Origin of the sequence: Treponema sp. UBA6852, from assembly GCA_002449305.1 — a bacterium.
Taxonomy (GTDB): Bacteria; Spirochaetota; Spirochaetia; order Treponematales; family Treponemataceae; genus Treponema_D.
Genome location: DKDI01000032.1, coordinates 1 through 115,343, shown reverse-complemented (window position 1 = coordinate 115,343; position 115,343 = coordinate 1). Strand labels below are relative to the sequence as shown.

Annotated in this window: 108 protein-coding genes (1 of these 108 running past the window's edge); 74 read left to right on the top strand and 34 right to left on the bottom strand. The window is 38.8% G+C overall.

Translation table 11 applies throughout. The features are described from left to right. Positions 1–2,110 carry the 3' portion of an alpha-amylase family glycosyl hydrolase gene (locus B3209_RS06680; RefSeq protein WP_296690247.1) on the top strand. It extends 1,535 nt beyond the left edge of the window, so 2,110 of the gene's 3,645 nt are visible here — the last part of the coding sequence; its start codon lies off the left edge, out of view; its stop codon occupies positions 2,108–2,110. Here B3209_RS06680 and B3209_RS06675 read toward each other — a convergent pair. Both B3209_RS06675 and B3209_RS06670 read right to left on the bottom strand, forming a co-directional pair. Further along, on the bottom strand, positions 2,076–3,395 hold the full coding sequence (locus B3209_RS06675) for a pyridoxal-phosphate dependent enzyme (RefSeq protein ID WP_296690244.1): 1,320 nt from the start codon (positions 3,393–3,395) through the stop codon (positions 2,076–2,078). The genes B3209_RS06680 and B3209_RS06675 overlap by 35 nt on opposite strands. An 88-nt stretch (positions 3,396–3,483) precedes the next feature. Then, positions 3,484–3,702, bottom strand: coding sequence for a hypothetical protein (locus B3209_RS06670; protein WP_296690242.1), 219 nt, complete (start codon positions 3,700–3,702; stop codon positions 3,484–3,486). 68 nt (positions 3,703–3,770) lie between these two features. On the opposite strand from B3209_RS06670, the gene hisH reads away from it, so the two are divergent. Together hisH and hisF are read left to right on the top strand one after the other, a co-directional pair. Then, a complete protein-coding gene (hisH, locus tag B3209_RS06665; protein ID WP_296664667.1) occupies positions 3,771–4,418 on the top strand; it encodes an imidazole glycerol phosphate synthase subunit HisH in 648 nt (215 codons plus the stop codon). 1 nt (position 4,419) lies between these two features. Continuing rightward, complete coding sequence (hisF, locus tag B3209_RS06660) at positions 4,420–5,187, top strand: imidazole glycerol phosphate synthase subunit HisF (protein WP_296690238.1); 768 nt, start codon at positions 4,420–4,422, stop codon at positions 5,185–5,187. Positions 5,188–5,195: 8 nt separating this feature from the next. Here the strand turns inward: hisF and pyk are convergent, their stop codons facing one another. Both pyk and queD read right to left on the bottom strand, forming a co-directional pair. Then, complete coding sequence (gene pyk / locus B3209_RS06655; protein WP_296690234.1) at positions 5,196–6,995, bottom strand: pyruvate kinase; 1,800 nt, start codon at positions 6,993–6,995, stop codon at positions 5,196–5,198. A gap of 19 nt (positions 6,996–7,014) precedes the next feature. Next, positions 7,015–7,401 carry a 6-carboxytetrahydropterin synthase QueD gene (queD, locus tag B3209_RS06650; protein ID WP_296690231.1) on the bottom strand — a complete coding sequence of 129 codons (387 nt, stop codon included), beginning with the start codon at positions 7,399–7,401 and terminating at the stop codon, positions 7,015–7,017. A 224-nt stretch (positions 7,402–7,625) separates the two neighbouring features. On the opposite strand from queD, the gene B3209_RS06645 reads away from it, so the two are divergent. Together B3209_RS06645 and B3209_RS06640 are read left to right on the top strand one after the other, a co-directional pair. After that, complete coding sequence (locus tag B3209_RS06645) at positions 7,626–8,150, top strand: hypothetical protein (RefSeq protein WP_296664212.1); 525 nt, start codon at positions 7,626–7,628, stop codon at positions 8,148–8,150. 60 nt (positions 8,151–8,210) lie between these two features. Next, complete coding sequence (locus B3209_RS06640) at positions 8,211–8,405, top strand: hypothetical protein (protein WP_295795998.1); 195 nt, start codon at positions 8,211–8,213, stop codon at positions 8,403–8,405. Positions 8,406–8,471: 66 nt separating this feature from the next. Here the strand turns inward: B3209_RS06640 and argC are convergent, their stop codons facing one another. Then, on the bottom strand, positions 8,472–9,416 hold the full coding sequence (gene argC, locus B3209_RS06635) for an N-acetyl-gamma-glutamyl-phosphate reductase (protein WP_296664213.1): 945 nt from the start codon (positions 9,414–9,416) through the stop codon (positions 8,472–8,474). 318 nt (positions 9,417–9,734) lie between these two features. On the opposite strand from argC, the gene B3209_RS06630 reads away from it, so the two are divergent. Continuing rightward, entirely contained in the window at positions 9,735–10,145 is a 411-nt protein-coding gene (locus tag B3209_RS06630; protein ID WP_296664214.1) for a hypothetical protein, read from the top strand. Here the strand turns inward: B3209_RS06630 and B3209_RS06625 are convergent. Continuing rightward, positions 10,142–11,428 (bottom strand): vWA domain-containing protein, encoded by a 1,287-nt coding sequence (locus B3209_RS06625; RefSeq protein ID WP_296664215.1) that lies wholly within the window; start codon positions 11,426–11,428, stop codon positions 10,142–10,144. The two genes, B3209_RS06630 and B3209_RS06625, sit on opposite strands and share 4 nt — an antisense overlap. 280 nt (positions 11,429–11,708) lie before the next feature. On the opposite strand from B3209_RS06625, the gene B3209_RS06620 reads away from it, so the two are divergent. From B3209_RS06620 to B3209_RS06570, 11 genes are all read left to right on the top strand, one after another. Beyond that, positions 11,709–12,806, top strand: coding sequence for a hypothetical protein (locus tag B3209_RS06620; protein WP_296664216.1), 1,098 nt, complete (start codon positions 11,709–11,711; stop codon positions 12,804–12,806). A gap of 29 nt (positions 12,807–12,835) precedes the next feature. After that, positions 12,836–13,423, top strand: a complete 588-nt coding sequence (locus tag B3209_RS06615; RefSeq protein ID WP_295795988.1) for a helix-turn-helix domain-containing protein — start codon at positions 12,836–12,838, stop codon at positions 13,421–13,423. Positions 13,424–13,530: 107 nt separating this feature from the next. Then, positions 13,531–18,105, top strand: coding sequence for a 2-hydroxyacyl-CoA dehydratase (locus tag B3209_RS06610; RefSeq protein ID WP_296664217.1), 4,575 nt, complete (start codon positions 13,531–13,533; stop codon positions 18,103–18,105). A gap of 39 nt (positions 18,106–18,144) precedes the next feature. Further along, positions 18,145–19,530 (top strand): hypothetical protein, encoded by a 1,386-nt coding sequence (locus B3209_RS06605; RefSeq protein WP_296664218.1) that lies wholly within the window; start codon positions 18,145–18,147, stop codon positions 19,528–19,530. After that, positions 19,517–22,402, top strand: coding sequence for a tetratricopeptide repeat protein (locus tag B3209_RS06600; protein ID WP_296664219.1), 2,886 nt, complete (start codon positions 19,517–19,519; stop codon positions 22,400–22,402). The genes B3209_RS06605 and B3209_RS06600 overlap by 14 nt, the downstream gene beginning before the upstream one ends. Positions 22,403–22,408: 6 nt before the next feature. After that, positions 22,409–24,058 carry a hypothetical protein gene (locus B3209_RS06595; RefSeq protein ID WP_296664220.1) on the top strand — a complete coding sequence of 550 codons (1,650 nt, stop codon included), beginning with the start codon at positions 22,409–22,411 and terminating at the stop codon, positions 24,056–24,058. 30 nt (positions 24,059–24,088) lie between these two features. Further along, entirely contained in the window at positions 24,089–24,703 is a 615-nt protein-coding gene (locus B3209_RS06590) for a MotA/TolQ/ExbB proton channel family protein (RefSeq protein WP_296664221.1), read from the top strand. A 1-nt stretch (position 24,704) separates the two neighbouring features. Continuing rightward, on the top strand, positions 24,705–25,115 hold the full coding sequence (locus B3209_RS06585) for an ExbD/TolR family protein (protein ID WP_296664222.1): 411 nt from the start codon (positions 24,705–24,707) through the stop codon (positions 25,113–25,115). Further along, the gene (locus tag B3209_RS06580; RefSeq protein WP_296664223.1) at positions 25,112–26,110 is read left to right on the top strand and encodes a hypothetical protein; all 999 of its coding nucleotides are present in this window, start codon (positions 25,112–25,114) and stop codon (positions 26,108–26,110) included. Before B3209_RS06585 ends, B3209_RS06580 begins: the two co-directional genes overlap by 4 nt. 23 nt (positions 26,111–26,133) lie before the next feature. Beyond that, the gene (locus tag B3209_RS06575) at positions 26,134–26,805 is read left to right on the top strand and encodes an HAD family hydrolase (protein ID WP_296664224.1); all 672 of its coding nucleotides are present in this window, start codon (positions 26,134–26,136) and stop codon (positions 26,803–26,805) included. 41 nt (positions 26,806–26,846) lie between these two features. Then, complete coding sequence (locus B3209_RS06570) at positions 26,847–32,282, top strand: SpiroCoCo family coiled-coil protein (protein WP_296664225.1); 5,436 nt, start codon at positions 26,847–26,849, stop codon at positions 32,280–32,282. Between the two features lie 37 nt (positions 32,283–32,319). Here B3209_RS06570 and B3209_RS06565 read toward each other — a convergent pair whose 3' ends face one another. The 4 genes from B3209_RS06565 to B3209_RS06550 all read right to left on the bottom strand — a co-directional run bounded on the left by B3209_RS06565 (position 32,320) and on the right by B3209_RS06550 (position 34,533). After that, the gene (locus B3209_RS06565; RefSeq protein WP_296664226.1) at positions 32,320–33,006 is read right to left on the bottom strand and encodes an aspartate/glutamate racemase family protein; all 687 of its coding nucleotides are present in this window, start codon (positions 33,004–33,006) and stop codon (positions 32,320–32,322) included. 165 nt (positions 33,007–33,171) lie between these two features. Then, on the bottom strand, positions 33,172–33,609 hold the full coding sequence (locus tag B3209_RS06560; protein ID WP_296664227.1) for a pyridoxamine 5'-phosphate oxidase family protein: 438 nt from the start codon (positions 33,607–33,609) through the stop codon (positions 33,172–33,174). Between the two features lie 10 nt (positions 33,610–33,619). After that, entirely contained in the window at positions 33,620–34,057 is a 438-nt protein-coding gene (locus B3209_RS06555) for a MarR family transcriptional regulator (protein ID WP_296664228.1), read from the bottom strand. Between the two features lie 125 nt (positions 34,058–34,182). Further along, positions 34,183–34,533, bottom strand: coding sequence for a helix-turn-helix domain-containing protein (locus tag B3209_RS06550; RefSeq protein WP_295795309.1), 351 nt, complete (start codon positions 34,531–34,533; stop codon positions 34,183–34,185). 99 nt (positions 34,534–34,632) lie between these two features. Between B3209_RS06550 and B3209_RS06545 the strand changes: the two genes are divergently transcribed. Both B3209_RS06545 and B3209_RS06540 read left to right on the top strand, forming a co-directional pair. Further along, entirely contained in the window at positions 34,633–36,069 is a 1,437-nt protein-coding gene (locus tag B3209_RS06545; RefSeq protein ID WP_296664230.1) for an MBOAT family O-acyltransferase, read from the top strand. 23 nt (positions 36,070–36,092) lie between these two features. Beyond that, positions 36,093–37,040, top strand: coding sequence for a hypothetical protein (locus B3209_RS06540; protein ID WP_296664231.1), 948 nt, complete (start codon positions 36,093–36,095; stop codon positions 37,038–37,040). An 11-nt stretch (positions 37,041–37,051) separates the two neighbouring features. On the opposite strand, the gene B3209_RS06535 is transcribed toward B3209_RS06540, so the two are convergent. Beyond that, positions 37,052–37,504 (bottom strand): GNAT family N-acetyltransferase, encoded by a 453-nt coding sequence (locus B3209_RS06535; RefSeq protein ID WP_296664232.1) that lies wholly within the window; start codon positions 37,502–37,504, stop codon positions 37,052–37,054. Between the two features lie 72 nt (positions 37,505–37,576). On the opposite strand from B3209_RS06535, the gene B3209_RS06530 reads away from it, so the two are divergent. Next, positions 37,577–38,332 carry an NERD domain-containing protein gene (locus B3209_RS06530; protein ID WP_296690226.1) on the top strand — a complete coding sequence of 252 codons (756 nt, stop codon included), beginning with the start codon at positions 37,577–37,579 and terminating at the stop codon, positions 38,330–38,332. 51 nt (positions 38,333–38,383) lie between these two features. On the opposite strand, the gene B3209_RS06525 is transcribed toward B3209_RS06530, so the two are convergent. After that, on the bottom strand, positions 38,384–38,566 hold the full coding sequence (locus B3209_RS06525; RefSeq protein ID WP_296664322.1) for a hypothetical protein: 183 nt from the start codon (positions 38,564–38,566) through the stop codon (positions 38,384–38,386). Positions 38,567–38,660: 94 nt separating this feature from the next. Between B3209_RS06525 and B3209_RS06520 the strand changes: the two genes are divergently transcribed. Together B3209_RS06520 and B3209_RS06515 are read left to right on the top strand one after the other, a co-directional pair. Continuing rightward, complete coding sequence (locus B3209_RS06520) at positions 38,661–40,439, top strand: hypothetical protein (RefSeq protein ID WP_296664321.1); 1,779 nt, start codon at positions 38,661–38,663, stop codon at positions 40,437–40,439. Positions 40,440–40,461: 22 nt separating this feature from the next. Next, positions 40,462–40,902: a hypothetical protein gene (locus tag B3209_RS06515; RefSeq protein WP_296664320.1), complete on the top strand. Its 441-nt coding sequence runs from the start codon at positions 40,462–40,464 to the stop codon at positions 40,900–40,902. A 218-nt stretch (positions 40,903–41,120) separates the two neighbouring features. On the opposite strand, the gene B3209_RS06510 is transcribed toward B3209_RS06515, so the two are convergent. The 7 genes from B3209_RS06510 to B3209_RS06480 form a co-directional block, all read right to left on the bottom strand. After that, complete coding sequence (locus B3209_RS06510; protein ID WP_296690223.1) at positions 41,121–41,696, bottom strand: ClbS/DfsB family four-helix bundle protein; 576 nt, start codon at positions 41,694–41,696, stop codon at positions 41,121–41,123. A 50-nt stretch (positions 41,697–41,746) separates the two neighbouring features. Continuing rightward, positions 41,747–42,406 (bottom strand): MmcQ/YjbR family DNA-binding protein, encoded by a 660-nt coding sequence (locus B3209_RS06505; protein WP_296690219.1) that lies wholly within the window; start codon positions 42,404–42,406, stop codon positions 41,747–41,749. Positions 42,407–42,429: 23 nt separating this feature from the next. After that, complete coding sequence (locus B3209_RS06500; RefSeq protein ID WP_296690215.1) at positions 42,430–43,368, bottom strand: DUF1848 domain-containing protein; 939 nt, start codon at positions 43,366–43,368, stop codon at positions 42,430–42,432. 288 nt (positions 43,369–43,656) lie between these two features. Then, complete coding sequence (locus B3209_RS06495; protein ID WP_296690213.1) at positions 43,657–43,851, bottom strand: hypothetical protein; 195 nt, start codon at positions 43,849–43,851, stop codon at positions 43,657–43,659. A 293-nt stretch (positions 43,852–44,144) separates the two neighbouring features. Next, positions 44,145–44,429, bottom strand: coding sequence for a hypothetical protein (locus B3209_RS06490; RefSeq protein ID WP_295795330.1), 285 nt, complete (start codon positions 44,427–44,429; stop codon positions 44,145–44,147). Between the two features lie 41 nt (positions 44,430–44,470). After that, complete coding sequence (locus B3209_RS06485) at positions 44,471–44,689, bottom strand: hypothetical protein (protein ID WP_296690211.1); 219 nt, start codon at positions 44,687–44,689, stop codon at positions 44,471–44,473. Next, positions 44,686–45,312 (bottom strand): TetR/AcrR family transcriptional regulator, encoded by a 627-nt coding sequence (locus tag B3209_RS06480; protein WP_296690210.1) that lies wholly within the window; start codon positions 45,310–45,312, stop codon positions 44,686–44,688. Before B3209_RS06480 ends, B3209_RS06485 begins: the two co-directional genes overlap by 4 nt. A gap of 357 nt (positions 45,313–45,669) precedes the next feature. On the opposite strand from B3209_RS06480, the gene B3209_RS06475 reads away from it, so the two are divergent. Beyond that, positions 45,670–47,016 (top strand): MATE family efflux transporter, encoded by a 1,347-nt coding sequence (locus B3209_RS06475; RefSeq protein ID WP_296665010.1) that lies wholly within the window; start codon positions 45,670–45,672, stop codon positions 47,014–47,016. Between the two features lie 34 nt (positions 47,017–47,050). Here B3209_RS06475 and metA read toward each other — a convergent pair whose 3' ends face one another. Beyond that, the gene (gene metA, locus B3209_RS06470) at positions 47,051–47,965 is read right to left on the bottom strand and encodes a homoserine O-acetyltransferase MetA (RefSeq protein WP_296665008.1); all 915 of its coding nucleotides are present in this window, start codon (positions 47,963–47,965) and stop codon (positions 47,051–47,053) included. Between the two features lie 48 nt (positions 47,966–48,013). Between metA and B3209_RS06465 the strand changes: the two genes are divergently transcribed. From B3209_RS06465 to B3209_RS06450, 4 genes are read left to right on the top strand one after another with little or no spacing between them, the layout of a single operon-like run. After that, positions 48,014–48,970, top strand: coding sequence for an alpha/beta hydrolase fold domain-containing protein (locus tag B3209_RS06465; RefSeq protein WP_296665005.1), 957 nt, complete (start codon positions 48,014–48,016; stop codon positions 48,968–48,970). 3 nt (positions 48,971–48,973) lie between these two features. After that, positions 48,974–50,440 carry a peptidase U32 family protein gene (locus tag B3209_RS06460; protein ID WP_296665003.1) on the top strand — a complete coding sequence of 489 codons (1,467 nt, stop codon included), beginning with the start codon at positions 48,974–48,976 and terminating at the stop codon, positions 50,438–50,440. Positions 50,441–50,500: 60 nt separating this feature from the next. Then, complete coding sequence (locus B3209_RS06455; RefSeq protein ID WP_296665001.1) at positions 50,501–52,411, top strand: RelA/SpoT family protein; 1,911 nt, start codon at positions 50,501–50,503, stop codon at positions 52,409–52,411. Positions 52,412–52,454: 43 nt separating this feature from the next. Continuing rightward, positions 52,455–53,033: a xanthine phosphoribosyltransferase gene (locus B3209_RS06450; RefSeq protein WP_295795346.1), complete on the top strand. Its 579-nt coding sequence runs from the start codon at positions 52,455–52,457 to the stop codon at positions 53,031–53,033. A gap of 23 nt (positions 53,034–53,056) precedes the next feature. Here B3209_RS06450 and B3209_RS06445 read toward each other — a convergent pair whose 3' ends face one another. Continuing rightward, a complete protein-coding gene (locus tag B3209_RS06445) occupies positions 53,057–54,514 on the bottom strand; it encodes a PLP-dependent aminotransferase family protein (RefSeq protein WP_296664999.1) in 1,458 nt (485 codons plus the stop codon). Positions 54,515–54,614: 100 nt separating this feature from the next. Here B3209_RS06445 and B3209_RS06440 point away from each other — a divergent pair, with 100 nt between their 5' ends. Next, complete coding sequence (locus B3209_RS06440) at positions 54,615–55,445, top strand: pyridoxamine kinase (protein ID WP_296664997.1); 831 nt, start codon at positions 54,615–54,617, stop codon at positions 55,443–55,445. Positions 55,446–55,452: 7 nt separating this feature from the next. Further along, positions 55,453–56,775: an RluA family pseudouridine synthase gene (locus B3209_RS06435; RefSeq protein WP_296664994.1), complete on the top strand. Its 1,323-nt coding sequence runs from the start codon at positions 55,453–55,455 to the stop codon at positions 56,773–56,775. A 49-nt stretch (positions 56,776–56,824) separates the two neighbouring features. Here B3209_RS06435 and ychF read toward each other — a convergent pair whose 3' ends face one another. The 4 genes from ychF to B3209_RS06415 all read right to left on the bottom strand — a co-directional run bounded on the left by ychF (position 56,825) and on the right by B3209_RS06415 (position 61,207). After that, on the bottom strand, positions 56,825–57,955 hold the full coding sequence (gene ychF, locus B3209_RS06430) for a redox-regulated ATPase YchF (RefSeq protein ID WP_296664992.1): 1,131 nt from the start codon (positions 57,953–57,955) through the stop codon (positions 56,825–56,827). A 114-nt stretch (positions 57,956–58,069) separates the two neighbouring features. Beyond that, the gene (era, locus tag B3209_RS06425) at positions 58,070–58,996 is read right to left on the bottom strand and encodes a GTPase Era (RefSeq protein WP_295795358.1); all 927 of its coding nucleotides are present in this window, start codon (positions 58,994–58,996) and stop codon (positions 58,070–58,072) included. 83 nt (positions 58,997–59,079) lie between these two features. Then, entirely contained in the window at positions 59,080–60,774 is a 1,695-nt protein-coding gene (locus B3209_RS06420; RefSeq protein ID WP_296664990.1) for a SulP family inorganic anion transporter, read from the bottom strand. Positions 60,775–60,874: 100 nt separating this feature from the next. Beyond that, positions 60,875–61,207: a helix-turn-helix domain-containing protein gene (locus B3209_RS06415; protein WP_295795362.1), complete on the bottom strand. Its 333-nt coding sequence runs from the start codon at positions 61,205–61,207 to the stop codon at positions 60,875–60,877. Between the two features lie 160 nt (positions 61,208–61,367). On the opposite strand from B3209_RS06415, the gene B3209_RS06410 reads away from it, so the two are divergent. From B3209_RS06410 to B3209_RS06360, 11 genes are all read left to right on the top strand, one after another. Then, positions 61,368–62,366 (top strand): hypothetical protein, encoded by a 999-nt coding sequence (locus tag B3209_RS06410; protein WP_296664988.1) that lies wholly within the window; start codon positions 61,368–61,370, stop codon positions 62,364–62,366. Between the two features lie 34 nt (positions 62,367–62,400). Next, complete coding sequence (locus B3209_RS06405) at positions 62,401–63,075, top strand: hypothetical protein (protein ID WP_296664986.1); 675 nt, start codon at positions 62,401–62,403, stop codon at positions 63,073–63,075. Between the two features lies 1 nt (position 63,076). Further along, on the top strand, positions 63,077–63,925 hold the full coding sequence (locus tag B3209_RS06400; RefSeq protein WP_296664984.1) for a CsgG/HfaB family protein: 849 nt from the start codon (positions 63,077–63,079) through the stop codon (positions 63,923–63,925). 133 nt (positions 63,926–64,058) lie between these two features. Next, entirely contained in the window at positions 64,059–64,979 is a 921-nt protein-coding gene (locus B3209_RS06395) for a DUF2156 domain-containing protein (RefSeq protein WP_296664982.1), read from the top strand. Positions 64,980–64,981: 2 nt separating this feature from the next. Then, a complete protein-coding gene (locus B3209_RS06390) occupies positions 64,982–65,476 on the top strand; it encodes a hypothetical protein (RefSeq protein WP_296664979.1) in 495 nt (164 codons plus the stop codon). Then, positions 65,477–66,040, top strand: a complete 564-nt coding sequence (locus B3209_RS06385; RefSeq protein WP_296664977.1) for a methylated-DNA--[protein]-cysteine S-methyltransferase — start codon at positions 65,477–65,479, stop codon at positions 66,038–66,040. A 316-nt stretch (positions 66,041–66,356) separates the two neighbouring features. Next, positions 66,357–67,250: a leucine-rich repeat protein gene (locus B3209_RS06380; RefSeq protein ID WP_349675601.1), complete on the top strand. Its 894-nt coding sequence runs from the start codon at positions 66,357–66,359 to the stop codon at positions 67,248–67,250. Between the two features lie 216 nt (positions 67,251–67,466). Continuing rightward, complete coding sequence (locus B3209_RS06375) at positions 67,467–69,236, top strand: 1-deoxy-D-xylulose-5-phosphate synthase (protein WP_296690208.1); 1,770 nt, start codon at positions 67,467–67,469, stop codon at positions 69,234–69,236. 1 nt (position 69,237) lies between these two features. Then, complete coding sequence (locus B3209_RS06370) at positions 69,238–69,795, top strand: flavodoxin (protein WP_296662266.1); 558 nt, start codon at positions 69,238–69,240, stop codon at positions 69,793–69,795. Between the two features lie 26 nt (positions 69,796–69,821). Continuing rightward, on the top strand, positions 69,822–70,439 hold the full coding sequence (locus B3209_RS06365; RefSeq protein WP_296662267.1) for a flavodoxin family protein: 618 nt from the start codon (positions 69,822–69,824) through the stop codon (positions 70,437–70,439). A 34-nt stretch (positions 70,440–70,473) separates the two neighbouring features. Further along, positions 70,474–70,842 (top strand): carboxymuconolactone decarboxylase family protein, encoded by a 369-nt coding sequence (locus tag B3209_RS06360; protein ID WP_296662268.1) that lies wholly within the window; start codon positions 70,474–70,476, stop codon positions 70,840–70,842. A gap of 34 nt (positions 70,843–70,876) precedes the next feature. Here B3209_RS06360 and B3209_RS06355 read toward each other — a convergent pair whose 3' ends face one another. Continuing rightward, positions 70,877–71,227 (bottom strand): helix-turn-helix domain-containing protein, encoded by a 351-nt coding sequence (locus tag B3209_RS06355; RefSeq protein ID WP_296662269.1) that lies wholly within the window; start codon positions 71,225–71,227, stop codon positions 70,877–70,879. 122 nt (positions 71,228–71,349) lie between these two features. On the opposite strand from B3209_RS06355, the gene B3209_RS06350 reads away from it, so the two are divergent. The 6 genes from B3209_RS06350 to B3209_RS06325 all read left to right on the top strand — a co-directional run bounded on the left by B3209_RS06350 (position 71,350) and on the right by B3209_RS06325 (position 75,469). Continuing rightward, a complete protein-coding gene (locus B3209_RS06350; protein WP_296662270.1) occupies positions 71,350–71,880 on the top strand; it encodes a hypothetical protein in 531 nt (176 codons plus the stop codon). Continuing rightward, positions 71,877–73,025, top strand: a complete 1,149-nt coding sequence (locus B3209_RS06345) for a hypothetical protein (protein WP_296662271.1) — start codon at positions 71,877–71,879, stop codon at positions 73,023–73,025. Before B3209_RS06350 ends, B3209_RS06345 begins: the two co-directional genes overlap by 4 nt. Positions 73,026–73,128: 103 nt before the next feature. Continuing rightward, positions 73,129–73,350, top strand: a complete 222-nt coding sequence (locus B3209_RS06340) for a hypothetical protein (RefSeq protein ID WP_296662272.1) — start codon at positions 73,129–73,131, stop codon at positions 73,348–73,350. Further along, positions 73,317–73,964, top strand: a complete 648-nt coding sequence (locus B3209_RS06335; protein ID WP_296662273.1) for a DUF1566 domain-containing protein — start codon at positions 73,317–73,319, stop codon at positions 73,962–73,964. The genes B3209_RS06340 and B3209_RS06335 overlap by 34 nt, the downstream gene beginning before the upstream one ends. A 30-nt stretch (positions 73,965–73,994) precedes the next feature. Next, complete coding sequence (locus B3209_RS06330) at positions 73,995–74,342, top strand: four helix bundle protein (RefSeq protein ID WP_296090751.1); 348 nt, start codon at positions 73,995–73,997, stop codon at positions 74,340–74,342. Between the two features lie 305 nt (positions 74,343–74,647). After that, entirely contained in the window at positions 74,648–75,469 is an 822-nt protein-coding gene (locus B3209_RS06325) for a CsgG/HfaB family protein (RefSeq protein ID WP_296662274.1), read from the top strand. A 99-nt stretch (positions 75,470–75,568) separates the two neighbouring features. Here the strand turns inward: B3209_RS06325 and B3209_RS06320 are convergent, their stop codons facing one another. The 4 genes from B3209_RS06320 to B3209_RS06305 form a co-directional block, all read right to left on the bottom strand. Beyond that, positions 75,569–76,681 carry an HNH endonuclease domain-containing protein gene (locus tag B3209_RS06320; RefSeq protein WP_296662275.1) on the bottom strand — a complete coding sequence of 371 codons (1,113 nt, stop codon included), beginning with the start codon at positions 76,679–76,681 and terminating at the stop codon, positions 75,569–75,571. A gap of 37 nt (positions 76,682–76,718) precedes the next feature. Next, entirely contained in the window at positions 76,719–77,105 is a 387-nt protein-coding gene (locus B3209_RS06315; protein WP_296662276.1) for a type II toxin-antitoxin system death-on-curing family toxin, read from the bottom strand. Further along, positions 77,102–77,311, bottom strand: a complete 210-nt coding sequence (locus B3209_RS06310) for a hypothetical protein (RefSeq protein WP_296662277.1) — start codon at positions 77,309–77,311, stop codon at positions 77,102–77,104. The genes B3209_RS06315 and B3209_RS06310 overlap by 4 nt, the downstream gene beginning before the upstream one ends. Positions 77,312–77,379: 68 nt before the next feature. Then, a complete protein-coding gene (locus tag B3209_RS06305; protein WP_296662278.1) occupies positions 77,380–77,724 on the bottom strand; it encodes a BrnA antitoxin family protein in 345 nt (114 codons plus the stop codon). A gap of 106 nt (positions 77,725–77,830) precedes the next feature. On the opposite strand from B3209_RS06305, the gene B3209_RS06300 reads away from it, so the two are divergent. The 22 genes from B3209_RS06300 (at position 77,831) to B3209_RS06195 (ending at position 105,899) form a co-directional block, all read left to right on the top strand. Next, positions 77,831–79,468 carry a phosphoadenosine phosphosulfate reductase family protein gene (locus B3209_RS06300; RefSeq protein WP_296690205.1) on the top strand — a complete coding sequence of 546 codons (1,638 nt, stop codon included), beginning with the start codon at positions 77,831–77,833 and terminating at the stop codon, positions 79,466–79,468. Between the two features lies 1 nt (position 79,469). After that, a complete protein-coding gene (locus B3209_RS06295; protein WP_296690204.1) occupies positions 79,470–80,402 on the top strand; it encodes a DUF4007 family protein in 933 nt (310 codons plus the stop codon). A gap of 2 nt (positions 80,403–80,404) precedes the next feature. Further along, positions 80,405–84,295: a hypothetical protein gene (locus tag B3209_RS06290; RefSeq protein WP_296690202.1), complete on the top strand. Its 3,891-nt coding sequence runs from the start codon at positions 80,405–80,407 to the stop codon at positions 84,293–84,295. A gap of 176 nt (positions 84,296–84,471) precedes the next feature. Further along, positions 84,472–85,632 (top strand): aminotransferase class V-fold PLP-dependent enzyme, encoded by a 1,161-nt coding sequence (locus B3209_RS06285; protein WP_296690200.1) that lies wholly within the window; start codon positions 84,472–84,474, stop codon positions 85,630–85,632. A 10-nt stretch (positions 85,633–85,642) separates the two neighbouring features. Beyond that, the gene (locus tag B3209_RS06280; protein ID WP_296664942.1) at positions 85,643–87,877 is read left to right on the top strand and encodes a DEAD/DEAH box helicase family protein; all 2,235 of its coding nucleotides are present in this window, start codon (positions 85,643–85,645) and stop codon (positions 87,875–87,877) included. Beyond that, entirely contained in the window at positions 87,867–88,043 is a 177-nt protein-coding gene (locus tag B3209_RS06275) for a hypothetical protein (RefSeq protein WP_296664944.1), read from the top strand. Before B3209_RS06280 ends, B3209_RS06275 begins: the two co-directional genes overlap by 11 nt. Further along, the gene (locus tag B3209_RS06270) at positions 88,034–90,028 is read left to right on the top strand and encodes an AAA family ATPase (protein WP_296664945.1); all 1,995 of its coding nucleotides are present in this window, start codon (positions 88,034–88,036) and stop codon (positions 90,026–90,028) included. The genes B3209_RS06275 and B3209_RS06270 overlap by 10 nt, the downstream gene beginning before the upstream one ends. A gap of 2 nt (positions 90,029–90,030) precedes the next feature. Next, entirely contained in the window at positions 90,031–90,567 is a 537-nt protein-coding gene (locus tag B3209_RS06265; RefSeq protein ID WP_296664948.1) for a hypothetical protein, read from the top strand. A gap of 9 nt (positions 90,568–90,576) precedes the next feature. Then, complete coding sequence (locus tag B3209_RS06260; RefSeq protein WP_296690199.1) at positions 90,577–91,626, top strand: sigma-70 family RNA polymerase sigma factor; 1,050 nt, start codon at positions 90,577–90,579, stop codon at positions 91,624–91,626. Positions 91,627–91,695: 69 nt separating this feature from the next. Continuing rightward, the gene (locus B3209_RS06255) at positions 91,696–92,139 is read left to right on the top strand and encodes a DUF6978 family protein (RefSeq protein ID WP_296690197.1); all 444 of its coding nucleotides are present in this window, start codon (positions 91,696–91,698) and stop codon (positions 92,137–92,139) included. Beyond that, positions 92,136–92,906: a DUF1829 domain-containing protein gene (locus B3209_RS06250; protein ID WP_296690196.1), complete on the top strand. Its 771-nt coding sequence runs from the start codon at positions 92,136–92,138 to the stop codon at positions 92,904–92,906. The genes B3209_RS06255 and B3209_RS06250 overlap by 4 nt, the downstream gene beginning before the upstream one ends. 222 nt (positions 92,907–93,128) lie before the next feature. Further along, positions 93,129–96,104, top strand: a complete 2,976-nt coding sequence (locus B3209_RS06245) for a UvrD-helicase domain-containing protein (RefSeq protein WP_296690194.1) — start codon at positions 93,129–93,131, stop codon at positions 96,102–96,104. 163 nt (positions 96,105–96,267) lie between these two features. Further along, complete coding sequence (locus B3209_RS06240; RefSeq protein WP_296690192.1) at positions 96,268–97,833, top strand: type I restriction-modification system subunit M; 1,566 nt, start codon at positions 96,268–96,270, stop codon at positions 97,831–97,833. A 9-nt stretch (positions 97,834–97,842) separates the two neighbouring features. Beyond that, the gene (locus B3209_RS06235; protein WP_296690190.1) at positions 97,843–98,853 is read left to right on the top strand and encodes a virulence RhuM family protein; all 1,011 of its coding nucleotides are present in this window, start codon (positions 97,843–97,845) and stop codon (positions 98,851–98,853) included. Beyond that, positions 98,854–99,732 carry a protein adenylyltransferase Fic gene (fic, locus tag B3209_RS06230; RefSeq protein WP_296690189.1) on the top strand — a complete coding sequence of 293 codons (879 nt, stop codon included), beginning with the start codon at positions 98,854–98,856 and terminating at the stop codon, positions 99,730–99,732. Beyond that, positions 99,732–100,931 carry a restriction endonuclease subunit S gene (locus tag B3209_RS06225; protein WP_296690187.1) on the top strand — a complete coding sequence of 400 codons (1,200 nt, stop codon included), beginning with the start codon at positions 99,732–99,734 and terminating at the stop codon, positions 100,929–100,931. Before fic ends, B3209_RS06225 begins: the two co-directional genes overlap by 1 nt. Then, complete coding sequence (locus B3209_RS06220) at positions 100,918–101,535, top strand: Abi family protein (protein WP_296662178.1); 618 nt, start codon at positions 100,918–100,920, stop codon at positions 101,533–101,535. Before B3209_RS06225 ends, B3209_RS06220 begins: the two co-directional genes overlap by 14 nt. Positions 101,536–102,108: 573 nt before the next feature. After that, positions 102,109–102,333 (top strand): DUF3791 domain-containing protein, encoded by a 225-nt coding sequence (locus B3209_RS06215; protein ID WP_296662177.1) that lies wholly within the window; start codon positions 102,109–102,111, stop codon positions 102,331–102,333. After that, positions 102,330–102,509: a DUF3990 domain-containing protein gene (locus B3209_RS06210; RefSeq protein WP_295797956.1), complete on the top strand. Its 180-nt coding sequence runs from the start codon at positions 102,330–102,332 to the stop codon at positions 102,507–102,509. The genes B3209_RS06215 and B3209_RS06210 overlap by 4 nt, the downstream gene beginning before the upstream one ends. Next, complete coding sequence (locus B3209_RS06205) at positions 102,502–102,732, top strand: hypothetical protein (protein WP_296662176.1); 231 nt, start codon at positions 102,502–102,504, stop codon at positions 102,730–102,732. Before B3209_RS06210 ends, B3209_RS06205 begins: the two co-directional genes overlap by 8 nt. Positions 102,733–102,752: 20 nt before the next feature. Continuing rightward, a complete protein-coding gene (locus B3209_RS06200; RefSeq protein WP_296662175.1) occupies positions 102,753–102,911 on the top strand; it encodes a hypothetical protein in 159 nt (52 codons plus the stop codon). Between the two features lie 3 nt (positions 102,912–102,914). Further along, positions 102,915–105,899, top strand: a complete 2,985-nt coding sequence (locus B3209_RS06195; protein WP_296690267.1) for a type I restriction endonuclease subunit R — start codon at positions 102,915–102,917, stop codon at positions 105,897–105,899. A gap of 167 nt (positions 105,900–106,066) precedes the next feature. Here B3209_RS06195 and B3209_RS06190 read toward each other — a convergent pair whose 3' ends face one another. Beyond that, positions 106,067–106,501: a MarR family winged helix-turn-helix transcriptional regulator gene (locus tag B3209_RS06190; RefSeq protein WP_296662172.1), complete on the bottom strand. Its 435-nt coding sequence runs from the start codon at positions 106,499–106,501 to the stop codon at positions 106,067–106,069. 133 nt (positions 106,502–106,634) lie between these two features. On the opposite strand from B3209_RS06190, the gene B3209_RS06185 reads away from it, so the two are divergent. From B3209_RS06185 to B3209_RS06170, 4 genes are read left to right on the top strand one after another with little or no spacing between them, the layout of a single operon-like run. Next, complete coding sequence (locus B3209_RS06185; protein WP_296690186.1) at positions 106,635–107,954, top strand: TolC family protein; 1,320 nt, start codon at positions 106,635–106,637, stop codon at positions 107,952–107,954. Positions 107,955–107,987: 33 nt separating this feature from the next. Beyond that, positions 107,988–108,914 carry an efflux RND transporter periplasmic adaptor subunit gene (locus B3209_RS06180; protein ID WP_296690184.1) on the top strand — a complete coding sequence of 309 codons (927 nt, stop codon included), beginning with the start codon at positions 107,988–107,990 and terminating at the stop codon, positions 108,912–108,914. Between the two features lie 3 nt (positions 108,915–108,917). Next, a complete protein-coding gene (locus tag B3209_RS06175; protein WP_296690181.1) occupies positions 108,918–112,082 on the top strand; it encodes an efflux RND transporter permease subunit in 3,165 nt (1,054 codons plus the stop codon). 19 nt (positions 112,083–112,101) lie between these two features. After that, the gene (locus B3209_RS06170) at positions 112,102–112,392 is read left to right on the top strand and encodes a PG0541 family transporter-associated protein (RefSeq protein ID WP_296662168.1); all 291 of its coding nucleotides are present in this window, start codon (positions 112,102–112,104) and stop codon (positions 112,390–112,392) included. A gap of 222 nt (positions 112,393–112,614) precedes the next feature. Here B3209_RS06170 and B3209_RS06165 read toward each other — a convergent pair whose 3' ends face one another. Both B3209_RS06165 and B3209_RS06160 read right to left on the bottom strand, forming a co-directional pair. After that, positions 112,615–113,145 carry an aldo/keto reductase gene (locus B3209_RS06165; protein WP_296662167.1) on the bottom strand — a complete coding sequence of 177 codons (531 nt, stop codon included), beginning with the start codon at positions 113,143–113,145 and terminating at the stop codon, positions 112,615–112,617. After that, positions 113,099–113,326, bottom strand: coding sequence for an aldo/keto reductase (locus tag B3209_RS06160; RefSeq protein WP_296662166.1), 228 nt, complete (start codon positions 113,324–113,326; stop codon positions 113,099–113,101). Before B3209_RS06160 ends, B3209_RS06165 begins: the two co-directional genes overlap by 47 nt. A 99-nt stretch (positions 113,327–113,425) precedes the next feature. Between B3209_RS06160 and B3209_RS06155 the strand changes: the two genes are divergently transcribed. Together B3209_RS06155 and B3209_RS06150 are read left to right on the top strand one after the other, a co-directional pair. Beyond that, positions 113,426–113,866 (top strand): MerR family transcriptional regulator, encoded by a 441-nt coding sequence (locus tag B3209_RS06155; RefSeq protein ID WP_296662165.1) that lies wholly within the window; start codon positions 113,426–113,428, stop codon positions 113,864–113,866. Next, positions 113,863–114,441: a DapH/DapD/GlmU-related protein gene (locus tag B3209_RS06150; RefSeq protein WP_296662164.1), complete on the top strand. Its 579-nt coding sequence runs from the start codon at positions 113,863–113,865 to the stop codon at positions 114,439–114,441. The genes B3209_RS06155 and B3209_RS06150 overlap by 4 nt, the downstream gene beginning before the upstream one ends. Positions 114,442–114,831: 390 nt before the next feature. Here the strand turns inward: B3209_RS06150 and B3209_RS06145 are convergent, their stop codons facing one another. Continuing rightward, positions 114,832–114,981: a hypothetical protein gene (locus B3209_RS06145; RefSeq protein ID WP_296662163.1), complete on the bottom strand. Its 150-nt coding sequence runs from the start codon at positions 114,979–114,981 to the stop codon at positions 114,832–114,834. Positions 114,982–115,343 lie beyond the last annotated feature (362 nt).

Below are 115,343 nucleotides of genomic sequence, written 5' to 3'. Positions count from 1 at the left end.
GCAGATTTTAAAAGTTGCCCGGAACTTCCCGATTATCAGGTTTGACGCCGCAATGGTTCTTGCAAAAAAACATATACGCCGCCTTTGGTATCCGGAGCCAGGACATGGAGGAGACATTGCAAGCCGCAGCCGTTATGCTTTGACTTCTGCGGAATTTGAAAAACGTATTCCAAATGAATTCTGGCGCGAAGTTGTTGACCGTTGCGCTCAGGAAATGCCGGACACGCTTTTGCTTGCTGAAGCATTCTGGATGATGGAAGGATATTTTACACGAACTCTTGGAATGCACCGTGTTTACAATTCCGCATTTATGAATATGCTTAAAAAGGAAGAAAACCAGAAGTACCGCGACACTGTAAAAAATACAATCAAATTTGATCCGCAGATTCTAAAGCGTTTCGTAAACTTTATGAATAATCCGGACGAAGAAACTGCCGTGGCTCAGTTTGGAAAAGGCGACAAGTATTTTGGAGTCTGCACACTGATGATTACAATGCCTGGTCTTCCGATGTTCGGACACGGTCAGCTTGAAGGCTTTGAAGAAAAGTACGGCATGGAATACACAAGAGCCTACAAAGATGAAAAAGTTGATCAGGATTTGATGAACCGTCATTGGCACGATATTTTCCCTCTTATGCACAAGCGTTATCTTTTTGCGCCTGTTGAAAACTTTTTGTTCTATGATGTTTGGGACAATGGAACTGTAAACGAAAATATCTTTGCTTACTCAAATGTTGTTGGCAACGAACGCACAATTGTTTTCTATAATAATAAGTATGACCGCGCTCAAGGCTGGATAAAGCAATCGTGCGAGTACGCTGTAAAAACTGGTTCAGATGAAAATGACAAAGTGATGGTTTCAAAATCTTTGGCTGAAAGCATGGGATTTACTTATGGCTATAACCACTATGTAATTTTCCGTGAGCACAGAAGCGGACTTTGGTTTGTGCGCAGAAGCGATGACTTGATTAACAACGGAATGTTTGTTGCTCTTAACGGCTTTGAGTATCAAGTTTATCTTGATGTGCAGCAGGTTGTTGACGGCGCGGACGGAAAATACTTTAAACTTAATGAGCTTTTGAGTGGCTCTGGTGTTCCTGACCTTGAAATTGCATGGCAGGAATTCTGCTACAAGGATTTGTTTGCTGCCCTAAGGAATTTTGTTACAAAAGAATTTATTCAGGACATTCACGCTTTGTTCTCTTGTGATTCTTCAAAAGAATTCAAACTTGAAAACAAAGAGCCTGTGTCGCTTAAAAAACTTCTAAAGTCTGTAAAAGAAGCTGCGCTTGCTTACTACGAAAAAGAAAACGAGTTTGCGCTTGAAGAAGAAAAACTTGCGTCTGAAAATTCCAAGAAGAAATCGAAATCAAAAAAGTCCGAATCGCCTCTTGAGCCTGAGCAGAAATTCAAGGCATTTGAAAAGTGCGTTGAATATTTGTACGAAGCTTATTTTGCGCCGGAAGATGAAGATTCTGCAAACAACCTTGAGCTTGAAATTTCTTCTGGAATCAAGTCGAATGAATTCAGCGCAGAAATTTTATGTGCCTTTGCAGCAGTTGCTTCCGCTGGTGGTGAAAACTGCAAGAAGTGGGGCTATAGCCGCAAGCTTTCAGAGATAATTGAAAGCGCAGGTTTCTTTAATTCAGAAATGAGAAACAATTTTATCCGCATTTTTGAAAGCATGAAGATAAGTAGCTTAAACTTTGGAACTTCTGGATTTGTAAAGTCAACATACACTGTGGCAAAATCGCTTGTAGATTCTGAAAATTCATTTGTTCTTACAGGCGCAAATGAATTCAATGGAGTGCGCTGGTTCAACAAGGAAAAGATGGACGCCACGCTTTGGTATTCTTTTGCTTCTAACTGCATGACAAGCAAAAGAATTCTCCGCGAGCAGATTTTCAGGCTTTACAGAACTTTGTTTGCTTCAAAGGAACTTGCTGAATACAAGTGCGAGCAGTTTACAGAAGCCGTAAAGCCCGTAAAGATGCCAGCTCCAAAAACAGAGAAGGCAAAAGCAAAAAAATCTTCCGCGGAAAAAACTGATGCCAAAAAGCCAGCTGCAAAAAAAACTAAGAAAGATTCAAAGAGTTCAAAATCGAAATAACTGAATCTGTATCACCCGGGGCAATTGGAGCTTTGTCAAGTTTGACAGGCTTAAATGCCTCGATGATATTGTTTGGTATTGCAAGAGATTCCCCTAAGTTGTGCATAAGAAAATCTTTGCTAAGCGCAGGCGAGTCTCTTGCAACAAGAACAACTGCTCCGTCTTCTTCCGCGGCAATGTCGCTTCTTTTTAGAACTGCCGCATAAGCTGCCGCTGTGTCGTGGTCTGCATAGACTTTGTATTGCATAAAGAGTTTTTTGCAGGCCGCTTCAACTTCCTTTTCTGAAACTGCCGCTGGGTAAACAAAACTTCTAAGCATAAGTGAGTTCGCCTTGAAAATCTGTTCAAGCCTTTCTATGTTTGAAGGTGAAGCCGGATCTGCAGGCGTGCGCTTTTCAAGAGAAACCATGCTGTTCATAACCATGCAGTTTCCGCCAGCATCAAGAGTTAGTTCCGGTGTGGAAGGAACAATGAATCCATTTACAGGAAGTGCCATTCTCCAGCCGTAAAGTCCTGAAACAAGATTTCCGTAGTTGCCAGCAGGAACTGCATAAAAAATGTCTCCGTTTATAATTTCTTTGAGCCTTGAAAATGCGAATGTGTAGAAAAATGACTGCGGTAAAAGACGGCCGATGTTTGCTGTGTTTGCTACTGTCAAGCTGAGTTTTTTTACAAGTTGTTTGTCTGAAAAGATTTTCCTTACGATTTTGTGGCAGTCTTGTTCTGTTCCGTCTATTTCAATTGGATAAATATTTCCGCCGTTCCAAACAAAGTTTTTTTCATCGATTCCGCGAAGTTTTCCTTTTGGAGCAAGAAGCACAGATTTTAGAAGTTTTTTTCCGTCGATAGCTTTTGCCATGCACGCTCCGAGTTCGCCTGTGGTTGCATCGAGCAGAATGGCTTTTTTTCCGTCCATTTGTAGAATCGTTTCCAATGCGGAAGTTAAATAAGAAACACCGAAGTCTTTAAAAGTTCCTGTTGCGCCGTGATAAAGCTCAAGAATAAAAAGATTTTTGTCCAGCTGTCTGAAAACAGGATTTTTTGGAAATGCGTGAGTTGCAATGGCTTCGCAGATTACAGGACTGAACTCATCATTTATCATTGCGGAAGTAAGCGCGCCTGCAAGAGAAGCGAATGTTGTTTTTTCGTTTGTATAATAAATCCAGCGGCGCAAATCATCTGTGTCGTCTGGAACGTAAAGCCCGCCGTCAGAAGGAATGCAGTCCAAAACTGCCTGTTTGAATCCTGCGATATTTTGGGCATCACGTGTGCTAAAAAATTTCATTTATGTATCCCCAACCATTTTTATTATTCAAAATAATAACATTTTTAGGGGCTTCTTTCAATTGAAAGACATGATATGAAAAATTTTGCTATTCTTGTTTTTGATGTTCTTCTGGCTTTGGAGCAGGCGCAGAAGTAGTGGCAGGTTTTGTGGCGGCTTTTTTCTTCTTTGGCTTAGGTGGACGTTTTCTGTATCTTACGACATAGTTTCCGAGCGAGATAAAAAAAATTGTAAGAATTGCAGCTGTAATAACGCGTATATCTTTTAAAACTGAAATGCAAAGATTAACAAGAGCCGTAATGTCCATATTGAATTTATCGGCAGTTTTTAATATAAACTTACTTGAAACATTCAATCTTTTGTTGGAGCAAAAAAATGACTGGAATTATAGATTACAATGCTGGAAATATAAAAAGCGTGGAGCATGCGCTTGAATCCATTGGAGCTCCTTATATTCTTTCTGGAAATCCTTGCGATTTAGAAAATGTTGACCGCGTGATTTTTCCCGGAGTAGGAGATGCGGCTTATGCAATGAAGCAGCTTAAGCAGACTGGCTTTGATTCTTTTTTGAAAGACTGGGCGGAATCAGATAAACCGATTTTAGGAATTTGCCTTGGCTCTCAAATTGTGTTTGATTACAGCGAGGAAGGAAATACAGAATGCCTTGGACTTTTAAAGGGAAGCATAAGACATTTTTCTTCTTTAAAGAAAAATGGATTTGACACAAGCTTAAAAGTTCCGCATATAGGATGGAACAATGTTTCGTTTGCAAATGGAGGCTCTCCTCTTTTAAACGGAGTTGCGCAGGATTCAGATTTTTATTTTGTGCATTCCTATGTGATTCAACCGGAAGATTCTTCTATTGTGAAAGGCTATGCGGACTACGGAATAAAAGTTCCTGCCATAGTTGAAAAAGACAACATTGCAGTTTTTCAGTTTCACCCGGAAAAATCAGGAAAGCCCGGACTTAGAATCTTGAAAAACTTTGTAGCTTCTGACCTTTCTGCAAAGGAGGAATTTTAAAATGCTTAAGAAACGAATTATAATCTGCCTTGATGTAAAAGACGGACGCACAACAAAAGGAATAAAATTTCAGAACAATATAGATATTGGTGACCCTGTGGAAATGGCTGCTGAATATTACCGTCAAGGTGTGGATGAGCTTGTGTTTTACGACATAATGGCAAGCGCGCGCGGAAGAGGTCCTATTCTTGATTTGATTGCAAGGGTAGCTTCTCAAGTTTTTATTCCATTTTGTGTTGGCGGCGGAATCGGAACTCTTGATGACATACGCTCTACAATTCTTGCCGGAGCTGAAAAAGTTTCGCTTAATTCTCAGGCTGTAAAAAATCCGGAGCTTATAAAGCAGGGAGCACGCGTTTTTGGAAATCAGTGCATTGTTCTTGGAATGGATGCTGCAAAAGATTCCCAAATGCCAAGTGGCTACAGGGTTTACATTAACGGCGGAAGAACAAAAACAGACCTTGATGCAAGAGAGTGGGCGCAGAAAGCAGTTGAACTTGGTGCTGGCGAAATAGTTTTAAATTCAATTGATGCTGACGGAACAAAAGAAGGCTATGAGCTTAATCTTACAAAAATGATTGCGGAATCTGTGCCTGTTCCTGTAATTGCAAGCGGTGGCGGTGGAACTCCTTCTCATCTTGCAGATGTTCTTACCAAAGGAAAAGCTGATGCTGCCCTTATAGCCTCAATGGTTCATTCAGGAGCGTACACAGTTTCTTCTATAAAGAATGAGCTTTCCAAAGAAGGAATACCTGTAAGGCTTGTTTAAAATTTGCCTTAGCAGATTGCGCCCTCGTAAATAAGTCCCTGTTCTCCGTCTATAGAAACAGAAAGATTGTCTTCAAGAATTTTGCAGGCATCGGGAACATTCTGTATATAGACAAGATTCGGATTTACAAGTTTCAGATTTTCCTCTTGCAAGTCGCTTCCTGATTCAGAAATAACTCCGTCTATAATTCTTAATACTGGAATAAGATCTTCTGTTATTCTTTCGCAAACAAGAATTGTCCTGTGGTTGAGCTTTACACTGTCGCGGATTTCAACAATGTCTTCCGCATGGATTATTCTTCCGCAGATTTTTTGTTTTTCGCTGTTGCAGAATCCGAATGAAGTTCCTCTTGCGATTATGTTTCCAACAACAAGCACTCGAATTGTGTTCACCATTAAAGGACTTGAAAGCGGAATTCCTGCGCACACAACGACTCTATCTGAAAGTTTTACAAGATTGTTTTCAATTGCAAGCTTTACAGCGTTTTGAATCATCATGTCTGAATCTCCTGCGATTCTGCAAAGAACAGGTGTTACGCCCCACTGAATCATAAGCTGCCGCTGAACTTTTTTATCTGGAGTTACTGCAATTACAATTTGCTCCGGCCGGAAGCTTCCAATCATTCTTGCAGTGTTTCCATGCAGTGTCGGAATGATTATTGCCTTTGCCTTTATGTTCTTTGAAAGTTTGTATGCGCTGTGTGCAACCATGTGTCCTACTTCTGTTCCAGGAACATAGTCTGAATCTATTTTTCTCATGTGCTCTTTGTACTCAAGAGAGTCTTCTGTTGTGCGGGCAATCAGCGCCATTGTCTTTACAGATTCCACTGGATATTTTCCGCCAGCAGTTTCCCCTGAAAGCATGAGCGCATCTGTTCCGTCAAAAATTGCGTTTGCGACATCCGTAAGTTCTGCTCTTGTAGGCCGCGGATTTACAATCATTGAGTCGAGCATCTGCGTTGCCGTGATTACAGGTTTGCCGGCGGTATGGCAGCATCTTATAATGGCTTTTTGAGCAAGCGGAATTCTTTCTGTTGGAAGCTGAACTCCCAAGTCTCCTCGCGCAACCATTATTCCGTCAGCCTCTCGCGTAATTTTTTCAATGTTGTTCAAGCCTTCTTCATTTTCAATTTTTGCAATGACACGGGCTTTTGCGCCTACGGATTTTAAGTATTCCTTAATCTGCACAACTTCTTCTGGAAAACTTACAAAACTTGCCGCAACAAAATCAATGTCTTGCGCCGCCCCGAACTTTAAATCTTCCTTGTCTTTTTCCGACATGATTGGAAGCCCTGCATGAACTCCGATTAGGTTTACATTTTTTTTGCTGCCAAAAGTTCCCGCGTTAGAAGCCTTGCATATAATTTCTTCGCCTTCAATCTTCTGAACAACAAGTTCAATCAGTCCATCGGCAATTAAAATTTTTATTCCCGGGGAAAGTTTTTTTGCAGCTTCTTTCCAGGAAATTGAAATTCTGCACGGTTTTCCTTCCGAAGCATTTACGCAAGTGCAGTCATCTGTTGTAACAATTACAGTTTCATCTGCGGAAAGTTTTATATTGTTTGTGCCGTCTATAAGTCCAGTTCGAATTTCAGGGCCTTTTGTGTCCAAAAGAATTGCAACGGGAACATCTATTTCTGCGGAAATTCTGCGCACTCTGTCCATTGCTTGCTTGTGCCAGTCGTAAGTTCCATGCGAAAAGTTAAACCTTGCTATGTTCATTCCTGCTTTTATCATTTCGCGGATTGTGTCGTCGTTGTCGCAGGCAGGTCCGATTGAGCATACGATTTTTGTTTTTCTTGTAAGCATTTTGTTCTCCGATAAAAATTTATTCAGCAATGTATCGCGCGCGGCTTGTTTCTGTTTCAAAAACATCAATTGCATAAAGCCATGCTTTTTTTTCGTCAGTTTTCTTTAGGGAAGGGATTTTTTCTATAATACGATTGTATATGTAAACGGCGATTCTTTCTGCACTTGGGTTTTGGTCAAAGAATTCTATGTCGTTTAAATTTATGTGGTCAATTTCGCCGCAAACTTCCCTAAGCGTTTTTTTCAATTTGGTAAAATCCAACAGCATTCCGCCTTCGTCAAGTTCTGTTCCGCGGACGTGAGCATAAACTTTGTAATTGTGTCCGTGGAGATTTTCGCATTTTCCGTTGTAGTCTCTTAAAAAATGCGCCGCGCTAAAATCAGCAGTAACTCTAACTTCAAACATATCGGTTTTTATTATACAGTTTTTGCCCTTCTATGAAAATTGAATTTTCGAACTTCTTGCCTTTGTTTTTCAAAAATGAAATAGCCACGCTTTGCCAAAAAGTTTATAATTTAATGTCATTACCGGGCTCGACCAGATAATCTATAATAAAGTTCTACAACAGATTCTCATGTCGTAACATGGAAATGACAATAAAATGTTTGTTTTTATAAAAAGGGTGTTTTATGAAAAAGCTTTTGTTTTTGATTTTAACTTTATTTGCCTGCGTTTTTTCTTTTGCGGATGATTCTGATTTTTCCCGGAGTTACGAAGAAAAAGTTTTAGTTCCTTTTGGAAGTTCCAGAAAAAAATTGCCAGAGCCCAAACAGCAAATTGTGCGTGAAAAAAGTTTTCCGTTTTTTTCTAAATATAACTTTTTAGATGGAGCAGAAATTTCAGAAGAGGAAGCCATGAAACTTATCGGCGGAATTTCAGAAAACAAGTCAGTTATAAAAAAAGAAAAATTCTGGTACTGGGCAACTGTTGTAAATGCGGCTGCTGCTGGCGGATTTTCCGTAGGATGCATTGACGCGGATAGCAAAAAAGAACTTGGCGCATTCGGAATTCCTGCCGCAGTTTTCTTTTTGGGAGCAATCGCAACAAACCACATTTCTGCCCATTACGAAAAAAAATCCCTGAAAAACTACAACGACTATGTTGAAGAATATAATAAAAGAATAACAAACCACGCTGAAAATATAACAGAATGAAATTTTATTGACAAAAAGGAATAACGTGTGTTATAAAATAATACATAGGAGTGTTTCTTTATGAACAGAAATGGATTTTTGTTTTCTTTGTCAGCTTTGCTAAATGTTTTGGATTGTGATTCTTCTTTTGATTCAGAATTGTTTGAAGAAAAATTGGACAGAACCGACTGCTTCTCAAACCAGAACTTGGAAGATTGTTTAGAAGATGCCTTGTGGGACAGGGATATTTCTTTTCAAAACGGATTTAGCGCGTAAAAATTTGAACTAAAATATTCCCTGTGCTGTTTTTTCCTTATTCTTTCAGCGCAGGGATTTCCTTTTTTAAAGACCGGTTGCTTCGTCAATTCCCATCATTATGTTCATGCACTGGACAGCCGCTCCGCTTGCTCCTTTTCCGAGATTGTCAAAACGGCTGGTTATTGTGATTCGTTCATCGTTTCCGCAGACAAAAATCTGCATATTGTTTGTTCCTGACAATGTGTTTGCCGCGATAAAATTGTCTTGCAAAATTCCTTCACCAAGAAAATCCGCAGTTTTTACAAAATGGCAGTCTTTGTAATGCTCCTTGAATGTTTCGCAGATTTCTTTCGCGCTGATTTTCTTTTCCAAAAGCCGTGAATAAAGTGAAATCGTAACGGTCATTCCTTGAAAATAATCGCAGACATAAGGATTGAAAATTGGCTTGTAGTTTAAGCCGCTTACTTTTTGCATTTCTGGCAAGTGCTTGTGTTCCTGAGTGAGGGCGTAAAGGCGCGGACTTTTCAGTTCTGGGTTTCGGTCTGGATCTTCGTATTGCGCGATTGCTTTTTTTCCGGCTCCTGAATATCCGGAAACCGCATGGCAAACAATAGGGTAGTCCGCAGAAATTATTCCGTGGGTTACAAGTGGAAAGCAAATTGAGGCGAATCCTGAAGCATAGCAGCCTGGCACTGCGACTCTGCTTGAGGTTTGGATTTTTTCCCGGTGCCGAGGAGAAAGTTCAGGGAATCCATAAGCCCAGTCAGGATTTACACGGTGCGCTGTGGAAGCGTCTATTAGTTTTGTCTTTGGATTTGTGCAAAGGCTTACGGCTTCTATGCTGGCGGCATCTGGAAGACACAAAAATGTAAAGTCGGATTCGTTAATGAATTTGGCGCGTTCTGCCGGATCTTTGCGCTTGTCTTCGTCAATAAGCAGGATTTCAATGTCCTTGCGGTTTTCAAAACGTTCGTAAATTTTTAGTCCGGTAGTTCCTTCTTTTCCGTCGATAAAGATTTTGTATGCCATAAGACGCCTCTTTTTGGTGTAACTTTATAAAGTCAGTTTTTTTTATAAGTAAAGAAATTAATAGCCCAAATGTCGAGTTTTATAATTTAATGTCATTATCGGGCTTGACCCTGCGATGTTTCTGAAAGAAACTCGGTTGATAATCTATTGAAAATTTCCAACAGATTCCTGACCGAGTTTACTGCGTAAACATCGCAGTGTCGTAGCACGGGAATGACACTTAAATTTCTGTTCTTATTAAAATTAAAACTCGAAATTAAGGCTAATAGAATAAAAACTTAGATTGTGCATCAAGTGCTGAAATGATATACTTTAGGAATGAAAGATTCAATATTTATGAAAAAAATTATTTTTAACTTTTTGGTTGCTTTTGCTTCTGTTTGTTTTTTTTCATGCGTATCAACAAAGGTTGAAGTTCCAGACAATGCTTCGAGCCTTGAAATAATTCAGCTTGCGCAGACTGCATTGGACAAGGGAAGCACAAAAAAATCTTTGCAGTATTATGAAATCCTTTTGCAGCGTTACGGAATGAACACCGCTGTTTATATAGAAGGTCGCTACGAAATTGCGCATATTTATGTAAAGCAGAAAAAATACAACAAGGCAGAGCCAATCATAAACGAAATTCTTGAAATTTATAATGCAAGCCAGCCTGGACAGTTTCCCGGCGCATACAGAAAACTTGCCCAAAAAGACTTTGAAAAAATTCAGAGCGGAAAGCACAATTAATCCGCAGGCTTTCCTTTTTCGTCAGGAACGATAATGCAGTCAAGCGTTATTTCTTTTTCATTTGCAAGCTGCATTACTTTTTCCTGTGTTAATTTTCTTGGTCCTCTTGGCTTTGGATGCGGTTCTGCGTCTCCAAGAAGAATGATTTTTCTTTGCGCGTCTTTTCTCCATTCATAGAAATTTATTGAAGCAAAAAGAGCTTCATGCACGGCTTCTGGAATGTCTCCGCCTTCGTTTCCGTGGATTATGACGGAATCTAGCTGCTTTTTGATTTTTTCAGGCTCTCTTGTAAAGTCAAAGAATTTTACAGGGAGACCTTTGTAATTGTAGGAATCATTGTAATCCCTATAAAGCAAAAGCGCAATCCTCAAGTCTTCAAATTCTTTTGTCTGCTCAATGAAAGATGGAATCCATTTTTGGCGCAGAACTTCCATATCGTCTTTCATGCTGCCGGTTGTGTCTATTGCAAGAACGATGTCCGCTTTTGTTTTTGGCGTGATTCTTTCTACGGAATCCAACAAGTCTTGAACAAGATTTTCTGGCTTGGAATAATATAAAAGTCCGCCGCCTTCATTTGCAAGCTGCGAAAATTTTTCCACAGCCAAAGGATTGTAGTCGTCTGTTAAAATCGGCTTTTCTTCTTTCTGCGGAATTACTTGCGGCTGTTCATTTACTTCTGGTTCTGGAATTTCTTCAAGAGCGGCTTCAGTTTTTTGTGGTGCTTTTTTCTTTGGAGCTTCGCCTATGTCGAACATGAACGGATTGTCCATGTATTTTCCTGTGTAGTCGCCATAAGGTTTTTCAAATGTGCGGATATTTATAAAAACGCCTTTTCCTATTTGAACTGAACCGTTGCGCGACCAAGGATAGCCAAAGTAAAGTGTATTTGGAATAAAAATATGGAAGGCTTGTCCAAGTTCAGAATGATTTTCTACAGTTGAAGAAATAAGGCTGTATTTGGAATATTCAGAATGAAGCTCTTTTCCGTCTAAATAGCGGATTTCGTTTCCGTTTGTTTCGTTCCATTCTGCGGCCCGGTAAGCGTAGTTTGGCTCTTTGCCGTTGGGGTCTTTTGTGGTTTCAACTAGCATTATACTATTTATTGCAGGCTTTTTTCTTATAAAAAGGTCAACACCTTCACGTTCGCCTGAGTCTGAAAATCTTTCCTTTACTGATATGTCGCTTGCTAGAATTTGCATTTGCGGTAGTTCTACAATCCGAGTCTGCTGTGCAAAGGCAATTCCTAGTGAAATTATGGTAAAAAACAAAATGCGCTTTTTCATGCTTTTATTATCGGAGCGAACTTCCTTGAGTTAAAGAGTAAAATTTATTTATATTATGGAAGAAAATGTTTTGAAAATTTATACGTTGAAAATTGAAAAATATGTGGTATAATAATAATCTCTAAAAATTTCAGTTTTTAAGAACGGTTTTGGTGCTTTAAAAATGCCGTAAATAGTTCTGATTTAGGGTTTATTAAAAAACCTAAAAACGACTGGGTCAAGGTCTTGACCGTAAGCGTACCTTGACCAGACGTATTTAAAAAATAAAGGCGAAGATATTTTGGACACAAATAAAATTAAAAATTCAGATTTTTCTCAAGTTGATATTTCTTATTTTTTTAACAATGATGAAAATTTAAAGAATGAAATTATTCAGACTGGAATTATTGTTTTTACAGATTATCAGCAGAAACTTATAAAAAAACTTCAGGATTCGCTTGAAAAAACTGCTCCAGACAGACTGGCGCGGCTTCAGGAAAGGCTTGATGACGTTACAAGTCTTGCGCAATCGATTGCACGATTTCCGTCTTTGCTTGAGCGGGCGAACACAACAACTTCAACAAGAACACCTATGGCTTTGGTCGAGAGCATTATTTCATATCAAGAGGAAGGCGATACCGTTCTTCATATGCCGTCAAAAGCTATTTTGGGAAAAGGATTTCTTGTGGCGAAAATCCACACTTTTTTTTCAATGTCAAAACTTGCAAAAAATTATGCTTTAATGGACGAAAAAGAAGTCAAGGAATATTATGACGAAACAGTTTCCATGATGTTTACTCTTATGGCGGAAGATGTCTACATGAACCTCATAAAGGACAAGTCTGTTTCTATTGATTTGCGCCGGGAACTTGCAAATTCACTTATAATTCTTTGGGAACACAGAAGCGACCAGACAATTTCAGATATTGCGCCTGTTTTGCAGTCTGTTTGGTCCGCCAGACGCCGGCTTGCTCCTGCTTTTGGCTCTATGATGGGAACAAGCGAGCTTATGATGGTTACGTTCCAAATGGACGATCAGTGGGGCGCATTTATAAAGGAAAAACTTAGCGAGCCTGACGTTGCCCAAGCAATGGAAGAATTTTTGTTTGGCGTTTCTTACGAGCAGATTTTGCGTTTAAAAGGAATTTTGCGCGATCAGGGAGTAAAGTCAATTGGGCGTGATGAAGTAAGTTCTTATCTTGGCGAGCGTGTAAAAACTGACATAAATCTTGATTACAGGGATTTTTATCTTTTGTATACAGTTCGCCGTGATAACGCAAGAGCAAGGCAAAGACTTCATATTGAAGGGCCGAAGAACACGCTTGAAGACCACTTTATCCGCTTTATAATGGAAAAAAATCAAGAAAAGCAGAAAAATGATACTTTTGCAAAAATTTAAATTTCGTTAATATGTTGCGGGTAAAAAAAATGAGCGAAGACGAAAATAAAAGACAATATCAGTTCGGTGAAAAATTAAGAGCCGTCCGTGAAAGAAAGCACTTGACGCTAAAAGCTGTGGCAGCGCACGCAAAAGTGAGCGAAAGCCTTGTTTCCCAGATTGAGCGGAATAAAGTTTCTCCTGCAATAGACACTTTGCTTGATATTGCCGATGCCCTGGATATAAGCCTTGAATTTCTTTTTGAAGAATACAGCCGCCGCCGTCCAGTTTCTGTGATTCACCGTGAAGACCGCCGCAAAATCAACGAGGAAGATGTTGTTTACGAAGAGCTTTCCGACCCATTTTCTGGCAATGGCGAAAATTCATTTGAAAGCTACACAATAAATATTCCAGTTGGAAGCCGCACTCACCGCGGAAGTTACGGCCATCTTGGAAAAGAAATGGGACTTGTTGTTCAAGGAAAAGGAATTCTTCACTACGGAAACAAAGAAATTGCTTTAAAAGAAGGCGACAGCATTACGTTCAATGCAGGTTCTCCTCACACTTTGGAAAACACAGGTTCAACTGAATTAAAAGCTATTTGGATGGTTACTCCTGCCCAGAAATTCAACGCCTGAAAAATTTAGCTATTTTTATTCTCTGTGTTTTTACGTTGAATTTTTAATTATTTTCCTATATACTATAATATGAATTCTTATTTTTAAATAAAAAAGGTGATTTTTGTATGGAAAATAATATCTTAGGTGAGATTTCTTCATTGACTCCTGCAGTCCGTCCAATCAGGATGGGAATCGATGTTGGTTCAACTACGGTAAAAGTTGTTGCGCTTGGAGAAAATGATGAGCTTTTGTACGGAGCTTATGAACGGCACCGGGCTGATATTAGAAATACAATTATTACTGTTGTAAATAAGGCCTTTGATTCGCTTGAAGAAGTTCTTCCGGCAAAGGAAAATCAGACTGTCAGTGTTAAGGTTACTGGTTCAGGCGGACTTTCTGTTTCGCAGTGGCTGAATATTCCGTTTATTCAGGAAGTTGTTGCTGCTACTACTGCTGTAAGAAAAATTATTCCGCAGACAGACGTTGTGATTGAGCTTGGCGGCGAAGATGCGAAAATAACTTATTTTAAAGGCGGAGTCGAACAGCGCATGAATGGAACTTGCGCTGGCGGAACTGGAGCTTTTATTGACCAGATGGCAGCTCTTTTGGAAACTGATGCTTCCGGACTGAACGAGCTTGCCCGCGGAGCTACTACAATTTATCCTATTGCGGCACGTTGCGGTGTTTTTGCAAAAACGGATGTTCAGCCTTTGATTAATGAAGGAGCGCGCCGTGAAGATATTGCGGCTTCTATTTTTCAGGCGGTTGTAAGCCAGACAATTTCAGGACTTGCCTGTGGAAAGCCAATTCGCGGAAATGTTGCTTTTTTAGGCGGACCGCTTCACTTTTTAGATCAGCTTAGAGAACGTTTTGTAATTACATTGAAGCTTGGTGAAGAGCAGACGATTGTTCCAGAAAACAGCCAGCTTTTTGTTGCTTCGGGCGCGGCGTATTCTGCTGAACGGGAAATAAAATGCGTAAATCCTTCCAATAAAAACGGAACATTTCCTACTATAAAGCAGTTCCGGGAAAGCCTCAAAAATCTTGTAGGCGCGGAAATGCAGGAAGTTCAACGTCTTGAGCCATTGTTTACAACTCAAGAAGAACTGGACGAATTCAATAAACGCCATTCTCAGGAAAAAGCCAGCACTGGAGACTTGGAATCAACTGAAGGTCCGGTTTTCCTTGGACTTGATGCCGGCTCTACAACAACAAAAGCGGTTCTAATTGATACAAAAGGACGCATTTTGTGGCGTTTCTATGATGTGAATGCTGGAAATCCTGTTGACTTGGCTGTAAAAGTTCTAAAAAGCCTTTATAAAATTCTTCCGGAAAAATGCTACATTGCGCGTTCTGTTTCTACTGGTTATGGCGAAGCTTTGTTTCAGGCTGCCCTTGGAGTTGACGCTGGCGAAGTTGAAACTATAACTCATTACCGTGCGGCAGATTTCTTTGTTCCTGGCGTTGAATTCCTTTTGGACATCGGTGGACAGGACATGAAGTGCCTTAGAATGAAAGACGGCGCGATTGTTTCCATTCAGCTTAATGAAGCTTGTTCTGCAGGCTGCGGTTCGTTTCTTGACAATTTTGCGCGGACAATGGGAATGAGTGTCCAGGAATTTTCAAAGATTGCGCTTATGGCAAAAAAGCCGGTTGACCTTGGAACTCGCTGCACAGTTTTTATGAACAGCCGTGTAAAGCAGGCTCAAAAGGAAGGAGCTGAAGTTGCAGATATTTCAGCTGGACTTTCTTATTCGGTAATAAAAAACGCGCTCTTTAAAGTAATAAAACTTCGCAAGGCAAGCGACATCGGTAAAAAGGTTGTTGTTCAAGGCGGAACTTTTTTTAATGATGCTGTTCTTCGCGCATTTGAAAAAATTGCTGGTGTAAACGTTTATCGTCCTGATGTTGCGGGGCTTATGGGAGCTTACGGTTCTGCGCTGATTGCTATGGACCAGTGGGAAGATCTGCGCCGTCCAAAGCCAGACGATCCTGATCAGACTCCAAAATTTGTAAAAAGCGGCATTGCAACTTTGAATCAGCTTGAGTCATTTAAAGTGGACCTTGAGCTTCGACGCTGCGGAAAATGCTCTAACAATTGTCTTCTTACAATAAATACATTTTCTACTTCTGGAACTGAAGGCGAAGAAAAACGCGCTGTAAGAAAATTTGTTACAGGAAACAGATGCGAACGTGGAGCTGAGCTTGAAGAAAAAACTTCAGTTGTAGACGCTAGCAACAAGCCTTCTGAAGATGAAACTGAAAAAAATCTTCCGAACCTTTTTGAATGGAAATACAAGCGGCTTTTTGGACATTATATTCCGCTTAAGCCAGACGAAGCTGTTATGGGCGACGTTGGAATTCCTCGTGTTTTGAATATGTATGAAAATTATCCGCTGTGGTTTACTTTCTTTACAAAGCTTGGATTCCGTGTGCGCCTTTCTCCTCGTTCTAGCCGAGCAGTTTACGAAAAAGGTCTTGAAACAATTCCGTCAGAAAGTGTTTGCTACCCTGGAAAAATTTCCCACGGTCATGTGGAAAGTCTTCTTCAGCAGGGAATAAAATTTATTTTTTATCCGTGTGTTCCTTACGAAACAAAAGAAGATCCGGGTGCTGGAAATCATTACAACTGCCCGATTGTTACAAGCTATCCTGAAGTTTTGCGCAATAATGTTGAGCAGCTTCGTCAGGATGATTCTGTTCTGTTTATGAATCCGTTCCTGCCGGTTTATGATAAGCAGCGTTTAAAGGAACGTCTTTTTGAAGAGTTTTCTCCTAAGTTTAAAAAGCTCACCCGGCAGAAAATAAATGAAGCTGTGGATGCGGCTTGGGCAGAGCAGGAAAAATTCAGAAAAGATGTTCAGGAAAAAGGTGAGGAAGCTCTTGAAGAAACAATCCGCCGCGGCGCAAATGGAATTGTTCTTGCAGGACGTCCTTATCATCTTGACCCGGAAATAAACCACGGAATTCCAGAAATGATAAACGGCTTGGGCATGGCTGTATTCACGGAAGATTCGGTTGCGCATCTTGGTTCTATTGAGCGTCCGTTAAGAATTATTGACCAGTGGACTTACCATAACAGGCTTTACCGCGCCGGAGCTTTTGTAAGCGGAATGGCAAACTTGGAACTTGTTCAGCTTACGTCTTTTGGCTGCGGACTTGATGCCGTTACTTCTGATCAAGTTGACGAAATTATGAAGTCAAAAAGCAGAATGTATACGCTCATAAAAATTGACGAAGGCTCGAATCTTGGCGCGGTGAGAATTAGAATCCGCTCTTTGATTGCCGCTGTAAAAGCTCGCGAAAGAAACAGAACAAAGCTTTCTATAAAACCAGCTTCATATAAACGTCAGGTTTTCACCAAGGAAATGAAAAAGAAGCATACGATTATCGGACCGCAGATGAGCCCGATTCACTTTAAGCTTCTTCAAAAAGCGATGGAATATTCCGGATACAATTTTGTTGTCCTTGACGCTGTAGATCCAATGGCTGTTGAAACTGGACTAAAATATGTAAACAATGACGCTTGCTATCCTTCAATTCTTGTTGCGGGCCAGATGATTGCTGCTCTTCAAAGCGGAAAATTCGACTTGAATAACACGAGCCTGATTATTACGCAGACTGGAGGCGGCTGCCGTGCTACAAACTACATTGGATTTATTCGCCGTGCCTTAAATGATGCTGGGTTCAGCCAGATTCCAGTTATTTCTATGAGCACTCAGGGATTTGAAAAAAACCCGGGCTGGACTTATACTCCGGGAATGCTTATAAGGCTTGTCCGCTCCATTATGCTTGGAGACTTGCTTATGCGCGTTTTGTATAGAACCCGCCCTTACGAAGCTGTTTCTGGAAGCGCAAATGCTCTTTATGAAAAGTGGAATGCAAGATGCGAAATTGCATTGAAGTCGCTTTCCGTGTTTAAATATAGAAAACTTATCCGCGGAATCATAAAGGACTTTGACAATCTGCCTCTGCTTCCTGTAAAAAAGCCGCGTGTTGGTGTTGTTGGTGAAATTCTTGTTAAGTTTCATCCGACTGCGAATAACGACATTGTAAATGTAATTGAAAGTGAAGGCGCGGAATGCGTTATGCCGGATTTGGCGGACTTCTTGTTTTATACTTTCAGCACTGGAATTTTCCGGCATAGACAGCTTGCGTTTGATAAGAAAACTGAAAAAAATGCGCGTCTTATGGTATGGGTTGTTGAGCTTTTCCGTGGATACATAAAAAAGCAGCTTAGAAAAAGCCATCGTTTTGATCCGCCGAATTTAATTTATGACATGATGAAAGGCGTTGACGATATTGTTCAGCTTGGAAATATAACTGGAGAAGGTTGGTTTCTTACTGCGGAAATGGTTGAGCTGATTCATTCTGGATGTCCTAGCATTGCTTGTGTTCAGCCTTTTGCTTGTCTTCCGAACCACGTTACAGGAAAAGGAATGATAAAAGAATTGCGCCGCCGTTATCCTGAATCAAATATTTCTGCGATTGACTATGATCCAGGCTCAAGCGAAGTTAACCAGCTGAACCGTTTGAAGCTTCTTTTGAGCAACGCACCTGTTGGCAAGCATCCGGATGAAGAGGCAGACGGAATGATTCATCAGCCGGATAAAAAAGTTGTCAAGCCGGAAATTCAAATGGCGGAAGGCGCTTTTATAGATCCAGAGCCTGTTGAAATGAAAGATGTGCCTGTAATCTAAAGGCTTTTGCATTGTTTATAAAATTGACAGGAGCTTATTTTGAAAAGAAAACTTTTAGCTTTCTCTTTTGCCTTTTTGTTTTTTGGACTTGCGTTTGCTGAATACAACAGTTTTGCAATTCCAGATTCTGCGGAAATTCGGCGGACTATAGTTGACTCTTGGATTTCCGCGCCAGTTTCCGAAGTTAGAAATTACAAAGAAGACTTGAGAAAAAATAGAATCGGCGAGACTTTTCAAATCCGAATGGAAGAAAACGAAACTGAATTTTCAGTGATTGTTGCTCCACGTTCAGAGCTCGATGTTGACTTGATAAATGGGGACAACCATAGAATTGTCCGTGCGGCTGTTTATCCAAAAGGAGCGGCAGGAAGTTGGATTCTCTTTAGGGAAAAAAAGAGCGGAAAACCTTTGCGTGTTGAATGGCATTTTAATCCTGATTCAGATGTGTTTCTTGTGTTCCGTCCGCAGGCTCAAAAAACTTTGGTTGACATGAGCGTATTTGGCTCTTTTGCTGCGAGGTCAGTTCCGCTTGGAGTTCCATTTGAGCGCATTTATACAGCGGGATTTCAGGATGTAAAAAACTGGACTCAAAAAACTCTTCCGTGGGAAAAAGTTTCTGTTGAAAACGGCCTTTACCGTGATTCACTTATGATGGCGGGAATTATAAAATCGAATTTGGATTCAATTGTTTTTACCGAAGATGCTTGCTACGATTCTAAGGGAAAACTGAAATCTGTTATTACTGGCAAAGATTACATTCTAAAAGATGAAAGTGGATTTGAAATTCCGATTGATGAAAAAAAACTTTATTTGTCGGGCGCAGGATTTTTAAAATGGATTATCGATGGAATTGTTGAGCCGACGACTGGACTTGGAACTTCAATTTCTGATTTGACAGAACCGACTGCTGAATTTGATCCTGTTGGAAAAATCGGAGTAATGTCGCAGGAATGGAATTTGTATTTTACTTTGGACTGGTGCAGAAATCTTGCGGCAAAAGCATATTCCGTGCGCTCAAGAAAAAATGTTGACTTTAAATCAGCCGGACTTGATGTGAACAAAAATTATTTTGCATCAGAAGTTATTGACGGAAAAATTTCAAATTCTTCTGGCTACATAAAAAACACAGGATATTCAGTTGAAAAAATAAAATCTGTGTTTTATGTGCTTGCGGTAACAGAACCTTCTTGGTTTTATCTTGCTGCAATTCGACAAGGCTCTTATTTAAAGCCTGATGAACTTGTGTTTAATAATTGCGCGGTTTTCTTTCCTTATTTTGATAACAATGGAAAATTCGGCTGCTTTGTTTTTGAGCAAGGAAAAGAAATTTCATTGGAAAAATTTGTTGAAAAATATAAAGACGCATACATTCATCTTGAGCGAGTAAAGTCGTTAGAGGCTTTTTTCCCTTATGAAAAAAAATAAAGTTTTAAAAAATTTATTTCTATGTTTTTTTGTTGCAGCTGGAGGAGCTTGTTTTTCCTTTTCAAAAGATTCTGTTTTGTTCAAGAAAATAGATTCGGCTTATTCTGGTGCGGATTATCCGGCTGTCATTGAATATTCTTCGCGTCTGCAAAAAGAATTTTCTTCTTCTCCTTTTTTGGAAAAAACCTTGCTTTATAAAGGTGAAAGTTTTTTTTATCTTGGACGTTTTGAAGATTCGATTCAAACTTTGAATGAGTTGTCTTCAACAAAAAAAAATGAAACGAAAATTTTTGCAAATTACTGGAAAGGTCGTTCAGAATTTTCGTTGGAAGATTTTAGCGCGGCGTTGAATTCTTTTTATAATGCTTCTTCAATTTCTTCTGATTTCAATAAAAAAAGTAAAGAAATAAATTTTATTTATAAAAATTCGATTTATTATGCAGGACTTTGCAGCTATTCTTTGCGGCAATATGAAAAATGCATTCCGGTTTTTGAATCGATAATTTCTAGCAACGAATATGAAAATGATATTTTTTGCAGTTCACTGGAAATTCTTTTTAACTGCTACACAAATGAAAATGAATATTCAAAGCTTGTAAAAAAATATGAAGAACTTTCGCCGCAAAATATTTCTTGCTACTGGAATATTTCTTTTGCCGCAGGAAATGCTTTTGAAAAACTTGGACGAAAAAAAGATGCTTTTGCTTGTTATGAAAAAATTGCTTTAAATGCGGAAGTTCCTTTGTCTGTCCAGGCATTGCAAAAAGCGTGTGATGTTTCTGCGGAAGATTTTCCGTTGCTGCTTGAAAAAGCAAAATCCGCATTAGCAAATGAAAATTCACTTTTATCAGAACTTTGGATTCGGCTCGGAATTGACTGTTTTGAAAAAAGTGATTTTGAGTCTGCGCAAAAATATTTTTCAAATGCTGAAGAATCTGATTCAGAAAAAAAATATTCGTCGCTGATTGGACTTTATAAAGCCGAACTCGCTTCTGAAAATAAAATTGCAATTCTTGATTATTATTCAGCGGAAAATTTTGATAAAAAGTATTATGCGGAATATGAGCTTGCTTATGCACAGCAGTACGCGGCTTTGGGGAATTTTGAAAATTCTCTTGTTCATGCAAAAAACGCTTATGAAAAAAGTTCGACAGAAAAAAAACAGCTTAAGCAAAAATCTTTCTATTATTACTGTCTTGGACTTTATTCAACAGGGAAATCAAAACAAGCAATTTCTATTATAGAAAAATCTAAAGAAAATTCTGAGGAAGACAGCAAATATTTTTTTGAGCAGAAAATTTTATATGCAAGATGTCTTGCTGAAAATGGAAGACTTGAAGCTGCTGAAAAAATTTATAAAAACTTTTTTGAAAAATCGCAGCTGAACAATGAACAAAAATACGATTACGCAAAAATACTTTTTTCACTTGGAAATATGAGCGAGTGTAAAAATGTTGCGGATTCTTCTTCTGTTTCTGATGCAGTTTACATTTCTGCTTTGGCTTCGTTTAATATGCAAGCCTGGAAAAATTCTTCAGCTGGATTTTTTAAGTTTATTGCAGAAAATTCAAAGTCTTCTAAAATTTCATTTGCGGAATTTTATTACGGATATTCCTTGTATAAAATGGGAGAGTCTTCTGAAGCATTTAATGCTCTTAAAAATTTTTCTGAAAAATATCCAAAAAGTTCTTTGTGCTATTCATCTTGCATTGTGTCTGCGAATTCTGCGCTGAATAATTTTGATTTTGAAAACGCACTTTTTCAGGCAAGTAAAGCTTTGAATTTTTTTTCATCGCAGGAAGAAAAAGAAAATGCAGTTTTGCTTTGCGCTTCAATTTATTCTGATTCAGAAAAATATCAGGATGCTGTAAAATTTCTTGAGCCTTATGCAAAAGGTGCTTCTGAATTTTCCATTCGCTGTCGTTATCAAATTGCAGTTTTGAATTCACGTCTTGGAAAAATTTCTGAAGCTGATAAATTTTTTTTAGAAATACAAAATAAATTTTACAACTCTCCGTTTGCAGATGAAAGTTCTTTTAGACGTGCGGATTTGTATTACAACTCAAAGAACTATGAAACAGCAGCAATGCATTTTTCTGAATATCAGAGAAAATTTCCTAAAGGAAAATTTATCGATGCTTCGTATTATTATTCTGCGGATTCGTATAGAAAATTGACTCAAATTGAAAAATCAGTTTTGCAATATAAAATTCTTGTGGAAAATTTTCCTAAGAGCACTTTTGCTTATAATGCAAGAAAAAATCTTTCAGAAATTTTTGAAGAGCAGGAAAAATATGAAGATGCGCTTGAACAGCAAAAAGTTATTCTTGTAATTACTGATTCCGAAGAGCAAAGAAAAACGGCAGAACAAAAAATCAGCTTTTTGAAGAATTTGATTTCTGGAGAAAATTCAGAGCTTGCATTGCTTGAAAAACGTTATGCTGAAAATTTAAAAAATGCAACACTTGAAGGCAGAATAGCAGGAACTGAACTTGCAGAATTTTTAATGCAAAATGAACAGCCGAAAAAAGATGTTTTTGAACTTGCGGATTCACTTTTTAAAATTCAATCATCTGAAAAAAATCAGGCTGCAGAAAATTCTTACGCTGCAAGAACTGCATTTATTTGCGCAAGATATTTGAGGTTTCAAAATAAAAATAAAGAAGCTGCGCAAAGATTTTTGGTCTGCGCCGAGTTTGCTAGAAAGTCTGGAAATGATGAACTTGCGCAAAGAGCAATTTATGGAGCGGCTGAGTCGTTCGATGCTGCAAAGCTTTATGCTGATTCTGAAAAGTCCGCAAAAACTTTACTAGAACTTTATCCGAAAAGCAGTTACAAATCCGCTGCCCAGAAGTTTATAAAAAATAATTAGGAGCAAATGAAATTTAAAATGAAAGATTTGAAAAATACGCTTTATTTTTTTTGTGTTGCTTTATTTTCTGCGCCTTTATTTTCTCAAACTGAAAATGTAACTTTGCCAGACATAACTACGACAATTTCTGGTGAAGTTGTTACAGCCGGAAAAGATGCTGCCCCTGATTTTTCAAAAGTTATTCCAGTTGATAAAAAAGACGATTCTGTGCTTCCTGTTTTTACAGAAGAAAATGTCAGTTTTGATGAAGAGCCTGTTGCTGATTTTTCTTTTGGGGAAGCAAAGACAATTTTTGCACAAGGACTTGTTGGTGGCGGATTCCCTGGAGATTTTATCGGAGATTTTTCTGTTTACAAATCTATTGGTGAAAATCCTTTTAAAATTGAGTTTTCACATTTAAGCAAAAACGGATACGGAAAACATAAGGCTGGCGATGGATTTTTTGATAGCAATACAAGGCTTTTTGCGGAAAAAACTATTACTGTAAAAAATACAGACTTTATAATCGGCGGCGAGTATAAAAAAAATGAAACAGGTCTTCAGTCTGCAAGTCTATTTTTTTATGATTTGAATTCCCAAGAAGCATTTGGAAATTTTTCTGTAAAAAAAAGTTTTTTACATGGATTTGAATTTGAGTCTAAAAGTGGAGGATCTTGGTATAACCGATATGCTGGAATTGCTGACAGTGAAAATGATTTTCTAAGCCAAGAAAAAAATATTGATGTTGTATATTTAAATCAAAATTTAAATTTTTCATGGAGCGTAAAAAAATTATTTTTTGCTTTGAATGGGCGAGTTGATTATGGTACTCTTGCTGGAAAATTTGACTCTGTTGAAATTGAAAATATTTTTAGAGCGGAAGCTTCTGCATCTGCTGGCTGGAAAAATGATTTTCTTGATATTTTTGCATCTGGAGGAATTGCTGGCGGAACAGAAATGGGAACAAAAAAATCAATTCCATTTTTTAATGCGGGAATTTCTTTTGCAGGAAAAGATTCTCCTTTGAAAAATAATTTTTCTTTTGGAGTTCGTGGAGGTCTTGATACATATTTTAATTCACTTTCAGAACTTGAGAATAAATATAAATTTTCGCAGCTTGTTTTTTTGCCAACAGAAACTTCTGACTGGTTTGTGAATGCAAAAGTTTCTGTTCCTGTTTCAAAGTTTGCTTCGATTTATTCTTCTGCGGAATTTAGAAAAACTGCCTTTGAAAACGGAACTTGGGAAGCGATTTATGATTCTAAAACAGATTCTGGAATTTTTGAAATAGCTCCATCAGACAGAACTCTTTTTTCTACTGATTCAGGATTTTCTTATTTGTGGAATGTTTTCACTTTGAGCGCAGGGTGGAAGTCGAATTGGACTCATGTTCCGTCTGATGAATTTAAAAATTATGTTTCAACTTCTATTTCATTTGACTCAAAAGAAAAATCTTGGGGTTTTTCAATTTCTGTGCAGGAAGATATTGGTTCGGATTCTGACAAATGTCCTTTGCTTGGCGGTGAAGTTTATTACAATTTAAAAGAATCGATAAAACTTTCATTTGAACTTTCTGATGCCATAAAATTGTTTGCAAGAAAAGACAGGGACTTTATGAAAACAGATTATCTTGTTCGAGCTGGCTGCGCATCTTTGTTTGCAAAATTTTATTTTTAAAAAAATTTGATTTTTTATAGGAGATAAAAAATGTTTGAGATTTTAAAGAGCGGCGGAATTGTTATGGTTCCGATTATTGCTTGCGGGTTGGCCGCTGTGTTTATCATTGTTGAGCGATTTTATTATTTTTTTTCAATAAAAAGGCGTGATGAAAAACTTAGTAGAGATATTGAAAATTGTATTTTGAAAAATGATTTTCAAACTGCGGAATCGGTTTGTACCCTTGCAGACACTCCTTGCGCAAAAGTTGTAAAGAATGCTATTGAACATAGAAAATTTGCGGAGCGTGATTTAAAGGAATTCATTCAGTCAAAAATGGATCTTGCTGTTCCAGAATTTGAACACAATCTTTCTGCGTTAAGTACAATTTCAAATGTTTCTACTTTACTTGGATTGTTGGGAACTGTTACTGGAAACATCAAGGCTTTTGGTGTTCTTGGAAATGGCGGCACAATGGGAGATCCCGCTTTACTTGCTGGTGCGATTGCAGAAGCTTTAGTTACAACGGTTGCTGGTCTTGTTGTTGCAATTCCTGCAATTGTCTTCACTAGCTATTTTAATTCTCAAGTTAACCATAGTATTGCACAAATGGAGCAGACCGTTACTTCTGTTTTGTTCCGTCTTACAAAAAAAGGCGAGGCTTAAAATGAAAGTTTCCACAAGAAAAAAAACAAAGCCGGTGGTTGATTTGTCTGCGATGCTGGATGTTATTTTTCAGCTCATTTTGTTTTTTCTGGTTTCCACAACATTCAATTTGCTTCCCGCTATAAATGTTAATTTGCCAAAAAGTTCTACTTCGTCTGGAGCGGAATCAAGCGGCATAACAATTTCCATAGAAGAAAATGGAACTCTTTGGTTTAACGACGAAAATGTTTCTGAAAAAGAATTGTCAACTTTGCTTTCAAAATTTGACACAAAAGAAATTGAACGAAAAAATTTTCCTGTTTTAATTTCGGCAGATGAAAATGTAAAAAACGGAAAAATTGTTGCGCTTTTTGATATAATCAGAATGAGCGGATTTGCTTCTGTTAGTTTGAGGACGAGCGGAAAAAAATGACAAGTCTTGAACGGCGTGGAAATGCAATTGCCTTGGCATTTACTGCATTTTTCTTTGCGGCTTTTTTAATTTTTTCTCTTGCTGTAAAATTTAAACCTCAAGAAAAATTTCAAGCCTTGACGATAAACCTTGCGTCTTTTCCTGTTGAAAAAAGATCTTTGCCGGAAAATACTTTGCAGAAAAAAAACGTTCCTTCAAAAAATCAAAGTTCTAAAGAAATTGAAAAACTAAAATCCATTGAAACAAAGAAAATTTCCGAAGAAAAATCAATTTTTCAAAAAAATAAAATCGAAAAAAAAGAATCAGCTTTTTCTGAAAAACAAAAAACTTTTGAAGAACCTAAAATTAAAAAAAGTGTTGAGCAGCTTATAGCGGAAAATAATTTTTCTACAAAAAAAACTGCTGAATGGAATGAAAATTTTTTTGATGATTCACAGACTGTGCAAAGCAAAAATGTTTCCGAAGTGCAAAATAAAGTATTGTCAAAAAGTTCAGTTGAAGGGACTGCTGCAAAAACTTTAGCTGAAAAAAAATCCGGAGTTTCATCTTCTTCTGAATCAACTGGAAATAAAAACTCAGAGGCTTCAGAAGAAACAAAAAATTCTTTGGCGAATATCAAAAATACTTTTTCTTCTTCTGTTTCTGGAAATATAAAAAGCAAAACGTCAGTTGCTTCTCAAAGTGCAGGCGGAAAACTTTCTATAAAAATGTCGGACGGAAAATCAAGAGAACTTTTGTATCCGAAAAATCCTGTGATATTTATTTCAGAAGAAAATGCAAAACTTGTCGATGAAACAAAAAAAGTTATTGTTCGTTTTAAAGTTCTTGCGGACGGAACTGTTCCAGTAACAGGAATTTCCATAGTGCCGTCATCGCTTTTGCCTCCGCAGATTCAGACTGAAATAAAAGAGCAAATTCAACTTTGGAGATTTTCAGAGGAATCTTCTGGACTGGACGGAACGGCTTCTTTTGATTATACGCTTGAGATTAGATAATTATTTTTATATAATTGAAATGTATGTTCGAAGGAATTGAAGCAGTCGCATTTGATATTGACGGAACTCTTTATCCGTCCTGGAGACTTTATCTTCTTATGCCGCTGTATGTGATTAAGCATTTTAAGTTTTATCTTCATTACAATAAAATCCGCAAGATTCTTCATAGAACTGCGCCGCTGTCTGATTTTTATGAATTTCAGGCAAGACTTTTTGCAGAGGAAACAAAACTTTCTGTTGACGAATCAAAAAAAATTATAAATGAAGTTTGCTATGAAGGAATAAAAATTTTTTTTAAAAAGATAAAACCGTACAGCCATGCCGTCGAATGTATAAAAGCCATGAAATCTGCCGGATTGAAAATTGGAATTCTTTCTGATTTTCCACCGTCACAAAAAGGTGACATTTGGGGAATTAAACAGCTTTGCGATGTTTGCATTGGCTCAGAAGAATCAGGAGCTTTAAAACCTTCTGTTTATCCGTTTGGAATTTTGAGCAGAAAACTTGATGTTCCTCCAGAAAAAATTCTTTATGTGGGAAATAGTAGAAAATACGATGTGCTTGGCGCGAACAATGCTAAAATGAAGAGCGCGTATATTCTTACAGGTTTTCGCCGGCTGTTTGGAATAAAACTTCCAGATGCTGATATTTCATTTAAAAATTATCGTCAGCTTGAAAAAATTGTGTTAAAATAGATAAAACTTCTTTTTAAATAAATTTGGGCGGGAAATAAAAAGTGATTACTATATTAGGAATTGTCATTGCGGTAGTTTTGTCTGCGATTGTTTCTGTTATTATTCAGCAGACTGGTAAAAATGAAAATTCAATGGAAAAAGTCAAACGCTATGCAAACCAGCGTCAGGCTGAATTTGATGATTATTTTGAAAAGCAGACGGAATCTATAAAACTTCTTGCAAACGATTTGGATACAAAAGACATTCAAGTTAAGGCTGCAATAAAAAGAATGCAGATGCAAATTGACGAGTGCCGCCAGACCACAGAGAATTTTGAAAATCCTGTCCAGAATATAGAAAACATAAAAAATAAAATTGAAGCTTATGATAAAGTTTTGCAGAATCTTATGGAAATGACAGCTGCGGTTGAGCAAAATCTTGATTCTGTAAAAAAAGAAGCTCTTGTTGTGGACAAAGTAAATTCCAAGCTTTCCAGACAAAATCAAATTCTTGAAGCTGTGGAGAAAAAAGTTTCTGATGTTACAAAGCAGTTCTCTGTAAAAAATTCTGAGCAGCTCAAGGCGATTGGTTCTGACTTGCTGAATCAGTACGAACAACGCGCTTCGGAAATTGATGCGACAACGGAAAAAGCCATAAAGCAAAATCAGGCTATCATGGAAAAAATTGAGGACGACATTCGCCAGGCGTATTCCAAAGCAATTGAAAATGCAAAACAGCTTGAAGACGAGTCGTTTGCAAAACTCAAAGATGAATCTCAAAAAAGAACTTCCGCTTGTCTTGATGAGGTTGAAGCTCAGACAAAACAAATCACTGCGATTATTGATTCAAGAATTTCTGAAACGCAAAAAAGCCTCGATGATAAAACAAAAACATTCAGCGATTCTTTAAAAGAACAGACTTCCGCAATTGAAGAAAAATTTAATGAGCGCACACAACGCATTACAGAAATGATTGATGCGCGCACAAATGTTCTCACTGGCACTTGGACAGAAAAAATTGAGGCATTGGAACAAGAACTTAAAGAAAATTCTGAAAACTTTGATTCCCACCTAGAGAATGCTATTGCTGGACTTGATAATTCTCTTGCTGAAAAAACTGGCGCGCTTGAAGATAAGATAAATGAATCTGCAGGAACTTTTGAAAGTGAATTTGCAGACAAAATAAAAGAACTTTCCGATATTGTTGAAAACTCTACTTCAAGAATTGAAGATGAATGCTCTGGAAAAATTTCTGAAATTGAAGAAAAATTCGAATACTCATCGTCTGGCATTCAAAATAAATTTTCAGAAAAACTTTCACAGATTGAATCTTATTTCAATGGAACTTCAAATTCTATTGAAGCCGGATACAAGGAGCGTGCTGATTCTCTTCAAAATGAATTGGAAAATAAATTTTCTGCCTTGCTTGAAACTTTCACAGAACAGGCGAAAATCTTTGAAGAAAAGACTTCGGCTTTTGAGGACAGCGTAAAGCAAAAATCTGATCTTCTTTCTTCTGAACTAGAATCAAATGTTTCTGATTTTTCAGAGCGGCTTAATTCTGAAATTTCTTCACTTGATTCGCAGCTGGAAGAAAAAACTTCACGACTGGAAGAACTTTTCAAAAGCAATGTGACTTCTCTTGAAAATGAATACAACTCAAAAACTTCTGAGCTTGAAAATTCTTTAGAGCAAAGTTACGCTGATATGTTCTCGAATATTGAAGAAAAAATGAAGGCGCTTTCAAAATCTTATGAGGAAAAATCTTCTTCAATGGATTTGACATTTGCAGATAAAAGCCGTAACGTTGTTCAATTTTTTGAAGATAAAACCCGCGAGCTTGAAGAAAGCTATGATTTGAAAACAAAGAAGCTAAAAGAATCTTTGGATTTAAATAATGAAAATGCAGAATCCGAAATGAAGAAAAAATCACAGGCACTTATTGCGTTGTTCAACGAGAAGTCTTCAAATTTGGATTCAAAACTCAAAGAAAAAATGCGTTCTCTTGATGCTGATTTGGATAAAAATGTTGATGAACTCAATGCAAAAATAAAACAGAAAACTGGTGCTGCAAACACTTCATTTGAAAATTCTATTTCAAAAATTGAAAACGAAATCCGCCAGAAAACAGCAGCACTTAATACAAGCTTCACTGACAAGTTTGATTCGATTGACGGCATATTTAAAAAGAAACTTGAAGACATAAATAACAAGGCTCTTGCAATTTCCACTGAAATTAAAAACCGCACAGACGGACTTGAGGATGACGTCCGCAGAAAACTTTCAAATCTTACAGAAGATGTAAAAAATCAGACTGCGCAGGCTGTTGAAAAATACAAGACAACGACTTCAACTTATACGCAGGATATTGAAGATAGAACTGATATTTTGCGTAAAGAACTTGCGGAACGAACAGAAGCTCTTGAGCGTCAAATTCATGAACGCGCGCAGGAAATTGAAAAGAAACTTGAAGAACTTGAAAACAATGTGGAAACTCAAACTTACGGAGCAATGGAGCAGTATAAGTCTACAACTTCTGAGTACACACAAAAAATTGAACAGAACACTAAGTCTTTAAAAGAAGAACTTGAAAATAAAACCCGCAATCTTCAGGAACTTATTGATGTGCGCACAAATGAAATTCAGTCTCTTTCCGAAGATGCAATTGTGGATGCAAAAAATCGATTTGAAGATGTCCAAAAAATAATTTCTGCAAAAACAGATGAAGTTTCAGGAAACGCTCTTGCGTATGTTGAAGATGCGCAAAAACAGATTGAAGAAAAAACTGACAGTCTTGTTTTAGATGCGAAAAATGCAATTGAAAAAGTTCAGGAACAGATTTCAAAAACAACAGAAAATGTAAATGAAATTACATTGGCGTTAAAGCAGGATGTAAAAGTTAATTCTGAAAAACTGCAAGCTTTGCAGAATTCTGTTGAAAGTCAGTCTTCTGAACTTGAAAAAAAATACGATGGAATGTTTTCTTCTATACTTGAAAAAGCGGAGAAAGATGAAAACGATGCTTATGAAAAGTTTAGCAGCTTGAGTTCTGCAAATCTTGACAAATACAAAGGTGATGTTCAAAAGCGCGTGGATGAAATGCATTCCGATATAAAAAATTCTCTTGGTTCTCTTGATGCGCAGACAAAATCGATAAAGGAAAATATAGATGGAACACTTTCTTCTATTCTTTCCCGCTACGAGCAAATTGAAAATAATGCAAAAGAAATTTCTGAGCGAATTGAAAATGAAAATGAAAGTAATTCTGAAAAACTCAAGGAATTTTCTTTGTCAATGCAAAATCAGATTGATGAGCTTAATGGAAGTTTGCTTTCCTCCACAAAAAATATCGCCGCCGAATGTGATGCTCGCCAAACAAAATATCTTGAAGCCTTGGACAGTCAGCTTGATGCTTATAAAAAGGAAATGGAGTATAGGTTTAAAAAACTTAATACTGCCGGAGCTGACGTTGATAAACTTGAATCTTCTTTAAGAAAACTTATGGATCAGAGCCAGAAAAAAGTTATAGGTGACTTTGAAAAATTTTCTGAAGGTGCGGAAAAAACTCAGGCTGATTTTGAAAAATCAATTGTTGCAAAATATGAAAAACTAAAAGTTGACTTGGATTCTGTTCAGACTTCACTTGATGAAATTAAAAAAGATTCCGCTGCCAAACTTAGCGCAAAGGTAAAAGTATTCGAAGATTCTTTTACAACTGATCTTGCGAAACGCCAAGACGATGTTGTTCTAAAACTTTCTGACTGGAAAAATAAATTTGATGCGCAGTTTTCTGATTTTACGGCAGAGTACGAAGTAAAACGAGAGGCTTTGGAAAAACAATATGACGATGCTCTTGCAAAACGAATTTCTGAACTTACAAAGAAAACTCTTGAACAGGAAAAGAAATTCCAGACAGCGTTGCTTTCCGGCCAGACAACTGTTCAGGAGCAAATCAATACAGTAAATCAAAAAATCCATGACTTTATCGAGCAATATAGAAATGAAATTCAGAAAACGATTGAAAATGCGGACGAATATTTAAAGACTGAAACCGACAGTTACAATGAGCGTATGAATGGACAGCTTGATAAAATTGAGCATGATTTGAATTCTAAGTTTGAAAATTTCCGCGAAATTCTTCTTTCAAAACAGGAGTCTCAGTCGGCGACAATTGATGCGGCAGTGCAGGAATTTACAGCTTGGAAAAATAGTCTTAAAGGAAAATATGAGGATGCATCTCAACAGATTGAGGATCAACTTAAACTTCTTGCAGATACAAATGATCAAAAAATAAATGACTTGCAAAAAGATTTCTCCGTTGCGGCAAACAAGGCTGCCGATGTTCTTGATGATTACGATAAAAAATCAAAAACTGCTCTTGCTGATTTCCGTGAGCAATATGAAAATATGCTTGCCAATGTAAAAAAATCAACGGCTGACCAAGAGGATTATGCGGATAAAAAAAGCAAGGAACTCAAAAGCAGATTTGATAAGCAGACCGATGAATATATGCGTGTTTATAATAATGCCTTTGATAAAATTGGCGAGGAGGCGAATAAGCTTCAGTTCCAAATTGATGAAATAAATAAAAGCATTGGAACTTTCAAAACTGAAACAGCGGTTTTTGACAAGGCTGACATTTTGAAAAAGCAGCTTGAAACTTCTATTGATGATTTGAATAAAAAAATTTCAGCAGTCAAAAATTTTGAGGAAAAACTTAATGACTTGTCTGCTCAGGCGCAACGTCTTGAAAAATTTGGCGATGATGTTAATTCCCGCTTAAATGCGTATAGTTCGGATAAATCTCGTTTGGACAGTATTGAATATAAATTCAATACGCTTATGAATTTAAGCAGCGGTATGGATTCAAAAATTCAGGAACTCACTTCTATGAGCGATGATATTTTGAATATGCAGGCAAAGGTTGGAAAATTTCAGGACAGCATTTCAAATGTTCAGTCAAAACTTGAACGGATAGAAAATAAGAAAGAAACCTATGACCGTGTTGCGGAAGAAGTTGACAGCTCATTTGAAAATATTTCACAGCTTGAAAAGCGTCTTGAAGAATGTTCAACTAAAGTTAATTCTCTGCCAGATGAAATCAAGTCAATGCAAAGCCACATTGATAAAATTATGAAGAATAGCGGAAAAATTAATGATGCCGTTGACAAAATAACTTCTTTGCAAAGTTTGATTGACGATGCGGAAGAACGCATTGCAAAAATTAAAGATTCACGTGATGGAATTCTTAATACCGAAGTTAGGCTGCAAAAACTTTATTCTGACGCCGATAGCAAGCTGAAGCTTCTTCATGACATTACAGCTAAGGAAGTTGGAAACAAGCCGTCCGCTGTAGCTGGTTCAAATATTACACCTCAGTTGAAGTCAAATGTCATTAAGCTGAAGAAAGACGGATGGAAAAATGCTGAAATTGCAAAGCGTTTGAAGATTGAAGAGAACATAGTAAATCTTATTCTTGAAATGGGAACTGATGAGTAAAAAGGAAGTCCGCTTTATGCGGACTTCTGTAAAAGATTTAAAGAGCTAATTCTACTGCATGTTTTGCATGAATTTCTGTTGTATCGAATAGTGGTAGTTCAAAATCATTTTGTTTTACAAGCAAACCTATTTCTGTGCAGCCAAGAATTATTCCGTCCGCTCCTTTGTTTTTCAAGCGCATCATTATTTCAAGCATTTTCTTTTTAGAACATTCTTCTATTTTTCCAATGCAGAGTTCATGAAAAATAACATTGTTGATTTGCTCAATGTCTTTTTCATCGGGAACAATAACAGTTATTCCTTGCTCGATTAAACGCTGTTTGTAGAAGTCTTGAACTAATGTATATTTTGTTCCAAGAAGACCGGCATTGAAAGTTTTTCTTTTCTTCAGTTCAGAAACCGTTGCATCGGCAATATGGATTACAGGAATCGTTACCATTGACTGAATCTGTGTATAAACTTTGTGCATTGTGTTGGTGCAGATTAAAATAAAATTTGCTCCTGACATTTCAAGTTTTTTTGCAGCTTCTCCAAGAATTAAACCGCTTTTTTCCCAGTTTCCACATGACTGGCATTTTTCAATTTCATCGAAGTCAACACTGTAAAGAATTATTTTTGCAGAGTGAAGTCCACCAAGTTTTGTTTTGATTTCTTCATTTATGATTTTGTAATATGGAATTGTGCTTTCCCAACTCATTCCGCCGATAAGTCCGATTGTTTTCAATTTTCTCCTCCAATGCAAATGTTTTTATAACCAATGTTATTTTTTTTACAGAGTTTATCTTAAAAAGGAAAAACAATCAACAGAAATATTCCGCTGATTGTTTTTCAGGTTTATATAAGCTAAATATTTTTTTACATCGCAGGTGGTAGCTACGATAATGGCTTATTATTCCACCTCCTCAATCGAAAGCGTCATGTTCGCAAGTCCATGGTAATAGTTTACGCTTTGTGCGGTGAAGCGGTAGACGCAGTAGTCGGAATCGTCTATGCCTTTCGGGTAATACATTTCAAATCCGTCGCGCCAGAGCATTGCCTTTGTGTCGTGGTCGGTGCAGACTTCGATTGTGCCTGTAAAGAGCGCGCCCTTGTATTTGTCCTTTGTGTCGTCAACGTAGTACACGCAGGCTTTTGGATTTGCCCTGAACTGAGCGACGCGCCGGGAGCTTGTATTCGTCGAAAAATACTGAATCTTCATGCTTTCGCTTTCGAGTACGAGCATTCCCTTGATCTGCGGAAATCCCTCTCCGTTCACCGAACCGACATAGGCGACATTCGCGTTTTTTCTGAGTGCGATGATTTCTTCTTTGGCTTTTTCTTTGTTCATTATTATCCTCCTATAAATAATTATTAAGATTCTCAAGCACTTTCCCAAGAGCCGATTCAAAACTGAAAATTTCCTCATCAGAAAATCCCCTGTAAAAAATTTTGTTCATCTGCTCGGAAACCTTGTCGTACTTTTTCCGGAGCTTTCTTGCCTTCTGCGTCAGCCTGATTCTGACAGTCCGCCTGTCTTCCGCGCTGTATGTGCGCACCGCAAGCTCCTGCGACTCAAGTCGGTCGAGCATCCCGGTGAGTGTCGTCTTCGCAAGACCGGTTTTTTCAGAAAGTTCCCTGATTGGAATGTCGTCGTTTTCCCAGAGCACAAAAAGAATTCTTCCCTGCGCTCCGTTGAATTCCGCGATTCCCTGTTCATCCAGAAGCCGCTCAAAAATGCGTCCCTGAATCTGCTTTATCTTGCTGATGTAAAACCCTCCGTTCGTCTTATTTAGCAATCTGATTTCCTTCTGTCTGTTTTATACGAAAGAGTATAGTACTATATAGAACTATTTGTCAAGATGAAATTTTGTAATATGTGGAAAAAGAGTGGACTACGGACAGATTGTATACGGCTTTCTTTTTATTCTTTTTTCATTTTATCAAGAGACTTGTTCAGGACTTTTCGTATTTCTTCTATTACTTTAGACTGAATCTGATTTTGAATTGAAATGTTTTCGTCTGTTTTTTCAATGACTACTTTTTTCTTTGTCTGTGGAATAAAAAGCTGGTAAACTTCCACTTGCAGTGCGTCTGCAATTTTCACAAGATTTTCGCTTCTTGGCCAGCGTCTCATACCTTCGATGTCATTGATGTTCTGTGAAGAAAGTCCGCATTTTTCAGCAAGTTTTTCTTGTGTGAATTTATTCTTGCGGTATTTTTTTATGTTTTCCGAAAGCGTTTTTTTTAGTTCCTGTTCTGTCATTACTTGCATTTTGCAAGTCTATTTGTTTTATTTACACTAGCAAAATGCGTATTGTTTTGTTATACTATCAATCTGCAAGTATTATATTTTTTCGTTTGGAGCTGTTTTATGTCTTTTGTTTCCTTTGAATTTCTGATTTTCTTTGTACTTTTTTCATCAGTTTATTTTCTTGAGCAGAAATTCTTTTTCAGGAAATTCTTGAATCAGTTGATTTTGTTTATCGCAGGAATTTTATTCTACAGTTTTGCCGGAATAAAATTTCTGCCATTTCTTCTGTTCTCATGCGCTTCATCCTGGCTGCTCGCATTTCTTGTAAGAAAAAGCCGTGCTTTGCTTTTAACTTCTGTCGCCTTGGAACTTCTTCCGCTGATTTTTTTCAAGTACATAAATTCGGTTCTCTCTTTATTTTTGGAGCAGCATTTCACATTTATTCTGCCGCTTGGAATTTCTTTTTTCACGTTTCAAAGTCTCGGTTATCTTCTTGATGTCCGTAGAGGAAATATCGAACCTGAAAAAAATCTTCTGACGGTGAGTCTGTTCGTCTCATTTTTTCCGACAGTCTCAAGCGGTCCGATTCAGCGTGCGGAAAATCTGATTCCGCAGTTTTCAAGGATAAACGCTTTTGACTACGGCAATGCCACTGACGGAATGAAATTATTCGCTTGGGGATTTCTGAAAAAATTCATAGTCGCCGACTCGATTTCAGTTTATGTGAATTCCGTTTATTCGTCTCCGCTTCAAATATACGGATGCGCAGTTCTGCTCGCAACGCTTTTTTATTCCTTTCAGATTTATTTTGATTTTTCGGGCTACAGCGACATGGCGATTGGAATCAGCAGATTTTTGGGCTTTGACATCGGAAAAAATTTTGACCATCCGTATCTTTCAAAAGGCTGCTCGGAGTTTTGGCGCAAGTGGCACGTCAGTTTAAGTTCCTGGCTTCGCGATTACATTTACATTCCTTTGGGCGGAAGCCGATGCTCGTTGCCGAGAGTCTGCCTGAACCTCATGCTCACGTTTCTTGCAAGCGGAATATGGCACGGAGCTTCGTTCAGTTTTGTAATTTGGGGCGCGCTGCACGGATTGTACGTCTGCCTTGAACGGATTTTCAGAAAGCGGCTGGAAAAAAATCCTTCGTTGCTTCGGATTTTCGGAACGTTCCTGCTTGTTTCATTTGCCTGGATATTCTTTCGCGCGGAAAATGTTCACGATAGTTTTATGTTGATAAAAAAATTATTTCATATTCCGTTTGAAATTTTCAGGACTTTTCCGGCTTTGACCTCCAGTTTCGGAATTAAGGAAAGCGTGCGCCAGCTGTTTGCATTGAGCGATGAAGTGAAAGGGCTGACAGGAATCATATTCATTTTCTTGAAAATTCTTCCGGTTGCGGCAATTGAATTATTCACGTACAAAAAAAGTGGACTTGAGATAATAAGGTCGCAGAAAACCGCAGTCCGCTGGTTTCTTTATTCCGTCTTTGTGCTTTTTGTTTTGCTGAACATTCCGCAGAGCCGGTCAACGTCGTTTTTGTATTTCAATTTTTAAAGTAGAGGAGAGCATAGTAAAATATGAAAAAATTTCTTCTGAAACTTCTGTGCCTTGCCGCAATTACTTTTGGAATGTTTGTGCTTGGATTCCTTTGCCTTGTTTTTGCCGCACCGCAGTACAAATATTCCTACAACGCAAGTCTGATTGATAAAATTGATTTCCTGAAAAAATCTCCGTCTCCAAAAATAATCCTGTGCGGAAATTCAAATCTTGCGTTCGGAATAAATTCAAAACTGATGGAAAATGAATTCGGTATGCCGGTTGTGAATTTGGGACTTCACGGCGGACTTGGAAACGCCTTTCACGAGGAAGCCGCAAAACTCAACATTCAGGCCGGGGACATTCTGATTGTTTGCCATTCGTGGTATTCAGATGACGATAAAATTTCCGATCCGCTGCTTGCCTGGACGACTCTGGAAAATAATTTCAGCCTTTACAAAATTCTGCGAAGAAAAGATTTTTTTGACATGGCGAAGTCTTTTCCGAAGTATACTGCAAAAATAATGTTGCTATGGATTACAAAAAAGGGCAACGGAATTCCGTCTGACTGCTACACAAGAACCGGATTCAATAAAAACGGCGATTTGATTTATCCGCGCGAATACGACAAAAATTTGTTTGACAACTCTGTTCATTCGTCTGTTCCCCTGATAAATGATGTCTGCGCAAAAAGGTTGAACCGGCTTTCTGAATATTGCGCCCAAAAAAATGCGACGCTTTTAGTTGCGGGTTTTCCGATTATGCAGAGAAGCTGCGAAGTTTTGAACAGAAGCGAATACGAAAACTTTCAGACGAATCTTGCGGAAAAACTTGACTGCCTGATAATTTCTGATTTTACAGATTACATTTATGATGAAAGTCTGTTCTATAATACGAGCCTTCATCTGACTAACGAGGAAGCTGAGATCCGCACAAGGCAGCTGATAAACGACTTGAAAAAATACTTTGGTAGCGTGCAGGAAAACTGAAAAGTTCAATTTTACAATTTGTACTGCATGAAGTTCTGATTATGTACAAAGCCGAAATCCGTGTAAAGCTTTACGCCCATATCTGACGCCGTTATCTGAACCGTTTTGCAGCCGTAGTCCTTCGCTTCTTTTACGACACGGCTCAAAAGTTCCCTTGCTATTCCTTTTCTTCGGTAATCTGGATTTGTGAACATGCTCGAAAGCAATCCGATTTTTCCGCTTGGGCAGGCGAAGTACGGCGGCTTTTCCACAAAGGACATTCCGCTTGTTCCCACAATTTTTTCTCCGTCAAACGCAAGATAGGAAACGAAAGTTCCGTCCGCAAGGTGTCGAAGATAATAATCTTTAAGCGCAGGCCGCAAATCAATTTCTTCCGTTGCACCTTCTTCTCGAAGCTGATTGATTCTCATCTCGATAAAAGTTTCCAGTTCGTTTTTTGTAAGTCGTTTGTATTCTATTGGCATTTTGGGTTTCTCCTACTATAAAAGTCAATTTCAATTATAGCAAAAATCATAGAACTGTGATATTTTCAAACTATGGAATTTTTGCCATTTTTGTTTTTTGTTGCCTTGCTTGCATTTTTCATTTTTCTTGCTAAAAACCGTGCAAAAATAAAAGGCAGAATCGGAGAAATCAGCGTTGCAAGCCGTCTGAATTTGCTGAATCACAATGACTACAAAATCTTGAACAATGTTATTCTTCAGACTAAAAACGGCGGAACAGTTCAGATAGACCATATTATTGTTTCGGTTTACGGAATTTTCGTGATTGAGACGAAAAACTACAAAGGCTGGATTTTCGGAAATGAAAACGCCGAAAACTGGATGCAAGTCATCTACAAAGAAAAAAATCAGTTCAGAAATCCCATAAAGCAAAACTGGGCTCACGTTTACGCGCTGAAAAATTTGCTTGCCGATTTTCCAAACGCGAAGTTTATGCCGATTGTCGTTTTTACAGGAAGCGGAATCCTAAAGGAAATATCCGCAAGCAGCATTGTTGTTTATGACACAAGACTTTTGCGGGCGATAAAAAATGAATCAAGGGAAGAAAATCTTTCGCCGAAAGAAGTTTATGATATTATTCAGGTGATTGAATCACACAACATTCAGGACAGAAAAAACGAAAAGCAGCACGTTGAAAACATTCACAAAACCGTAACAGAAAATCGCTTGAAAGCGAAAAATCAAATTTGCCCAAAATGTGGCAATGAACTGAAACTCCGAAACGGAAAATACGGAAAATTTTACGGCTGCTCAAACTATCCGTACTGCAAATTTACAATGAAGTTTTAGTGCATTTTGAAAAAATGTATACAGTACGCAATGTGTCGATTTTTTTCCCTACTATTCAACCCACTGAATAAACGCTGTTTTGTAGGTGCTGTTGTAGCCGTCGCACTCGTAGAAGTTTTTAGTGGATTCTCTTTTTGAGCCAGTCAGGAGCATCATTTTGGGCTTTGGCGATTTGATTTGCATATAAGAAACGCTTCTTGTGAATTTTTCACAATTTTTTATGTAAAATTTCATAATCTTTCTTGTAGGGTTTCATGCAAAAATTTCCTTTTCTCAGCATATAATTTCACTACTGATATAAGTCATGCTGAAAAATGGAGGCAAAATAATGAGTGTAAATCAAAGTGCATTGTCGGTTCTGCAACAGTCGGTTACAGCATCAAATGCAGAGGCAGGTGCGAAGTCGGCTCTGGCAACCTGGAAAGGAATGTGCGTTAGTTGGGAGCAGGAAACGGCTGATGCAGTGGGAAAGGCTTCGGCAAACTATGCAATAAAATGGAACAATGCGGTAATGCCCGAAATCGATGCGAAAATTCAAAAATTTCAGGCTGAATATGATGAAAAAAAATCCCAGTATGATGCTGTTAAAGACCAGTATGACGCTGCGGAACAGGCAGTCAGTGATGCTCAAAGAGATATGGATGCCTGCATGGATTATGAGGATAATGAGTGGCATGGAAGTGGCATGTTTAATGGTATGCAAACTGCTGGCGGAAAAGGTGCTGGTCCTCGCCAAAAAATTATTGTAGACCGACTAGGTTATAATGAAGCAAAAAAGCGTGAGGCTATGGCAAAAGCAGAATTAAACCGCTATAAAGGGCAGGTTGACAATTGGAAGAGACAAATGAATGCGGCTGAATCCTGCTTAGAAAAGGCGGAAAACGAAAAAGAAGTCCTTGCAAATAAAATCGAAGATTTCATTCTTGATGTTTACGAACTTAATCTCATGAACGAAAGCGTTGAATTCTTGAGCACAATCAAAAATTCCCAGATAACATTGTCGCAGGGTACAAAAGACGAGCTTTTCTCAAGGCTTTTCTTCATTCAGAACGCCTACAGAAAACAATTTGAAAAATTCGAGGAACTTATAAAGAAAGAAGGCAAAACTTATGAAAAGCAACAGTTTGTAAAAACACCTAAAAGCATTTTGTATTCAGCCGCACGCAAAATCAAGGCGAAAAAAATCAAGGGAAGGATTGTCACTGCTTTGACTTCAAATGATATATATTCCGCAAAACTATCTTATTCAGCAAAGAGCGAATTTATTGTTCCGAAAAAGAAGGTGGAAACAGCAACACAAAAAATACAGGCTCTCTGCAAGAATTTTGTGCTTGGTATAGACCGGAAGAATTTTAAAATAGAAATGAACAAAAATTATGAAAACGATGAAATTGCATCAAATCTTGAGCAGTTTGGTTCACAGTTTGAAGAATATTGCTCCGAATATACAACCTTGCTCGACGAATTCCATGCAAATAGAGCTTCAAACAGCAAAGTCAAGATTCTGATTGGGAAAATCGGGAACTGGCATCTGAACCACTGGCCTAAACTTTGGTATAAAATTGTTTCTATTCTGTCTGCTGTTCTTGTTGCAGCAGTGCTTGGTTTTGGAATTTTTATAGGAATTGATACGGTAAAACGAAATGACAAATACAAAAAATCATTTGTCGAATGGACTGTTACTAACAATAATGAAACGAATGAATTCTCTTCGGCAAGTAAAAACTTCAAACTTGAAGAATCATTAATGAGGCATGTTTATATGTATGCCATAGCAGAAAACGAAGTTCAGGACAAAATTCAATCTTGTAAAACGAGAATTGAATCAAATCCTGATAGATGCCTTCCATTCTCTGACGAACTTAACGTCTGGCTCAAGGAAAATCTTTCGGGCTGCCTTGCCGTAGGAAAAACAACAGTGGTTTTTCTTAGCATCGACGATTATACTGGCGAAATTACAAAGCGAACTGGAAAGCGAAATTCGCATCATAGATACTATGGTGTTTTTGAGATTGCGACTGCGGATGACGGCTCTATAGTCTCAATTACTGATTTAACTGGTTTAGGATTATATGAACAATATAAGTATAACATGCATAAAATGTAAATAATATGACAGGAGGTTTTTTATGTCAGAAAACAATTATGGATATTGCAATTACTGTGGAGAATACAGACCGCTAAAATGGAATGGCGGATACTGCTCAAAAAAATGCTATTGCGAATCAGGACAGCAGGAACAGGACGCAATTGATGAAGAACGTTATCAGTTAATGTGGTATTACAGGGATGATGTGGGCGCATTCATATTCCGCTCGATAGTAATGTCCATCGGCTGGATGATTTATTATCTGATTGTGGCAAAAGTCTGCATGAAGTTCAATCTCGTGGGATTGGCAAGATTCCTTGGGATTTTTCAATTTCCATCGAATGTAATAATTCCTGTGGTTCTTGCCATTGTACAAAATATCATAGTACGAGGCAAAGGAAAAAGTTTCCGCTGGTTCATTCAGTTTGGAATTCCGATAGTGCTTTCAATAGCTATTATCATCTACATGAAACTCCAATAGGTTTAATTCAACGGCCGTAAGTTTTTCTTGCGGTCGTTTTTTTATATTCAAACTGACATATATTAAAATTGAACAACTTACAGAATGCATAAAAAGGGCAACTTCTAGCTTGAAAAAATCATTTTTAATCAACTCAAAACATAAGCAAAAAGCCTGTGAAAGGAAATCTCCCAAAAGTACTTTTTATGTCATTATCGGACTTGTCTTGATAATCCATCTCACTTCCCCGTGGCAATCTTTCTGTGCGCCTTCAGTTTCTTAATTGCCCAGTCGTAGTGGCTGCTGGTTGTGCTGATAAAATATGCGCCGAGGTTCGTTGTTCCTGTCCAGGCGAAATGCTTTTTTGCAAAAAGCTCCTCGTCGGAAAAGGATTCCGCAAGTTCCATCAGTTTTTTGTGTGATTCGGCAAAGTCGGCAAGGGCTTTTTCCGTCGTAATATTCTGGCAGTTCTTCCAGATTGCGCGGTTCATGTCGCCGTAGTTTTTCCAGTTGTACGGTTCGGGCAAAAACTGGTACACAATCGCAGGCTTTTTGTTTTCGGATTTTTCGCCGCTTCCGCCTTTCATATTTTCTGCTACAAATTTCAGAAGCAGCTTGTGCCATTCAACAAGGTGGCAAATCACATCGCGCACGTTCCTGTCGCGGCTCCAGTGCGCCTCCTTTTTGTTCAGCGAAGAAAAGTCGAACGGCGTGGATTTTTCGTCTTGGCTCATCGAATCGATGAATTTTAAAAGCTCATCATAGTTTTTTTCTGCAAGCGCAATCAGGTCGGCTTTGTTCTGCGGTCTTGGCATTTTTACTTCCTTAAAACTAATTTAGTTAGTTATTATATAACGAAAGTGTTTTAATTTGCAAGATTCCAGCTTTCATCGATTTTTTTGCAGATTTTATCAAAAGAAACCGAGCCGTCAAGAATTATTGTGAACCAGTGCATTTTGTTCATGTGCCAGCCCGGAAAGAATTTTTTGCCGTCAACCAGTGCCGCAATATTTTCAGGCTGAGCCCGCAAATCAACGATTTCGACGATTTCGTCCGAATGCATTCCGAGCTTTCGGCGGGAAACCGTGAGCAGAACCGCGAACCATTTTTCAGTGTCCTTTCTGCGCAAAACCGCGTTATCTGAAAATTTTTCCCAAAGAAATTCCGGCTCTGTGCTGTATTTTTCACGCGCGTATTTAATCAGGTCGATTGTCTGCCCGCTTTTAAAAATTGCGGTGTCAAAGCATTTTTCTGCGATTTCGCTAAGTTTTTTTTCAATTTCACTGCGGACATTTCCCACGAATTCTCCGCTCGCCTTTGTCTTATATAAAATGTATTCCTCGCCTGTCGATTTTTCCGTAAGCGTCGTGTCCGAAATCCCGTTTTTGTCTATTTTGATTTCAAGCTGGAATTCGCCGTTCAAAATTCCTGAGCTGAATTTGTATTCGCCGTTTTGATCCGAAAATCCGTAGACTTTGAGTTTTTCAAGATTAAGTTTTTTGTGGCTGAAAATTTCTTCAAACATTCTGCTTTCCGCTTTTAATCCACCTAAAACAGTTCGCCATGCAGAAATTCTTTTTTCAGAAAACTCTGCTGGTTTCCCTGAATTATCGTGTCGGTTGGTTTTAATTCTCCAAGGAGAATCGGCGAGTCCGGATTGTGGAATTTATAGTTTTCAAATGCTTTCTGCGGATTTTTGTTAGCATAGCAGTATTTGCATCCGTTCAGGCAGGTGTCGTAGGCGCCGATGTCGCGGCTTTCTATGCAGTGGCAGCCGGAACGCAGACCTTTGTGCTTTAAATTTCTGAATTCGCAGTTGTTCGCATTTCCTAAAATCTCAAGCGTTGCGCAGCCGGATTTTTCTATTCCGAATCTTGAAAAGTCCCCGTTTGTTCCGCAGGTCTGAATCCGGATTCCGAATTCCTTCGCGGTTTTTCCAAGAATTTCCGCCAGAATGTTCATGTCGGATTCGGAAAATGGAATCAGTTCCGGCATATTCACCTGAAGTTTCTTGTAGATTTCAACAAAACTGAAAATACAGCGGTCAATGTAGGGCGCAAGCTTTCCGCAGAGCCACCTGAATGTCTGGGCGTGTCTTTCTATTGTGTATTTTTGCGTAAGAAGAACCGGATCGTATCTCCAGGCGATTTTTTGCCTTCCCACGATTTTTGAAAGCTCAGTCAAAGTTTTTACGCTCTCCTCGATTGGCGGAACTCCCGGCTCAATGTCTTTTCCGTAGGCGGTGATTGTGTAATGAAAATACGTCCTGTACTTTGAGGTGATTTCCCGAATGCGCGAAAGAATCGGCGTGTAGTTTTTTGAGCAGAAAAGAACCGCATCAATTTTGTCCGGCGAAAGCTCATACCGCGTAACCTTGCTCGGAAAAAGCGGATTCCGCGTGTAGACAAAACCTTCCTCGAACCGCTTCAAAAGCCAGTCCGAAAAATATTGAACTGTGTCTGTTCTTGCTCCTGTGTTCAGAATCATTCGGTTTCCTCTTTGGTTTCCATTTCGTTTTTCTCGGTTCAATGAGATAAATTTATAATGCTTAGTATCACATCTATTCCGACAAGCTACTGAATTTTAATTAAATGTCATACATCACCGAGACTGGCATTTTTTTCATTGACGGTTTACTATGCCACATTTTTCTCGTTGCCTTAATGTTAGAATTCAAATATTCTCTGCTTAATTTTTTGCAGTCCATTTGTTCTTCTGTATTTAGTTCTCTATGATAATTTTCATAATAAAATTTCGCTGATTTCATATTATTATTTAAAGTACAAATATTGGCGACATCAAGTCCAAATCTCGCATATTTTCCTTCATTGTTTTTTTTGTATATGCAATTATCCAATTCTTTGCAAACTCTATATCTCTTAATTTTCTGTAAAATAGTATTTCCTCTTTTGCAATGTTTGCCAAATCTGTTATTTCTTTTCTGAATTGACTTTCATTTTTATATTCCACAAACTTTCCGTATCTGGCGGCAGGTTGCCTTGAAAAAGTAAAATATAAAACATCGGATTGATTATAATCCCACAAAAAAGTCAAACCTATGTTCAGATAAGTTCCGCAATTCCAACTTGACGGCTGAAATTCTACTACCATAAAAAAATAACCGTTATCGTCCAAATACAGCCGTGAGCTGCCCTTTTGAAAAACGCCGAGTGGAATTAAAATTTCCTTGCAGACTTGTTTTATAATTTTTGAATGAATATTTTTATCTTCCATAGATTTTAGCTTATCTAATAAATTGCAATTTACTGAACATTCCATTTGCTGTTTTTATATTTTCTATAAGCGCATTTTCCATATTCCAAATTTGCGATTTTCTTGATTGATTTGTCAATTTCATATATTTGCTGTAGTGAAACAACTCTTGAATCTTCAATATTATGTTCTTTGCCGCAAAGAAACTGCCAGCAGCCATCATCGGCATCGTGGGAAACATATAATATAGTTTTTTTTTCATCAAGAATGTGAATGCAGGTAATAGCCGCTGTGCTAGGCTTATCTTTAAAGGGAAATTTTTTAAATAAACTCATGGCTGCGCCTCGCTTTGAAATTACAATTTTCTTGTCTAATTTTAATTCACCTTTGAAAATACAATTTTCTTGTCCTTCAGTTTGATTTTCTCAACTTTATAGCCGTATTCCAAAAGTTCTTTTTTGCAGTTTAAAAACGAATGGTCAAGCTCAATTCCCGCCGCGTCTTTTATCTGGCTGAAAGACAGTTCCAGTTTTTCTTTGCCTGTCTGCCTGAAAATCAAATCAACGTAAATCCATAAATCATTGTACTTGCTCATTTTTGCATGCTCCGGATTTCAGTGTCAGTCTTTAATTTTTTTTGATTTTCTTCCAGTTTCCCTTCAAACTGCTCCATGCCCTTTATCATCACGTCGAGCGAAAGGTCAAAACTTTCTTCTATTGAAATCGGGTTTCCGAACGAGTTGTGAATCACTAAAAGCGAAAATCCTTCTAGAAATGCGCGGTATGTGCGCAAAAGATGATTTGCAACCTCTCGGCTGATTTTAAGCTTGTCGGTCTGGGCAAAAAAGAATGCGTAAAGTTTTTCGGTCGCCTGAACTAGCTTTTCGCTTTCGTATTTGTTGTACCAGAGCATAGCCTCAAAAACGCCGGGATTTTCAAGTGCATATTTATAGAAGAGACTTGCATACTGGCGCAAGGCCTCGTGCGCGTCGTCAGTTTTTATTTGCTCGGAAAGCGGCTCGATTCCGTGCGTCCAGCCGTAAATCATCAGCGACTTCTGGATGTCCTCCTGGCTTTCAATGTGGTTGTAAAGCGACGGCTTTTTTATTCCAAAATGCTCGGCAAGCGTTGTGATTGTAACGTAGCTCAGGCCGTGCTCGTTCGCAAGCTTGGCCGCCGCCTCAATAACTTTTTCCCTTGTAAGACCAGCACGCGGCATAATTTCCTCCCAAAAAAGGCAAATTGAAAATATCAATTTTTAATTTGCCTTTTTTAGTTGTTTCGCAACGAAGTGAGAAACAACACTTGATAAGAAAGTTTGCAACGCAAACTTTTGACTAAAAACTTTGACGCCATCTTTGACAAAGTTTTTAGTACACCCTCCGTAAAAAGAATTTTTGACAAACTAATTTTATTAGTAATTTTATAACGGCAGAGAATTTTTTTGTCAAGTGAAAGATGTTGTGGCAGATTCTTAGAGATTTCCTTGATGTTTGTCCTCGGCATTGTATTTCAGTTTGTAATCAAAAATTATTGTAAATTTTTTTTCGCAGGAATATAATCTTGCACTATGCAAATGCCTTCGCAAAAAACATCCGCCGACTTCTTTGGAAGCGACAGTGTTCTAAAAATATTGCTCAAAATTGCGCTTCCTGTTATGGCTGCCCAGCTTATTCAGTCGCTTTATAATATTGTAGATAGTTTTTTTGTCGGGCGATATTCTGTGGACGGACTTACGGCACTTTCTGTGATTTTTCCTGTGCAATGTCTGATTGTCGCGATTGCCGTGGGAACTGGAACCGGAGTTAACATTTTGATGACTCGCCAGTATGCGCAGGGAAAAACTAAAGATGCGGATTGTGCCGGTGGAACTGGAATTTTTCTTGCTCTTTTTTCTTGGATTTTTCTTTCTATTCTTGCGGAGCTGTTTATGTATAGCTTTGTTTCCGTTTCTGCAAAGTCGAAGGAAGCAATGTACTATGCGCTTTTGTACGGAAAAATTGTTACGCTCGGAAGCGCAGGAATTTTCTTGGAAAGCATTTTTACAAAGATTCATCAGGCGCAGGGAAACATGAAGCTTCCAATGATTGCCCAGATTGCAGGAGCTGTAACGAATACTGTCCTTGACCCGATTTTGATTTTTGGCTTTGGAATTGTTCCTGAACTTGAAATTGCCGGAGCTGCGATTGCGACCGTTGCAGGTCAAATTGTCGCCGCCGTAATCACCGGAGTTTCAGGCTTTAGAAAGATTCCGCCTTTAAAAAATATTAAAACATTTTCACTGCCGATTTACAAATTTGGACTGCCTTCCATATTCATGCAGTTCATGTACGTTGTCTACATAATGATTTTGAACATGATATTAGCAGGCTTTTCTGATTCTGCCGTTACCGTTCTTGGGCTTTATTACAAGTTGCAGACTTTCTTTTTTATTCCGCTTTTTGCATTTCAGACTTGCATTGTTCCTGTGCTTAGCTACAACTACGCGCGCAAAAGTTTTAACCGCTGCCGGAAAATTGTTTTTGATTCTATTCTCATTGCGTTTGTTCTTATGCTTGCCGGTGTTTTGTGCTTTGAACTTATTCCAGAAATTCTCATTCGAGTCTTTTCTGACAGCGCGGAAGTTTTGCAAGACGGAATTCCTGCGTTCAGAATTATCGGCGCAAGTTTTTTCCCATGCGTTTTTTCTCTGATGACTCCGGTTGTCTTTCAGGCTGTGGGCGACATGAAGCGAAGCCTTTTGCTTTCTGTAATCCGCCAGATTTTTTGCCTGATTCCAATATTCTGGATTCTCTCGTTCTTCGGACTTGTGTACACTTGGATTGCATTTCCTTCCGCAGAAATTATTACGGGAACAGCTGGAATGCTCATGTACCGCAACGAAATCAAAAGATGGAAGAAGCTTGAAACCAATGATAAATAGAAGATTTTAGGCTGCATTGATGATGAGGTTTTCTTTATATTCCAGTAAACCTATACGGGGTTTCTTGGTATACGTAGTAGTTCAGCCAGTTAGAATAGAACAAATGCGCTGTGCTTCTCCATTTTGAAATAATCGGCTTGGAAGGATCATTGTCTGTAAAATAATTTTCCGGCATTGAAGGATTGATTCCTTTTTTTAAATCGCGCTTGTATTCTTCTGCCAAAGTTTCAGGGTCGTATTCCAAGTGTCCTGTCATAAAAATGCTTCGGTTGTCTTTGGACTTTGCAAGTGTTACTCCTGTTACTTCTGAATATGCGAGCAGCGAAAGTTTTTCATTTGACGCAATATCTTCTGTGAGAATTTTTGTGTAGCGCGAAGTTGGAACTGGAAAATAATCATCAAAGCCGCGCATTAAAGGTTCTTTTGAATCCAGAAGCTTTGAATAAAAAATTCCTGAAAACTTTTTTTCAACAATGTGCTTGTTTATTCCGTGCAGATAATAAAGTCCTGCCATTGCGCCCCAGCAAATGTAAAGTGTGCAGAAAACATTTTTTTTCGCGTAGTCCATTATTTTGCAAAGTTCGTCCCAGTAGTCAACTTGCTCAAATGGAATCTGCTCAACTGGCGCGCCTGTTATAATCATTCCGTCAAATTTCCTGCTGAAAATTTCTTCCGACGACATATAGAATTTTTCCAGATGATTTTTGTCTGTGTTTTTTGAAATGTGTCCTTTCATCTGCACAAGCGAAATGTCAATTTGAAGAGGAGTATTTGAAAGAAGCCTAAGAAGCTGAGTTTCTGTAACTTCCTTTGTGGGCATTAAATTTACAATCGCAATTTTAAGTGGACGTATATCTTGGGAAACTGCGCGCTCTTCTGTCATCACGAAAATATTTTCATTTTCAAGAGTGCTTCTAGCTGGAAGGTCGGAATCAATTCTTATAGGCATGGACGCATTATAGCAAGTTTTCATGTAATTTGCTATAATCTTCAAATTATGGAAATCAAAGTTGACAGAAAAGCTGCGGTAAAAAAACTTAAGGCTTTGGTTTTGTCTCCAAAAAACGAAGTTGAGGCTTTTAGAAGCAAGCTGGAAAAAAAATTCAAAGCGGATTTTATTCCGAATCATGTTGAGCGCACTGAAAAAAAAATCGGCGGCGTAAAATGCGATATTCTTGTGCCTGAGCTTTTTGCATCGAATAGAATTGTAATTTATGTTCATGGCGGTTCGTTTGTTGGCGGCTCGCGGGACAGCTGGAGAAGTTTTTGCTCAATCTTTGCAAATGCTGTTTCTGCAAAAGTTGTTGTGCCAGAATTCAGACTTGCTCCTTCTTATCCTTTTCCTTCTTCAATTGAAGATGTTGAAAAAGTTTTCAGCGGAATTTTAGAAGATGGCGAATCTAAAGAAATTATTCTTGCCGCAGACGGAAGTGGCGCGAGCATTGCGTTGGGACTTATGCTTAGGACTGAAGAAAAAAAACGCGGCTTGGTTTCAAAAGTAATTTTGATTTCTCCTTGGCTTGATCTTTCAACTGAAAATCTTTCGAATAAAAAAATCCGTGATGAAGTTTTAGGAAACGAAGATCTGCGTCATGCGGCCGATCTTTACACTTATTCTTCCAATTTAAAAAATATTCAGGTTTCGCCTTTGTTTGCTTCTGAAAATGATTTTTCAACTTTCCCTGAAGTTTATATTCAGTGCGGCGAAAAAGAAATTCTTGTTGACAGTGCAGAAACTTTGGCGCAGAAAATTATTTATTCAGGCGGAAAATGCACTTTGGATGTCTGGCCGGAAATGATGTTCATGTTTCAGATGGCGGACGAATTTTTACTTGAGTCGCACGCGGCTGTTGAAAAAATCGGGCAGTACATAAACAAAAGAAGCGGACTTTCAGAAAGCGAAATAAAAGAGCGGGAACGTCTTATGCGTGAAAATAATATCGCGGTGGAATAAAATATGGAACTTCTTTCTCCTGCTGGAAATGTTGAAAAACTTAAGTACGGATATATTTACGGTGCTGATGCTGTTTACATCGGATTGAAAAATTTTTCTTTGCGTGTGAAGGCGGACAATTTTTATGAAGATGAATATAAAAAAGTCTGCGAATTGAAAAAACAGTTTCCCCAAAAAAAACTTCACTGCGCATTGAACATTGCGTTTCACAATGATGAAATTGACAGGCTGATTCAGAATATTCCGTATTTTAAAAATTATCCAATTGATGCTTTTATTGTTCAGGATTTGGGAATTGTTCCGATTCTTAAAAAAGAATTCCCAGAAGCGGCATTACATCTTTCAACACAGGCAAGCTGTATGAACCGCGAAGCTGTAAAAGTTTATAAGTCGTTGGGATTCACTAGGGTTGTGATGGGACGCGAGGCTTCTTTAAAAGAAATTGCGGAAATAAAAAATGCAGTTCCGGAAATGGAAATTGAATGTTTTGTTCATGGTGCGATGTGCATTGCGTATGCTGGCCGTTGCTTGATGAGCGCGTATTTAAATGGTCGGAGCGCGCAAGAAGGATTTTGCAGCCATACTTGTCGCTGGGATTATGATGTTCTTGCGAGTCTTGGAGAAAATGCCAAGCAAATTGCAGAAAGTGGAAACCTTGTTTTGCGTGAGCATAAGCGTCCTGATGAATTTTTTCCAGTTTACGAAGGAGAAAATTTTACAGCCGTGTTATCGTCAAAAGATTTGTGCATGATAGATCATCTTGCGGATTTAAAAAATGCCGGTGTGGACTCGCTTAAAATTGAAGGGCGAATGAAAAGTGTCTATTACGTTGCCTTGATTACGCGGGCTTACAGAAAGGCAATTGATGCGCTTGAAGGAAAAATTTCACAGACAGAAGCAGAGCCTTTTATTGAAGAGCTTTATAAAGTCAGCCATCGTCCGTTCGCCACAGGATTTTATTATAATAAATCTGATGCGGATGTTGCTGTAAGCGGTGCAAGCGACAGTCCGTTTGAGCTTTCTGCGGAATTTGGAAATGAGCTTTCTTTGCAAGATGAAAATGCTATTCTTGAAAAATCTGCGCTGAATAAAAAAATTCGAAATGAAAAATACAATTCACTTTGTCCAGAAGCAAAAGCCGCTGCCGACAAAAGATTTGCAGAACATCCTGATTTGAATCTTCCTTTTGCTGAAAAAATTGCCGGCTTTAAAATGTATAATTTTGAAAGTCTTAACATGATTACAAAATCTACAGAACTTGAAATAGTTTCTCCTGATACTGTTGCGCAGAAGATTTTGTGGGGAAAAGATTTTGTGCTTGTGAATCCGGAAAACGGAGAATTGTACAATTGGGTTTGCAACGGACATCCTTGCGTTTTCTACACAAAGCTAAAAATTCAGCAGGGAAGTTTGCTTCGCTCAAAAGACCCTGATTATATTGAAGGAAAATTCAGAGACAGTGGCAGATAAACTTTTCTGCTTTTGACCATAGTTTTGATATGTGATATAGTCAATCGAAGAGGATTGCCTATGTCAGAAAAAATTAATGAAGTTACAGAAACTGATCCTGAAATTTTAATCAGCCAGTTTTCTAAAAAATTTTCTGAAAACTATACTCCAGAAGAATGGAAAAGAATCCAAAGCGCATGGAATTATCTAATCTCCAAAACTTCCGATCTTAAGCGAAAATGCGGAAAGCCTTATTATCTTCATCCACTTAGAGTGGCGACAATTCTTGCTGAAAAAAATCTTGGCGCGGACACAATTATCGCAGGTTTCTTCCATAATATTCTTGATGTGGACCATGATTGCCTTCCTGAAATTGAAGAGAAATATGGAAAAGACATTTCTGTGATTTGCAATGGAACTGCGAAAATAACTGGATTAAAAATAAATTCAACTTCTTTGCATCAGGCTGACAGCATACGAAAAATGCTTTTTGCTATGGTTGATGACATCCGCGTTATTCTTGTAAAACTTGCAGACCGCCTTGACCGTATGCGCAATTTGAAATTTGTTTCCGCACAAGCTCAGCGTGCAGTCGCAAAAGAAGTTATTGATATTTGGTGTCCTCTTGCAAGCCGTCTTGGTATGTCCGATGTAAAAAGCGAAATGGAAGACTTGAGTTTGAAGTATTCGAACCCGGAAGTTTTTCAGCAGATAAAATCAATTGTGGCGCAAAAAAAAGCAGAAAGAGCCGAGTACTTGAACAACGCTGTAAAAAAAATTTATACAGCTACAGAAAAAGCTGGAATAACTGTAAATATAACAAGCCGTGCAAAGCATTTTTATTCGATTTACCAGAAGATGAGAAAACGCAACAAGGAACCTGGTGAGCTTTACGATTTGCTTGCTCTTAGAATAATTTGCAACACGGAATCTGAATGCTACACTTTGATTGGAATTGTTCATGGTCTTTGGAAACCTATGGAAGGCAGATTCAAGGATTATATTGCAATGCCAAAAGCAAACGGTTATCAGTCTTTGCATACAACTGTGATTTGCGAAGGAAAACCGCTTGAAATTCAAATCCGCACACAAGAGATGCACAGCATTGCCGAGCATGGTGTTGCTTCCCATTGGCTTTACAAAAAGGGAACTAACCACGATATGGTAAAGGCAGAAGATCTGAGCATCATAAATCAGTTGCGCGCTCTTAGAAATGAAGATTTGAGTGATGAAAAATTTTTTGCGGAACTAAAAAGTGATCTTCTTGGCGATTCAATTTATGTCTTTACTCCAAAGGGAGATGTGAAGGAGCTTCCGGCTGGTGCAAATGCGATTGATTTTGCTTATGCGATTCATTCTGGAATAGGCGAAAAAGTTGTTGGTGCAAAAGCTGATGGAAAAATAATTCCTCTTACTCAGCCTTTAAAGAATACACAGATTATTGAAATCCTTACAAATCCTCAGGCGCATCCAACTCAAAGCCAGCTTCAGGCCGTAAAGACTTCAAAGGCGCGGCAAAAAATTCATTCTTGGCTTGTTGAAAATGATCCGACGTTTATTGACAAGGAAGCTCAAGAAAAACGCGAGGCGGAAATTGCGGCGAACACTTTATATTCAAAAAAAATCGCTGAAGAAAATTCCGCAGAAAGAAAACGAAAGGCAGCTTTAAAAAAACAGCAGTCGCAAAATTTCACAGGAAGAATCCGCATTGAAAATGACACTAATTTTTTAGTTACGATTGCGCAATGCTGTAAACCTGTTCCTGGAGATCCAATTGTCGGTTATGTTTCGCATAGCAGAGGAATAACTGTTCATCGCGCGGACTGTTTGACTTTTCTTAGAATTCCTTCAATTCAAGAACGATCTGTTGCTGTTGAATGGGATACTTCTACAGACAAGAAACAAGAAAAAAAAGACAAGCTTCTTGAGCAAAACAGGGAAAAGTCGCGGCAAAAGCAAATTGAAAAAAATCAGTATAAAAAGCAGCGTTAAAAACTGTGTTGCATAAATGCTGTTTTTTTTCTAATATTGCGTTATGAAATTGCTCGAAGATAGAATAAAAAAAGATGGCATTGTTTTGCCAGGAAATATTTTAAAAGTAAATAGCTTCTTGAATCATCAGATTGATGTTGGCTTGCTTGATAAATTGGCGGAGGATTTTAAAAAATCTTTTGACGGTGTAGACATAACGAAAGTTGTTACAATTGAAGCAAGCGGAATTGCTGTTGCCTGTTCTGTTGCCAGAGCATTTGGAAATATTCCTGTTCTTTTTGCCAAAAAGCACACGAGCGCGGCTTTGTCAGACGATGTGTACTATTCCACAGTTTGGTCGCACACAAATTCTTGCAATTATAATATTGTTATTTCAAGGGAATATCTTTCTTCTGATGATAAAATCCTTTTGGTAGATGATTTTCTTGCGAATGGAAATGCACTAAACGGTCTGATTGAAATTGCTGAAAACGCTGGCGCAAAAGTGCAGGGAATTTGTGTTGCAATTGAAAAAGCATTTCAGTCTGGCGGAGATGCGCTTCGTGAAAGAGGCATTCATGTTGAAAGCGGCGCAATAATTGAAAAAATGTCGTATAATGGCGATATAATTTTTAGAAGCTAAACTAAAAAACTTTTTGCATTTTTTCATTTTATAGATTCCAGAATCAGTTCGACTGTTTTTGGAATTTTTTGTTTTTCTATGCCCGAATAATTTACAACAAATGTTTTATCTATTGGAAAATTTTTGCTATCTTCTGAAAAAATTGAAAACTCTTTAAACTCATAAAAAAAATCTTTTAGTGTCGATATTTTTATTCCATTTTTTTTAAGACGCATTTCTAAAGTCTTTCCGCTGAACTTGGAATTTATTGAAATCAAAAAATGAAGCCCAGAGTTCTCTTCGTGGATTTTTACAAAATTTTTTAGTTCTGAATTTTCAATTTTAAAAATCAGTTCATTGCGAAGGTTTCTGTAATAATTTTTCATTCTGATAATGTGCTTGGAATAATGCTCTTCTTTTATAAAATCCGCAAGTGCATATTGTTCAAATGAATTTACGGTGCATGAACAGAAGTTGAATTTTGAATTGAATTTTTCAGAAAGTTTTTTTGGAAGAACCATGTAGCTTATTCTAAACGAAGGAGAAAGTGTTTTTGAAAATGAATTTATGTAGATTACATTTTCATTTTTTGACGCACATAAAAGAGGAAGAATTGGTTTTCCTGTAAATCGAAATTCGCTGTCATAGTCATCTTCAATTATGTAGCGGTCATTTTTTTCTTGTGCCCAAAACAACAGTTCCATCCGTCTTTTTACCGGCATTACAATTCCTGTTGGAAAATGATGGCTTGGAGTTGCATGAACTGCAGAGGCATTTGTTTTTTTTAAAGCTTCTATATTAAGCCCGTTCTTGTCGATTGGAATATGTTCTATGTTTGCTCCATTCATTTCAAAAATCTGCGCAATTTTTTTGTATCCTGGATTTTCAACAGCATATATTTTTTCATTCCCTAAAAGGTGAACAACAAAACTGTAAAGCATTTCTGTTCCTGCTCCTACTACAATTTGTTCTGGAACTGCTTCAATGTTTTTAAAGCTTTTTAAATGCTTGCAGATCGCTTCTCTTAATTCAAGCGTTCCTTGCAACGGTTGACTTTTTAAAAGATTTTCATGCGGACTATTTAAAACTTTACGCATTATTTTTGACCAAATTGAAAATGGAAATTTTTCCCAGCCAATAGAATTTGATTTTAAATCAATGAAAATTTTTTCTTTGCTTTTTGAATTTGTTTTTTTTATACGTTTTTCTTTTTTGTAATACTGTTTTGAAGAAGTTGAGGAAAGTGCTTTTATTTCCTTTGTAAGCTCTGTAACAAAAAAACCTTTTTTTTCAATTGAAAAAATATAGCCTTGGCTTATTAATTCCGAATAGGCATTTTGAACTGTAATTACACTTACTCCCAAATGTGAGGCAAGTGTTCGTTTTGACGGGAGTTTTTCATTTGAAGATAAAGTTCCATCTATGATTTTTGATTTTATGCTTTCGATTAAAAAATCACAGAAAGTCATCGTTCCTTTTTTTGAAAAATCACAAGTAAACATCTTTTTCTCTGGTTATATAAAAATTGTATCAATATGATTATATTAATAATGTCAGTTTTTGTATATTGTAAAATTCAAATTTTATAAACTGAGGTGTTTTATGGACAAACGTCTGCTTACAATTCAAGATATTTCGTGCGTTGGACAGTGCTCTCTTACGGTTGCGCTTCCTGTTATTTCAGCTTGCGGAATTGAAACTGCCGTACTTCCCAGTTCAGTTCTTTCGAATCATACTGCATTTAAATCCTGGACATTCAATGATTTGACCGGCGATATGGAAAATATTTTAAATCAGTGGAAAAAAGAAAATATTACTTTCAGCGCGTTTTATACAGGATATGTTTCAGAAGCCCAAATCCCTATTATAAAAAAAATCATAAAGGAAACTTCCCGCAATGATGCGCTTGTCGTTGTTGATCCTGTTATGGCTGATAATGGAAAAATGTACGCTGGCTTTGCTCCCGACTTTCCCAAAAAAATGTCTGAACTTTGCAATGGTGCTGATGTTGTTCTTCCGAATATTACAGAAGCTTCGTTTCTTCTAGGAATCGAATATAAAAGTGAAAATTACAGCAAAGACTATATTGAAAATATTTGTGGCGGACTTATAAAACTTGGCGCAAAAAAAATTGTGCTTACTGGTGTAAGTTTTGAAAAGGAAAAACTTGGAGTTGCGGTTTGTAATGGAAATTCAGTTGAATATTATTTTACAGAAAGGCTTCCTGTTCAGATGCATGGAACTGGCGATGTCTTTGCTTCAGCTTTTACAGGCGCGCTTTGCAATGGAAAAGATTTGCTTGGTTCTGCAAAAATTGCTGCAAATTATGTTGTTGAGTCTATAAAGGCGACTCTTGATGACAAGGATCATTGGTACGGCGTAAAATTTGAAAAGGCGATTCCATATTTAGTTAAACAGATTTTTTCTGTATAATTAAAAAATGTTTCCTCCTTTTGATGAAGAGCTGGCATTTAAATATTGCAAAGAAATAATTTCGCTTTTGGAAGAAAAGAAACTTTCTCTTGTTTATACGACGGAAAAAATAAGCGCAGAACGTTTTGCGAATGGGATTATGATTGGAGTTCTTGTTGCAAAAAATTCTGCGCAGGAAAATAAAATTCTTTTTACTGTTTCTGGAATTTCAAGGAAAATAGAAGGAAAATTCTGCGATGCGATTTTTATTGAACCGATTGTTTCTAACAAAAAAATTATGTCAGCTCTTCAAAAAAATGATAAAGAAATTCATCTGCTTACAGACGAATTAAAGATTTGCAAAAAAGATGATTTAAAAAAAATCCAGTTGCGCCGTTCTGTGCTTACATCTGAGTCTTTGGAAAAAGTTTATGAGCTTTACAGTTTTTATTGCTTTGATGGAAAAAATCGTTCGCTAAAGCAAATTTGCAAAAACCGTCTTCCGCCTACAGGAACTGGAGATTGCTGTGCTCCAAAACTTTTGAATTTTGCATTTAAAAATAATTTAACTCCGCTTAGTATGTGCGAAGTTTTTTATGGAAAATCAACTGAAAACAAAATTTCAGGCTGCAAATATTCTCCTTGCGATGAACGATGTGGCTTAGTTCTTCCTGAAATTCTTGGCTTGAAAATTTTATACCGTGATAAAGACATAATTGTTGTGAACAAGCAAAGCGGGCTTTTAAGTGTTCCCGGGCGCGGACCTGAAAAGCAAGATTGCATTGTAAACCGTGTAAGGAAACTTTTTCCTGAATGTATTGAGCAGCCTTCTGTGCATAGACTAGATATGGAAACTTCTGGGCTTATGATTCTTGCTTTTACAAAAGATGCTCATAGAAATTTATGCCGGCAATTTGAAGAAGGGCTTGTCCAAAAAAAATATGTTGCCCTGCTTGATGGAATTCTTGCAAAAAAAGGAATTTCGCAAAGTGGAAGTATGGAACTTTATTTTAGACTTGATATTGAAAATCGTCCGCATCAAATTTGGGATTCTGTATATGGAAAAAAAGCTATTACTGAATGGAAAATTCTTGATGTGGAAAAATATTTAAGTCCTTTGGGAAATAAAAAAAATGTTACCCGCGTTTTGTTTATTCCATATACTGGGAGAACTCATCAGCTTCGTCTTGCAAGTGCCGACTTTCACGGTTTTGGACTTCCGATAATTGGAGATACCTTGTATGGGCATTGCGAGCCAAATGAGCGTCTTATGCTTCATTCTTGCTATATAAAATTCACTCATCCTTCTACTGGAAAAGTCATGGAATTTAACTGTGAAAGTGATTTTTAATTTGCTGAAAAAAAATGCACTGCTGTTTTTGTAGCAGTGCAAGATTTGTTTATACATTGAATTTAAAGAAAAGAACATCGCCATCTTGAACAACGTAATCTTTTCCTTCTTGACGATATTTTCCAGCTTCTTTTATTTTTGCTTCTGAACCATATTGCCTCAAGTCATCAACAGTGTAAGCTTCAGCTTTTATAAATCCCTTTTCAAAATCTGTGTGAATTACGCCGGCTGCTTGTGGGGCTTTGTCTCCTTCGTGAATTGTCCAGGCGCGGCATTCATCAGAACCGCCTGTAAAAAATGTTCTAAGTCCCATAAGATGATAAACATGCTTTGCAAGAACTGAAAGTACAGATTCTTTTAATCCTGCACTTTCCATGAATTCCTTGCGGTCGTTTTCGTCATCGATTTCTGCAAGATCAGCTTCAAATTTTCCGCAGATAACAATTGCTTCTGATTTTTGTTCCTTTGCAATTTTCTGGACGGTTTCAACATATTTGTTTGTTCCTGCTGGAATTGTATCTTCGTCTATATTGCAGATAAAAACTTGCGGCTTTATTGTGAGCAAGTGAAGATCGTAAACTGCATTTTTTTCTTCATCAGTCAAATCTGCCATGCGGGCACATTTTCCATCTGTAAGAAGAGGCTTGATTTTTTCGACTGCGCTGAAATATGGAGCAAGACGTTTTTCCTCGTCTTTTCCTAGCGCACGGATTTGCTTTGTAATTTTTTCTGCGCGCTTTGCAATTGTGTCCAGATCAGCCTGAGCAAGTTCAAAGTCAATTGTAAGGATGTCGCTTTCAGGGTCTACAGGAGCTTCTGTTCTTGCGTCATCGCGGACGTGCTGAATGTCTGGGTTGTCAAAGCAGCGGACAACATGGGCAATGACTGCTGTTTCACGGATGTTTGCAAGAAATTTATTTCCAAGACCTTCGCCGCTTGAAGCTCCTTTTATCAGGCCTGCAATATCAACAAAATCAACTGTCGCAGGAATTTTTTTCTTTGGCTGAAAAACGCTCGCCATGAAGTCCAGTCTTTCATCTGGTAAATCAACAATTCCAATGTTTGGATCAATTGTGCAGAATGGATAGTTCGCAGCTTCTGCAGGAGCTTTTGTTAGCGCGCTGAAAATTGTAGACTTTCCTACATTTGGAAGTCCGACTATGCCGCAAGTAAGTTTCATATTTTTTCCCTTAATAAAAATTTAAAAAGTCGCTCAAAGTGAATTTTTAGAATGCAACCATTTTAATGCTTTTGCTTCAATTCTTCAATAAACAAAATTTCCGCATGAAAAAAACTACTTTATAAGTTTGTTTAGGACTTTATCTTTCTGCCGCCAGTTTTTATCAACTTTTACGCGCAGGTCGATGTCAACTTTATATGGAAAAATTTTTCTGCATTCTTTAATTGATTCAACTCTGATGGTTTTTATCATTGACGCGCCTTTTCCAATTACGATTCCTTTTTGACTTTCGCGCTCGACATAAATGTAGGCAAGAACTTTTAAAAGTTTCGGAGTTTGCATTTTAAGGTCGCTGATTTCAACATAGATTGCGTGCGGAAGTTCCTGTTCAAGCCTGTTGATTGCCTGCCCGCGGATAATTTCTGCGATTCTAAAATCAACTTCTTGATCCGTGTAAAATTCTTCTGGATAAAGATGCGGCTCTTCTTTTGCAAGATTGAAAAGAGATTTTAAAACTTCATTTATATTTTTGTCTTCTTTTGCGCTAATTTCAATAATCCGCTCACTTGGAAAATCTGGAAAATTCTTTTGAATGAAGCTTCTGGAATTTAGCGGATTAGATTTTGAGTCTTCTGTTTTATTGATTGCGATTACAACTTTGTCTTTGTGCGGAATTAAAAGTGAAGCAATCATTTCTTCTTCCTCGTTGTGTGGGCGAGTTGAATCCATGATGTAAAGAATTGCATCGCTTTCCTTTATGTTTTCTTGCGCAATGTTTGAAAGTTTTAGGTTCAGTTTTTTTTCGCTTAGATGAAGACCTGGCGTGTCAATAAAAACTAGTTGTCCAAGAGATGTGTTTATTATTCCGCGGATTGCGTTTCTTGTTGTCTGCGGAACCGGAGAAACTATGCTGACTTTTTCTCCGCTTGCTGTATTTAAAAATGTTGACTTTCCTGCTGAAGGCCGGCCTACGATGGAAACAAGCGCGGTTTTTGGTCCAGCTTTTTGAATTTCTGTATCAGTTTCTTTTTCTTCAATCATGTGCTTAGTATACAATTAAAAAAAAATAATTGATATACTTTAAAAAAAATAGCTGCCCTAAAAAAATAGGACAGCCGGAATTTTTACTTTTCAAGAAGCAGTTTCGTTCTGCTTAATGCTTCTTTTATGTCTGCGCAAATATTTTCTTTTCCGAGTTTTTCAATCATTCCCATTTTGCTGAAAAGAATGTAGGGCTGCGTGTGGATTCCTGATATTACAATTGTGATTCCGTTTTTATCACAAGCTGCCTTTGCCTGTTCAAGCGCGCGGATTCCGCCGGCATCAATGTAAATCATGTTTCGCATTCTGAGCACAAGAACTTTTGCATTCGCTCCTGCGCGTTCAATTGCAAATTCAAATTTTCTTACAGTTCCAAAAAAAAGCGGACCGTCAATTTCATAGACAACTGCGCCTTCTGGAACTTCAATGTTTTCTTCCAAAAATGAATTTCCTGAAATTCCGCCTGCAATAGAATCGCGTTTGTTCTGAACTTCTGAAACATCTATCATTTTTTTAATAAAGAAGAACGCTGCGAATCCAAGACCAAATTCAATTGCAACTGTTAAGTCGATAAAAACCGTGATAAGGAAAGTCGCCGCCAAAACAAAGATGTCGGATTTTTGACCTTTTAGCAAAGCCTTGACCGCCGGGAATCCTGCCATGTTCCAGGAAACATTTATCAGCACTGCGGAAAGCGCCGCCATTGGAATGTAGACCGCATATTTTCCAAGAATCAGCATTATAAGAAGAAGCGTGATTGCATGGATTATTCCTGCCACAGGAGTTTTTCCGCCGTTCTTTATATTTGTGGCAGTGCGCGCTATTGCTCCGGTTGCAGGAATTCCGCCGAAAATTGGGGATGCTATGTTTGCAATTCCTTGCGCAATAAGTTCTGTGTCTGAGTCGTGTTTTGTGCCTGTCATTCCGTCTGCGACAACTGCGCTCAAAAGACTTTCGATTGCCGCCAGAACTGCAATGGAAATTGAAGTTGGGAAAAGAGCTGTGATTGTTTCCACGCTGAACTGCGGAAGTGAAGGGGAAGGCAATGTTGAAGGTATCCTTCCGTACCGAGAGCCGATTGTGTCTGTTTCAAGTCCTGCGTATTTTTTTAGAAGAATGCTTGCTGCTGTTGCGAGTATAATTACAATCAAGCTGCCTGGAATTTTTCCTGTGATTTTTTTGTAGAAGCGAGGCCATGTAAAAATTACTGCAAGACAAACCGAAGCCATAATCAGCGAGTAGTAATTTATGTGGGTTATGTTCATTGCATAAGTTTCAATTTTGCCAACGAAGTTTCCTGGCATTTTTGAAAATCCTTCCGGAAAAACTGAAATTGAAAGTCCAAGAAAATCTCCGATTTGTCCTGTTGCGATTGTTACTGCGATTCCTGCTGTGAATCCTGTTACGATTGTGTATGGAATAAATTTTACAAGCCCGCCCATTTTAAATGCGCCTAGCATTATCAAAAGAATTCCCGCCATTACAGTTGCAGTTGCGAGTCCTGAATATCCGTACTTTGCGACAACACCGTAAACAATTACAGCAAATGCTCCTGTTGGTCCTCCAATCTGCACACGACTTCCGCCTAAAAGCGAAATAAAAAATCCTGCTACGATTGCTGTAAAAAGTCCGCGCTCCGGCTCTACTCCTGAAGCGATTGCAAAAGCTATTGCCAATGGAAGCGCAACAATGCCAACGATAATTCCAGCTGTAAGATCATTTAAAAATGTTTTTGCTGAATACTTTTTTAATGTGTTAAGAATTTCTGGTTTGAACATAGTGGGAACATAATGATATTTTAAATGAAAAAAATCAATGGAATGAAAAAAGTTCTAAAGAGGACTTTTAATTTTAAATTAAAACTGGCAAACAACTGCTTTAGCATTCATCAGCCATTTTCCGTAAATTTTCGTCAATAAATTTCCGCAAGTTTTCTATTATATTCTCTTTGATTTGCCTGTTGTCATCTGAAATTTGCTTGTCAAAACTTGAAGCGATTGGAAGAAAAAGCGTGTGAATGTCAACCTGCAATGAATCTGTAATCTGCGAGAGCGTTTTTTCGCTGGTCCAGGTTTTGCAAAGCTCGATGTTTTTTATTGTCTCATCGGAAATTCCAGCTTTTTCCGCAAGCTCAAATTGCGTAAGCTTCTGCTGCTTTCTGATTCTTTTTAGGTTTTCCGCCAGCCTTTTTTGAATGTCTGAAGATTTCATAGCATTATTTTGAACAAAGACATAAAAATCCAAATATCTTAATAAGCCATTTTTAAATAAAATATGGTTGAATATTTGGAATTTAAGTGTTATATTAAGACCGCTTATAGCTAAAAATGGGTGAATATTTGGAAAACTGAAGAATGGAAATCATGAAAATATGAAAAAAAGGATTTTATTTGCGGGCTTTTTTATTTTAGTTTCGAATCTTTTCTGCGAGAATTTTCCGCTTTGGTATGAGAACAAAGGCTTGCAGTTTTCTGATTTTGAATATATATCAGCGGTTGGAACTGGCTATAGCGAAGCTGCGGCAAAGGATTCTGCGCTTTCTGAACTGGCTTTGTATTTTGAAGCAAAGATTTCTGTTCAGCGTTCTGCGAAATTGCACGGAAGCGAAAGCTTATCCGGAAATTCTTTTGGAAACACTGAAAAGCAGCGTTCAGTTTATTCAGAAACAAATGTTGCATCTGAAACAAAGCTTCCTGCGGTTTCTTTTACGAATTCCTTTTTCAATTCCGCGCGGAACGAATATTCGGTTTGCGCCTACATTAAAAAAAGCGATGCGATAAACGAATTCCAAGGAATTTTATCTGCTGGAATTTTAAGCGTGAATGAGAAAATCCAAAAATCTGAAAACTCAAAAAATCCTTATCTTGCTTTTTCTGTTGCAAATTCTGCTATTATTTCGCTTGAAAAATTGCGGGATACGGTGCAGAGCCTTTCTGTTCTTGACGCGAAAAGCGGAAGTGAAAGCTTAAAGTCAATCGGGATTCTTTCAGAGCGGGCGGGCGGCATTATGTCGCGTGAAAAGCCGAAGTTGACTTTCAGCGTGGAAATTAAAAATGATGCCGAAAAAAACGTGTCTTATACGGTTCAGCAGCTTTTGGAGTCTAAAGGCTTTGTCTGCGGAATAAAAAATCCGAATTTTCTGATTTCAGGAAACGTTCATTATTCAGAGTCAAAAAATGCAGTCGGCGTTTTTGTGCGTCCTGCAATCTCGCTTCAGGTTTTTTCTCTGGATGGAAGCAACGAGATTTTAGGCTCTTATTCAAGGCAATATCCAAAATACGGCCACCGTGATTTGAGCAATGCGTACGCTAAGGCGCGCGTTGAAATAGAAAAAGATTTAAAGGAAAACCTGATTGATTCATTGTTTTAAAAACCGAATCTCAGTTTTTTCAGGAGGAAGACAAATGAAGAAAATTATTTTGATTGCCGGGGCTGCTTTGATTTGCTCCTGCGTGATTGGCTGCGCTTCGGCTCCGTCAAAGCCAGAAACAGCTGCGCAAGTCAGTGGAACGGAGCTTCTTGATTGGCAAGGCTCTGAATTTGGAAAAGGAGTTCCAGACTGGGTTGAATGTGTCTCTTCCCAGAACTACGGAAAGCTCAGCGCTTTGCCAGAGGCAAAAGATAAGGCTTTAATTGCGGTTGAAGGCTATGGGGATGACAGGGACTTGCTTAGAATTTGGGTTGAAACAGACCGTGCGTCTGGAGAGATGACAAACAGAATTGAACAGACAGTTACACGTGAAGCCGGAACTGCTGCCAGCGGAAACAAAGACTCGAGCGACGCCAAAATAAAAATGGCAAAAGCTGTTACAGGCGCATTCTCGCAGTCAAAAATCAACGGATTCCAAAGGCTTTCAACATTCTGGACCCAAGTAAAAAGAAAAGAGGACGGCGTTGTGGAATACCGATATTACGCATTGTTCGGAATTGACAACAGCGTTCTTGATGAGCAGCTTGCGATTGTCATGGGAAAAGTCGAGGCAAAAACTGCTGAAGAGAAAAGCTCGCTTGATGAAATAAACCGCGCTGTTCAGCTGTCTGCGCATAAGGCAGGCGTTATTACTTCGGAGGTTCGCTAAGATGAAAATGAGAAAAATAATTTTTGCGTTCATGTTTTCTTTGATTGGTGTTGCCGTTTCTTTTTCGCAGTCAAAAGGCGTTACGATTGATAACGCGCTGAATCAGGCGGCAGAGAAATTTTCTTCTTCGCTAAAAAACAAAACAACTGTTGCAATTCTTGGAATTTCATCGTCTTACAGCGAGCTTTCTGAATATATGCTTGGCGAGCTGACTACAGATGTTGTTCAGCTTAGAAAGCTTCAGGTTGTTACTCGAGCAAATCTTGATGTCATAAAAAAAGAGATGAACTTTCAGCTTTCAGGCGAGGTTAGCGATGAAACAATGCAGCAGCTCGGAGCAAAAACAGGCGCGCAGACTGTAATATCGGGAACTTTTAAACCTCTTGGAACTTTTTATGTTCTTGATATTCAGGCGTTCGATGTTACAACTGCCACGATTCAGGATACATATAGAGCCAATGTTGTAAGCGATGAAACGCTGGAGCTTCTAACCAAGAAAAAAGTTGTCGGTGCTAGCGGAAAAATTCAGGCTAACGACTACACAACAGGAGAAAGGTTTGGAATCGGATTTCAGAATATCTTGCTAGGACTAGGTTCATATAGGAATGGGCACTGGGGTGATGGAATTTTGATGACAGTGGCAGATGCGGTTGGAATTTTGTGTGCCGTTGCAGATCCTGAAACGGGATTTAAGGTTGGAACTTACATTATTGGCGCGTCTATAGCTTACGGATTTGTTCGTCCTTTTTTCTATCACAAGAACAGCAGCGTAAACATAAGCATGAACATCGGCGCGATTCCGACTGCGCATGGAGTTGAGCCGGGAGTTTCATACAGGCTTTCGTGGTAACGTCTGGAGTTTTTGCTTTCAATAAAACAGCTTTGCATAATTTTGCACGGCTGTTTTTATGTGTTATTTTTTCAAAACTTTTACTATACAAAAATCTGTTGCAAAGTTCGCCCGTTATGATTATTTTTATTGCATGAATCTTTCTGACTTTGAGTGGGTTGGGCAGAACCTCCGCGCGGAAAAACTTTTGGGAAGCGACAGTGCGCCTGCAAGCATTTTTCTTCTTCAGGACAAATACGGAATCGAGCTTTTGGTCAAGGACGGATTTCTGTTCCGGCGTTACAACGGAAACGGTAGCAGGAACGGATTCGGTTTTCCTCTTGCGGTTTCTGAAAATTCCTCTCTGAAGAATGCGCTTTCTTTTCTTGTTGAAAAATGTTCCGCGGAAAAAACGCCTCTCAGATTCTGCCTCTGCACGCGCGACCAGAAAAACGAGATTGATTCCTGCCTTGCCGAAAATTTTCCGGGAATTAAAATCAGCTGGAATTCTGACCGCAACGACAGCGACTACATTTACCTTGCGAAAAATCTTGCGGAGCTTCCGGGGCAGAAATTCCACAAGAAAAAAAATCACATCGCGCGCTTCATGCGGCTTTACGAGAACCGCTGGGAATTCAGGACTTTCCCCCAGAATGACATTGCGGATGACATCATTTATATAGAAGAAAAGTGGCTGGATGAGAAAAATTCTTCCGGCGGAAATCCTGACCATGCGCTTTTGCTTGAAAAAAAGAGCATCACCTCGGCGGTTGAATTCCATTCTGCGCTGAACATCCGGGGCGGAGTTCTTTACGTTGACAAGAAGCCTGCTGCGATGACGCTTGCAAGTCCGGTTTCGTCTCAGGTTCTGGACATTCATTTTGAGAAGGCGCTTTCAGATTATGCGGCGGACGGAGCGTATTCCGTGGTGAACAATCTTTTTGCGAAGGAATCTGAAAATTTTACTTACCTTAACCGCGAGGAGGACATGGGTGTTGAAGGACTGCGCAAGGCGAAACTTTCGTACAAGCCCGACATCATTCTGGACAAATTCTACGGAGAGGTGGAGAAATAATCATGCTTTCAAAAATCTTGAAAAAATCCGACTGCGCGTCATGCCGGTTCTGCTGCTCATTCCGCCGCCAGAGCCTTTGGGAAACTCCGCTTTTTGACCGGGAGACAAAGGAACGGCTTGAGAAAAAATTTCCGCTTGCACGTTTCCGCCCTGTAGGGAAAGATTCGTTCACCGTTGACCTTTCAGCCGGCTACAAAACCGATGAGCCTGACGAGGAGGCCGCCTGTCCGTTTTTGGATTCTGAAAAAGGCTGCGTTCTCTCTGCCGAGGAAAAGCCGTTCGACTGCAAAATCTGGCCGCTGCGTGCTGTGAGAAAATCCGCTGGTGGAAAAATTTTTGTCGCGCTGACTAAGACCTGCCCTGCGGTGAACCGGCTTCCGTTCTCTGAAGTTCAGGAGCTTGTGAAATCCGGGCTTGGTGGGAAAATCCTTTCTTACGCTTCTTCCCATCCCGACATCGTGAAGGACTGGCGCGAAAAATTTGCTGAGGTTGAATAGATGAAATATATTTTTGAATACGCCTCTCCGCTTGGAAAAATTTTTATCGAAAGCGACGGAAAATTCCTGACCGGTCTTTGGTTTGAATATTCGTTCGACGAGAAAAAGCACGCAGAAAATTCAGCTGGTGAGGTAAAGAAACTTTCTGCGGATTCCCCGGATTTGCCTTCCGTGATTTTTGAAACCTGCCGCTGGCTTGACGTTTATTTTTCGGGGCGGAATCCTGACTTCACTCCGGAATTCAGAATCGAAAATCTTACGCCTTTCAGAAAACTGGTTGTTGATGAGATGCTGAAAATTCCGTTCGGTGCAACGGCGACTTACGGTGGGATTGCAAAAAATATTGCCGCGAAAAAAGGGCTTGAGAAAATGAGCGCGCAGGCTGTGGGCGGAGCTGTCGGCTGGAATCCGATCTGCATTGTGGTTCCGTGCCACCGGGTTCTCGGCTCAAACGGAAGTCTCACTGGCTATGGCGGCGGAATCAAAAACAAAATCGCGCTTCTTAAACTTGAGGGAATCAACACGGAAAAGCTTGCGCTTCCAAAAAGCCGGAAGTTTATGTGATGAAAAAAGAGAATTTTCAGGCTGTGCTTACGTGACATATAATGCAAAATAGACGCTACAGTTTGTCTGTAGTTGCTGCATAGTTAAACTGTATAACAAGCACAGACAAGCTGTACTGTCGCCCCAGAAAAACTGTACAGCTTATACAGACAAAATTGCATCGTTATACAAGAGTTTCTGCAAATTTCCCAACTTTTTTCTTTATTTATCGTGATATTTGATTTCCTATGCTGTATAATTTGAACATACTAAAAAATATTTCATTTTAGGAGAAAGCGATGAAAATCAATTTTAACTTCTTTACCCCCCCCATTGGATTTTAGCTTGCATTCTAACTCTTAGCCTTGCATTCACATTCACTTCCTGTTCCAACGGCTCAAGTTCAGATTCTGATGATGAAAAACCAACCTACACCGTAACTTTCAACCCAAACGGTGGAAGTGGCACAATGAATTCGCAGATTTTTGTTTATGGTGAGCCGCAAAAACTTTCACCAAACAAATTCACAATGGACGGAAAGGACTTTCTGGGCTGGGCAAAAACTTCCGGCGGAAACATAGCCTACGATGACAGTTCCGAATACACAATCGGCGCGGCGGACGTTACGCTCTATGCCGTGTGGGGAAAATTTGTGAATGCCGATACCGACAAAGCCGCAGCAGCAATCGCAACACTGGAAAGCGGAACATCTTCGGAAAATACGAATATTTATACAATAAAAATTACAAGCGGAGAGATAACCAACAAAAAACTGTATGATATAGGAACTGCAATAAATAAAAATCGCAATTATATGAGATATATTCTTGACCTTACTGCTGGCGCGAATACAAACGAACTTACAGAAATAGTTGATTATACTTTTCAGAGTTGCAATCTGTATGGAATAACTCTTCCGAATTCTATAAAATCGATTGGCAATAATGCTTTTGAAAATAACAAATTTGAATGTATTGTAATCCCAAATTCTGTTGAAACTATAAAAACGTCAGCTTTTAAAGATTGTATAAATCTTACAGAAATAACGCTTCCTGCAAACCTGACTTTCATCGACGCTTCCGCATTTGCAGGCACTGCTCTAAAAACCGTAAACTACAAAGGCACGCAGACGCAGTGGGAGGCACTCAAGGCGAATATCAGCACAACCGGCAACGACAAACTCATCGGCGCAAAGATAATCTGCACCGACGGCGTCATAAACGGAGAGTAAGCTTGTCATTGCCGGACTCGCCACTATGTCATTATCGGGTTAAGCCCGATAATGACATTAAATCATAAAACTCGAAGTTTGGGCTAATTACATTATTCTAAAAATCTAAAGTACATAAAGTTTATATTTTTCAAAAAAAAATCCTTGACAGTTGATATTTAGTTTATTATATTTTTTATTAGTTACATTATGTATCTTAAAAATACAGGAGAATATATGTACTTGGAAAAAATCAATTCACCATCTGATTTGAAAAAACTTTCTTTGGAAGAGATGACGGCTCTTGCGGGCGAAATGCGCGAGGCTTTGTTCAACCGTCTTACGAAAATCGGCGGACATTTCGGACCGAACTTTGGAATGGTTGAGGCGACAATCGCGCTTCACTACGTTTTTAACTCGCCTGTGGACAAGTTTGTTTTTGACGTTTCTCATCAGAGCTACGCGCATAAGCTTTTGACTGGGCGAAAGGCCGGCTATCTGGACGACGCGCATTTTGTGGAAGACTCGGGCTACACAAATCCAGAGGAAAGCGGGCACGATTTTTTCAACGTCGGGCACACTTCAACTTCGATTGCGCTGGCGGCAGGCCTTGCGAAAGGGCGCGATGTCCTTGGCGGAAAGGAAAATATCATCGCGGTGATTGGCGACGGCTCTCTTTCTGGTGGCGAGGCTTTGGAGGCTTTGAGCGTTGCCGGTTCTGAGATGAATTCAAATTTCATCATTGTTGTGAACGACAACGAGATTGCGATTGCGGAAAATCACGGCGGAATCTACAAGAATCTGAAGGAGCTGCGCGAGACCAACGGAAAATCTTCCAACAATATGTTCCGCGCGTTCGGTCTTGACTATATTTATGAGGAAAACGGAAACGACATCGGCGCGATGATTTCGCTTTTTGAAAAGGTAAAGGACATTGACCATCCAGTTGTGCTTCACATCCACACTTTGAAGGGAAAGGGCTACGCTTTTGCTGAGAAAGACAAGGAAGCATGGCACTGGACGCTTCCGTTTGACCGCGCGACAGGAAAATCGACTGTGAATTTTGGAAACGGCGAAAGCTACGGCGCGATTACTCCGAACTGGATTATGGAGCGTGCGGCAAAGGACAAGAAATTTGTTGTTGTGACTCCTGCAATGCCGGCTTCTGTGGGGCTTGTGCCTGAGCTTCGCGAAAAGCTGGGGGCGCAATATCTTGATGTTGGAATTGCGGAGGAGGCTGCAACTGCGGTCTGCGCCGGAATCGCGAAAAACGGCGGAAATCCGCTCTTGGTTACAAATATGACTTTCTTGCAGCGCGCCTACGACCAGATTTCGCAGGATGTCTGCATAAACAATCTGCCTGTTACAATGCTGATGAACTACAGTTCGTTTGACGGACTTACGGACGTTACGCACTTGGGAATTTTCGGGCTTGCGGCGTTCACAAACATTCCGAATCTTGTGGTTCTTGCCCCGACATGCGCGGAAGAATATCTGAATATGCTGAACTGGTCTATCGGACAGAAATCCCATCCGGTTCTGATTCTGATTCCGGGAAATGAAGTTTTCCACCGCTCATCTTGTGCAGAAGAAAAAACTTTTGACGTGCTTGACACTTACAAAGTTGAAAAGAAAGGCGAGAAAGTCGCTGTTTTTGCGCTCGGAGATTTTTACCAGAAAGGCGAGGCTGTTGCGGCGGCGATAAAAAGCGCTCTAGGCTTTGAGCCGACTTTGATAAATCCTCGTTTTGCAAGCGGCGTTGACAAGAATCTTCTTGAGGAGCTTAAAAAAGACCACGAGCTTGTGATTACGCTTGAGGACGGAATCGTGAGCGGCGGATTTGGCGAAAAAATCGCCTCGTTCTACGGAACTTCAAATATGAAGGTGAAGAACTACGGCCTGGAAAAGAAATTCTACGACCGCTACAATCCTGCCGAGCTTTTGAAGGAAGTCGGAATGACAACCGGGCAGATTGTGGCTGACGTGAAAGAAATTCTGGGAGAATAAAATGAAAAAATCAATTTTTTTAATTCTAGGAGCATTTATTATGTTTGGAGCAAATGCGCAGAGTTCTCAGGGAACACAAAACGCAAAAAAAACGGTTGTCTGCTATTTCAGCGCGACAGGAACAACCGAGCGGCTCGCAAAAACAACTGCTCAAGCCTTGGACGCGGATATTCACGAAATTGTGCCGGTTCACAAATACACGAGCGCGGACTTGAACTGGCACGACCGCAACTCGCTTTCTTCTGTTGAGTGCAACGACGAAAAAAGCCGGCCTGCAATCGCAAGCTCAATCGACTTGAGCAGCTACGACAACGTGATTGTCGCGTATCCAATCTGGTGGGGACTTGCGCCGAAAATCGTCTACACATTTGTTGAACAGAACGACTTAAGCGGCAAAAATCTTGTAACTCTCTGCACAAGCGGCGGAAGCGGACTCGGACGAAGCGGCTCGGATTTGGCAAAGCACGCGAAAGGCGCGCTCCTGAAAGGCGGACGGGAATTCAGAGGAAGTTCATCTGGCGTTGAAGTGAAAAAATACATCGACGGAATTTTGAAATAAATATCGAAGCTTTTTGGAGTTTGAAAATGAAAGTTCTGATGATTAACGGAAGTCCGCGAAAAGACGGAAACACATCGATTGCGCTTGAAGAAATGAGAAAGACTTTTAAGGCGGAAAGCGTGGAAACAGAAATTGTCCGCGTCGGAAACCAGAATGTAAGAGGCTGCATTGCCTGCGGACGCTGCGGCGAGACAGGAAAATGCGTCTTTGACGACGTTGTGAACGAGCTTGCCCCAAAATTCCAGGCGGCGGACGGACTTGTTGTCGCAAGCCCGGTTTATTACGCTTCCGCAAATGCCACATTGATTGCAGTTCTTGACCGCCTCTTTTACAGTTCCCATTTTGACAAGACAATGAAAGTCGGCGCAAGCGTTGTGTGCGCAAGACGTGGCGGCTGCTCGGCGACATTCGACGAGCTGAACAAATATTTCACCATATCGAATATGCCGGTTGCATCCAGCCAATACTGGAATTCCATTCACGGCCGTCTGCCTAGAGAAGCCGAAATGGACGAGGAAGGAAAACAGACCATGCGCGTGCTTGCAAGAAACATGACATTCCTAATGAAAAGCATCGCATTAGGAAAAGAAAAATTCGGTCTGCCTAAAACAGAACAGCGTGTTTCGACAAATTTTATCCGGTAGGGGAAATATCCGCAAAATCAGAAAGGAAAAAAATATGCCGCAAAACGAAAACACAGAAAACCAAAATCAGCAGCTGCCTCCGCAGAAAATTGTTCAGACTGCAGGACGCGCGGCTCTCGGCGAGTTTGCCCCGGACTTCGCGCACTTCAACGACGACATCCTTTTCGGCGAAAACTGGAACAATCAGGACATCGACATAAAGACCCGCTGCATTATTACGGTTGTCTCGCTCATGTCGCAGGGAATAACGGACAATTCGCTCAAATACCACCTTGAAAACGCAAAGAAAAACGGCGTAACCAAAAACGAGATTGCCGCGATTGTAACCCACGTTGCGTTCTATGCCGGCTGGCCGAAAGCCTGGGCTGTTTTCAGTCTGGCAAAGCAGGTCTGGGCGGAGTAGATTTGCGGCGACATTTGCGAAAAAAAATTCGTCTTTAATGTGCTATTTGGCTTACAATCTGCATTATGGCTTTTTGATTTTCTGGCGAAAGTTTGTCAAAATCTTCTATTAATATGTGATATTTTTTATACAAGGCTTCCTTCTTCTTGGCTGAAATTGTTGGCTGGGGGGGGGTGGCTTGTTGACTGCTTTTTTGCCCCATAAGATTTTCGACCGTAGTTCCTAACGCGTTTGCAATTCTTAACGCCACATCCGCCGCCGGAATGCTGTTTCTAGCAATTCCTGTTGAAATTGAATTGAGCGAAAATTTTGCCTTGTAAGCAAGTTCCTTTCTTGTTAAGTTTTTAAGCTCGCGTTCTTGATCCACTTTTTCCCAAAAATTCATGCCTTAAATAATAACACAATTGTATTTTTATTTCGTTGACATGACAATAATGTGTTTGTATAATTTTGTGTAACACAATTGTGTTATTATGATTTTAATTTTTTTAGATGGAGGCATTGAATATGAATTGCGAAATTATTGTTTCTGTATTTTCTTTTATCCTGAGTATTTTTGTTTTTGCATTTTATCTTATTGACCGTCATTTTAAGATGGTGGAAATTTCCATGAACTATAGAACTCAGGTTTTGGAATGGTATGAAAAATGCATCCAGATTTTAAAGCTTATTCCAATAATAAAAAATAATAAAGAAGAACTGGAAAAAGCAAAAGCAAGATTTTCCGGACTTATAGAACAAGGAAGATTCTTTTTTCCAAATATTGACAAGAAAGATGGATTTGGGAATGAAAAGGTTTTGCACCACCGAGGATACAGCAACATAATAATTAATTTTCTTACGGACTGCTACAACCTGATTGCCTATTTTGATGATGCAGAGGCGATTAACGAATATGAAAGAAAAGTAGACTTTTTTACAGCCGCTGTTTTCAGATGTTTTTCTCCAAATAATTTTATAAAAAAGGTCGAAAAAGTTACATTATCTTCATGTTCAGAAAATCTTGTTAGAGAAGACCTTTGGAGGATTGAAATATGAGCTATAAGACTATAAGAGATGAACGCTTTGGAGAGAGTGCCAATACTAATGGAAATAAATCTTTTGGAAAATTTTCTTTAGAACATGGTGGATTTTTTATTGGTGAAGATGTAAAAGCAAGAATGAATCTTATAAGAAATTCTATTCTTGAAGTTAGAAAAAACTGGAATGATAAAAAATTTAGGAAGAAAGCTATTAAGTTGTTTAAAAATCATATAGGTGGAAAATCTTTGCTGTTTATGGATTTTTTTAACGATGAGTGGTATGAGTTTCAGAAAAATCCTCCTGCAGAACAGAACTGCGACTTAATAAGATTTTATACATCTAGTGATGGTTATGAAACGATTTTTAAATACATGAATTCAATTTTTAGAGAGGAACATGACAAAGAAGTGTATGATTCTGCAGCGTTCCTTGTTGAATGCATGAATATTGAACTTTACAACTTGGTAAAAACGAAGCTTGAATTTTCCAACTTTGAAAATACAATTTACAGAGGAATAATGCTTGATGAAAATACAATTTCAAATTTGCTGGACATAAAGGAGCTCGAAGTTCAGGATCGAAAATTTGCAGTTCCGTTAAGTTTTATGTCTTGCAGCAAGAGTCAAGATGTTGCAAAACAGTTTTTAGAAAAGCAGGAACGTCGACCGTATGAAGAGAAGGTAAGAGGTTTTTGTCCTGTACTTTTTAAAATTCATGTTACAAGTTTGGATAAAACTTTTCTTGACCTTTATAAAAGTTATTATCCTACTTCTATTGTCTCTTCTATTTGTGCTGTTGATATAGAAAATATTTCTAAATATATGGAAGAGCAAGAAGTTCTTTTGCGTGGAGCATTTTTTCAGGTTTTAAGATTTTATGAATCAAAAGAAAAGATAGATGGAAAAAATGTGTATGTCTTTGAACTTCTTATGCACAATTCCAACCGAGACCATATTACAACCAGTGCATTTGAAAAAACAAACGCAAGAAGACTTTTTAATACACTTATAGAAATTGACCGCATGAAAAAATGCCAAGATTTTTTTGAAAGTGCTAGTGATAAAAAGCCTTATAAAAAAGTAGAAGAAGATAAGCTTAAAGAGTTGGAGCAAATACAAAAACTTTGCCATGAAGAAAAGTTCTCATCCATGAATCTTTGAGGAGAACGATTTTACAAACGATGAAAAACTGAACGATATTGACTCAAGAGAAACGCTAATGAAATTTGAGAAAATTAAAATAAGAAAAACAGGAGAAATAAACATGAAAAAACTAATATCCGCTTTGATTATTGCCGCTTTAGCGGTTGTATGTGGTTTTGCGGAATCTGCACCTAAGTCTATGGCGGTTGCAACATTTGATGTTACAGGAAATGCGGTTTCTAGTGATGAGGCGGAATCCATAACTGAACTTTATACATTGCAGAACTTGTTTCAACCGGAAAAGTTTCTGTGGTTGACCGCACGAATTTCAACAAGATTTTAAAGGAAATGCAGTTTCAGGCTGGAGACTGGGCGAACAGTGAAAAAACAGTAAAACTTGGAACAGCTACTGGTGCGGAAATTATAAGCCGTGGGAAGATTATAAAGCTTGGAAGCAAGATGTATCTTTCCGCAACGCTGATTGACGTTAAGACCGCAAAAGTTTTGTCGAGTGCGAAAGTTCAATTTGTTTCTATTGATGACATTTTCGGAATTCTGACGGAATTTGCAAAGGATGCGGTGGAAGGTCTTTCTCTGAAAATCGGCGACATTGGACCGGGCGGTGGACTTGTTTTCTACATAGAAGGCAACCGTGCGTATGAGTGCAGCGAAGTTCTAGGTGAAAGAAATTGGAGCGAGGCAAAAACTTTGTGCAGTGAATATCGAGGCGGTGGATATGACGACTGGTATCTGCCAAACAAAGATGAATTAAATTATATTTATTTGAACTTGAGAGAAACTGGAGAAATTTCAGGCGACGGCGCGTTCTGGTCTTCGTCGGAGGACGGCGGCAATCCTAATCGCGCGTGGAAGCAGTGGTTCAGTGACGGCGATCAGGGCTACTACCGTAAGTATGATACACATTCTGTTCGAGCCGTTCGGGCTTTTAGCTATTAAACACTTTAACTATTTGGAGGAGTATTAAAAATGGCTTTGTATTATGATTTGCCAGTTTTTAAGGACACTTACAAGCTTACGTTGCGCCTGTTCGAGCTTACGCAGCATCTTCCAAGAGAATATAAATTTACTCTTGGTCAGGACATAAAGCGGGACTGCATTCATCTTGTAAGAAGCATATACAGAGCCAACAAATGCCATGAACGAGAAAAATATCTTGAAGAATTTCTTGATGATTTTGAAGTTCTAAAATTGGAAGTCCGGCTGTGCACAGATTTGCATTTGTTTACAATAAACCAGCAGGCGAATCTTGCATTGCAGATGGACGGAATTGGAAAGCAGATTACGGGCTGGAGAAATTCAGTCCGCAGTCAATAGCCGGAATTTCATGTGTTACGGTGCATGAAAGCGAGCAAGGTTTTTGTGTAAAAGCGGTGTGCACACTGGGAGAATGCTGTTTCAGCCTCAAACCAGTTTATATTCAGCGGTGAAAACACTTAAGAACAAACTGCACACAAACGCGTTCTGGTCTTCGTCGGAGTACAACAACAATAATAATAACGCGTGGAAACAGAGATTCAGTGACGGCAATCAGAACAACAACAATAAGAATAATACAAATTCTGTTCGAGCCGTTCGGGATTTTAGCATAGACAACTAATCCAGCTAAAACGAGGTGCACAATGAAAAAATCAATTCTTCTTTCTGTTTTAATGTTTGCGGTGGCGGTGGTTCTTCCGGCGCAGACTGTTGCGGTGTTCGACTTTGATTGCGACGACGAGGCTTATTATGACAAGGTTTCCACGATGACCGACCTGCTTGTTCATGAGCTTGTGAAGGGCGGCGATGTTACCGTTGTTGAGCGCAAGAAAATTGACAAGGTGATGGCGGAGTACCGTTTTCAGGCGAATCCGTACATCGACATCACGACGGCAAAGCAGATGGGAAAGGGAATCGGCGCGGACTGTATAATTGTGGGCTCTGTGGCGGCTCTGGGCTGTCCGCTTTACATCACTGCCCGAATGATTGACGTTGAGAAGGGCACTGTTCTTCATTCCGCAAAAATGAGCCTGAACTTTTGGAACGAGTACGAGTCCCAGCTTCCGAAATTCGCGTCTGAATGTGTGAAGAAAATTCCCCAGCCGAATATTTTTACCGGCGTCTGGACAGGAACTCTTTCGACTGACGAATTTGACGACAGCTACGAAATCACTTTCGGCGAAAAATCAAAGTGCGGCATGAAAGTCGTTTCCGTAGATTCGGACGGCAATGAAACCGTTTTGGAAGGCAGCGGAACTTATTCGTACACAAGCGACAGTTTTTCAGGCGGAAAAATCTTCAAGCTGAATGCGACTTTCCGCAACGCAAAAACGAAACGTCTGCGCAAAATCGAATGGGCGTATCCTGCCAGCATGAACCGAACACACACGGAATTCAGCATAAACGTCTACCCGGACAGCACTAAAAAAGAACTCGCCCGGCTCACGCTTTCAAAAGTGGAGTAGGGAGTTTGCAAGTTCACCAATGCCGATGTTTTTTTATAGATTGCTGACCGAGTTTGCTTCGCAAACGTCGCGTGTCGTAGCACGGCAATGACAGTTGAACTACGGCTCTGCGACTTTCAGGCTTCCGAAGTCCGGTTGGATAAAATAAGCCTGCTGCATTGTTCGGAATCCTGAGAATTTTGCGTACTGCCACAGGCGCGGAATCAGATTTTCGTCGTAGTTCTTGAACTGGACTTTTATGAAAGTGGAATCGGTTTCGTTCTTTTTGTTTTTTTCAGAGTTTGCGGCAAAGCTGATTTTGCTGCCGTTTTTGACATCGCCTGCGTTTAAAATGATTCTGTTCCGCTCCAAAATCCGTGCGATTGTGTTTTGCGGCGGAAGAATATTGCTTTTTTTGATGTTGCATTCCGGGCAGCTCAGGACGAAATTCCAAAGTTTGTCTTCTTTTACAAAACTCCACGGAATAAAATGGTCAACATGGATTTTCCCCGGAAGTTTTTTTCCGCAGTAGAAGCAGTTACATTCCTCGAATTCCGAAAAAAGAATGTCGCGGTAGATTTCAAGCGGTGTCCTTTTCGGAAGCGAAAGCTCAAGTTTTGAAAGAAGGTGAAACAGCACATTTTCCTCGTTGATTTTCTCAAGGAATTTTGCCCAGGCATAGTAATTCAGTTTTTCAATCTCGATTTTATATTTCAAAAGGAATCCGTAAGCGCCCTGCGAAAGCGTGATGAAATTTCCGTTCTGGTCAAAGCCGTAGAGCTTTCCGCCGAAATCACCGTAAAGCGCACCGAGAACATATTTTTTGCATTCCGCCTGAACTTTTTGAATCAGTTGCGTTCTTGCATTTTCTTCGATAGAAGCGAATTCAAGATTTTCAAGAACCGGATTTGTTTTTATAGCCTCACCGAATATCTGCTCGATTTTTGAAGTTTTTCCTTCAGCCGTCGGCTTTTGCTGATGAAGATGATATTTTACAACAAGATTCCAAAAACTTTCGGCGAATTTTGCGAACAGGTCGGAATAGAAAATCAGCTGGCCGTTCTCGCCCGGCGTGTTGTTCAGAAGATTGTCCAGAATCGATTTTAAAAGCGCGAACTTGTAGGTTGAAGTCTTGTGGCAGCTTTCCGAAAAAACAAAATTGAACAGGCTCCAATATTCATCATCGGAAAGTGAGGAAAAGTTCAATTCGCCAGATTTTGAATTCCACGCCATTTTTTGTCCTTAATAACGGTCGTTTTTTGGGACAGGTTCAGTCATTTTTCGCCGTCCTTTTTTCTATCCAGTTTTTTATTTCATCTTTTGAAACTGATGAATCGGCAACTTTTAATCCAAAGTCTATGAGTTCTTTTTGTGTGTATGAAATTTTTACATTATTTAGTACCAAAAAGACAAGCATGATATGAGTACCAATTCTTTTGTTTCCGTCCAAAAAAGGATGATTTTTTATGATTGAATATGATAACTGTGCCGCTTTGTCTGAAATTTCAGGATACAGTTCTTTTGAGTCAAAAGTTTGAAAAGGCGAATTTAATGCAGATTCAAGAAGATTTTCATCACGTATGCCATCAATTCCGCCGGTTTCTTTTATTAAGGAAGTGTGAATTTTTAAAACTTGTTCTTTTGAAATTAAAATCATTTTGCAAGTTCTCTGTATGCTTCAAGATTTTGTTTTATAAGGGCATCCGAAATTTTCTGCACTTCATCATCAGAAACAAAAGTGTATGCTGGACTTTTTTCTTCATCAAGAACTGTAATTATAACTTTTTTGCCGTTGAATTTTTCAAGAGAATTATCTGATGCACGAACAACATTTCCCTGAATATAGCCAGTTGTTGCAAACATAAACGCCTCCATTTTGAAGTAAGATAATCTTCAGAATTATATCACATTTTATGAGTTTCTGTTAATTTTCAGTTGAAAATCGCCTTGCGCAAAGCCGCATTTATTTTTGTCTGGTAGCCTTTTCCCAGCCTTTTGAATGCCTCGATGACATCTGCATCGAGTTTCAGTGTAATCTGCTGTTTTTTAGGTTTGTAGTATGCTGGATTTGCAGGAGCAAACTCAGAAAGCTCTTGTTTTGAAAGTTTTGGAGCGTCTTCATAATTTATTTCGTGATTTTTTGCAGCTTCAATTTCATTAAGTGCATCAAATGTTGGTTGGTCGCCAATCTTGATTTCTTTTTCTCCAATCTCAAAACTTATGTGGTGCTTCTGCTTGTTCTGCTGATTTTTATTTTCATCCCACTCGACGTTCATAGAGAAAGTATATACTGAAAAGTAGCTACTGTAAACAAAAAATCCTGTCCCAAAAAACGACCGTTTTCTTGCGCAGGTCAATTGGTGCGCGTCTTGCGGAATTCCTGTGTTTGATGAAAATAATTCAGCTGGTGCGGTTTGCAAGTGTCCGCTTTGCCACGATGAGACTGAATATCTTTCCAGCGATTTGCGGCCGGTTTTTCTGGAGGAGCGGCTTTTGCTTGAACTGTTGCTTGAAAAAGAGCCATTTTCCCTTGCTTCATCTTCGGTGTGGAATAGTGCGAACCGTTACTACATCGACGGAAAATCTGTTGCAATTTCGTCTTCGGTTTTTAGAAACGCCGACTGCGATGTTCTCCGCAAAAAACTGAATGAGTTTTCCAAAGAAAATCTTGAAATTTCAAAACCGCATTTTGACTCAACAATCCAAAAATTTATTCAAGCGAACAAAAGCCGTTTTAATTCCATAAAGGACGAAGCTTTTGCTTTTGTTCAAGATGAGGCAGCGAAGTTCGTTCAAAAAAACGGTGCAGGCTCAGAAAACCGCATGATTGTCTCGTTCAGTGGCGGAAAAGATTCCACGGCGACGGCGGATGTTGTGGTAAAGGCGCTTGGAAATCCGTACATAACTCATCTTTTTGGAAACACCACGCTTGAATTTCCTTACACAACCGAATATGCCGAACGCTACAGAAAGGCGCACCCGATGGCTGAATTCAGAATTGCTCAGAACACCGATCAGAATTTTTACGAAGTCTGCAAGGAAATAGGTCCGCCTGCAAGAATGATGAGATGGTGCTGCTCAATGTTCAAGACCGGCCCGATTACGCGCGTATTGAACCGAAAATTCGGCGACAAGCAGATTCTAACGTTTTACGGAATCCGCAGGAACGAAAGCGTGAGCCGCTCAAAGTACAGCCGCGTTACAGAAAACACCGAGACCGTAAAAATCCAGAAGCAGACAGTCGCAAGCCCGATTTTTGAATGGAAAGACCTAGACGTGTGGCTTTATCTTCTTTCGGAAAAAGTTGACTTCAACGACGCTTACCGGCTTGGCTACGACAGAGTAGGCTGCTGGTGCTGCCCGAACAACAATCTTCGCGCGCAGTTTCTTTCGCGCATTTACATGAGCGAGCAGAGCGAAAAATGGCGGACTTTCCTTGTTGATTTTGCCCGGCAGATTGGAAAGCACGACGCGGAAGAATATGTGGATTCAGGAAAATGGAAAGCCCGGCAGGGCGGAAACGGAGTTGCTGCCGCCGGCGACGTAAAACTTAAATTCACAAACTGCACGAGCGAGGAGCACTCAAAAATCTACCAGCTTACGCGCGCTTTTGACGACAGCTTTTTGAATATGCTTGTTCCGTTTGGAGTTCTGGCTCCGGAGCTTGGCCGCAAGCTGATTCACGAGACGCTGATTCTAGACGTAAAGACAAATGTTCCGATAATTTCCGTCCAGCCGTTCAACCAGAGCGGTTTTGAGCACGCTGTGAAAATCCGCACGATGAGCGTTGAAAAGCACGACGAACTTCAGCGCATGATTGGCTATCAGGTAAGGAAATTCAACGCGTGCAGAAAGTGCCTGAAATGCGAGTCCGTTTGCCGTTTTGGAGCGATTTCTCTTGCCGGAAACGAATATCACATAAATCCGGAAAAATGCAGGCACTGCAAAAAATGTGTCACGGAAAAATACCTGACCGGCGGCTGCATGATGGAAAAATATCTAAGGACAAAGGATTTATAAAATGAAATACAGAGGACACGAGACATTTTCAATCCGCAAAAATTGGCTTGCAAAAGGCGTTGGCGCGGTCAAGAAAAATAATGGAATTTTCACAGACAAAACGCTTGAGCCTATGGACGAGCTTGGAATCGGACGAAATATGGTTGTTTCTCTTCGTTATTGGCTAAAAGTTGTTGGACTTACAGAAGAAAAGAAAGGCGAAAAATCAAAAAAAACGGAAACTGTCTTTACTCCGCTTGGAGAAATTATTTATAGGAACGATAAATTTGTGGAGGAAGCTGGAACGCTCTGGCTTTTGCAGGCGGAACTTGCCTCGAATCTGGAGCTTGCGACTTCCTGGTATTTCTTTTTCAACGAATTTAACCTGACAGATTTTACAAAAGAAGATTTTGTTACTGAACTTTTGAAATTTGACAAAGGAAACGGCGGAGCGACTGCAAGAAGTTCTTTTGAAAGCGACTTTGAATGTATTGTGAACACTTATATTTCACGTTTTAAAAATGCGGCGGAAATCGATCCGGAAGACAATATTGAATGTCCTTTTGCTGAGCTTGGGCTTTTGGACGTTGCCGGAAATCTTAGGGAAAACGGACAGAAAATTTACAGAAAAGTGATTCCGCCAAAACAAAATATTCCTCCGCTCGTTTTTTTGGCGGTTCTTTACAGAATGGTGCAGAAAAACGAAAAAAAAGGAATCAAGTATCAGAATTTTGAAATTCAGCTTTCGGACATTCAGAACAAAAAATTCAACGCTGGAAAAATTTTCAATCTTGATGTTATTACGCTGATGGACATTTTGAGCGAGCTTGAAAGCCGTGATTTGCTGAAAGTTGTGCGGACTGCTGGGCTTGATGTTGTGCAGCTGAAAAATGACAGTACGGCAGAGGAAAAATTTAAGGATTATGTTGAAAAATACTACGCGGAGCTGAAATAAAAATGGATTTAAAAAACAAGATGATTAGCGCATCAAAAAACTTTCAGACCTCGGTAAACATTGCGTTCGATTTTGACAATCCTGAAAAACTTGCGGGATTTATTCCGACTTCTGAATCAGTGAAATTTATTGATGAAGAGATTTTAAGCGCGCTTGGCGGAAATAAAACAGAATTTTCAAAAAGAAAGGCGGAAATTTTAATCGGCCCGTATGGAAAAGGAAAGTCGTACATTGTGCTTGAAATGCTTTCTCTTCTATATAATAACCCGGATTTGAAAGATTCCTTTGAGTCGCTTGCGCAAAAAGTCAGGGCGAAAAATCCTGATGTAGCGGAAAATATTCTTCAATATGTAAAAAGCGGTCGGCGGCTTTTGCCAATCGTGATAAACGGAAACTCGCAGAGCCTTTCGCAGTCGTTTTTGTATGCGCTTCATCTGACTTTAAAAAGGCGGGAATTTGAAAATCTTATGCCAGAAACTCATTTTGAGTCGGCTGTAAAAATGATTGAAAAATGGGAAGACGAATATCCTGAGACTTTGGAAAAATTCAATCGGCTTGCTTCCGTAAAAGCGGCGGAGTTCAAGCGGAATCTTTTGAATTATGATTCAGCGAGTTTTGAGGAATTTGAAAAACTTTATCCGTCGCTCACATCGGGAAGCGAATTCAATCCGTTCAGCGGATTTGATGTTGTCGATATTTACGAGCAAGTCTGCAAAAAACTTTGCGAAAGCGGAAAATATGACGGAATTTTTGTTGTTTACGATGAATTTGGAAAATATCTTGAGTCGAGCATTGCGCATGCGACCGTAAAAGACACAAAACTCTTGCAGGATTTTGCCGAACGTTCTGACCGGAGCGGAAAAAACGGAAAAGAGCAGCTTCATTTGCTTTTGATTTGCCACAAGGAAATTGAAAATTACATCGACATTCTGCCAAAGCAAAAAGTTGACGGCTGGAAAGGCGTTTCCGAGCGGTTCCGTCATATTCACCTTTACAATAACTATTCAGAAGTCTACAGCCTGATAAGCGCGGCGATTCTAAAAAATGCGTCTGAATGGAAAAGCTTTTGCGTTCAGAACAAGGCGCAGTTTGAAAATTTGAAAAATGTTTGGCTTGGAAGCGGATTCCGGCTCTTTTCAAATCTTGAAGACGATTTTAAGGACACAGTTTTATACGGCTGTTATCCGCTTCACCCGGTTACAAGCTACATTTTGCCGCGTCTTTCTGAAAAAGTTGCGCAGAACGAGCGCACGCTTTTTACTTTTCTTTCTGGTAACGATAAAAATGGCTTTTCTTCCTTGATTGAAAAACTTGAAGAATCTGGAAAAACAGAGGCTGACGGAAAAGAATTTTTGCAGGGCGGAAAAATAATTCTTTTTACGCCAGACGTTCTTTTTGACTATTTTGAAAATCAGCTTCAGAACGAGCCTTACACAAGCGAAATCAAAAAATACTATCTTGTTGCATCGTCTGCTTTGCGCCAGCTTGAAAAGAATTCCCTTGAGGCAAAAATTGTAAAAACCATTGCTCTTATTTACAGCCTGAATCAGTTTGAGCGGCTTTCCCCGGACTTGAATCTTCTTTTCGCGCTTTACGATGACTCAGACTACTCGCGTGAAGAAATCCGCGGCGCGGTGAAAAATCTTTCTGAAAAATTCGGCGCGGTTTATCTGAACGTCCACAACAATTATCTTCAGCTAAAAACGAATTCCGGCGCAGATATTCCTGCTCTGATTTCTGCTTGCGTTGAAAAAAGGCGGCGCACGGTGCGGATTGTCGATATTCTTAACGAATTCAACACGCAGAAATTTATTTATCCGACTTCGTATAACATCGAAAAAAAGATGACGCGGTATTTCAGTTTTTCTTTTGTTTCGCTTTCTGATTTTTTTGAACGCAATGACTGGAAAACTTATGCGCAATCCTTTAGATCCGACGGCTGCGTTTTCGCTCTTTTTGATGAAAACAAAAATATTTCTGAAGATGAAGATTCTGCTAGGAAAAAAGCCGAAAAAAGGGCAGTGGAGTTTTCTTCCGAATCAAAAAATCTTGTCTTTATAGTTTCAAAACTGAACGAGGATTTTTCTGAAAAACTGCGCCGTTTTGAAGCCGTCTCATACTTAAAAAATCAGCTGGCCGCGGATTCTGATTCCGTTCTTTTTGACGAGTACGAAATAATTTTTCAGGATTTGTATGAGGTTGTAAAGCAGATTGTTTATTCCTACATTCAGCCTGAGCGTAAGCTTGCGCGGTATTTTTCAGGCGGCGAGGAAAAGAAACTTTACAGAAAATCTGATCTTACAAATCTTGTTTCTGCCATTTGCGCCGCGATTTTTTACAGAACGCCGGTCATAAACAATGAAATGCTGAACAAAAACTGCCTTACAGGTGCGGCTACAAAAAGCCGAGCTAAGCTTGTGGACGCGATGCTGAATTCTCCTTCTTTGGATTTGGGCTTGAGCGGAAGCGGTCAGGAAGTTTCGTTTATGAGAAGCGTGCTTATTCTGCCTGGAATTCTAAAAAAGGCTGACAAGGATTCTTTGGAAAAGAAAATCTTTAATCTTGAGCCTGATTCTGACAACGCAAAAAATGACGGGAACTTTAAGAATCTTTTTGCGGTGATAAAAGAATTTTTTGCGCGCGCGGAAGAAAACGAAGTCAGTTTTTCATCTCTTTTTGAGATTCTCGTAAAGGCAGAGAACGGATTTGGTCTTAGGCGCGGCGTGATTCCGGTTTATCTTGCGGCTATGCTTTCTTCCCGGATAAAAAATGCTGTGCTTAAAAAAGGCGGAATTGAAGTTCCAGTGAACGCCCAAACTCTGGCGGAAATCGCGGAAACTCCAGAGGCGTTTACAGTCCGTGTCCAAAAATGGAATGATGAAAAGGAAAATTACATTCATTCGCTTGAAAATTTCTTTGCCGACTTTGTGATTGAAGACGAAAAAAATACGAACGGCTATTCATATCTGATAAACGCGATGCTTCGCTGGTACCGCTCGCTTGCAAAATACACAAAGCAGATGAAAAAAGTTTACTGCGGCTTTGAAGATTCTCTTGCTGAAACAAAATTTGCCGCCGTGCGGAAAGAATATTCTGACTTTTTGAGCATCTTGAAGCAGGGCGGATTCGGCGCGAACGAAATCCTTTTTGAGAAAATTCCTTGCGCTTTTAGAAAAAACTCTCCCGGCCGGGAGCTTTCGTATTCTGTAAAGGAAGCGAAAAAGTTTTTTGATTGCGCGCTTGAAACTTTGGAAAACGCTCTTATCGAACAGACTAAAAAAATCTTTGAAAAATCAAACAGCGAAACTCAGAACGGAAAGTCGCTGAAAAATCTTCTTGCTGATTTTTGCAAAAAACTTGCAGGCGGAGTTGAAAATCAGATTTTTGAAAACGGCGCGCACTCTCTTTTTAAGATTTACAAGTCCGCCGGAAACGATGAAAAGCAGATTGTGTTTGAGATGTCAAAAGTTCTGACCGGGCTTAGCATTGACGACTGGAACGATGAGACCGCGAGCGTATTTTTTGAGCGGCTTGATGAGCTGAACAAGACGCTCTTGGAATTTAAGAATAATTCTGTTGCTAAAAAGAATGAGCCGGTACTTCGGCAAAATCAGTGGCCGGCTAGTAACGCTGAAAAAATGTCGGCTTCAAGCATTGACGGAGTTTCTGTTTCAACGTTTGGTGAATCTAATGCCGCTGAAAATTATGAAATCAGATTTGCCCAAAGCGGAGCTGAAAACGCGAAATCAAAGTCGTTTAGGAAAGTGGAATGTTCCGTGCGAGCAAAATCGCTTGAAGAGGAAATCTGGCGGACGATTGAAGAAATGGGGCAGTCCGTGACGGATGCGGAAAAAAGGCAGGTTCTGGTGAGTTTGCTGGAAAAACTGTGCTAACACTGACGCGAGTTTTTGAAAAGCAAAAACTCGATAGTGAGCGTAGCGAACGTACGTTAGGGATTGTAGCACCGAAGTTCCAAAGCAACCGAAGGTTGCGACGGAATGAGCGGTTAGCGAAGTGCGCAAAGCCCGACCGCCGCTTGCGGTGGGAACGCCCAAAAATTGGAGGAAAAATGAGTTTTTATTTTGACAACGCGGCTACGACTTTTCCGAAGCCTGAATGTGTTTACAAATTTATGGATTCTTTTTACCGGACTCACGGCGGAAATGCCGGGCGCGGACAGTACAAGTTGGCGGCTGAGGCTTCAAAAATGGTTTCGGAAACGCGTGGCTTTATACAGAAAATTCTTTGCTGTGCGAACAAGGACGTGATTTTTGCTTCGAGTGCGACGATTGCGCTGAACATGGTGATTCAGGGGCTGGTTGCGAACGACAAGAAGAAAACCGTTTACATTTCGCCGTTTGAGCATAATTCGGTGACGCGCGTTCTGCATCATTTTGAAAAGTGCGGAAGAATTTGTGTAAGGCAGCTTTTTGTTTCGCCTGATTTTGAATACGAGATTGAAAAAATCAACGCGCAGTTTGCAGAGCTTCCGCCTGACATTGTGATTGTAAGCCACGCAAGCAATGTGATTGGGATTATTGCGCCTGTGCTTGAAATTTTTGCGGCGGCGAAAAAGTTTGGCGCGATTACCGTAACCGACATGGCGCAGACGGCTGGGCTTGTTCCGCTGAATGTGGCGAGCGAGCTTGTTGACTTTGCGGTTTTTGCCGGGCACAAGACTTTGTACGGTCCGTTCGGAATCGCAGGATTTGTGAAGAGTCGTAATGTTGCGCTTGAGCCGGTTCTTTTTGGCGGAACAGGCGTTGAGTCGGCGAATCAGGAAATGCCCGAAAATATTCCGAGCCGCTACGAGATGGGAAGCCAGAACATCTGCGCGGTTGCTGGGCTTCACTCGGCGGCACAGTGGTTTTTACAGAATCAGGACGAAATCCGCGCTACCGAAGAAAAAAATCACCTTCGTCTTTTAGAGATTTTGCAGCGTTACGACTTTGTAAAAATTGCAGGCCCGGCAGACAGATTTTCACAAAAGACAAAATGTATAGGCGTTGTCTCCACGGTTTTTGACGGCTACTCGGCGGAAGACATTGGAAACGTTTTTGACGAGGCGGAAATCGCCGTGCGCACCGGGCTTCAATGCTCGCCGCTCGCCCACAAATTTTTAGGCACATTTCCGGCAGGCACAGTGCGTTTCAGCGTGGGATATTTCACAGGCGAAGAGGACTTTTGCGCGCTGGAAAAGGCGATGGAATATATAGAGGAAAATAGGTAGGAGAGAAAAAATGCTGCAAAAATTCAAAAATCCTTTAATCGATAATTCTCAAAATTACAAGCTTAGTTCATATATAAAAACTTTGTTGCTGGATGAAAATTATAATGAGTTTTATATAGCGACCGGTTATTGGGATATTCCCTCTATTGCGCTTATCTTTGAGGAACTCAAAATTTTTCTTGAACGGTCAGATACGAAAATAAAACTTCTGCTTGGCAAAGACCCAGAAGTTCAGAATTATCAGTTAAGCCATGCTGATGAAATTGACTTAAATGATTATCCGGCCAGTTACATCAAGTATCATTTGGAAAATATCCCTGTCGTTGCTGATTATGAAGATGCAATTTCATTGCTTTTAAATTATTGTGCTGAAGAAAATCCAAAGTTTAAAATTCACACTTATAAAGATTTGCATAATTCAAGTTTTCTTCATGCAAAGTGCTACATATTTAAAGGGAAGAACGATTCTTGCGCGATTGTTGGGAGTTCCAATTTCACAAAGAAAGGTCTTGAAGATAATTCAGAATTGAATTATTTGGAGATGAATTCTTCCAATGTCGTTGTGCGTCCTGAAAACGGAACTTCTGTAAAAGGTCATATCTTCTGGTTTGATGAGAAATGGAAAAGCAGCAAATCTTGGGAAAAAATCTTTATTTATACCGTATTAAAGACAAATATAGGATGTCGTTCGTTCTCAAAAGGCATTGAAAGCAAGTTCATTTCAGAAAAGAAAAAATTACAGATTGAAAAAATACAGAATGGGGAAATTGAAAACAAAATGAATATTCCAAGAATTCCTTCGGACATAAATCTTTTTGATTATCAAAAAGAAGCGATTTCAGAATGGGAAAAACAAGACTACAAAGGCATTTTTGATATGGCTACAGGAACCGGCAAGACGCTTACAGGTTTAGGGGCGATTTCAAGGTTGAGCGAAGTTTTAAATGACAGGCTTACAGTTTTCATAGTTTGCCCTTATCAGCATTTAGTTGAACAGTGGGTTGAGGATATTGAAAAATTCGGAATGAAACCGATTGTCGGCTATAGTTCTTCGGAACAGAAAAACTGGAAATCATTGCTAAAATATGCTGTGGAAGATTTTAATCTGGAAATAAAAAATAGGACATTTTTTTGCTTTATTTCTACAAACGCTACATTTTCTTCCGAACTTGTTCAAAATCAAATCTCTAAACTGCATGGAAACGCCTTGCTTGTCGTTGATGAAGCTCATAATTTTGGTGCGGAATATTTGAGAAAACTTTTAAGCAATAAATTTTCTTATCGCCTTGCGCTTTCTGCCACATTGGAACGCCACGGAGATAAAGACGGAACTCAATCACTTTATGATTACTTTGGGAAAAAATGCATTGAATATGACCTTGAGCGAGCAATAAAAGAGAGAAAACTCACAAGATATAAATATTATCCGGTTATTGTTTCATTGACAGATGATGAATTTGTTTATTATGAACAATATTCCCGCGAGATTTTAAAGTGCGTTGTAAAAGGAAAAAATGGAAAATTAAAGCTGAATGAAAAAGGCAAGCGAATTGCGTTGCAGCGGGCAAGACTTGTAGCTGGTGCTTCTAATAAAATCGGAGAATTAAAAGAGCAGATAACTCCTTACATAAGCGACAATCACATTCTTGTTTACTGCGGAGCTGCAAAAGTTTTCGATGAGGATTCAGAATTTGATGATTCTAACGATGATGAAATTTCAGAAGGAAAAAGGCAAATCGAAGTTGTTACAGATTTGCTTGGAAATCTTCTTGGAATGAAAGTTGCCCAGTTTACTTCAAAAGAAAATATGCAGGAACGTTCAGTGATAAAGAAAGAGTTTTCGGAAGGAAAAAATCTGCAGGCTCTTATCGCAATAAAATGCCTTGATGAAGGTGTAAATATTCCTGCAATAAAAACAGCCTTTATTCTTGCGAGCACAACAAATCCGAAAGAGTACATTCAACGGCGAGGACGTGTGTTAAGAAAATCAGACGGAAAAGATTTTGCTGAAATTTATGACTTTATAACGATTCCTCGTCCTTTAAGTGAAGTTATTTACGAAACAGAAGAAGAAAAAAAGAAAGGAAAGGGACTAGTTATAAATGAACTTGTTCGTGCAATTGAATTTGCACGTCTTTCCATGAATGAGATTTCAGCAATGGAAAAAATTGATGAAATAAAAGAACTGTATGAACTTACAGATAAGGATTTGATTTTTAAGGAGAATTTTGAGAATGAACAATGAAAAAGTTGAGGTGGATGGAATCGAAATTGATGTAAAAAAGGCAAGAAACATTCTTACAGCAATTTTGATTGCGGAAAAGAAAAATATTGCCACAAAAGAAAAAGGCGATTCAGAAATGATTAAGGATATTAAGAAAAAAATTGCGGAGGAAGTTGCATGCTTATAAAAAAAATCACACTTGAAAATTTTAGGCAGTTCAAAGATATACAGTCTGTGGACTTTTCTGAAGATAATGAGAAAAATATCACGATTATTCTTGGAGAAAATGGAGCAGGAAAAACAACTTTTGCTCAGGCATTCAGGTGGTGCTTGTATGGAAAAACAACTTTTACCGACTCTATTTTGTTGAATAAGGAAATCTCGCAAAATCTAGGACCAAACAAAGAATCTTTTGTAAGAGTTTCATTGCAGCTTATACATAGCAATATTCAATATGAGATAACCCGGGAGCAAAAATATACAACGAATGCGACAGGAGAACTGAATACACCGAATAGTTCAGAGCTGAAAATCAAGTATAGAAATCCGCAGGGAACAACGAAGTTCGAAAAAGATGTTGATTTAAGAATAAAAGAAATTCTTCCTTCCGAGCTTTCTAATTATTTTTTCTTTGATGGTGAACGAATACAAAATATGAGCAAAGAAATAAATGATGGAAGAAGCGCAGAATTCAAAGAGGCTGTAGAACGATTACTGGGGCTTTCCGCATTTACGATTACTCTTGATCATTTAAATGGGCGTTCAAGCTCTTCTGTAATAAAAAGCTACAATAGAGACTTTGATTCAAAAGCAAATTCGCAGATTGCAGAGTTGCAAAATGCTCTTGATTCGTTGAATAAAGACCTGGTTAAAATTGATGAACGGAACAAAGAAATAGATGCTTCTGTAGCAAAACTTGAAAAACAGCAGGAAGAACTTTCAGCGGAAATGGAGGCAAATAAAGATACTGAGAAGCTTATAAAAGAGAAAAAGGCTTATGAAATTTCTTGTGAAAAACTAAGAAAAGAAAAGAACGATGTTGTTTCTAATTATGTTGATACATTCAATACAAAAGGGTTGTCTTGGTTTTCAAGAAAAATCATCAGGGATATTTTAACAGAACTTTCTGAGACAGACAGTCTTGATAAAGGAATTCCTGATATAACTGCAAAAACAATAGATTATCTAAAACAAAGAGGTTTTTATATCTGCGGAACTTGCTTAAAAGAAAATTCAAAAGAACTTGAAGCATTTGATGAATTATTGAAATTTATTCCTCCTAAAAGTCTTGGAAATTTTATTTCTGACTTTAGTGGAAGTGCAAAGCAGCGACTTGCTGATTCTGAAAATTTTTATGAGGATTCCATTGTTCAAAAGTACAGAGAAATCAGAGAAAAAGATTCTGAACTTGAAGAATTGAATTCGGAAATTTTAGAAATTGAAAAACGGATTAAAAATATTAAGTCTTCGGCAGATTTGCAAATAAAAGCGGATGAGAATAAAAGAAAGATTGCCGAACTTAATAGAGAAAAAGATTCGCTGTTGGAAGAGAAAGGGGCAAAAACAGAAAAACAAAATCGGACTCAATCTTCTCTTGATGAGCAAGCTCTGAAAAGTGCCAGCAATACGAAAATTGCAGTTTATAAAGCCTATGCAACATATATGTATCAGCTGTTAAAAGATGATTATTCAAAACGGGAAAAGGAAGTAAGAGAGCGGCTTCAAAAAAATATTAATGAGATATTCAAAAATATTTACAACGGAAAACTTTCATTGCAAGTAGATGAAAAATACAACATAAAAGTTGAGCTTGATGAATTTGCAAGTTTCAGCGGCATGATTGAAACTTCAATGGCGCAAAGTATGTCTGTCATTTTTGCTTTTATCGCTGGAGTAATAAAAATGGCTCGCGAAAATGCAAAAAACAGAAATTCTGATATACCATTGCAATCAGAACCGTATCCTCTTGTAATGGATGCGCCTCTTTCAAATTTTGACAAGAAGCGGGTTAAAAATGTCTGCGAAACTCTTCCTAAAATTGCAGAACAAGTTATTTTCTTTTCATATGACAAAGATGCAGAAGTTGCGGAAGAGAATATGAGCGCAAAAATTGGAAAAAAGTACGAGTTCATAAAAATAAATGAACTGGAAACTAGAATTGAATCGAGGTAAATATGTTTGATAATGAATACTTATTTAAAGGAAGCCATGCGGTAAAAGTTAATAAACTTACAGCAAAATTTCCACAGTCTGTAAATAGCTTGTTTAAACGTAATATTGATGTTTTTGTTTTTGCTCCAATTGTGGGAATGCTCTACAACAGAATGTCAGATATTGATTCTGGAAATGAAACTACAAAAATATTTCCTGGTCAATTTACAAATCATCATAATGATGTTTATTTTACATACAGGCTTGTAATGCTCGCAGTCCAAAAAGAAAAACATTCTCTGAATGAGCGAGTTAATAAAGCCTTCAATGGAGAGGCTCAGGGAACAGCGGAAGAAGATTTTAAAATTTTTGAAAAATATCTTCTTGGCGGAATTGACGTTCTTTATGAGAAGCTGATTGAGCAAGATAATCCGTCTTCTGAAGATGATTATATTAGCAATCTCAATAATTTTCTTGCAGAAATTCATGAACGTTATGAGGCTGAGCAAGATTCAAGTCAAGATTTTTTGGCAAAACTGGAACAAATTGCCAGAGATTAACATCATAAAATGACAGTTACAGAAATTCAAAATAAACTTTTTTCTCAATATAAAATTAAAGGCTTTTTGTCTGAGAATGAAATTACAGATTATTGTGTCGGCAACAATCTTGATTTTTTCGAAACAGATGAAGTCATGCAGTTCCTTATAGATAAGAAAGTTTTGTTTTCAGAGAAAAAAAGTGAAATCATTTATGACGAAGAAGGTATTTATGATAAGGCTCAAATTGATTATGAGGACTTTTTTAATACAGTTTTAAATGAATATCCAAACTTTAAAATTATTGTGGCTCATATAAAAAGCATAAAGCCGCCTCAGCATCGAGAATGGAAAACTCTTATTCAGGAAGCTCAAGACGGAAACGTTTATGCTTTCAACAGAATGACAGAAATGTATTTGCGTGGGGTTTTGCGTATTTCTTATAACTTCGCGAAAGAAAATTACTGTGATTTTGAGGATGCTTTTCAAAATGGCACGATAGGATTAATCCGAGCTATAAAAAGTTTCGATGTAACAAGCCCGAATTCATTTGCTGGTTATTATTCTCTTTCAGTATTAAGTGAGATGCAACGGAAGTATAAAGTAAAAAATTCTTTTTTTGATTTGCCTGCCCATTTTTCGCAAAAGACCTTTGAATTTTTAGGGATAATTTCAAAATATCTTGCAAAAGGAAAAACTCCAGAAGAAAGTATGGAGATTATATCTGATGATTTTTTCTTAGAAATCAATCCAAAATTAAAAATGTATTTTTTGCCTTATCTTGATTTAGATGATATTTCTTATAAAACCTTTCCGTTTGATGCCCATATTGTAGATGATGTTATTTATGAATCATTAAAAGAGCAATTGAGTGAAATTTTGCTTACATTGCCAGATAGAGAACGGAAAGTGTTGGAAATGCGGTTCGGACTTAATAATTTTAAACAGATGACGCTTGAAGATGTTGGAAAATATTACAATGTTTCAAGAGAAAGAATCCGCCAAATAGAAGCAAAAGCTCTTAGAAGATTGAGACATCTTCATCGTGCCAGTGGACTTAGAAATTATATAGATTCTTAGATACGATTTTTTTCTTGATTAATAAAATCATTTATATACACTTAAAATCTAATGGTTTATAATATAAATATGTCAGGTAATCTTTCAAAAGAAGAAATTGAATATCTTCTTAACCTTGAAAAAAATTGTAAATCTTCACAAAAATACATTTTTCCAAGTTTAGGCGGAAAAATCGAGATTGAATTATCATCAACTGATAAGAAGGAAGATTTCTTGTTAGATGTTTGGCGTTCTCATATTGATTTGACAAGGACAAAATTTCAAAATCGAGCTAGAAATACAATTCCTATTTTAAGGCTTGATATTAATTCTGCGCCACATAAAAATCCTGATGGGGTGCAGTTGGGCGGAACGCATTTTCATATTTATAGAGAAGGCTACGGTGATAAATTTGCGTATCCTTTACCAGACGAGTTTGCGGATTGTAAAAGTCCAGGAGAGTTTCTTGAAAAGTTTATGGATTATTGTCATATTATAAAAAAGCCGATAATCGAGGAGGATTTATTTGTATGAAAAAAACAGAAATAGATGCTCTTATTGATAGTTATTTTAAATGGCTAAAAGAAAATACTTCTTCAAAAATCATAAATGATACTTGGTCGGAAATAACAACGCCATATTTAGACAGACACAATGATTGCCTTCAGATTTATGCTAAAAAAGAAGGTGATAAGATTATTCTTTCAGATGACGGTTATATTATTGATGATTTGGAATCTTCTGGTTGTCATTTGGATTCTCCTAGACGAAAAGAAATTTTGAATATAACTCTTCGTGGTTTTGGTGTTCTTCTGGATGACAATCAGCTGATTGTAAAAACTTCGGCAGAAAATTTTCCTCAGAAAAAGCATGACTTGATTCAGGCTATGCTTGCTGTCAATGATTTATTTTATCTTTCCAAGCCACAAGTGCAGAATCTGTTTTTCGATGATGTTGTCGCTTGGTTTGATAAAAACGATATTCGTTATGTTCAGAAAGTAAAATTTTCAGGGAAAACTGGTTTTGACAACATGTTTGATTTTGGCATACCAAAGTCAAAAAAATATTCAGAAAGACTTGTGCAGACTATAACGAATCCGTCAAAAGAAAATTCTATGAATCTTGTTTTTAAGTGGATTGATACAAAAGATGAGCGGCCGACAGAGTCAGTTCTATTTGCAATGCTAAATGATTCTGATAAAGCTATTGCTTCTCAGGTTAATGAGGCGTTTTCGAATTATGGAATAAATGTTGTTCCTTGGTCTGAAAAAGAAAAGTTTATTGAAAAACTGGCTTCATAGAAATTTTCTAAATTTAGGCATGAAAATTATGCAAAGTAATATTAAATTGATTATAGATTTTGAACGATGCAAATTATTTTGGCTGATTAAGTAGATTTTTCTCTTTGTAGATATGGAATGCAAATCTCTTGATAACTAAAAAATTTTGCAATGAATGGTAGTTCTTTATCCCCTCGTGCATTTCCTAGAAAATTCCCCTCAGAACGATGATATAATATAAAAATGGTTATCTTCGTTGGAAGTTCAGTTGCATTTGTAATATTTTTCTCTCTTTTGATTCTTCATATTTATAGAAAAAAGTCTGCAATAAAAAATCTTCAGAAAATCAGTTTGTTTCAGAATCAGATAAAAGTTTTTTCTTCGGAATTTGATTCTCTTTTAAAGTCGATTGTAACAAAAAAACAGGAAGATGAGTTTGCCGCAAAATGGCAGAACCTTTATTCTGAACTTGTCAGATGCAGTATTCCTAAGAAAAATGCGGCGTTTTCAGAAATCAATAATTTCAAGGAAACTTTTAGAAATCTGCACAAGATTATTTTTCAGTCAAATGCTGAAATAAAACGCAAAGAAGAAGTCAAAAATCTTGCTCAAAAAATATCTGACTTTTTCAATGATTTATTCAAACTTACTGAAAATTATGTTGCCCATTCCGCAGAGCTTCAGTTTGTAAAAAACTGGGAGCTTCTCTTTATTGAGGCGAATCAAGCGGACGTTCACAATGAAGATGAAGAATTTTCGGAAGTTGAGCGTTTTAAAACTGTTTTCAATTCGCTGCACGATTATTTGGAAAATGCAAACCAGCAGTTTATTCAAAATGAATCTTTAAAATATGACTGGCTTTTTTCAAATGTTGACGGTAAGAATCTGGATTTTCAGCAGCGGACGGCGGTTATCACTGATGAGGACAGAATTTTGGTTCTGGCCGGGGCGGGAAGCGGAAAAACTCTTACGATTGCGGCAAAAGTAAAATATCTTTGTGAAGCAAAAAACATAAATCCGAATGAAATTCTTCTTGTTTCGTTCACAAAAAAATCCGCGCAGGAAATGACGGAACGGGTTCAGGGAAGACTTGGAATAAATGCACAGGCAACGACTTTTCACAAGCTCGGTCTTGAAATAATCAAAAATGCAAGCGGCAGGCGGCCGGAAGTTTTGGATGAAAATGTTCTTGGCGATTTTATCCATAAATTTTTTGAGAGCGAGCTTTTAAATCATCCGGATCTTATAAAAAATCTTACTGAATACTTTGCGTACTTTCTGGAGATTCCTGAAAATTTGGAAAACTGCTCTTCGCTTGGTGAATTGTACGAAGAAGAAAAAACTTCAGACCTTGAAACATTAAAATCAAAATATGACCGGGAAATATATATCCGCGAAACTGGGGTTGAAAAGTCAAAGGCATTAAGAACGCTTAACAACGAGCAGGTAAAAAGCATTGAGGAAACAAAAATCGCCAATTTTCTTTTTATGCACGGAATAAAATATGAATACGAAAAACTCTATCCGTTTGAAAGCGACGACCAGAAAAGAAAAGCGTACAGGCCGGATTTTTATCTTTGCGATTACGACATTTATCTGGAGCATTTTGGCATTTCAAAAGATTTTACAGTTCCCTGGCTTTCACCGATTGAAGAAAAAAAGTATCTTGACGGAATTTTATGGAAGCGCGATTTTCATAGGGAAAACGGCACAAAGCTGATTGAAACTTATTCGTATTACAGTTCGGAAGGAATCCTTCTTAAAAAACTTGAGGAGCTTCTTGTTGAAAACAGCGTTGAATTTAAGCCGCGCGATTTTTCAGATATTTTCAACACAGTTTATGCAAGCAAGAGCAACAAGTATTTCGGCGAATTTATAAAACTTTGCTGCACTTTTATAACTCTTTTTAAGTCGGACAATTACAAAATAGAAGAAATTGAAATTTTGCGGCAGAAATATCTTGCGCAAGAGAAAAATGAATTTCTTTGCCAGCGCACAAACCTTTTCCTTGATATAATAAAAATCCTTTTGGAGGAATATCAGAACTATCTTTATAAAAACAATGCGATTGATTTTTCTGATATGATAAACAATGCCGCCGAGCTGGTTTCTGCCGGATGCAATATTCTTCCATATAAGTATGTGATTGTCGATGAATATCAGGATATTTCAAAGTCTCGGTTCAATTTTTTAAAGGCGATTGCGGAAAGAACCGGAGCGAAATTCTTTTGCGTGGGCGATGACTGGCAGTCGATTTACCGTTTTGCCGGAAGCGACATTTCTTTGTTCACTGATTTTGAGAAATACTTTGGCTGCACAAAAATTTTACGGATTGAAAAAACTTACCGCAATTCACAGCGGCTGATAGATGAGGCTTCGAATTTTGTCCTAAAAAATCCTATGCAGCTGAAAAAGGATTTGCGCTCAGACAAAAATCTTGACTATCCTCTTGTTTTCTGGGGATTCGATGATGATCCGAGAAAATCTTTGCAGCAGATGATAAATAAAATTGTTCTGGATTTTGGAGTAAATTCTTCTGTTTTGCTTTTAGGGCGCACAAACTACGACTTGGAAATCGCAAAGAAAACAGGGCTTTTCAAAATTCATTATCAAAACAGAAAAGAAAAACTCGAATACATTCCCATTCCTGAACTCCAGGTTGATTTTATGTCGGTACACAAATCAAAAGGACTTGAGGCTGACAATGTGATTCTCTTGAATTTTAAGAATGACAAGCTTGGATTCCCGAACCAAATTGCCGATGACAAGGTTTTGAATCTTGTTCTTACAAATTCGGAGGACTTTAAATTTGCCGAGGAACGCCGACTTTTTTATGTTGCCGTTACCAGAACAAGAAACAGAACATTCATTCTTACGGACAACAGAAATCCTTCTCCGTTTTTGAAGGAATTTAAGGCTTCCAGTTCAGTTTGCTTTATTTCTGTCAGGCAGGCTTCAAATGAAGGACTGGAAAAATGCCCACTTTGCAAAACTGGAAATCTCCTGAAAGTTGAGCATGACGGAAAATCTTTTGTCGGATGCTCAAATTTTCCAAAATGCAAATACACAATCCATGATGCGACAGTCTTGGAAAATCCGAAAAAATGTCCTAGCTGTGGCGGATTCCTTGTAAAAAGAAAAGGCAAGAAAAACAAGCACTGGTTCATAGGCTGCACAAACTATCCCTACTGCGAATACACGGAAAAATTTTCCCACTAAATTCCCCGAACAAAGTAACTATATTTCCAAATATAGTTACTTTATTTTAAAATATAGTCACTATATTTACCCAACATACTGGGTATATTTTTTTATCGGGAAAACAGCTATAATGATATAATTAATAGAAGAAATTTGTTTTATCAAGTCAGCTGGAGAAAAAATGGCAAAAGCAAAGAAAGTTGTAAGTTTTGAAGATGCTCTTTGGAGTGCCTGTGATAAATTGCGCGGAACGGTTGAGCCGGCAGAATATAAACATGTGGTTCTTAGCCTGATTTTTTTGAAATTCGTAAACGATAAATTCAGCGACCGCCGTAAGGAACTTGTTGCGCGAGGCAAAGAAAAATATTTGGACTTGCAGGAATTTTATGACATGAAAAATGTCTTTTTTGTTCCGCAGGAATCCCGCTGGCCGTTCATAATGGAAAATGCAAAGCAACCGGACATTGCATTAAAAATTGACACAGCGCTTAACACGATTGAAAAACAGAATCCCTCGTTAAAAGGCGCGCTCCCGGACAACTATTATTCACGCCTTGGAATTGATGTTTCAAAACTTGCTGCTCTTTTGGACGAAATCAACAATATTCAGACTACAGCCGACAAAGAAAACGACATCATGGGTCGTGTCTACGAATATTTTCTTACAAAATTTGCGCTTCAGGAAGGAAAGGGAAAAGGCGAATTCTATACGCCAAAGTCAGTTGTAAATCTGATTGCTGAAATGATTGAGCCGTACAAAGGAAAAATCTATGACCCTTGCTGCGGTTCGGGCGGAATGTTTGTTCAGTCGCTTAAATTTGTGGAAAATCATGCCGGAAATGCAAAAGATATTTCTGTTTACGGTCAGGAAGGGACTGGAACAACTTACAAAATGGCAAAGATGAATCTTGCAATCCGCGGAATTTCGTGTGATTTGGGCGAAAAGGCAGCCAACACTTTTACAAACGATTTGCACAAAGATTTGCGCGCCGACTATATTATGGCAAATCCTCCGTTCAATCAAAAAGACTGGCGCGCGGAAAACGAACTTGCCGATGATTCCCGCTGGAACGGTTATGTTGTTCCGCCAACAAGCAACGCAAACTATGGCTGGATTCTGCACATGGTAAGCAAACTGAGCCAGAACGGTGTCGCAGGGGTTTTGCTTGCCAACGGTGCGTTAAGCGGCGAAGGTCAGGAACTGGAAATCAGAAAACGGCTTGTAGAAAACAATCTTGTCGAGGCAATCGTGATTCTTCCAAGAAATCTCTTTTATACAACAGATATTTCCGTAACGCTGTGGATTCTGAATAAAAATAAAAAGGCGCGTATGGTTCAACAGAACGGAAAAATCAAAAACTACAGAAACCGCGAGGACGAAGTTCTTTTTATGGACTTGCGGCAGATGGGCTCTCCATTTGAAAAGAAATACATCGAGCTTACACAAAATGACCGCGACAAAGTAACCTCTACTTTCCATGCCTGGCAGCAAATAGACAAAGACAAAACTTATAAAAATATTCCCGAATTCTGCTACAGCGCAACAAAAAAGGAAATCGCAGAAAAAGGCTATAACCTTGTTCCAAGCCGCTACATTGAATTTGTAAACCGGGATGAGGCTCAGGATTTTGACACAACAATGAAAAGTTTACAGACAGAACTTACAGACTTGCTCAGGCAGGAAGAAGAAAGCAAAGCTGAATTGCTTAATGTGTTCAAGAACTTGGGGTATGAGATTAAGCTGTAGGATATGAGTATGGAAAATCAAAGCAAGGGCGATATTGTAATTTACCAGACGAAGGACGGTCTTACAAAAATTGATGTCAGGTTTGAAGATGAAACAGTGTGGCTTACTCAGCAACAAATGGCAGAACTTTACCAGTCTTCTCGAACAAATATAGTAGAACACATCCAGCATATTTATGAAGAAGGGGAATTGCAAGAAGAGTCAACTTGTCGGAAATTCCGACAGGTTCAATTGGAAGGTACAAGGCAAGTCAGTCGAGAACTTCCTTTCTACAATCTCGACATGATTATCTCCCTTGGCTACCGTGTTAAGTCCATGGTGGCAACACAATTCAGGCGTTGGGCAACTGAATTGCTGAAGGAGTATCTTAAAAAAGGATATGCACTTGATGACAAACGCTTAAAGGAACTTGGCGGCGGAAATTACTGGAAAGAACTTTTAGACAGAATCCGCGACATCCGCTCAAGCGAAAAAGTGATGTACCGTCAGGTTTTGGATTTATATGCTACCAGTGCGGATTACAATCCAAAAAGTGCAGAAAGCATTGCGTTCTTTAAAATGGTTCAAAATAAGCTTCACTATGCGGCTCATGGAAACACTGCAGCGGAAGTGATTTATAACCGCGCGGATTCAGAAAAAGAATTTATGGGGCTAACAACTTTTACAGGTGATTTTCCAACTAAAAAAGATATTGCAGTTGCAAAAAACTATCTTTCAGAAACTGAACTAAAAGTTTTGAACAATCTTGTTTCCGCATATTTTGACTTGGCTGAAATCAACGCCATGGAACATAAGACAATGTACATGAGCGATTATGTTGAGCAACTGGACAGAATTCTTTCTGGCACAGGAAAAGAAATCTTGGAAGGCGCAGGCTCGGTAAGTCATAAGCAGGCTCTTGAAAAAGCAGAAAGAGAATATCAAAAATTCATTCAGAAAAATCTTTCCCCAGTCGAACTGGCATATCTGGAAACAATTCGGACTTTGGAAAAAGAAGCAAAAGCTGGAGAAAAGAAGTAGATGAGTGAAAAAATATCAATCCGATTTTTTAATGATAGAGAAGTCCGTGCAGTTTGGGATGAAGAAAATTCCAAATGGTGGTTCAGTGTGCTTGATATAATCGGCGTATTGAATGAGCAGGATGATTACGAAAAAAATCGAAACTACTGGAAATATTTAAAGGCGAAACTAAAGCGAGAAAACATCCAGTTGGGTAGTGGCACTAACCAACTGAAATTGACGGCAGCGGACGGCAAAAAATACAAAACTGATGTAATGGACTACAATCAGGTAATTGAGCTTGCAAAAAATTTCCCTAACAATAAGTCTGCTCCATTCATCCAATGGTTTAATTATTCTGACGAAACGATTGACGGAAAAAGCAAAACAAAGGCTTATGCACTTTTTGAAAGTTCTCTTTTGGAAAGCATAGAAGTTGGAACAGTAAACGGACTTAAACAGATTCATGCGTATCTTTTTGGCGGGCTTTATGACTTTGCAGGAAAAATCCGCACTGTGAATATTTCAAAGGGCGGATTCAAGTTTGCCGCGGCGGAGTTTTTGCCACAGACTTTAGATTCAATTGAAAAAATGCCGGAATCAGCATTTGAGCAGATTGCGGAAAAATATGTGGAAATGAACATTGCCCATCCGTTCCGCGAAGGAAACGGCGGAACAACAAGAATCTGGCTGGATTTGATTTTAAAGCGCAGCCTAAAAAAATCTGTTGACTGGAGCAAAATCAACAAAAAAGATTATCTTGATGCAATGGAACAGAGTGTTTACGACTCTTCAAAAATCAAATTTCTTTTGAAAAATGTCCTGACCGATAAAATCAATGACCGTGAGATGTTTATGAAAGGAATTGACTATTCGTATTACTATGAAGAGGCAGAATGATGAGTGAATTGAAAAAGCTAGGTGAATATATACGGCAAGTTGATATTCGTAATAGAGATTTATCTGTAAATAGATTGTTAGGATTGAGTATTAACAAATGCTTTATTGAGTCAATTGCAAATACAATTGGAACTGATTTTAAATCGTATAAAGTAGTAAAGAAAGGACAGTTTGCCTATGGTCCGGTTACTTCCAGAAATGGCGAAAAAATTACGATTGCATTGCTTAAAGAACCGGAATGCATTATTTCAAGTTCTTATTCTGTTTTTGAAATTATAGATATTTCAAAACTTTTGCCGGAATATCTGATGTTGTGGTTTCTTCGTCCAGAGTTTGACCGTTATGCCCGTTACAAATCACACGGAAGCGTTCGGGAAATATTTGACTGGGAAGAAATGTGCCGTGTTGAACTCCCAGTTCCTCCACTCGAAGAGCAGCAGAAAATCGTAGATGCCTACAACGCAATAGAAAACCGCATCAAAATTAAACAGAAGATAAACGAAAAGTTGGTTGAATTGGGAAAGAACATTGTAAAGCAGATTTTTAATCCAAATTTATTATTGAATTATACAGATAATGAACTTGAAGAAATAAAAGACAAATTGAATGTTTCAATGAAAATTCAATCTGTCAAAGATTTTTGCAAGGAAATGAAATCTGGTTCAACTCCTTCAAGAACAGAAATTGATTATTGGCAGAATGGAACAATACCTTGGTTAAAGTCAGGTGAAGTTCATAATAATGTAACAATTTCAGTTGAAGAGTTTATAACAAAAAAAGCATTGAATGAAACATCGACTAAGTTGTTGCCAAAAGATACTGTTCTTATGGCTATGTATGGAGTTACTGCTGGTGAAGTCGGATATTTGAATATTGAAGCAACAACGAATCAGGCTGTTTGTGGAATGATTTGTAAAAACTTAAATGATTCTGCATATCTTTATTTTGTACTTCTTGCGAATCAGAAAGAAATAAGTTTAATGTCAAATGGCGGAGCACAAAACAATTTAAGTAAAGATTTTATCGAAAAACTTTTGCTTGTTGTCCCTGATGAAAAAGTTAGAAGTAAAACAGATCTTGCAAAGATAATTCAGAACTTGAAAAATAATTATCAGGAAATTGAAAAACTTGCTCGGTTAAAACAACTTCTCGTTTCGCAGATTGCAAATAGGCAAAGAGAGGAAAATGACAATGCATAGAAAGCCAAAACTTTCGGTTGAAGAAATTATCAATGACATAAAATCTAAGAATATTACATTTAAATATGTATCTGAAGAAGAGGCAAGAAATTATCTGCTTTATAATACTTATTATTTTAAATTGAAGTCTTATGCAAAAAACTATGTAAAAAATCCTGTTAGAAATAAATATTCTGGTTTGGATTTTTCATATCTTCAAGATTTGGCAAGATTGGATATGTATTTTAGAGAACTTGTGTTTAAAATGACTGTTGATATTGAGCATTTTATTAAAGTCCAATTATTGGCTGCATCTCAACAAAATGAATCTGATGACGGATATAAAGTTGTATCAGATTTTCTTGAGGAAAATAAGGACATAAAAGATAATTTAAAAGAACATTCTGATAATTCAGGTTATTCTGCTCGACTTATTAAAAACAATATCGAGGATTTGCCAATATGGGTTTTTGTAGAAGTTATTTCATTTGGTGAACTTACTCGATTCTATGATTTCTATATAAAAAGATTTCCAATTGGAAACAGTGTGTCGCAATATTTATGGTCTGTCCGAATAATGAGAAATGCTGCGGCTCATAACTCATGTATTCTTAACCGTTTATAAACAATGCTCTTAGAGATTCAATAAAAAGAAATTTTCCGCTTATAGATACAAAAAAACTGAAGCATTATCTGACTAATCCAGTCGTTCAAGATTTTTTAGATGTTCTTATGGTTTTTAAAATTTTGGATAAAACAAGAAATGTTTTAAATAAGAGATTAAAAGAGGTGGATGCTTTTTTTAAGCGTTGCAGAAAACATGCGGCATATTATAAAACAAATAATAATATTGTTTCTGTTTATGTATTTGTATTTCGTTTTTACAAAGAATATAAAAAATTATTTTGACAGAACAATAAATTTGTTATATATTTTGAGTATTGAACTTGAACGTTTATGTTCTATAAGGAATGGATCCAGCCGTTTTACGATACAGATTCATTCCGTTTTTTTTATTTTTTCCTTTTATTCTTTCAAAATTTTTCAACACAATATAATCAATAAATATTATCATTAATTAGGATAAATTTTGAAATTCTGAATATGCATTTAGATAAGCACGCATTGGAACATTCCCTTTTCCATTATTTTCCTATGCCACAAAGTATGTTATAATTTATCTATAGGAATTGTGCTTATGTCAAATCAGGAGCAAAATCAAATCCGGTATACAGTCGCGTGTGTGAATGAATTCGCGCAGGCTAAGTCGCTTTCTAAAACTCAGTCATTTTTATATCTGCTGGAGCACAAGGCTTTGGATTTTCTTACGGAATTTTATGATGTTGAGCATACGCTTTCTTTTGCTGATGCGGTTTCTGATATGACGCAGATTTGCCAGAAAAACGGAGACAAGATTCAATGACGCTTTATCACGGTTCAAATGTTGACATTCAGTTTTTCAGGCAGTTTTCGGACGGGCTTATTTCTGTTGAAACTTTAGTAAAAGAAATGGAATTCAAGAAATTGACAGACCAATATTCGTTTCATACAGAAAAAGCGTTGTCATATCTTTTAAAAACTGGGGTTGAAAATGTCTAAGCAGGAACAGCTGATTGAATACATCACGGATGATGTTGTTTCTTTTATAATGGAAGATTTTAAAGTCCCGGTTCTTGAGGCAATGCAGCGGCTTTACACATCAGAAACTTTTTCAAAGCTGAACAATATTGAAACAGGTTTGTATCTTGAAAGTCCCTCTTATATTTATGATATTTATAAGTCAGAAAAAGAAAACGGCCGAATCATTCAGCAGGAAATTTAAATAAACCGGAGACAGATAAAATGCAATTCGACGAGCACGCACTGGAACTTTCCATTATTGAACTGTTTGAGAAAGCAGGCTACGCACACCTTACTGGAAGCGAAATCCACCACGACAAAACGGAAGTTCTTTTGACTGATGTTCTTAGAAATTTTCTTTTGTTCCGATATTCAGACTAGAATATTACTCAAAGCGAAATCTCGGCAGCTGTGAATAAAATCAAAAATGTCTCTTCGGATTTGTATGATGAAAACAGGCGGATTTTGGATTTTATCTGCAATGGCTTTACAATTCGTCGCGATGATTCTTCCCAAAAAGACCTTTTTATTAATCTGATTGATTTTGAGAATCCTGAAAACAATATTTTTCAGATTGTGAATCAGCTTGAGGTTCAGGGCAGGGAACAGCTTCGTATTCCTGACGGAATTGTTTATGTGAACGGAATTCCGCTTGTTGTTCTGGAGTTCAAGTCTGCAATCAGGGAAAACACTACGATTGAGGATGCATACAAGCAGCTTGCCGTGCGCTACCGCCGCGATATTCCGGAACTTTTTAAGTACAACGCTTTTGTAGTGATTTCCGACGGCGCAAATTCCAAGATGGGATCGATTTTTTCGCCTTATGAATATTTTTATTCCTGGCGCAAAGTTGAAAGCGCAGACAAGGAAGTTGACGGAATCAGTTCCTTAATCACGATGATTAACGGATGTTTCAGGCCGGAGCGGCTTCTTTCTGTCATAAAAGATTTTTTGTATTTTCCGGATTCAAGCGACAATGAGCTAAAAATCGTCTGCCGTTATCCGCAGTTCTTTGCTGCAACAAAACTTTTTGAAAGCATAAAATCTTCCATAAAACCGAATGGCAGCGGCAAGGGCGGAATTTATTTTGGCGCGACAGGCTGCGGCAAAAGTTACACTATGGTTTTCTTGAGCCGACTATTGATGAAATCAACTTCGCTTAAAAGTTCGACCATCATTGTTATTACCGACAGAACTGATTTGGATGATCAGCTTGGGAAACTTTTTCTTAAATCAAAAAATTATATCGGCGACCAGAATATTGAAACAATAGAAAACCGTTCCAGTCTTGGCGAAAAACTTCGCGACCGTCAGAGCGGCGGCGTTTATCTTACAACGATTCAAAAATTCTGTGAGGACACAAAGCTTCTTTCTGAACGCCCAAACATCATTTGCATAAGCGATGAAGCCCACCGTTCGCAAAACAATCTTGATGAGAAACTTGTGGTAAATGATGAAAAGGGAATTGTCGAGCACAAATTTGGTTTTGCAAAATATCTGCACGATTCTTTTCCGAATGCAACTTATGTCGGTTTTACAGGAACTCCGATTGATGAAATGGAAAAAGTTTTTGGCGAAATTGTAGACACTTACACGATGAAAGAATCTGTTGCCGACGGAATCACAGTGAATCTTGTTTACGAAGGACGGGCTGCAAAAGTTTTTCTTGACCACAAAAAGATTCTTGAAATTGAAAATTATTACGCGCAATGCGCAGAGCAGGGAGCAAACGAAAATCAGATTGAGCAGAGCAAAAAGGCTGTTACAAATCTTGAGGCGATTTTGCGCGACCCTGATGTTATAAAAGCCGTTGCCGAAGATTTTATAAATCATTATGAAACACGGGGGCGCGAAGGGGCGACTGTCTTTGGAAAAGCAATTTTTGTCTGTTCTTCCCGCGAAGCTGCGTTTGACTTATGGAAGGAAATTGTTCACCTTCGCCCGCAGTGGAATGAAAAAAGACTTTGTCCAGAAGATGCGACCGTTTCTGAAAAAGAAAAAAAAGAACTAAGACCTATAGAAAAAATAAAAATGGTGATGACCGAGAACAAGGCGAAAGATACAAAAGAACTTTTTGAGCTTCTTGGAAACCATGAATACCGCAAAGAGCTTGACCGCCAGTTCAAAAATGAAAAATCTAATTTTAAGATTGCAATTGTCTGCGATATGTGGCTTACAGGTTTTGATGTTCCTTCACTTGATACAATCTATATTTTTAAACCGATTCAAAAACATACATTGATTCAGACAATCAGCCGTGTAAACAGAACTTTCAAAGGAAAAGAGAAAGGACTCGTTGTCGATTACATCGGAATCAAAAAGGCAATGAATGAAGCCTTGAAAAAATATACTGATGGCGAACAGGAAGAATTTGAAGACTCTGAAAAAGCTGTTGTAATTGTGAAAGACCAATTGAGCGTTGTCAATGCAATGTTCAACAAGTTTGATGCATCGCTGTATTATAACGGAACGCCGTTTCAGCAGCTTGAAACTTTGAACAAGACCGTTGAATATGTTCAGCTTACTGAAGATTTGGAAAAACGTTTTATGGAAGCTGCTCGCAAAATGAAAAAGACGTTTAACCTTTGCTCTACAAGCGAATCATTTTCCGTCGATGAAAAAAATCAGATTAATTTTTATATTGCAGTCCGTGCGATTCTTTTTAAACTTACAAAAGGCGATGCTCCTGATATTGCCACGATGAATAGCCACGTTTCAAAACTGATTCAGGAAGCGATAAAATCTGACGGTGTAGAGGAACTTTTTCAGGTCGGAAAAAATGTAAACTTTGATTTATTCAGTTCTGAATACCTTGAAAAAATTAACAGGCTTCCGCTTCCCAATACAAAAATCAAAATACTTGAGCAGCTTTTAAAGCAGGCAATCGGTGAATATAAGAAAACGAACAAAATAAAGGCGACAGAATTTTCCGAACGATTGAACAGTCTGATTATCGCTTACAACAATCGTTTTGCCGACGGCGACCTTGCAAGCAAGGTTCTTGATGATGTTGCAGAACAATTGAATCAGCTTTTTGCCGATATGATGGAAGACAAAAAATCCTTTGAAGCTATGGGAATTGATTTTGAGAAAAAAGCGTTTTACGACATTCTTGTAAGCTGTGCCAAACGATTTAATTTTGAGAATCAGTATCCAAAAGAAAAAATGGTTGAACTTGCAAAAAAGGTCAAGTTTCTTGTTGCCCAGAATGTAAAATATACGGACTGGAATCACCGTCTGGATGTAAAGGCTGAAATGAAGGCAGATTTACGGATTCTGCTTGATGAAAACGGCTATCCTCCGGTCCCTCGCGAAGAAGTCTTTAAGGAAGTTTTTGACCAGGCAGAAAATTTCAAGAAGTATGAGTAATTATTAAGCATAGGCAATGACGCTTTGTCTAGAAAATCATAAAAAATAAAGTAACTAAGTTCCCCGAATAAAGTAACTATATTTCCAAATATAGTTACTTTATTTTAAAACATAGTCACTATATTTCCCCAACATACTGGGTATATTTTTCTGCCTCTTACCAACTCCTAGCACAATTTTTCGTATATTTTTAAAAGAAACTCTCTAAGCGTGCTTTTTCCGTCTTCTGAAAGCCATTCGGTGAACTTGTCTTCAAGCAGATTTTTGTCCGCCTCGTTTTTTGAGCAGAGTTCCATTCCTTTTTCTGTTATGGCGACATTTTTTGACATTCGGCCGTTTTTCAATGTCATTTCCGTTTTTACAAGGTGTTTTTCTTCCAGGCGCTTGATTATTCCGTTTGTCGTCGGGTGCGAGACTTCAAGAAATGTTTCAATTTCTTTCTGTGTCGTCTGCTGGTTTTTCGCCTCGTGGACAAAAATCAGGACTCTTAGCTGCGCAAACGTTATTCCGAGCGAGTTTAAATTTGCATTCACCTGTTTTTCAAGTTTCTCATCAATTTTCTTAAAAAGAAATCCAATGTCGTTTTTGTGGCTGTCGTTCATCAGTCATATTTTATAACGCAAGAACAATTTTTTAAAGTAAATTTAGCAATTAACTGTAACTTGCTACAGTTAATATCGTTTTGTATGTAGTATGCTACAGTAAAACACTGCATGAACTTATTGGAGGTCGATTTTGGCTCTTTATAGAAAAATTGTTTTTTTAGGGATTTTTTCCTTGTTTTCATTCGCTATTTTTGCAGAGGAAAAACTTGTTCTTACGGCGGACAAAGCTGTTGAGAAGGCTTTGGAATCTCATGTTGACATAAAACGTTCCGAAATTTCGCGCGGGCAGGCAAAGCGTGAGTATAAGAATTCGTGGAACAAGGTTCTGCCGTCTGTTTCTGCCGGAGCCGCCGCTTCCGAAAAAAAATCCTGGAAGGACTCTGATTCAGACATTGTGAATGGAACTCTTTCTTTTTCTGCTTCTCTTTCGCTTGATGCCGGAATTGCTTCTTCAATAAAGGCTCTGCGTTCTTCTTATGAGGCAGGGGAGATTTCCTATGATGAAACTGTCCGCAAGACCGAAAGCTCTGTCCGCACTGAATTTTACCGGATTCTTTATTTAAAAGAGCAGCTTGAAAATGCGCGGAAAACTCTTGAAAGCTACGAAAAGCAGTTTGAGCAGGCAAAGGAAAAATATTCGCGCGGAACTGTAACCCAGCTTGATTTATTGAGCGCGGAAGTGAACGTGGAGACCGCAAAGCCTGATGTTGACAGCGCGCGCACAAATTTTTCAAACGCGCTGAAAGAATTTCTTGATGCAATCGGAATTGACCAAAACCTTAATGTTGAGCTTGAAGGAACTCTTGATGATGCGGAGCGTGTTCTGAAAATTGACCGTTCTGTTCTTGAAAAGTGCGTGGAAAATTCTTCGGAAATAAAGATTCTTGAAAAAAATCTTGAGACGGCGCGCCACACAAAAAATGCAACATATTCTTCTCTTAGGCTTCCAAGCCTGAATTTGAGCGCAGATGTTTCGCCAGAAATTTATTCCTACGACAAGAAATCAAAAAGCGGAGCGGAAAATCCAAGCTGGAGCGTTTCAGCTGGAATCTCACTTCCTGTTGACAGCTGGATTCCAGGCTCTTCTGCTTCTGTGAAAATAGCCGCGCTTGACGACACCATAAAAGATTATGAAGTTCAGCTTGAAAATCTAAAAAAGACTGTAAAAACTTCCGCCGCCGAAAAATTCGAGGCGATTGAGCTTTCGCAAAAAAACATAGCCGCCCGGAAAATGAACGTGGAGCTTGCCCAAAAATCCTACGAGATGACAGAGGACGCATACAGGCGGGGAACAAAAGACCTGCTTTCCTTGCAGGACGCGCTGGACAAGCTAAGCTCGGCAAAACTTCAGCTCCGCTCGGAGCAGTACGCGCTTTTGTCAAACGTTCTGTCGCTTCAGGAAATGCTTTCGCTTCCGTCTGAAACTTTTTTTGAATCAGAAAAAAATTAAAAGCAAGAAAATAAATATATTTGAGGTGAAAAAATGAAAATCACAAAAAAACGACTTTGCTATACAGCCGGCGCGATGGTTCTTCTTGGAATTGTCGCTTGTCTTCCAAAACGAAAAATGGAGCTTCCGCCTGTTGAAAAAACTGTCTATCCTGTCCAGCTTGAAACAGTTCAAAAATCAGACTTGCAGGAATATCTTTTGCTAAGCGGAAACGTAAAGGCCGACAACACGATTTCTGTCTTTCCGGATATGGCAGGAAAGCTTGTGAATGTGCCGGTTACTCTTGGCTCTTACGTAAAAAAAGGGCAGGTGATTGCTGAGGTTGACCCTTCAGTTCCAGGCTCTGTTTACGCGAAAAGCCCGGTTTACGCTCCGATTGAAGGCTATATCACGTCTCTTCCGCTGACTCCGGGAACAACCGTTTCTACCTCGACAGAAATTGCGCAGATTGGAAACATAAAAAACCTGCAGATTGAGTCAAAAGTTCCGGAAGGAAAAATCGGCGTCCTTAAAAATAATCTGACTGCGGAAATTTCACTTGAAGCGTACAAGAACGAAACTTTCCCGGCTCATATCTTTAGAATCAGCCCGATTGTTGACGAGACTTCGCGCACAAAGGAAGTCTATTTTCTTTTTGACACAAACGATTCAAGAATCAACGCCGGAATGTACGTGCGCATAAAACTGAACACGGTTCTTCACAAAAACATAATTTCTGTTCCGTCGGACTGCATTGTTACAGAAAGCGGAAAAAAATACGTCTATGTTGCCTCGGAAAATGATGAAAAGCTGGCCGTTGAAAAACGCGAAATTGAAGAGGGCGTTACAGTTGACGCACGCACTGAAATCACAGCAGGACTGAATGAAAATGAAGAAATTGTTGTGAGCGGAATGCAGGTTCTTTCAGACGGAGCTGAAGTCCGCGATGTGAACAAAAAGACAGCGCAGCAGGGGGAATAGGTTATGAGCGTTTCAAAAAAAGTTCTTGAACATCCTGTCCTGACAATCTGTGTTTTCGCGCTTGTTGCGATAGTCGCGTTCTTTACGCTTGGAAACATTCAGATTGACTTGATGCCGGATATGGATATGCCGGTCGCAATGATTATGACAAGCTACGACAACGCTGGCCCTGAATCAGTTGAAAAATCCGTCACAGAAGTTCTTGAAAGCGGACTTATAAGCGTAAGCAATCTAAAGGAAATGACTTCTGAATCTTCGGAAGGCTCTTCGCTCATAAAGCTTGAGTTCAATTACGGAACAAACATCGACACCGCGATAAACGACATACGCGACAAGCTTGATATGGTAAAAGGAAGCCTGCCGGATGACGCGGACTCTCCGCAGATTTTCAAGTTTGACTCAAGCGCAATGCCGATTATGACTCTTGCTCTTAACGGAAGCCGCTCGGCGGACGAGCTTAGAAAACTTGCCGATGATGAAGTTTCTGACCGTCTGGAGCAGACAGCCGGAATTGCCCAGGCCACGGTGCGCGGCGGCCGGGAGTCAATTGTAAGAATCGAGCTTAGCCAGAACAGGCTGGACGCCTACGGATTAACTCTTTCTTCTGTTGTAAGCACGCTTGCAAGCCAGAACATAGAAGTTGGCGGCGGCTCAGTCTATGAGGGCACAAGAAAATATATGGTGCGCACGACAGGCGAATTCAGTTCAATTGACGAGATAAACGGCACTGTTGTTGGAAGCGCAAACGGCTACGACGTAAAGCTTTCGGACATTGGCGAGGCTTTTTTAGGCTACAAAGACCAGACTAGCGAAGTTTTTATAAACGGAAAACCGGGCGTTTACATAAGCCTTCAAAAGCAGAGCGGAAGCAATTCCGTGAACGTTGCGAATGCGGTTTATAAAAAAATCGAGGAAATTCAGTCTATTCTGCCGGAAGGCGTTTCCCTTGACATAATTTCCGATGACTCAACTTCTGTGCGCGACACTTTGAATTCTCTTGTAAAGTCAATTCTTGAAGGATTTGTTCTTGCGGTTCTTGTTCTTTTTTTATTCCTGCGGAGCGTAAAAAGCACGGTAATCATGGCGATTTCAATTCCTTTCAGCGTGTTGATTACAATTCTTGTGATGGTCTTTAGCGGAATCACCTTGAACATGATTACAATGACCGGGCTTATTCTTGGAATCGGAATGGTCGTTGACGCTTCTGTCGTTGTCCTTGAAAATATTTACTCATACAGAATGAGGGGAACGAGCGCGAAAGTTTCTGCGGAAATCGGAACTCAGGAAGTAATGTCCTCTGTAATTTCCGGAAACCTTACAACAATCTGCGTTTTTATTCCGTTCTTTGTGTACAAGTCAAAGCTCGATATGCTCGGCGAGCTTTTTACAACGCTTATGGTTGTAATTATAATCGCGCTGCTTTCATCTCTTGTTGTCGCAATGTTCCTTGTCCCGGTTCTTGCCGGAAAATTTCTTCCAGTTGACAACAGGGCTGAAGTTCCTATAAAGAACAAATTCCTTAAAAAATGCGACTCTGCCGTGGAAAACGCAATCAACTGGATTCGGGACAGATACCGCGCCGCTTTAAGGGTTGCGCTTCATCACCGCTTTGCAACTGTCCTTGTCTCATTCACAGTTCTTGCCTCGTCGTTTTTGCTTTTCAGCCATCTGCGCGTAAGCTTTATGTCGAATTTCAATGATTCAGAAGTTGGGCTGAACGTGGAGCTTCCGCTTGGAACAAAACTTTCCGAGACAAAAAGCGTCCTTGAGCAGTTTTACCAGATTGCAAAGGACGAAATTAAAGGCTACGAGAACATTATTGTAAGCGTGGGCTCTTCCAGCGGAATGGCTTTAAGCTCCGACACTTCATACAAAGGCTCTATAAGCATAACCCTTCCTGACGCCTCAAAGCAGATTGACAATGCCGACAGCGTAAAGCAAAAGCTCCGCCGCCATTTTGAGGATTTCCCTACAGCCACGTTCACTTTTGACGACGGAAAAATGCAGCAGATGACAGGAAGCGACATTGACATTGCTCTTTCTGGAAGCAGTCTTGCAAAACTTATTGAGACAGGAAATCAGATAAAAGACCTTATAAAAGAAAAAATTCCTGAAGCTACAGAGCCAAGCCTTGACATTGAGGAAGGACTTCCGCAGGTTGAAATTCAGATTGACCGTGCGCGCGCCTCGTCATTCGGAATCAGCGTAAGCTCAATTGCAAACGAGATAAACTACAGCATAAACGGAAAAACCGCCACAACCTACCGCGCAGACGGAGATGATTACAGCGTGGTTGTTCTGCTTAACGACCAGGACAGAGGCGACATTCCAGACCTTGAAAAAATCTATGTGAACGGAACAAACGGACGCTACGCTGTTTCAAATTTTGCGCAGGTTGTGCGCGGAACAGGTCCTGTCTCAATTAACCGTGAAGACAAGACAAGGACAGTCCACCTTACCGCAGGAATTACAGCCGGTTCTAGCGCAGGCGAAGTTGAAAACCAGATAAAGCAGGCAATAAACGAAAATATGGTAATCCCGGAAGAAGTCAATGTTTCTTTTGAAGGCTCCTGGAAAGACACGATGAGCACAATGAAAATTCTTCTGATTGTAGTTTTCCTTGCCGTAATCCTTGTGTTCGGCGTAATGGCAGGAACTTATGAGTCGTTCAAAGACCCGTTCATAAATATGTTCACGCTTCCGTTCCTTATTGTAGGCGTTGTTTTGATTCACCTTGTTACAAACCAGGCGTTCAGCATGGTTTCAATGCTCGGCGTAGTTATGCTTGTAGGAATTGTTGTCAATAACGGAATTATTCTTGTTGACCAGACGAATCTTCTTGTGCGCCGCGGAATAAAAGTCCTTGAAGCGTGTGAAAGCGCCGGAGCCTCGCGCCTTCGCCCTGTTCTTATGACAACGCTCACGACAATTCTTGGAATGATACCGATGGCGTTCTTTGGAGACGCGAATTCCTCAATGACGCAGCCAATCGGACTGTGCATAGTCGGCGGACTTACATCAAGCACGGTTGTAACGCTTTTTATAATTCCAGTTTTGTATTCGCTTTTTAACAAAAAAGAAGACAGCCAGAAAAAAAATGAAGTTGCGCCGGAGCTTTTGGCAATGCTGAAAGAAAACGCAAAGAAAACTCAATCTGCTAATTGCTAATTATAGAAAGGAAAGAAAAATGATAAGAATAGAAATAATCGCAAACCAGTCAGTCCACGAGGAAATCATAAAAAATCTGGAAGCCGTAATCCCGAACTTCTGCTATTCGCTGATTCCGCTAGTTTACGGCCGCGGAAAAAACTCCTATAAACTTGGAAGCACAACCTGGCCGGAAACAAACTTTATTCTAATCGCATACTGCCCCGAAACCGCCGAAACCGACATTCAGACAGTAATCGAATACGAAAAGAAAAAATTCCCTGATGAAGGAATAAAGATATTTGTGCTGCACGATAAAAAGCCGGAATAGACAGACGGGGGGGGTAGCTGCGCTGGGGGGGCGATTTGAAAACTTATTACGAGAATGAAGAGGGAAGGGCATTCTCGTAAAAGTGCGCGCAAATAACAAGTTTACCAAGTCAAAGAAAATTCGACCAGTTCAGGAGTTTCAGGTTTTCCGATTACTGGCTCTTTTTTATCTAGTGAGCTAAGTTGTGTCATTTCATCAGAATTCAGCGTAAAATCAAACAACTCAAAATTTTCTTTGATTATGCTCTAGTTGAGTGCTTCTTGGAATAACGGAAATGCCTTTTTGTGTCAGAAAGCGAAGCAATATTTGTGCTGGAGTTTTTCCGTATTTTTCAGCGAGCGTAAGCACAAAAGGCTCTTTAAACATTTCGTTGCGGTTTCCCTGACCAAGTGGCGCATAAGCCATGTGTGAAACCTGTTTTTTGTCCATCCAACTGCGTTCCGTGCTGCGCTGGCAGTAAAGGTTTGTTTCAATTTGATTGACAGCCGGAACGACATTGTTGTAGGCAATCAAATCAAGAAGCTGGTCTGGCTCAAAGTTGGAAACGCCGATTGCCCGAATTTTTCCTTCATTATATAGCTTTTCCAAAACACGCCATGCCGCATAGTAATTGGCAAAAGGACAGTGCAAAAGCAACAAATCGATATAGTCAGTTTGCAAATTAGCAAGCGACTGCATAACCGTCTGTTCTGCATTTTCATAGGACTTAAAATTCACCTTTGTAACAAGAAACTTCCTTGCGGTCAATTCCATTCATCTTTATACCCATTCCTGCTTCTTTTTCGTTTCCGTAGGCTTCTGCTGTGTCAATCATGCGATAGCCTGTCTTTATTGCGTTTTTAACCGCATTGGTGCAACTTTCTCCATTCAGCATAAATGTGCCAAAACCCACAAGCGGCATTTTAAGATTATTGTTTAGCGTTAGATATTCCATGTAATCCTCCATAAATCAAAATTGAATCATTCAATGATTCGTGTTAATATTATTCTAATAAGTTCGTGTAACACGAAGTCAAGAGGATTTTAAAAAATTATGCACTATACGATTAAGCAAATGGCAAAAATGTTCGATGTTACAGAGCATACATTGCGTTTCTATACAGACAAAGGCTTGCTGCCCTGCGAGTGCGATAATGGCAACCGCCGGGTGTTCAATGAGGAATCCGTCAACTGGATGCAAGGTATTAAATGCTTAAAAGGCTGCGGTGCATCAATTGAGGACATTCAGGAATATTGCCGCTTGTGCCTGTTGGAAGAATCAAAAGAAAATATCCGGGCGTGTTATGAAATAATTTTAAAACAGCGGGATGAAGCTTATAAAAAGCTGGACAAGGCAAAATCTACCGTAAAATATATGGATGACAAGGTTTCTCATTATGAAGATATTCTTGCCGGGCTGAAACCAGATGACACGAACCCCAAAAACTGGACGGCAGAAAATCGCCCATCACATAAAAAGAAGGAATTATTATGACAATTTATGATAGAGCAAAAGCTGGTGAACCTATTAATATGCGTACTGATGACGAGTATAAACGCATTTGCGGTCCAGAAATGGTGCGTAGTAGAACATTGTGCCATCGTATAAATATGCTTGAGCCATATGATGAAAAGGTACGAAAGTTATTTGATGAATTATTTGAAGGTCGGCTTCCTGAATCATCAAATATTTTGACACCTGTGTATATTGACAGGGGTGCAACAATCAATATTGGAGAAAATGTTTTTATAAATTGGGGATTTAATACGGTATCAACAGGAAGTATTACGATAGAAGATGGTGCAATGATAGCACCAAATGTGTCTATGCTTACAGCTAATCATGACTTGAATGATTTACAGATAATTATATGTAAGCCGATTGTGATTAAGAAAAACGCCTGGATTGGTGAGGGTGCAAAAATTTTGCAGGGAGTTACAGTTGGCGAAGGTGCAGTTGTTGCTGCAGGAAGTATTGTTACAAAAGATGTTGCACCAAGGACTATTGTTGGTGGCAATCCGGCCAGATTTATAAAAAATATTGAAAATAAAATGGAAAAGAAGTTATGAAGCAGTGAGATCTCGAACTTCAGACTAATGGACGAGTAAAGCACGACGACCTTCAGCGCATTGATTGGCTATCAGGTGAGGAAAACAGCAGCATAGCTTTTTATTTGGGCGTTCCCCGACATCCTGCCGCACAAGAAACTTCGCTTCTTGCAATTTTTTTCTGCCCCTAATCCGCCATCCGTGGCGGATTCAACTTCCGCAGAATAATTGCCTTTGGCGGCAAATGTCGGGTCGGGCTTTTCGCACTTCGCCGTCTAACCGCGGCTCATTCCTGAACTTCGTTCCGGAACTGCTTTGCAGGTGCTGCAATCCCTAACGTGCGTTCGCTACGCTCACTACCGAGTTTTTGCAAAGCAAAAACTCGCGGCGAACCGCAGGTTTGCAAAATCCCTAATGCAAATTCACTTTATCTAAAAATTCTTTTGGTATAACGGCTTTGACAGAAGAAAGTCTGTAGTCCTGAATGTTTCTTGTGATAATGATTTTTGTCCCGGCGTTTTTTGCGCAGAAAGCCTGAACTGCGTCTTCAAAATCTGACATTGGAGAATCAAACGCCTGATTTTTCTGTTTTCCGTGCGGTCAAGATTTTTTCAGCGTCAATTTCACTTGGAATCAATCCTGCGATGGCATTAAGCGAATCAAGTTTTTTCTGAATCCGACGGAAGGACTTTTAGTCCGTATCGGGAGGCACTGTCCTTGAATTTTGCCGGATTTTCAAAAAAATCAGAATATGAAACGACAATCATTTTTTCCTCCAATTCTGTTTTGAATATAGCATAGAAAAACGGAATTTTCTATAAAAAAAACATTAAGACTTTCTCCATAATCAAAACTTATACTGGCTAAAAGAAACTTGTATTTTAAATATTTTTCTGCCTGGTTTATATTCTAGGCATAAAGAG

Bases quoted from the DNA above. Each gene is read 5' to 3' on its own strand.
- B3209_RS06365 (WP_296662267.1), top strand. From the start codon at position 69,822: ATGAAAGTTCTGATGATTAACGGAAGTCCGCGAAAAGACGGAAACACA.
- B3209_RS06405 (WP_296664986.1), top strand. From the start codon at position 62,401: ATGAAGAAAATTATTTTGATTGCCGGGGCTGCTTTGATTTGCTCCTGC.
- B3209_RS06675 (WP_296690244.1), bottom strand. From the start codon at position 3,395: ATGAAATTTTTTAGCACACGTGATGCCCAAAATATCGCAGGATTCAAA.
- B3209_RS06235 (WP_296690190.1), top strand. From the start codon at position 97,843: ATGGAAAATCAAAGCAAGGGCGATATTGTAATTTACCAGACGAAGGAC.
- B3209_RS06325 (WP_296662274.1), top strand. From the start codon at position 74,648: ATGAAAAAATCAATTCTTCTTTCTGTTTTAATGTTTGCGGTGGCGGTG.
- B3209_RS06175 (WP_296690181.1), top strand. From the start codon at position 108,918: ATGAGCGTTTCAAAAAAAGTTCTTGAACATCCTGTCCTGACAATCTGT.
- B3209_RS06410 (WP_296664988.1), top strand. From the start codon at position 61,368: ATGAAAAAAAGGATTTTATTTGCGGGCTTTTTTATTTTAGTTTCGAAT.
- B3209_RS06545 (WP_296664230.1), top strand. From the start codon at position 34,633: ATGTCTTTTGTTTCCTTTGAATTTCTGATTTTCTTTGTACTTTTTTCA.
- B3209_RS06400 (WP_296664984.1), top strand. From the start codon at position 63,077: ATGAAAATGAGAAAAATAATTTTTGCGTTCATGTTTTCTTTGATTGGT.
- B3209_RS06500 (WP_296690215.1), bottom strand. From the start codon at position 43,368: ATGATTCTGAACACAGGAGCAAGAACAGACACAGTTCAATATTTTTCG.
- B3209_RS06530 (WP_296690226.1), top strand. From the start codon at position 37,577: ATGGAATTTTTGCCATTTTTGTTTTTTGTTGCCTTGCTTGCATTTTTC.
- B3209_RS06585 (WP_296664222.1), top strand. From the start codon at position 24,705: ATGAAAGTTTCCACAAGAAAAAAAACAAAGCCGGTGGTTGATTTGTCT.
- B3209_RS06640 (WP_295795998.1), top strand. From the start codon at position 8,211: ATGAACAGAAATGGATTTTTGTTTTCTTTGTCAGCTTTGCTAAATGTT.
- B3209_RS06625 (WP_296664215.1), bottom strand. From the start codon at position 11,428: ATGAAAAAGCGCATTTTGTTTTTTACCATAATTTCACTAGGAATTGCC.
- B3209_RS06385 (WP_296664977.1), top strand. From the start codon at position 65,477: ATGAAATATATTTTTGAATACGCCTCTCCGCTTGGAAAAATTTTTATC.
- B3209_RS06350 (WP_296662270.1), top strand. From the start codon at position 71,350: ATGAATTGCGAAATTATTGTTTCTGTATTTTCTTTTATCCTGAGTATT.
- B3209_RS06180 (WP_296690184.1), top strand. From the start codon at position 107,988: ATGAAAATCACAAAAAAACGACTTTGCTATACAGCCGGCGCGATGGTT.
- B3209_RS06525 (WP_296664322.1), bottom strand. From the start codon at position 38,566: ATGAAATTTTACATAAAAAATTGTGAAAAATTCACAAGAAGCGTTTCT.
- B3209_RS06595 (WP_296664220.1), top strand. From the start codon at position 22,409: ATGAAATTTAAAATGAAAGATTTGAAAAATACGCTTTATTTTTTTTGT.
- B3209_RS06580 (WP_296664223.1), top strand. From the start codon at position 25,112: ATGACAAGTCTTGAACGGCGTGGAAATGCAATTGCCTTGGCATTTACT.
- B3209_RS06490 (WP_295795330.1), bottom strand. From the start codon at position 44,429: ATGAGTTTATTTAAAAAATTTCCCTTTAAAGATAAGCCTAGCACAGCG.
- B3209_RS06485 (WP_296690211.1), bottom strand. From the start codon at position 44,689: ATGAGCAAGTACAATGATTTATGGATTTACGTTGATTTGATTTTCAGG.
- B3209_RS06390 (WP_296664979.1), top strand. From the start codon at position 64,982: ATGCTTTCAAAAATCTTGAAAAAATCCGACTGCGCGTCATGCCGGTTC.
- B3209_RS06590 (WP_296664221.1), top strand. From the start codon at position 24,089: ATGTTTGAGATTTTAAAGAGCGGCGGAATTGTTATGGTTCCGATTATT.
- B3209_RS06415 (WP_295795362.1), bottom strand. From the start codon at position 61,207: ATGAAATCTTCAGACATTCAAAAAAGGCTGGCGGAAAACCTAAAAAGA.
- B3209_RS06265 (WP_296664948.1), top strand. From the start codon at position 90,031: ATGTTTGATAATGAATACTTATTTAAAGGAAGCCATGCGGTAAAAGTT.
- B3209_RS06450 (WP_295795346.1), top strand. From the start codon at position 52,455: ATGAAATTGCTCGAAGATAGAATAAAAAAAGATGGCATTGTTTTGCCA.
- B3209_RS06275 (WP_296664944.1), top strand. From the start codon at position 87,867: ATGAACAATGAAAAAGTTGAGGTGGATGGAATCGAAATTGATGTAAAA.
- era (WP_295795358.1), bottom strand. From the start codon at position 58,996: ATGATTGAAGAAAAAGAAACTGATACAGAAATTCAAAAAGCTGGACCA.
- B3209_RS06440 (WP_296664997.1), top strand. From the start codon at position 54,615: ATGGACAAACGTCTGCTTACAATTCAAGATATTTCGTGCGTTGGACAG.
- metA (WP_296665008.1), bottom strand. From the start codon at position 47,965: ATGCCTATAAGAATTGATTCCGACCTTCCAGCTAGAAGCACTCTTGAA.
- B3209_RS06260 (WP_296690199.1), top strand. From the start codon at position 90,577: ATGACAGTTACAGAAATTCAAAATAAACTTTTTTCTCAATATAAAATT.
- B3209_RS06515 (WP_296664320.1), top strand. From the start codon at position 40,462: ATGTCAGAAAACAATTATGGATATTGCAATTACTGTGGAGAATACAGA.
- B3209_RS06575 (WP_296664224.1), top strand. From the start codon at position 26,134: ATGTTCGAAGGAATTGAAGCAGTCGCATTTGATATTGACGGAACTCTT.
- B3209_RS06310 (WP_296662277.1), bottom strand. From the start codon at position 77,311: ATGTTTGCAACAACTGGCTATATTCAGGGAAATGTTGTTCGTGCATCA.
- fic (WP_296690189.1), top strand. From the start codon at position 98,854: ATGAGTGAAAAAATATCAATCCGATTTTTTAATGATAGAGAAGTCCGT.
- B3209_RS06245 (WP_296690194.1), top strand. From the start codon at position 93,129: ATGGTTATCTTCGTTGGAAGTTCAGTTGCATTTGTAATATTTTTCTCT.
- B3209_RS06290 (WP_296690202.1), top strand. From the start codon at position 80,405: ATGGATTTAAAAAACAAGATGATTAGCGCATCAAAAAACTTTCAGACC.
- B3209_RS06520 (WP_296664321.1), top strand. From the start codon at position 38,661: ATGAGTGTAAATCAAAGTGCATTGTCGGTTCTGCAACAGTCGGTTACA.
- B3209_RS06200 (WP_296662175.1), top strand. From the start codon at position 102,753: ATGCAATTCGACGAGCACGCACTGGAACTTTCCATTATTGAACTGTTT.
- B3209_RS06165 (WP_296662167.1), bottom strand. From the start codon at position 113,145: ATGGAATTGACCGCAAGGAAGTTTCTTGTTACAAAGGTGAATTTTAAG.
- B3209_RS06455 (WP_296665001.1), top strand. From the start codon at position 50,501: ATGTCAGAAAAAATTAATGAAGTTACAGAAACTGATCCTGAAATTTTA.
- B3209_RS06150 (WP_296662164.1), top strand. From the start codon at position 113,863: ATGACAATTTATGATAGAGCAAAAGCTGGTGAACCTATTAATATGCGT.
- queD (WP_296690231.1), bottom strand. From the start codon at position 7,401: ATGTTTGAAGTTAGAGTTACTGCTGATTTTAGCGCGGCGCATTTTTTA.
- B3209_RS06215 (WP_296662177.1), top strand. From the start codon at position 102,109: ATGTCAAATCAGGAGCAAAATCAAATCCGGTATACAGTCGCGTGTGTG.
- B3209_RS06540 (WP_296664231.1), top strand. From the start codon at position 36,093: ATGAAAAAATTTCTTCTGAAACTTCTGTGCCTTGCCGCAATTACTTTT.
- B3209_RS06560 (WP_296664227.1), bottom strand. From the start codon at position 33,609: ATGAACAAAGAAAAAGCCAAAGAAGAAATCATCGCACTCAGAAAAAAC.
- B3209_RS06645 (WP_296664212.1), top strand. From the start codon at position 7,626: ATGAAAAAGCTTTTGTTTTTGATTTTAACTTTATTTGCCTGCGTTTTT.
- B3209_RS06280 (WP_296664942.1), top strand. From the start codon at position 85,643: ATGCTGCAAAAATTCAAAAATCCTTTAATCGATAATTCTCAAAATTAC.
- B3209_RS06510 (WP_296690223.1), bottom strand. From the start codon at position 41,696: ATGCCAAGACCGCAGAACAAAGCCGACCTGATTGCGCTTGCAGAAAAA.
- B3209_RS06330 (WP_296090751.1), top strand. From the start codon at position 73,995: ATGGCTTTGTATTATGATTTGCCAGTTTTTAAGGACACTTACAAGCTT.
- B3209_RS06190 (WP_296662172.1), bottom strand. From the start codon at position 106,501: ATGAACGACAGCCACAAAAACGACATTGGATTTCTTTTTAAGAAAATT.
- B3209_RS06155 (WP_296662165.1), top strand. From the start codon at position 113,426: ATGCACTATACGATTAAGCAAATGGCAAAAATGTTCGATGTTACAGAG.
- B3209_RS06305 (WP_296662278.1), bottom strand. From the start codon at position 77,724: ATGAACGTCGAGTGGGATGAAAATAAAAATCAGCAGAACAAGCAGAAG.
- B3209_RS06615 (WP_295795988.1), top strand. From the start codon at position 12,836: ATGAGCGAAGACGAAAATAAAAGACAATATCAGTTCGGTGAAAAATTA.
- B3209_RS06270 (WP_296664945.1), top strand. From the start codon at position 88,034: ATGCTTATAAAAAAAATCACACTTGAAAATTTTAGGCAGTTCAAAGAT.
- B3209_RS06240 (WP_296690192.1), top strand. From the start codon at position 96,268: ATGGCAAAAGCAAAGAAAGTTGTAAGTTTTGAAGATGCTCTTTGGAGT.
- B3209_RS06170 (WP_296662168.1), top strand. From the start codon at position 112,102: ATGATAAGAATAGAAATAATCGCAAACCAGTCAGTCCACGAGGAAATC.
- B3209_RS06255 (WP_296690197.1), top strand. From the start codon at position 91,696: ATGTCAGGTAATCTTTCAAAAGAAGAAATTGAATATCTTCTTAACCTT.
- B3209_RS06480 (WP_296690210.1), bottom strand. From the start codon at position 45,312: ATGCCGCGTGCTGGTCTTACAAGGGAAAAAGTTATTGAGGCGGCGGCC.
- B3209_RS06205 (WP_296662176.1), top strand. From the start codon at position 102,502: ATGTCTAAGCAGGAACAGCTGATTGAATACATCACGGATGATGTTGTT.
- B3209_RS06145 (WP_296662163.1), bottom strand. From the start codon at position 114,981: ATGTCAGATTTTGAAGACGCAGTTCAGGCTTTCTGCGCAAAAAACGCC.
- B3209_RS06375 (WP_296690208.1), top strand. From the start codon at position 67,467: ATGTACTTGGAAAAAATCAATTCACCATCTGATTTGAAAAAACTTTCT.
- B3209_RS06285 (WP_296690200.1), top strand. From the start codon at position 84,472: ATGAGTTTTTATTTTGACAACGCGGCTACGACTTTTCCGAAGCCTGAA.
- B3209_RS06550 (WP_295795309.1), bottom strand. From the start codon at position 34,533: ATGCAAGTAATGACAGAACAGGAACTAAAAAAAACGCTTTCGGAAAAC.
- B3209_RS06315 (WP_296662276.1), bottom strand. From the start codon at position 77,105: ATGATTTTAATTTCAAAAGAACAAGTTTTAAAAATTCACACTTCCTTA.
- B3209_RS06395 (WP_296664982.1), top strand. From the start codon at position 64,059: ATGAATCTTTCTGACTTTGAGTGGGTTGGGCAGAACCTCCGCGCGGAA.
- B3209_RS06420 (WP_296664990.1), bottom strand. From the start codon at position 60,774: ATGTTCAAACCAGAAATTCTTAACACATTAAAAAAGTATTCAGCAAAA.
- B3209_RS06320 (WP_296662275.1), bottom strand. From the start codon at position 76,681: ATGGCGTGGAATTCAAAATCTGGCGAATTGAACTTTTCCTCACTTTCC.
- B3209_RS06460 (WP_296665003.1), top strand. From the start codon at position 48,974: ATGGAACTTCTTTCTCCTGCTGGAAATGTTGAAAAACTTAAGTACGGA.
- B3209_RS06670 (WP_296690242.1), bottom strand. From the start codon at position 3,702: ATGGACATTACGGCTCTTGTTAATCTTTGCATTTCAGTTTTAAAAGAT.
- pyk (WP_296690234.1), bottom strand. From the start codon at position 6,995: ATGCTTACAAGAAAAACAAAAATCGTATGCTCAATCGGACCTGCCTGC.
- B3209_RS06370 (WP_296662266.1), top strand. From the start codon at position 69,238: ATGAAAAAATCAATTTTTTTAATTCTAGGAGCATTTATTATGTTTGGA.
- B3209_RS06160 (WP_296662166.1), bottom strand. From the start codon at position 113,326: ATGGAATATCTAACGCTAAACAATAATCTTAAAATGCCGCTTGTGGGT.
- B3209_RS06360 (WP_296662268.1), top strand. From the start codon at position 70,474: ATGCCGCAAAACGAAAACACAGAAAACCAAAATCAGCAGCTGCCTCCG.
- B3209_RS06535 (WP_296664232.1), bottom strand. From the start codon at position 37,504: ATGCCAATAGAATACAAACGACTTACAAAAAACGAACTGGAAACTTTT.
- B3209_RS06345 (WP_296662271.1), top strand. From the start codon at position 71,877: ATGAGCTATAAGACTATAAGAGATGAACGCTTTGGAGAGAGTGCCAAT.
- B3209_RS06295 (WP_296690204.1), top strand. From the start codon at position 79,470: ATGAAATACAGAGGACACGAGACATTTTCAATCCGCAAAAATTGGCTT.
- B3209_RS06465 (WP_296665005.1), top strand. From the start codon at position 48,014: ATGGAAATCAAAGTTGACAGAAAAGCTGCGGTAAAAAAACTTAAGGCT.
- hisH (WP_296664667.1), top strand. From the start codon at position 3,771: ATGACTGGAATTATAGATTACAATGCTGGAAATATAAAAAGCGTGGAG.
- B3209_RS06225 (WP_296690187.1), top strand. From the start codon at position 99,732: ATGAGTGAATTGAAAAAGCTAGGTGAATATATACGGCAAGTTGATATT.
- argC (WP_296664213.1), bottom strand. From the start codon at position 9,416: ATGGCATACAAAATCTTTATCGACGGAAAAGAAGGAACTACCGGACTA.
- B3209_RS06355 (WP_296662269.1), bottom strand. From the start codon at position 71,227: ATGAATTTTTGGGAAAAAGTGGATCAAGAACGCGAGCTTAAAAACTTA.
- B3209_RS06475 (WP_296665010.1), top strand. From the start codon at position 45,670: ATGCCTTCGCAAAAAACATCCGCCGACTTCTTTGGAAGCGACAGTGTT.
- B3209_RS06505 (WP_296690219.1), bottom strand. From the start codon at position 42,406: ATGTTTGAAGAAATTTTCAGCCACAAAAAACTTAATCTTGAAAAACTC.
- B3209_RS06600 (WP_296664219.1), top strand. From the start codon at position 19,517: ATGAAAAAAAATAAAGTTTTAAAAAATTTATTTCTATGTTTTTTTGTT.
- B3209_RS06210 (WP_295797956.1), top strand. From the start codon at position 102,330: ATGACGCTTTATCACGGTTCAAATGTTGACATTCAGTTTTTCAGGCAG.
- B3209_RS06630 (WP_296664214.1), top strand. From the start codon at position 9,735: ATGAAAGATTCAATATTTATGAAAAAAATTATTTTTAACTTTTTGGTT.
- B3209_RS06445 (WP_296664999.1), bottom strand. From the start codon at position 54,514: ATGTTTACTTGTGATTTTTCAAAAAAAGGAACGATGACTTTCTGTGAT.
- B3209_RS06340 (WP_296662272.1), top strand. From the start codon at position 73,129: ATGAAAAAACTAATATCCGCTTTGATTATTGCCGCTTTAGCGGTTGTA.
- hisF (WP_296690238.1), top strand. From the start codon at position 4,420: ATGCTTAAGAAACGAATTATAATCTGCCTTGATGTAAAAGACGGACGC.
- B3209_RS06435 (WP_296664994.1), top strand. From the start codon at position 55,453: ATGTTTCCTCCTTTTGATGAAGAGCTGGCATTTAAATATTGCAAAGAA.
- B3209_RS06220 (WP_296662178.1), top strand. From the start codon at position 100,918: ATGACAATGCATAGAAAGCCAAAACTTTCGGTTGAAGAAATTATCAAT.
- B3209_RS06250 (WP_296690196.1), top strand. From the start codon at position 92,136: ATGAAAAAAACAGAAATAGATGCTCTTATTGATAGTTATTTTAAATGG.
- ychF (WP_296664992.1), bottom strand. From the start codon at position 57,955: ATGAAACTTACTTGCGGCATAGTCGGACTTCCAAATGTAGGAAAGTCT.
- B3209_RS06610 (WP_296664217.1), top strand. From the start codon at position 13,531: ATGGAAAATAATATCTTAGGTGAGATTTCTTCATTGACTCCTGCAGTC.